General features: G+C 72.5%; 113 protein-coding genes, 2 tRNA genes and 1 pseudogene (1 of these 116 cut by a window edge). 60 read left to right on the top strand and 56 right to left on the bottom strand.

The window, feature by feature from the left end; all coding sequences use genetic code 11:
- On the bottom strand, positions 1-836 hold the 5' portion of the coding sequence (locus E2C06_RS11665) for a Bug family tripartite tricarboxylate transporter substrate binding protein (RefSeq protein WP_133288779.1). 142 nt of this gene lie to the left of the window's left edge; only the first 836 of its 978 coding nucleotides appear in the window; it begins with the start codon at positions 834-836; its stop codon lies beyond the left edge, outside the window.
- A gap of 165 nt (positions 837-1,001) precedes the next feature.
- Between E2C06_RS11665 and E2C06_RS11660 the strand changes: the two genes are divergently transcribed.
- Both E2C06_RS11660 and E2C06_RS11655 read left to right on the top strand, forming a co-directional pair.
- A complete protein-coding gene (locus tag E2C06_RS11660) occupies positions 1,002-1,955 on the top strand; it encodes a tripartite tricarboxylate transporter substrate binding protein (protein WP_133288778.1) in 954 nt (317 codons plus the stop codon).
- 55 nt (positions 1,956-2,010) lie between these two features.
- Positions 2,011-3,114, top strand: a complete 1,104-nt coding sequence (locus E2C06_RS11655) for an NHL repeat-containing protein (protein WP_133288777.1) — start codon at positions 2,011-2,013, stop codon at positions 3,112-3,114.
- 137 nt (positions 3,115-3,251) lie between these two features.
- Here E2C06_RS11655 and E2C06_RS11650 read toward each other — a convergent pair whose 3' ends face one another.
- Positions 3,252-3,629, bottom strand: coding sequence for a rhodanese-like domain-containing protein (locus E2C06_RS11650; protein ID WP_133288776.1), 378 nt, complete (start codon positions 3,627-3,629; stop codon positions 3,252-3,254).
- A gap of 31 nt (positions 3,630-3,660) precedes the next feature.
- Positions 3,661-4,059: an MAPEG family protein gene (locus E2C06_RS11645; RefSeq protein ID WP_133288775.1), complete on the bottom strand. Its 399-nt coding sequence runs from the start codon at positions 4,057-4,059 to the stop codon at positions 3,661-3,663.
- Positions 4,060-4,102: 43 nt separating this feature from the next.
- On the opposite strand from E2C06_RS11645, the gene hemW reads away from it, so the two are divergent.
- From hemW to E2C06_RS11605, 8 genes are all read left to right on the top strand, one after another.
- Positions 4,103-5,254 (top strand): radical SAM family heme chaperone HemW, encoded by a 1,152-nt coding sequence (gene hemW / locus E2C06_RS11640; protein ID WP_133288774.1) that lies wholly within the window; start codon positions 4,103-4,105, stop codon positions 5,252-5,254.
- Positions 5,255-5,332: 78 nt separating this feature from the next.
- Positions 5,333-6,562 (top strand): FAD binding domain-containing protein, encoded by a 1,230-nt coding sequence (locus tag E2C06_RS11635; RefSeq protein ID WP_133288773.1) that lies wholly within the window; start codon positions 5,333-5,335, stop codon positions 6,560-6,562.
- Between the two features lie 70 nt (positions 6,563-6,632).
- Positions 6,633-7,547: a dioxygenase family protein gene (locus E2C06_RS11630; RefSeq protein WP_133288772.1), complete on the top strand. Its 915-nt coding sequence runs from the start codon at positions 6,633-6,635 to the stop codon at positions 7,545-7,547.
- Positions 7,548-7,580: 33 nt separating this feature from the next.
- Positions 7,581-8,870, top strand: a complete 1,290-nt coding sequence (locus E2C06_RS11625) for an amino acid ABC transporter substrate-binding protein (RefSeq protein ID WP_133288771.1) — start codon at positions 7,581-7,583, stop codon at positions 8,868-8,870.
- A gap of 7 nt (positions 8,871-8,877) precedes the next feature.
- On the top strand, positions 8,878-9,759 hold the full coding sequence (locus E2C06_RS11620) for a branched-chain amino acid ABC transporter permease (RefSeq protein WP_133288770.1): 882 nt from the start codon (positions 8,878-8,880) through the stop codon (positions 9,757-9,759).
- Positions 9,756-10,736 carry a branched-chain amino acid ABC transporter permease gene (locus E2C06_RS11615; RefSeq protein ID WP_133288769.1) on the top strand — a complete coding sequence of 327 codons (981 nt, stop codon included), beginning with the start codon at positions 9,756-9,758 and terminating at the stop codon, positions 10,734-10,736. The genes E2C06_RS11620 and E2C06_RS11615 overlap by 4 nt, the downstream gene beginning before the upstream one ends.
- Positions 10,733-11,455, top strand: coding sequence for an ABC transporter ATP-binding protein (locus tag E2C06_RS11610; protein ID WP_133288768.1), 723 nt, complete (start codon positions 10,733-10,735; stop codon positions 11,453-11,455). Before E2C06_RS11615 ends, E2C06_RS11610 begins: the two co-directional genes overlap by 4 nt.
- A complete protein-coding gene (locus E2C06_RS11605) occupies positions 11,442-12,179 on the top strand; it encodes an ABC transporter ATP-binding protein (protein ID WP_206664512.1) in 738 nt (245 codons plus the stop codon). The genes E2C06_RS11610 and E2C06_RS11605 overlap by 14 nt, the downstream gene beginning before the upstream one ends.
- A 61-nt stretch (positions 12,180-12,240) precedes the next feature.
- Here E2C06_RS11605 and E2C06_RS11600 read toward each other — a convergent pair whose 3' ends face one another.
- The 4 genes from E2C06_RS11600 to E2C06_RS11585 form a co-directional block, all read right to left on the bottom strand.
- The gene (locus E2C06_RS11600; protein WP_241671226.1) at positions 12,241-13,470 is read right to left on the bottom strand and encodes an acetate/propionate family kinase; all 1,230 of its coding nucleotides are present in this window, start codon (positions 13,468-13,470) and stop codon (positions 12,241-12,243) included.
- Positions 13,471-13,719: 249 nt separating this feature from the next.
- Positions 13,720-14,040: a chaperone modulator CbpM gene (locus E2C06_RS11595; RefSeq protein WP_133288767.1), complete on the bottom strand. Its 321-nt coding sequence runs from the start codon at positions 14,038-14,040 to the stop codon at positions 13,720-13,722.
- Positions 14,037-14,963 carry a DnaJ C-terminal domain-containing protein gene (locus tag E2C06_RS11590; protein ID WP_133288766.1) on the bottom strand — a complete coding sequence of 309 codons (927 nt, stop codon included), beginning with the start codon at positions 14,961-14,963 and terminating at the stop codon, positions 14,037-14,039. The genes E2C06_RS11595 and E2C06_RS11590 overlap by 4 nt, the downstream gene beginning before the upstream one ends.
- Before the next feature lie 112 nt (positions 14,964-15,075).
- Positions 15,076-15,149, bottom strand: a tRNA-Arg gene (locus tag E2C06_RS11585).
- 122 nt (positions 15,150-15,271) lie between these two features.
- On the opposite strand from E2C06_RS11585, the gene E2C06_RS11580 reads away from it, so the two are divergent.
- Positions 15,272-15,781 carry a ferritin-like domain-containing protein gene (locus E2C06_RS11580; RefSeq protein WP_133288765.1) on the top strand — a complete coding sequence of 170 codons (510 nt, stop codon included), beginning with the start codon at positions 15,272-15,274 and terminating at the stop codon, positions 15,779-15,781.
- 31 nt (positions 15,782-15,812) lie between these two features.
- On the opposite strand, the gene pip is transcribed toward E2C06_RS11580, so the two are convergent.
- Positions 15,813-16,763, bottom strand: a complete 951-nt coding sequence (gene pip, locus E2C06_RS11575) for a prolyl aminopeptidase (protein ID WP_133288764.1) — start codon at positions 16,761-16,763, stop codon at positions 15,813-15,815.
- Between the two features lie 114 nt (positions 16,764-16,877).
- Here pip and E2C06_RS11570 point away from each other — a divergent pair, with 114 nt between their 5' ends.
- The 6 genes from E2C06_RS11570 to E2C06_RS11545 all read left to right on the top strand — a co-directional run bounded on the left by E2C06_RS11570 (position 16,878) and on the right by E2C06_RS11545 (position 22,625).
- On the top strand, positions 16,878-17,663 hold the full coding sequence (locus tag E2C06_RS11570) for a hypothetical protein (protein WP_241671225.1): 786 nt from the start codon (positions 16,878-16,880) through the stop codon (positions 17,661-17,663).
- Between the two features lie 54 nt (positions 17,664-17,717).
- Entirely contained in the window at positions 17,718-18,608 is an 891-nt protein-coding gene (locus tag E2C06_RS11565) for a metal ABC transporter solute-binding protein, Zn/Mn family (protein ID WP_133288763.1), read from the top strand.
- A gap of 107 nt (positions 18,609-18,715) precedes the next feature.
- On the top strand, positions 18,716-20,362 hold the full coding sequence (locus E2C06_RS11560; protein ID WP_133288762.1) for a long-chain-fatty-acid--CoA ligase: 1,647 nt from the start codon (positions 18,716-18,718) through the stop codon (positions 20,360-20,362).
- Positions 20,363-20,480: 118 nt separating this feature from the next.
- Positions 20,481-21,218, top strand: coding sequence for a deoxyribonuclease V (gene nfi, locus E2C06_RS11555; protein WP_133288761.1), 738 nt, complete (start codon positions 20,481-20,483; stop codon positions 21,216-21,218).
- Positions 21,219-21,228: 10 nt separating this feature from the next.
- The gene (locus E2C06_RS11550; RefSeq protein WP_133288760.1) at positions 21,229-21,606 is read left to right on the top strand and encodes a DUF423 domain-containing protein; all 378 of its coding nucleotides are present in this window, start codon (positions 21,229-21,231) and stop codon (positions 21,604-21,606) included.
- Positions 21,603-22,625, top strand: coding sequence for an SAM-dependent methyltransferase (locus tag E2C06_RS11545; protein ID WP_133288759.1), 1,023 nt, complete (start codon positions 21,603-21,605; stop codon positions 22,623-22,625). Before E2C06_RS11550 ends, E2C06_RS11545 begins: the two co-directional genes overlap by 4 nt.
- 228 nt (positions 22,626-22,853) lie before the next feature.
- On the opposite strand, the gene E2C06_RS11540 is transcribed toward E2C06_RS11545, so the two are convergent.
- Entirely contained in the window at positions 22,854-23,129 is a 276-nt protein-coding gene (locus E2C06_RS11540; protein ID WP_133288758.1) for a hypothetical protein, read from the bottom strand.
- Positions 23,130-23,233: 104 nt separating this feature from the next.
- Between E2C06_RS11540 and E2C06_RS11535 the strand changes: the two genes are divergently transcribed.
- The 6 genes from E2C06_RS11535 to E2C06_RS11510 all read left to right on the top strand — a co-directional run bounded on the left by E2C06_RS11535 (position 23,234) and on the right by E2C06_RS11510 (position 26,821).
- On the top strand, positions 23,234-24,319 hold the full coding sequence (locus tag E2C06_RS11535; protein ID WP_133288757.1) for an enolase C-terminal domain-like protein: 1,086 nt from the start codon (positions 23,234-23,236) through the stop codon (positions 24,317-24,319).
- Positions 24,312-24,503 carry a hypothetical protein gene (locus E2C06_RS11530; RefSeq protein WP_133288756.1) on the top strand — a complete coding sequence of 64 codons (192 nt, stop codon included), beginning with the start codon at positions 24,312-24,314 and terminating at the stop codon, positions 24,501-24,503. Before E2C06_RS11535 ends, E2C06_RS11530 begins: the two co-directional genes overlap by 8 nt.
- Before the next feature lie 169 nt (positions 24,504-24,672).
- Positions 24,673-25,590, top strand: coding sequence for an NAD(P)-dependent oxidoreductase (locus E2C06_RS11525; protein ID WP_133288755.1), 918 nt, complete (start codon positions 24,673-24,675; stop codon positions 25,588-25,590).
- 110 nt (positions 25,591-25,700) lie between these two features.
- Positions 25,701-25,783, top strand: a tRNA-Leu gene (locus tag E2C06_RS11520).
- Positions 25,784-26,100: 317 nt separating this feature from the next.
- Complete coding sequence (locus E2C06_RS11515; protein ID WP_133288754.1) at positions 26,101-26,304, top strand: cold-shock protein; 204 nt, start codon at positions 26,101-26,103, stop codon at positions 26,302-26,304.
- Between the two features lie 148 nt (positions 26,305-26,452).
- Entirely contained in the window at positions 26,453-26,821 is a 369-nt protein-coding gene (locus tag E2C06_RS11510; RefSeq protein ID WP_133288753.1) for a hypothetical protein, read from the top strand.
- A 68-nt stretch (positions 26,822-26,889) separates the two neighbouring features.
- Here E2C06_RS11510 and E2C06_RS11505 read toward each other — a convergent pair whose 3' ends face one another.
- The 9 genes from E2C06_RS11505 to E2C06_RS11465 all read right to left on the bottom strand — a co-directional run bounded on the left by E2C06_RS11505 (position 26,890) and on the right by E2C06_RS11465 (position 35,777).
- A complete protein-coding gene (locus E2C06_RS11505) occupies positions 26,890-27,141 on the bottom strand; it encodes a hypothetical protein (protein WP_133288752.1) in 252 nt (83 codons plus the stop codon).
- Between the two features lie 139 nt (positions 27,142-27,280).
- Positions 27,281-27,607, bottom strand: a complete 327-nt coding sequence (locus tag E2C06_RS11500) for a hypothetical protein (RefSeq protein WP_133288751.1) — start codon at positions 27,605-27,607, stop codon at positions 27,281-27,283.
- A 644-nt stretch (positions 27,608-28,251) separates the two neighbouring features.
- Positions 28,252-29,358, bottom strand: a complete 1,107-nt coding sequence (locus tag E2C06_RS11495) for a hypothetical protein (protein WP_133288750.1) — start codon at positions 29,356-29,358, stop codon at positions 28,252-28,254.
- A 204-nt stretch (positions 29,359-29,562) separates the two neighbouring features.
- Positions 29,563-31,452: a PHA/PHB synthase family protein gene (locus tag E2C06_RS11490; RefSeq protein ID WP_206664511.1), complete on the bottom strand. Its 1,890-nt coding sequence runs from the start codon at positions 31,450-31,452 to the stop codon at positions 29,563-29,565.
- Between the two features lie 215 nt (positions 31,453-31,667).
- The gene (locus E2C06_RS11485) at positions 31,668-32,033 is read right to left on the bottom strand and encodes an HPF/RaiA family ribosome-associated protein (protein ID WP_133288748.1); all 366 of its coding nucleotides are present in this window, start codon (positions 32,031-32,033) and stop codon (positions 31,668-31,670) included.
- Between the two features lie 59 nt (positions 32,034-32,092).
- On the bottom strand, positions 32,093-33,658 hold the full coding sequence (locus tag E2C06_RS11480; protein WP_133288747.1) for an alpha-amylase family glycosyl hydrolase: 1,566 nt from the start codon (positions 33,656-33,658) through the stop codon (positions 32,093-32,095).
- A gap of 5 nt (positions 33,659-33,663) precedes the next feature.
- The gene (locus E2C06_RS11475) at positions 33,664-34,320 is read right to left on the bottom strand and encodes an HAD family hydrolase (RefSeq protein WP_133288746.1); all 657 of its coding nucleotides are present in this window, start codon (positions 34,318-34,320) and stop codon (positions 33,664-33,666) included.
- A 62-nt stretch (positions 34,321-34,382) separates the two neighbouring features.
- Positions 34,383-35,330, bottom strand: coding sequence for an NAD(P)/FAD-dependent oxidoreductase (locus E2C06_RS11470; protein WP_133288745.1), 948 nt, complete (start codon positions 35,328-35,330; stop codon positions 34,383-34,385).
- 66 nt (positions 35,331-35,396) lie between these two features.
- A complete protein-coding gene (locus tag E2C06_RS11465) occupies positions 35,397-35,777 on the bottom strand; it encodes a DUF4267 domain-containing protein (protein WP_165982337.1) in 381 nt (126 codons plus the stop codon).
- 127 nt (positions 35,778-35,904) lie between these two features.
- Between E2C06_RS11465 and E2C06_RS11460 the strand changes: the two genes are divergently transcribed.
- Complete coding sequence (locus tag E2C06_RS11460; RefSeq protein ID WP_165982336.1) at positions 35,905-36,423, top strand: DUF4142 domain-containing protein; 519 nt, start codon at positions 35,905-35,907, stop codon at positions 36,421-36,423.
- Here the strand turns inward: E2C06_RS11460 and gmk are convergent, their stop codons facing one another.
- A complete protein-coding gene (gene gmk / locus E2C06_RS11455) occupies positions 36,424-37,077 on the bottom strand; it encodes a guanylate kinase (RefSeq protein ID WP_133288742.1) in 654 nt (217 codons plus the stop codon).
- Entirely contained in the window at positions 37,067-37,966 is a 900-nt protein-coding gene (locus E2C06_RS11450) for a YicC/YloC family endoribonuclease (RefSeq protein WP_241671224.1), read from the bottom strand. Before E2C06_RS11450 ends, gmk begins: the two co-directional genes overlap by 11 nt.
- Positions 37,967-38,005: 39 nt before the next feature.
- Between E2C06_RS11450 and E2C06_RS11445 the strand changes: the two genes are divergently transcribed.
- Entirely contained in the window at positions 38,006-38,809 is an 804-nt protein-coding gene (locus tag E2C06_RS11445) for an SDR family NAD(P)-dependent oxidoreductase (protein WP_338324206.1), read from the top strand.
- Here E2C06_RS11445 and E2C06_RS11440 read toward each other — a convergent pair.
- Positions 38,748-39,521, bottom strand: coding sequence for a TerC family protein (locus E2C06_RS11440; RefSeq protein ID WP_133288740.1), 774 nt, complete (start codon positions 39,519-39,521; stop codon positions 38,748-38,750). The genes E2C06_RS11445 and E2C06_RS11440 overlap by 62 nt on opposite strands.
- A gap of 224 nt (positions 39,522-39,745) precedes the next feature.
- On the opposite strand from E2C06_RS11440, the gene E2C06_RS11435 reads away from it, so the two are divergent.
- From E2C06_RS11435 to E2C06_RS11410, 6 genes are all read left to right on the top strand, one after another.
- A complete protein-coding gene (locus tag E2C06_RS11435) occupies positions 39,746-42,319 on the top strand; it encodes an ABC transporter permease (protein ID WP_241671223.1) in 2,574 nt (857 codons plus the stop codon).
- Between the two features lie 185 nt (positions 42,320-42,504).
- Positions 42,505-43,299 carry a Bax inhibitor-1/YccA family protein gene (locus E2C06_RS11430; protein ID WP_133288738.1) on the top strand — a complete coding sequence of 265 codons (795 nt, stop codon included), beginning with the start codon at positions 42,505-42,507 and terminating at the stop codon, positions 43,297-43,299.
- Positions 43,300-43,387: 88 nt separating this feature from the next.
- Positions 43,388-43,858 carry a nuclear transport factor 2 family protein gene (locus E2C06_RS11425; RefSeq protein ID WP_133288737.1) on the top strand — a complete coding sequence of 157 codons (471 nt, stop codon included), beginning with the start codon at positions 43,388-43,390 and terminating at the stop codon, positions 43,856-43,858.
- Between the two features lie 4 nt (positions 43,859-43,862).
- Complete coding sequence (locus tag E2C06_RS11420) at positions 43,863-44,822, top strand: cation diffusion facilitator family transporter (protein WP_133288736.1); 960 nt, start codon at positions 43,863-43,865, stop codon at positions 44,820-44,822.
- Positions 44,823-44,884: 62 nt separating this feature from the next.
- Positions 44,885-46,054, top strand: a complete 1,170-nt coding sequence (locus tag E2C06_RS11415) for a zinc-dependent alcohol dehydrogenase (protein WP_133288735.1) — start codon at positions 44,885-44,887, stop codon at positions 46,052-46,054.
- On the top strand, positions 46,051-46,602 hold the full coding sequence (locus E2C06_RS11410; RefSeq protein WP_133288734.1) for a cyclase dehydrase: 552 nt from the start codon (positions 46,051-46,053) through the stop codon (positions 46,600-46,602). Before E2C06_RS11415 ends, E2C06_RS11410 begins: the two co-directional genes overlap by 4 nt.
- A 144-nt stretch (positions 46,603-46,746) precedes the next feature.
- Here E2C06_RS11410 and E2C06_RS11405 read toward each other — a convergent pair whose 3' ends face one another.
- The 7 genes from E2C06_RS11405 to E2C06_RS11375 all read right to left on the bottom strand — a co-directional run bounded on the left by E2C06_RS11405 (position 46,747) and on the right by E2C06_RS11375 (position 53,909).
- Positions 46,747-47,163: a tellurite resistance TerB family protein gene (locus E2C06_RS11405; protein WP_133288733.1), complete on the bottom strand. Its 417-nt coding sequence runs from the start codon at positions 47,161-47,163 to the stop codon at positions 46,747-46,749.
- Between the two features lie 111 nt (positions 47,164-47,274).
- Positions 47,275-50,124 (bottom strand): ATP-dependent DNA helicase, encoded by a 2,850-nt coding sequence (locus E2C06_RS11400; RefSeq protein WP_133288732.1) that lies wholly within the window; start codon positions 50,122-50,124, stop codon positions 47,275-47,277.
- Positions 50,125-50,224: 100 nt separating this feature from the next.
- Positions 50,225-50,815 carry a hypothetical protein gene (locus E2C06_RS11395; protein ID WP_133288731.1) on the bottom strand — a complete coding sequence of 197 codons (591 nt, stop codon included), beginning with the start codon at positions 50,813-50,815 and terminating at the stop codon, positions 50,225-50,227.
- A 35-nt stretch (positions 50,816-50,850) separates the two neighbouring features.
- Complete coding sequence (locus tag E2C06_RS11390; RefSeq protein WP_133288730.1) at positions 50,851-51,462, bottom strand: hypothetical protein; 612 nt, start codon at positions 51,460-51,462, stop codon at positions 50,851-50,853.
- Positions 51,459-51,992: a hypothetical protein gene (locus E2C06_RS11385; protein ID WP_133288729.1), complete on the bottom strand. Its 534-nt coding sequence runs from the start codon at positions 51,990-51,992 to the stop codon at positions 51,459-51,461. Before E2C06_RS11385 ends, E2C06_RS11390 begins: the two co-directional genes overlap by 4 nt.
- Before the next feature lie 29 nt (positions 51,993-52,021).
- On the bottom strand, positions 52,022-52,810 hold the full coding sequence (locus E2C06_RS11380) for a DsbA family protein (RefSeq protein WP_165982335.1): 789 nt from the start codon (positions 52,808-52,810) through the stop codon (positions 52,022-52,024).
- 139 nt (positions 52,811-52,949) lie between these two features.
- Positions 52,950-53,909: an alpha/beta hydrolase family protein gene (locus E2C06_RS11375; RefSeq protein ID WP_133288727.1), complete on the bottom strand. Its 960-nt coding sequence runs from the start codon at positions 53,907-53,909 to the stop codon at positions 52,950-52,952.
- A gap of 238 nt (positions 53,910-54,147) precedes the next feature.
- On the opposite strand from E2C06_RS11375, the gene E2C06_RS11370 reads away from it, so the two are divergent.
- Positions 54,148-55,188: a hypothetical protein gene (locus E2C06_RS11370; protein ID WP_133288726.1), complete on the top strand. Its 1,041-nt coding sequence runs from the start codon at positions 54,148-54,150 to the stop codon at positions 55,186-55,188.
- Positions 55,189-55,225: 37 nt separating this feature from the next.
- Here the strand turns inward: E2C06_RS11370 and E2C06_RS11365 are convergent, their stop codons facing one another.
- Positions 55,226-56,728, bottom strand: coding sequence for a flavin-containing monooxygenase (locus E2C06_RS11365; protein ID WP_133288725.1), 1,503 nt, complete (start codon positions 56,726-56,728; stop codon positions 55,226-55,228).
- 220 nt (positions 56,729-56,948) lie between these two features.
- Between E2C06_RS11365 and E2C06_RS11360 the strand changes: the two genes are divergently transcribed.
- The gene (locus E2C06_RS11360) at positions 56,949-57,686 is read left to right on the top strand and encodes a YbaY family lipoprotein (RefSeq protein ID WP_165982334.1); all 738 of its coding nucleotides are present in this window, start codon (positions 56,949-56,951) and stop codon (positions 57,684-57,686) included.
- Between the two features lie 23 nt (positions 57,687-57,709).
- Here the strand turns inward: E2C06_RS11360 and cuyA are convergent, their stop codons facing one another.
- Together cuyA and E2C06_RS11350 are read right to left on the bottom strand one after the other, a co-directional pair.
- Positions 57,710-58,726 carry a D-cysteate sulfo-lyase gene (gene cuyA, locus E2C06_RS11355; protein ID WP_133288723.1) on the bottom strand — a complete coding sequence of 339 codons (1,017 nt, stop codon included), beginning with the start codon at positions 58,724-58,726 and terminating at the stop codon, positions 57,710-57,712.
- 122 nt (positions 58,727-58,848) lie between these two features.
- Positions 58,849-59,847 carry an aspartate-semialdehyde dehydrogenase gene (locus E2C06_RS11350; RefSeq protein ID WP_133288722.1) on the bottom strand — a complete coding sequence of 333 codons (999 nt, stop codon included), beginning with the start codon at positions 59,845-59,847 and terminating at the stop codon, positions 58,849-58,851.
- Positions 59,848-59,984: 137 nt separating this feature from the next.
- On the opposite strand from E2C06_RS11350, the gene E2C06_RS11345 reads away from it, so the two are divergent.
- The 3 genes and pseudogenes from E2C06_RS11345 (at position 59,985) to E2C06_RS41050 (ending at position 63,568) form a co-directional block, all read left to right on the top strand.
- Positions 59,985-61,595 carry a lysine--tRNA ligase gene (locus E2C06_RS11345; RefSeq protein WP_133288721.1) on the top strand — a complete coding sequence of 537 codons (1,611 nt, stop codon included), beginning with the start codon at positions 59,985-59,987 and terminating at the stop codon, positions 61,593-61,595.
- Positions 61,592-62,470, top strand: a pseudogene (locus E2C06_RS41055) (lysylphosphatidylglycerol synthase domain-containing protein); the annotation flags it as partial. The gene E2C06_RS11345 and the pseudogene E2C06_RS41055, both read left to right, overlap by 4 nt.
- Before the next feature lie 264 nt (positions 62,471-62,734).
- Complete coding sequence (locus E2C06_RS41050) at positions 62,735-63,568, top strand: phosphatidylglycerol lysyltransferase domain-containing protein (protein ID WP_370451432.1); 834 nt, start codon at positions 62,735-62,737, stop codon at positions 63,566-63,568.
- 147 nt (positions 63,569-63,715) lie between these two features.
- Here E2C06_RS41050 and E2C06_RS11335 read toward each other — a convergent pair whose 3' ends face one another.
- A complete protein-coding gene (locus tag E2C06_RS11335) occupies positions 63,716-64,363 on the bottom strand; it encodes a S24 family peptidase (RefSeq protein WP_133288719.1) in 648 nt (215 codons plus the stop codon).
- A 178-nt stretch (positions 64,364-64,541) separates the two neighbouring features.
- Between E2C06_RS11335 and E2C06_RS11330 the strand changes: the two genes are divergently transcribed.
- From E2C06_RS11330 to terL, 13 genes are all read left to right on the top strand, one after another.
- Positions 64,542-64,982 carry a hypothetical protein gene (locus tag E2C06_RS11330; RefSeq protein ID WP_133288718.1) on the top strand — a complete coding sequence of 147 codons (441 nt, stop codon included), beginning with the start codon at positions 64,542-64,544 and terminating at the stop codon, positions 64,980-64,982.
- A complete protein-coding gene (locus E2C06_RS11325; protein WP_133288717.1) occupies positions 64,979-65,434 on the top strand; it encodes a hypothetical protein in 456 nt (151 codons plus the stop codon). The genes E2C06_RS11330 and E2C06_RS11325 overlap by 4 nt, the downstream gene beginning before the upstream one ends.
- Before the next feature lie 142 nt (positions 65,435-65,576).
- Positions 65,577-65,798, top strand: a complete 222-nt coding sequence (locus E2C06_RS11320; RefSeq protein ID WP_133288716.1) for a hypothetical protein — start codon at positions 65,577-65,579, stop codon at positions 65,796-65,798.
- 3 nt (positions 65,799-65,801) lie between these two features.
- Positions 65,802-67,205, top strand: a complete 1,404-nt coding sequence (locus E2C06_RS11315) for a portal protein (RefSeq protein WP_133288715.1) — start codon at positions 65,802-65,804, stop codon at positions 67,203-67,205.
- A gap of 5 nt (positions 67,206-67,210) precedes the next feature.
- Positions 67,211-67,939, top strand: a complete 729-nt coding sequence (locus tag E2C06_RS11310) for a capsid assembly protein (RefSeq protein ID WP_133288714.1) — start codon at positions 67,211-67,213, stop codon at positions 67,937-67,939.
- A 303-nt stretch (positions 67,940-68,242) separates the two neighbouring features.
- The gene (locus E2C06_RS11305) at positions 68,243-69,076 is read left to right on the top strand and encodes a phage capsid protein (protein WP_133288713.1); all 834 of its coding nucleotides are present in this window, start codon (positions 68,243-68,245) and stop codon (positions 69,074-69,076) included.
- Between the two features lie 64 nt (positions 69,077-69,140).
- Positions 69,141-69,710 (top strand): hypothetical protein, encoded by a 570-nt coding sequence (locus tag E2C06_RS11300; RefSeq protein WP_133288712.1) that lies wholly within the window; start codon positions 69,141-69,143, stop codon positions 69,708-69,710.
- 2 nt (positions 69,711-69,712) lie between these two features.
- The gene (locus E2C06_RS11295) at positions 69,713-71,587 is read left to right on the top strand and encodes a hypothetical protein (RefSeq protein ID WP_133288711.1); all 1,875 of its coding nucleotides are present in this window, start codon (positions 69,713-69,715) and stop codon (positions 71,585-71,587) included.
- The gene (locus E2C06_RS11290; RefSeq protein WP_133288710.1) at positions 71,587-72,027 is read left to right on the top strand and encodes a hypothetical protein; all 441 of its coding nucleotides are present in this window, start codon (positions 71,587-71,589) and stop codon (positions 72,025-72,027) included. Before E2C06_RS11295 ends, E2C06_RS11290 begins: the two co-directional genes overlap by 1 nt.
- A 96-nt stretch (positions 72,028-72,123) precedes the next feature.
- Positions 72,124-72,717 (top strand): hypothetical protein, encoded by a 594-nt coding sequence (locus E2C06_RS39260; RefSeq protein WP_241671222.1) that lies wholly within the window; start codon positions 72,124-72,126, stop codon positions 72,715-72,717.
- A complete protein-coding gene (locus E2C06_RS11285; RefSeq protein WP_241671221.1) occupies positions 72,611-74,440 on the top strand; it encodes a phage tail fiber protein in 1,830 nt (609 codons plus the stop codon). The genes E2C06_RS39260 and E2C06_RS11285 overlap by 107 nt, the downstream gene beginning before the upstream one ends.
- A gap of 5 nt (positions 74,441-74,445) precedes the next feature.
- Entirely contained in the window at positions 74,446-74,766 is a 321-nt protein-coding gene (locus E2C06_RS11280; RefSeq protein ID WP_133288709.1) for a hypothetical protein, read from the top strand.
- Positions 74,741-76,183, top strand: coding sequence for a phage terminase large subunit (terL, locus tag E2C06_RS11275; RefSeq protein WP_133288708.1), 1,443 nt, complete (start codon positions 74,741-74,743; stop codon positions 76,181-76,183). Before E2C06_RS11280 ends, terL begins: the two co-directional genes overlap by 26 nt.
- 136 nt (positions 76,184-76,319) lie before the next feature.
- Here terL and E2C06_RS11270 read toward each other — a convergent pair whose 3' ends face one another.
- Positions 76,320-76,544, bottom strand: a complete 225-nt coding sequence (locus tag E2C06_RS11270) for a helix-turn-helix domain-containing protein (RefSeq protein WP_241671220.1) — start codon at positions 76,542-76,544, stop codon at positions 76,320-76,322.
- Between the two features lie 73 nt (positions 76,545-76,617).
- Here E2C06_RS11270 and E2C06_RS11265 point away from each other — a divergent pair, with 73 nt between their 5' ends.
- Entirely contained in the window at positions 76,618-76,950 is a 333-nt protein-coding gene (locus tag E2C06_RS11265; RefSeq protein WP_133288707.1) for a hypothetical protein, read from the top strand.
- A complete protein-coding gene (locus E2C06_RS11260) occupies positions 76,947-77,393 on the top strand; it encodes a cell wall hydrolase (protein WP_133288706.1) in 447 nt (148 codons plus the stop codon). Before E2C06_RS11265 ends, E2C06_RS11260 begins: the two co-directional genes overlap by 4 nt.
- 129 nt (positions 77,394-77,522) lie before the next feature.
- Here the strand turns inward: E2C06_RS11260 and htpG are convergent, their stop codons facing one another.
- Positions 77,523-79,352 (bottom strand): molecular chaperone HtpG, encoded by a 1,830-nt coding sequence (htpG, locus tag E2C06_RS11255; RefSeq protein WP_133288705.1) that lies wholly within the window; start codon positions 79,350-79,352, stop codon positions 77,523-77,525.
- 85 nt (positions 79,353-79,437) lie between these two features.
- Between htpG and E2C06_RS11250 the strand changes: the two genes are divergently transcribed.
- The gene (locus E2C06_RS11250) at positions 79,438-79,788 is read left to right on the top strand and encodes a DUF952 domain-containing protein (RefSeq protein WP_133288704.1); all 351 of its coding nucleotides are present in this window, start codon (positions 79,438-79,440) and stop codon (positions 79,786-79,788) included.
- An 86-nt stretch (positions 79,789-79,874) separates the two neighbouring features.
- On the opposite strand, the gene E2C06_RS11245 is transcribed toward E2C06_RS11250, so the two are convergent.
- Both E2C06_RS11245 and E2C06_RS11240 read right to left on the bottom strand, forming a co-directional pair.
- Positions 79,875-82,010 (bottom strand): EAL domain-containing protein, encoded by a 2,136-nt coding sequence (locus E2C06_RS11245; RefSeq protein ID WP_165982333.1) that lies wholly within the window; start codon positions 82,008-82,010, stop codon positions 79,875-79,877.
- Positions 82,011-82,215: 205 nt separating this feature from the next.
- Positions 82,216-83,106, bottom strand: coding sequence for a DMT family transporter (locus tag E2C06_RS11240; protein ID WP_241671219.1), 891 nt, complete (start codon positions 83,104-83,106; stop codon positions 82,216-82,218).
- A 357-nt stretch (positions 83,107-83,463) separates the two neighbouring features.
- Here E2C06_RS11240 and E2C06_RS11235 point away from each other — a divergent pair, with 357 nt between their 5' ends.
- Both E2C06_RS11235 and E2C06_RS11230 read left to right on the top strand, forming a co-directional pair.
- Entirely contained in the window at positions 83,464-84,516 is a 1,053-nt protein-coding gene (locus E2C06_RS11235; protein WP_133288701.1) for a quinone-dependent dihydroorotate dehydrogenase, read from the top strand.
- 11 nt (positions 84,517-84,527) lie between these two features.
- Complete coding sequence (locus E2C06_RS11230; protein WP_133288700.1) at positions 84,528-85,442, top strand: TIGR01459 family HAD-type hydrolase; 915 nt, start codon at positions 84,528-84,530, stop codon at positions 85,440-85,442.
- A 29-nt stretch (positions 85,443-85,471) separates the two neighbouring features.
- Here the strand turns inward: E2C06_RS11230 and E2C06_RS11225 are convergent, their stop codons facing one another.
- The 6 genes from E2C06_RS11225 to E2C06_RS11200 all read right to left on the bottom strand — a co-directional run bounded on the left by E2C06_RS11225 (position 85,472) and on the right by E2C06_RS11200 (position 90,829).
- Positions 85,472-86,695: an FG-GAP-like repeat-containing protein gene (locus E2C06_RS11225; protein WP_133288699.1), complete on the bottom strand. Its 1,224-nt coding sequence runs from the start codon at positions 86,693-86,695 to the stop codon at positions 85,472-85,474.
- A 121-nt stretch (positions 86,696-86,816) separates the two neighbouring features.
- On the bottom strand, positions 86,817-87,056 hold the full coding sequence (locus tag E2C06_RS11220) for an LPXTG cell wall anchor domain-containing protein (protein ID WP_165982332.1): 240 nt from the start codon (positions 87,054-87,056) through the stop codon (positions 86,817-86,819).
- Positions 87,057-87,147: 91 nt separating this feature from the next.
- Complete coding sequence (locus E2C06_RS11215; RefSeq protein ID WP_133288697.1) at positions 87,148-87,369, bottom strand: hypothetical protein; 222 nt, start codon at positions 87,367-87,369, stop codon at positions 87,148-87,150.
- Positions 87,370-87,493: 124 nt separating this feature from the next.
- Positions 87,494-88,609, bottom strand: coding sequence for an MBL fold metallo-hydrolase (locus E2C06_RS11210; protein ID WP_133288696.1), 1,116 nt, complete (start codon positions 88,607-88,609; stop codon positions 87,494-87,496).
- Positions 88,610-88,698: 89 nt separating this feature from the next.
- Entirely contained in the window at positions 88,699-90,114 is a 1,416-nt protein-coding gene (locus E2C06_RS11205) for an amidase family protein (protein WP_133288695.1), read from the bottom strand.
- Positions 90,095-90,829, bottom strand: a complete 735-nt coding sequence (locus tag E2C06_RS11200) for a pyridoxamine 5'-phosphate oxidase family protein (RefSeq protein WP_133288694.1) — start codon at positions 90,827-90,829, stop codon at positions 90,095-90,097. Before E2C06_RS11200 ends, E2C06_RS11205 begins: the two co-directional genes overlap by 20 nt.
- Before the next feature lie 37 nt (positions 90,830-90,866).
- On the opposite strand from E2C06_RS11200, the gene pdxR reads away from it, so the two are divergent.
- Positions 90,867-92,378 carry a MocR-like pyridoxine biosynthesis transcription factor PdxR gene (gene pdxR / locus E2C06_RS11195; protein ID WP_241671218.1) on the top strand — a complete coding sequence of 504 codons (1,512 nt, stop codon included), beginning with the start codon at positions 90,867-90,869 and terminating at the stop codon, positions 92,376-92,378.
- Positions 92,379-92,874: 496 nt separating this feature from the next.
- Here pdxR and E2C06_RS11190 read toward each other — a convergent pair whose 3' ends face one another.
- Entirely contained in the window at positions 92,875-93,141 is a 267-nt protein-coding gene (locus E2C06_RS11190; RefSeq protein ID WP_133288693.1) for a hypothetical protein, read from the bottom strand.
- 118 nt (positions 93,142-93,259) lie between these two features.
- Positions 93,260-93,742: a peroxiredoxin gene (locus tag E2C06_RS11185; RefSeq protein ID WP_133288692.1), complete on the bottom strand. Its 483-nt coding sequence runs from the start codon at positions 93,740-93,742 to the stop codon at positions 93,260-93,262.
- A 201-nt stretch (positions 93,743-93,943) separates the two neighbouring features.
- Between E2C06_RS11185 and E2C06_RS11180 the strand changes: the two genes are divergently transcribed.
- Complete coding sequence (locus tag E2C06_RS11180) at positions 93,944-94,519, top strand: YqgE/AlgH family protein (protein WP_133288691.1); 576 nt, start codon at positions 93,944-93,946, stop codon at positions 94,517-94,519.
- 10 nt (positions 94,520-94,529) lie between these two features.
- Here E2C06_RS11180 and E2C06_RS11175 read toward each other — a convergent pair whose 3' ends face one another.
- The 4 genes from E2C06_RS11175 to E2C06_RS11160 form a co-directional block, all read right to left on the bottom strand.
- Positions 94,530-94,871: a calcium-binding protein gene (locus tag E2C06_RS11175; protein WP_133288690.1), complete on the bottom strand. Its 342-nt coding sequence runs from the start codon at positions 94,869-94,871 to the stop codon at positions 94,530-94,532.
- Positions 94,868-95,047, bottom strand: a complete 180-nt coding sequence (locus E2C06_RS11170) for a hypothetical protein (RefSeq protein ID WP_133288689.1) — start codon at positions 95,045-95,047, stop codon at positions 94,868-94,870. The genes E2C06_RS11175 and E2C06_RS11170 overlap by 4 nt, the downstream gene beginning before the upstream one ends.
- Positions 95,020-96,105 (bottom strand): multidrug effflux MFS transporter, encoded by a 1,086-nt coding sequence (locus E2C06_RS11165; RefSeq protein ID WP_133288688.1) that lies wholly within the window; start codon positions 96,103-96,105, stop codon positions 95,020-95,022. The genes E2C06_RS11170 and E2C06_RS11165 overlap by 28 nt, the downstream gene beginning before the upstream one ends.
- Before the next feature lie 63 nt (positions 96,106-96,168).
- Positions 96,169-97,443 (bottom strand): MFS transporter, encoded by a 1,275-nt coding sequence (locus E2C06_RS11160; protein ID WP_133288687.1) that lies wholly within the window; start codon positions 97,441-97,443, stop codon positions 96,169-96,171.
- A 130-nt stretch (positions 97,444-97,573) separates the two neighbouring features.
- Between E2C06_RS11160 and E2C06_RS11155 the strand changes: the two genes are divergently transcribed.
- On the top strand, positions 97,574-97,858 hold the full coding sequence (locus tag E2C06_RS11155; RefSeq protein WP_133288686.1) for a hypothetical protein: 285 nt from the start codon (positions 97,574-97,576) through the stop codon (positions 97,856-97,858).
- Between the two features lie 111 nt (positions 97,859-97,969).
- Here the strand turns inward: E2C06_RS11155 and E2C06_RS11150 are convergent, their stop codons facing one another.
- Positions 97,970-99,154 (bottom strand): DUF2125 domain-containing protein, encoded by a 1,185-nt coding sequence (locus tag E2C06_RS11150; protein WP_165982331.1) that lies wholly within the window; start codon positions 99,152-99,154, stop codon positions 97,970-97,972.
- A 76-nt stretch (positions 99,155-99,230) separates the two neighbouring features.
- On the opposite strand from E2C06_RS11150, the gene E2C06_RS11145 reads away from it, so the two are divergent.
- A complete protein-coding gene (locus E2C06_RS11145; RefSeq protein ID WP_133288684.1) occupies positions 99,231-99,818 on the top strand; it encodes a gamma-glutamylcyclotransferase in 588 nt (195 codons plus the stop codon).
- A 238-nt stretch (positions 99,819-100,056) separates the two neighbouring features.
- Here E2C06_RS11145 and E2C06_RS11140 read toward each other — a convergent pair whose 3' ends face one another.
- From E2C06_RS11140 to E2C06_RS11125, 4 genes are all read right to left on the bottom strand, one after another.
- Positions 100,057-100,854, bottom strand: coding sequence for a lysophospholipid acyltransferase family protein (locus E2C06_RS11140; protein WP_133288683.1), 798 nt, complete (start codon positions 100,852-100,854; stop codon positions 100,057-100,059).
- Positions 100,851-101,459, bottom strand: coding sequence for a YdcF family protein (locus E2C06_RS11135; RefSeq protein ID WP_133288682.1), 609 nt, complete (start codon positions 101,457-101,459; stop codon positions 100,851-100,853). Before E2C06_RS11135 ends, E2C06_RS11140 begins: the two co-directional genes overlap by 4 nt.
- Positions 101,456-102,355: a cell division protein FtsX gene (locus E2C06_RS11130; protein WP_133288681.1), complete on the bottom strand. Its 900-nt coding sequence runs from the start codon at positions 102,353-102,355 to the stop codon at positions 101,456-101,458. The genes E2C06_RS11135 and E2C06_RS11130 overlap by 4 nt, the downstream gene beginning before the upstream one ends.
- A 123-nt stretch (positions 102,356-102,478) precedes the next feature.
- Positions 102,479-103,141 (bottom strand): cell division ATP-binding protein FtsE, encoded by a 663-nt coding sequence (locus E2C06_RS11125; RefSeq protein ID WP_133288804.1) that lies wholly within the window; start codon positions 103,139-103,141, stop codon positions 102,479-102,481.
- Between the two features lie 102 nt (positions 103,142-103,243).
- Between E2C06_RS11125 and E2C06_RS11120 the strand changes: the two genes are divergently transcribed.
- Both E2C06_RS11120 and E2C06_RS11115 read left to right on the top strand, forming a co-directional pair.
- Entirely contained in the window at positions 103,244-103,711 is a 468-nt protein-coding gene (locus E2C06_RS11120; protein WP_165982330.1) for a zinc-ribbon domain-containing protein, read from the top strand.
- A 355-nt stretch (positions 103,712-104,066) separates the two neighbouring features.
- Positions 104,067-107,135, top strand: a complete 3,069-nt coding sequence (locus tag E2C06_RS11115; RefSeq protein WP_133288679.1) for a beta strand repeat-containing protein — start codon at positions 104,067-104,069, stop codon at positions 107,133-107,135.
- On the opposite strand, the gene E2C06_RS11110 is transcribed toward E2C06_RS11115, so the two are convergent.
- The 3 genes from E2C06_RS11110 to E2C06_RS11100 form a co-directional block, all read right to left on the bottom strand.
- Positions 107,096-108,367: a bifunctional folylpolyglutamate synthase/dihydrofolate synthase gene (locus E2C06_RS11110; RefSeq protein WP_133288678.1), complete on the bottom strand. Its 1,272-nt coding sequence runs from the start codon at positions 108,365-108,367 to the stop codon at positions 107,096-107,098. The two genes, E2C06_RS11115 and E2C06_RS11110, sit on opposite strands and share 40 nt — an antisense overlap.
- Positions 108,368-108,374: 7 nt before the next feature.
- Positions 108,375-109,319 carry an acetyl-CoA carboxylase, carboxyltransferase subunit beta gene (gene accD / locus E2C06_RS11105; protein WP_133288677.1) on the bottom strand — a complete coding sequence of 315 codons (945 nt, stop codon included), beginning with the start codon at positions 109,317-109,319 and terminating at the stop codon, positions 108,375-108,377.
- A gap of 86 nt (positions 109,320-109,405) precedes the next feature.
- Positions 109,406-109,594 (bottom strand): tryptophan synthase subunit alpha (locus tag E2C06_RS11100; RefSeq protein ID WP_193560448.1); only part of this gene is annotated, 189 nt, incomplete at its 5' end.

Below are 109,594 nucleotides of genomic sequence, written 5' to 3'. Positions count from 1 at the left end.
TGGCAGGCCTGGTTCACCGCGGCATTGGCGCGCTGGATGATGTCCTTCGGCGTGCCCTTGGGCGCGAACAGGCCGATCCAGGCGAGCACGACGAAGTCCTGGATGCCCTGCTCCGCCGCGGTGGGGATGTCGGGGAAGGCGGGGATGCGCTCGGCGGTCGTCACCATCAGCCCGTTGATCTGCTTCGCCTGGACGAAGGGCGCCACCACGCTGGCGCCGTCGGCCATGACCTGGAAGCGGCCGGCGATGAAGTCCTGCATCGCCGGGCCGCTGCCGCGATAGGGCACGTGCGTCATCTCCGGCCCGCCGATCCTGCTGCGGAACAGCTCCATCGCCACATGGGACAGGCTGCCGGAGCTGGCCGAGCCGTAGTCGACATCGCCCTTCTTCGACTTCGCCCAGGCGGCGAATTCCGCGACCGTCTTCGCGGGGACTGAGGGATGCGTGCAGAAGATCAGCCCGCTCTGCAGCATCATCGCGATCGGCTCGAGCTCGAGCGGGTTGAAGGTCATCGACGGCATGGTGTGCGGGTTGATGACCAGCGGATTGGCATTGCCGACCAGCAGGGTATAGCCGTCCGGCCTGGCGCGCATCACCGTCTCGGTCCCGAGATTGCCGCCGGCGCCGCCGCGGTTGTCGATGACCACGGGCTGGCCGAGCGCCTGCTGCAGGCCGTTCTGCAGCACGCGGGCGGCGAAGTCGGTCTGCCCGCCCGGCGGGAAGCCGACCACCAGGGTGACCGGCCGGTTCGGCCAGGGTGCCTGGGCCAGGGCGGGCGCGGCGAGCGCGCCGGCGCCGAGCGCCAGGGTGGTGCGGCGGGTGAAGGTCTGGGTCATGCGCGTCGCCTCCCGGATGGGCCGCCAGCGCGAGCAGGGGCGGCAGGGCGCGGATAGCCGATCCCGGCGGCGCAACCCAATGCCAAGCGCGCGCGGTCCCGCCATCTAGCCGCCGCGTCCTGCAAGCGGCAGGATGGCGCAACGCCATTCCCCGGGAGGACCATCGTGACCCTGACCCGCCGCGCCGCGCTGGCCGCGCCCGCCCTGCTGCTCGCCGTGCGGGCCCGGGCGCAGGCCGGCTTCCCCAACCGGCCCGTGCGCATGATCGTCCCCTATACGCCGGGCGGCGTCTCCGACATCACCGCACGGTTGATGGCGGAGCCGCTGGCGGCGATCTGGGGCCAGGCGGTGCCGGTCGAGAACCGCGCCGGCGCCGATGGCGTCATCGGCTCCGAGGTCATCGCCCGCGCCGCGCCGGACGGCCATACGCTCGGCCTCGTCTCGGTCGGGCATCCCGTGAACCCGGCCTACTACAAGCTGCCCTACGACACGCTGCGGGACTTCTCCTTCGTCACGCAGACCACCTCGACGCCGCTGGTGCTCTGCGCCGGCAAGGGCTTCGGGCCGGGCAACGTGGCAGAGCTGATCGCCCATGCGAAGAAGAACCCCGGCGTGACCTTCGCCGGCACCGGCGGCGTGGTGCGGCTGGCCCCCGTGCTGTTCGGCCAGCAGACCGGGACCGACCTCGCCTACATCCCCTATCGCGGCAGCACTCAGGCGCATCCGGACCTGATGGCCGGCCGCGTCGACATCATGTTCGACACCGTCCCGGCGGCGCTGCCGCATATCCAGTCCGGCGCCTTCAAGGCCCTGGCGACGACCGGTGCGAAGCGCGCGCCGCAGCTGCCCGACGTGCCGACGGTGGGCGAGACGCTGGCGGGGTTCGAAGCCTCGACCTGGGGCATGGTGATTGCCCCGGCCGGGCTGCCGGAAGCGGTGCTGGCCAAGCTCAACGCCGACTGTGTCGCGGCGCTGCAGCGGCCGGAGGTGATCGAGAAGCACCGGGTGCTCGGGGCGGAGGTGGTGACCTCCTCGCCCGCCCAGATCCGCGCCTTCACCGAGAGCGAGATGAAGAAGTGGGGCGAGGCGGCGCGCAAGGCCGGGATCGTGCCGCAGTAGCTTGACGACGCGGCGCGGCCAGGCGGACCCTTCGGCAAAATCCGGAGGAGACCCCATGCGTCGCGCCCTTCTCACGCTCGGCCTGCTGCTGGCCTTGGCCCTGCCCGCCGCGGCGCAGGCGCCCAGCTATCAGGTCGATCCCTTCTGGCCGAAGCCGCTGCCGAACCGCTGGGGCATCGGCCAGGCGGCGGGCGTCGCGGTGGACGCCCGCGACCATGTCTGGGTGATCCACCGCCCGCGCACCATGACGAAGGACGAGGCCGGCGCGGCGCAGACCCCGCCGCTGTCGGAATGCTGCGTCCCGGCGCCCTCGGTCATCGAGTTCGACGCGGACGGCAACGTCGTGCAGGCCTGGGGCGGGCCGGGGCACCACCCGAGCTGGCCGGAGAACGAGCACGGCATCCATGTCGACCAGAAGGACAATGTCTGGATCGCCGGCAATGGCCCGAACGACCATGTCCTGCTGAAATTCGCCCGCGACGGCCGCTTCCTGCTGCAGATCGGGAAGAAGGGCGAGACCGGCGGCAGCAACGACCCCGAACGGCTCGGCCGGCCGGCGGATGTCGAGGTCGATCCGGCCACCAACGAGATCTTCGTCGCCGACGGCTACGGCAACCGCCGCGTCATCGTCTTCGATGCCGAGACCGGCGCCTACAAGCGCCATTGGGGCGCCTATGGCGAGCGGCCGCCGGCGGACGAGACGCTGCCGGCCTACCGGCCCGGCGACTCCGCGAAGTCGCCGGCGCGCTTCTTCCGCAACCCCGTGCATTGCGTGCGGCTGGCGAAGGACGGGCTGCTCTATGTCTGCGACCGGGCCAACGACCGCGTCCAGGTCTTCCGCAAGGACGGCAGCTTCGTGCGGGAGTTCGTCGTCGCGCCCGATACGCTCGGCAGCGGCTCGGTCTGGGATATGGATTTCCTGCCGGACCCGACGCAATCGGTGCTGCTGGCGGCGGATGGCTCGAACAACGTGGTGTGGCTCATGGGGCGCGACGACGGCGCCCCGCTCGGCCGCTTCGGGCGCAACGGCCGGAATGCCGGCGAATTCCACTGGGTGCACAACATGGCCGTCGACAGCCGCGGCAACGTCTTCACGACCGAGGTGGATACGGGGAAGCGGGTGCAGCGGTTCCGGCTGGTCTCGCAACTGCCGCGCTGAAGGCCGGGGAGAAGGTATTCTCCCCGGGCCCCTCGTCTGTTTTTCTGAGTCCAGCGCTCGCAGCGCGGCGGCACCCGACCCATAGCAAGGACAACAGGAATTCGGGGAAGGATGCCTTCCCTCCCCGACCTTGCCTGTCAGGCCTTCGCCACCTCGCCCCCGGCCTCGACCCAGTCCTTGAAGCCGCCGAGGTTGCGGACGTCCTTGTAGCCGAGGTCCTGCAGCAGCTTGCCGGCCAGCGCGGCGCGACCGCCGGAGGCGCAATAGGTGATCACCACCGGCTTCTGGAAGGCCGGGTTGGGATCGGGGCTTTCCGGATCGGCGCGGAATTCCAGCAGGCCGCGCGGGATCGGCAGCGCGCCGGGGATGGTACCGGACGCGGCGAGTTCCGCCGGCTCGCGCAGGTCGATGAAGACGGCCTCGCCCTTGGCGTGCAGCGCCTTCGCCTCGGCCGGCGAGATGCGCGGCACGGCGGCATTGGCGGCGGCAACCAGCTCCTTCACGGTGGTCGGCATCGGACTTCCTCCCTGGTGTGGAAGCGAAAGCCTAGCCGAAGGCATCCGCCAGGACGAGGCCGAGCAGCGCCGCCGCCCCCACGCCCAGCACCGCGAAGGTCAGCCCCATGCCGGCGGTCCGGAAGCGGAAGACCTCCGGCTCATGGCTGATGCCCCAGGCATGCAGCACGCGGCCCGCGAGGAAGGCGCTGCCCAGCGCGTGCAGGCCCCAGGCCGGCAGCCCCATCCCCTCCAGCAACCCGAGCAGGATCAACCCGAGCGGGACGTATTCCGCGCAATTGCCATGCGCCCGCACCGCCCGTTCCACCAGCCGGTGCGGCGCGCCGAGCGCCACCTTGGTGCGCCGCCGCACGCCAATGACCCGCAGCGAGAGCAGGATGAACAGCGCGGCGAGCAGGGCGGCATAAAGGGAGGTGGCGGGCAGGGGCATGTCCGGGTGCTCCGAGGCGGTCGGACGCCCTATATCCCATCCGATGGAATCCCTTGCCCTCTACCTGCACTGGCCCTTCTGCGCGGCGAAATGCCCCTATTGCGACTTCAACAGCCATGTGCGGGACAGCATCGACCAGGGGCGCTGGCGCGACGCCCTGCGGCGGGAACTGGCGCGGGAGGCGGCGCGCAGCGGGCGGCGCCCGCTCGCCAGCATCTTCTTCGGCGGCGGCACGCCGAGCCTGATGGCGCCCGAGACCGCCGCGGCGCTGATCGAGGATGCCAAGCGGCTGTTCGACGCGCCGGATGACCTCGAGATCACGCTCGAGGCCAACCCGACCAGCGTCGAGGCGGCGAAGCTCGCCGCCTTCCGCGCCGCCGGCGTCAACCGCCTCTCGCTCGGCGTGCAGTCGCTGGATGCCGAGGCGCTGCGCTTCCTCGGCCGCCGGCATGACGTGCCGCAGGCCATAGCGGCGCTGGAGGCGGCGCGGGCGCTGTTCCCCCGGCTGTCCTTCGACCTGATCTATGCGAGGCCGGGCCAGGCCGAGGCCTCCTGGCGGGCCGAGGTGCGGCAGGCCCTGGCGCTGGCCGCCGACCACCTCTCGCTCTACCAGCTGACCATCGAGCCCGGCACGCGCTTCGCCACCGAGCATGCCCGCGGCGCCTTCGCCCTGCCCGACGACGACGCCGCGGCGCGGCTGTATTGGGCGACGGTGGAGGAGGCGGCGCGCTTCGGCCTCTCCCCCTACGAGGTCTCCAACTACGCCAAATCAGGCGCCGAGAGCCGGCACAACCTGGTCTACTGGCGCTATGGCGACTACCTCGGCATTGGCCCGGGCGCGCACCAGCGACTGATGCTGGACGGGTCGTTGCTGGCCGCCCGCCGCCACCGCGCGCCGGAGGAATGGCTGGCCCGGGTCGAGCGCGACGGCCATGCGGTGACCGAGGAGGAGGCGCTGAGCCCGCGCGACCGGGCACGGGAGGCGCTGCTGATGGGCCTCCGCCTGGCCGAGGGCGTGGACCCGGCCCGGCTGGCGGCGCGGTCCGGCCTGACGCTCGCGGATTCGGTCGACCCGGCGATGCTCGCGGCCTGCCTGGACGAGGGCTACCTGGAATGGGGCGCGGCGGGCCGGCTGGTGGCGACCGACGAGGGCCGCATGCGGCTGGACGCGATGCTGCCCGTCCTGCTGCGGTAACGCCGCCGCTTGCGCGGCGGGCCGAAGCCTGCTGCGCTGGCGCCCGGTGCGGGGCAAGCCCGCGCGGGAGGAAACCGGATGGCCACCACGGCGGGCCGCCGCGCGATCGTCATCGGCGGCTCGATCGGCGGGCTCTTCGCCGCCAACCTGCTGCATCGCCGCGGCTGGGACGTGCGGGTCTATGACCGCGTTCCCGGCAGCCTGGAGTCCCGCGGCACCGGCATCGCCCACCATCCGGAAACCGAGGCGATCCTCGCCCGCGCCGGAGTCCAGGACGAGCACGCGCCGGGCGTGCGGGTGGAGGGGCGCGTCGCGGTCGGGCCGGACGGCACCATCCTCGCCCACGCGCACTACCCGCAATACGTCACCGCCTGGGGCCGGGTCTTCAACCCGCTGCGCCTGGCCTTCCCGGCCGAGCGGATGCGGACGGGGATGGAACTGCGCGCCCTGGACCAGGACGCCGAGGGCGTCACCGCGCATTTTGCCGATGGCAGCAGCGCGACCGCCGAGCTGCTGGTCGGCGCCGACGGCTTCCGCTCCGCCGTCCGCGCCGCGGTCGCGCCAGATGTCGTGCCGATCTACTGCGGCTATGTCGGCTGGCGCGGGCTGGTCGAGGAGAGCGTCTTCTCGCCCGCCTTCGCCCCGGTCTTCGCCCAGTTCACCTTCCTCTTCCCCGGGCATGGCGAGTTCATCGGCTACCCCATCCCCGGGCTGAACGACAGCGCCGAGCCGGGCCGCCGGCGCTACAACTTCCTATGGTACTATCCGCTCGATGCCGGCGCGCCGCTCGACGACCTGCTGACGGATGCGGCCGGCACGCGGCACGCCTATTCCATCCCGCCCGGCCTGCTGCGCCCGGCGCACGGCGCCGCGGTCAAGGCCGATGCCGCGGCCCGGCTGCCCGAGCCCTATGCCGAGGCGGTGCGCCGCGCCGAGGGCTTCCTGGTGCAGCCGATCTACGAGCTGGAATCGCCCGCCATGGGCTTCGGCCGCGTCGCGCTGCTGGGCGATGCCGCCTTCACCGCGCGGCCACATGTCGGTGTCGGCGTGCTGAAGGCGGCCGAGGACGCCGAGGCCCTGGCCGAGGCGCTGGACGAAGCTCCCGTGCCGGCGGCGCTGGCCGCCTACGGCGCGCGCCGGCTGCCGCATTGCCGCGCTGCCGTCGCGGTCAGCCGGCATCTCGGCGGCTTCATCGAGCGGCGGTTGCCGCGGCCGGACGCTGACCCGGCGCTCGGGCTCACGCTGCCGCGGCTGCTCGCGCTGAGCGGCCGGCCGGTCGCCCGCGACGCTTACGGGAATGCGGATTGACCGCAGGGCACGGCCACCGGCATCGTTGCGGCAAGACGGCCCTTTGGGGCCGAGGGAGGAGCGAGAGGACATGGCCGATCTCGACCGCATGAGCGTGACCGCGGAGGCGATCGCGCAGATGGCGAAGACGCCGGATCCGCGGATGCGCGAGGTCATGGCCGCCGCCATCCGGCACCTGCACGACTTCGCCCGGGAGGTGGACCTGAAGCCGGACGAATGGCTGGCCGGCATCGCCTTCCTGACCGCCGTCGGCCAGGCCTGCACACCCTACCGACAGGAGTTCATCCTGCTGTCCGACGTGCTCGGCCTCTCGCGCCTGGTGAACGTCATGCACGACGCCGAAGGCCGCGAGGCGGCAGGGACCGAGACCAGCCTGCTCGGTCCCTTCTTCCGCGAGAAGGCGCCGGAATTCGCCCCCGGCGAAAGCATCGCCGTGCACTCCACCGATGGCGAGCAAATGGTGCTCTTCGGCACGGTGACGGATGCCGATGGGCGCCCGGTGCCGGATGCCGAGATCGACATCTGGCAGACCGACGCGCATGGCCAGTACGACCTGCAGGCCAACGACCCCGAGGTGATGGACCTGCGCGGCCGCTACCGGACCGACGCCGCCGGGCGCTACCACATGCGGACGGTCAAGCCGATCGGCTATTCCATCCCGATGGACGGGCCGGTCGGGAAGTTCGTCCGGCAGCAGGACCGCCACGGCATGCGGCCGGCGCATATCCACGTGCTGGTGCAGGCGCCCGGCTACCGCGAACTGGTCACCGCGCTCTACCTCGGCGACGACCCCAACATCGACAGCGACACCGTCTTCGGCGTCTCCGACTCGCTGGTGGTGACGCCGTCGATGGGACTGCCGGGCGCGCCGCGCAGCGACCTGCCGGCGGTGCGCTACGATTTCCGCCTGTCGCGGCTTGCGGCGGGGGAGACCGGCGGGCGCGTCGGCGCCGATCCATCGCAGATGATGCCAGCGGCCCAGTAGAGGCCGCAGCGACTTCAAGGGAGGACAACGAGAATGACCGAGATCACCCGACGCGGCCTCGGCCGCGTCGCCGCCGGCGGCGCGCTGAACGTCGCCGCTGCCGGTGCGCTTACCGCCGCCGCCGGCGCCTTCCCCGCCCTCGCCCAAGGCGCCAACCCGATCCGCATCGGCTTCTCGATGTCGCTCTCGGGCGGGCTCGCGGCGAACGGCCGCTCGGCGCTGCTGGCGCAGAAGATCTGGGCGGAGGACGTGAACGCCAAGGGCGGCATCCTCGGCCGCCAGGTGCAGCTGGTATCCTATGACGACCAGAGCAACCCGGCGAACGTCCCCTCGCTCTACACGAAGCTGATCGACGTCGACAAGGTCGACATGGTCACCTCGCCCTATGCCACGGCGATGATCGCGCCCTCCATGCCCGTCGTGATGCAGCGCGGCATGTGCTACGTCTCGCTCTTCGGCGCCGGCGTGAACGAGAAGCTGAAATACGACCGCTACTTCTCGATAAACGTCACCGGGGACGACATCAAGGGTACCTATGCCCGCGGCTTCCTCGAATGCACCAAGATGCTGCCGACGCCGCCGAAGACCATCTCGATCCTTGCGGTCGACAACGACTTCGCCCAGCGCGCCGCGGAAAGCGTGCGGACGCTGAGCCGCGAATACGGGCTGCGGATCGTCTACGACCGGTCCTACCCGCCGAGCACGGTTGACTTCACGCCGACCATCCGCGCCATCCAGGCGCAGCGGCCGGACGTGATCTTCTTCGCCTCCTACCCGCCCGACAGCAACGGCATCCTGCGCGCGGTCAGCGAGCTGCGCGTCACCGCCGCGCTGTTCGGCGGCGGCATGATCGGCACACAGATCGCGGCGGTCCAGGCGCAGCTCGGCCCCATCCTGAACAACCTGGTGACCTGGGACGTCTACTCGCCCGAGCCCACCATGCGCTTCCCCGGCGTGGTCGAGTTCCAGGAGAAGTACCGCGCCCGCGCGCCGCAGGAACAGACCGACGTTCTGGGCAACTATCTGCAGCCCTATGCCTATGCGCAGATGCAGGTGGTGGAACAGGCGCTCAATCGCGTCGGCAAGGTCGACCAGGCCGCGCTGACCGCCGACATGCGGGCCAACAAGTTCGGCACCATCGTCGGCGAGATCGAATTCAGCGCGCTCGGCGAGTGGAAGAAGGAGCGCAACCTCTTCGTCCAGTTCCAGAACATCACCGATGGCGACCTCGAGAAGTACAAGAAGCCCGGCACCAAGGTGATCCTCTACCCGCCCGAGCTGAAGTCCGGCACGCTGCACACGCCCTACGGCGCGCCGGCCTGAACCGCGGATGGATCCCGATCTCTCGCTGCTGCTGAACGGCATCGTCAGCGGCCTGCTGCTCGGCGGCCTTTATGCCGCCGCGGCGTCCGGCCTCGCGGTCTCCTTCGGCATGCTGGACATCGTCAACATCGCGCATCCCGTGCTGATGGTGGCGGCCGGCTTCTTCGTCGTGCTGGTCGGCACGGCGCTGGGGCTCGATCCGCTGCTGGTCGCGGTGCTGCAGGCGCCACTGTTCTATGTGCTGGGGATCGGGCTCTATACCGCCTACAACTACTTCTTCGAGCGGCGGGGAGACGAGGCCTTGCAGGGCCTCGCCTTCTTCTTCGGCGTGATGTTCATCATCGAGGTCGGGCTGGTCCTGCTGTTCGGGCCGGAACAGCGCTTCCTCGATCCCGACTATGCCTTCGTCACCTGGCGGCTCGGCGAGATCGACGTGCCGCTGCGCATGCTGATCCCGGCGCTGCTGGCGATGGCGTCGATCGGCGCGCTCTACTGGTTCCTGCAGCGCACCTTCACCGGCCTGGCCATCGCCGCCGTCGCCCAGGACCCCGAAGCGCTGCGGCTAATGGCGGTCGACCCGGTGCGGATCAAGCGCATCGCCTTCGGCATCTCGGTCGCGCTGGCCAGCATCGCCGGCGGCGCGCTGGTGGTGGTGCAGCCGATCGACCCCTCCACCCACAACGTCTTCATCGGCCGGGTCTTCGCCATCTGCATCATGGGCGGCATGGCCAGCCTGCCCGGCTGCATCCTCGCCGCCTTCCTGTTCGGCGTGGTCGAGAACCTGACCGCGACCTTCTACGGCCCCTCCTGGGCGCCGGCCGTCGCCTTCGGCTGGCTGCTGCTGGTGCTCGCGGTCCGGCCGCAGGGCCTGTTCGGGAGGGCGGCATGAGCGCCGCCACCCTGCCCGCCCCGGCCCTGCCGCCCGCCTTGCCGAAGGAGCGGAAGCACCTGACCTATTGGCTCGGCGCCGCCGCGGTGGCCGCGGCGCTGATCGTGGTGCTGCGGCTGATCGGCAACGAGTATGGCTGGTATGCCGGCTATTTCGTGTTGCAGTACGTCGTGCTCGCCGCCGCCTGGAACATCCTGGGCGGCTATGCGGGCTACGTGAATTTCGGCGCGGCCGGCTTCATGGCGACGGGCTCCTATACCGCCGTGGTGCTGAACGAGGCCTTCGGCTTCGACGTGCTGCCGGGCATCCTCGGCGCCGCGGTGGTCGCCGGGCTGCTCGGCCTCGGCACCGGCTACCTGACCTTGCGGCTGCGCGGGGTCTACTTCTCCATCGCCACGCTGTGCCTGTCCGTGGTGCTGCAGACGCTGGTGGTGAACTGGGACTATGTCGGCGGCTCGCGCGGCGCCTACATCATCCGTCCGCGCAGCGTGCCGCCCTTCCTCAGCTACGGCGAATACATCTTCGTCGTCATGCTGGTGCTCGCGGTCATCGCCGTCGGCATCGGCCGGACGGTGGAGATGTCGCGTCTCGGGCGCGGGCTGCAGGCGATCCGCGACAACGAGCGCGCGGCCGAGGCGGTGGGGGTGCCGACGCTGCGGCTCAAGCTCATCGCCACGACCCTGTCGGGCGCGCTGATGGGCGTGGCCGGCGCGCCGTTGCCCTTCTATGCCGGCTACATCAACCCGGAAGGCGCCTTCAACCTGGCCTATGCGGTGAACTGCATCGCCATGCCGCTGATCGGCGGCGCCGGCACCTGGCTCGGCCCGGTGATCGGCGCGGTGCTGCTGGCGACCCTGCAGCAGGCGGCGACGGTGACCATCTCCTCCGCCCTCAACCTCTGGATCGTCGGCTGGATGCTGGTGCTCTTCGTCGCGCTGGCGCCCCGCGGCATCCTCGGCTGGTTCCGTCGCCGATGAGCGGGCGCGAGATCCTGCTGCGGGCCGAGGCGGTGGGAAAGCGCTTCGGCGGCTTCACCGCGCTGCAGGGCATCGACCTCGAACTGCGCGCCGGGGAGCGCCTTGGGCTGATCGGCCCCAACGGCTCCGGCAAGTCCACCTTCGTCAATTGCATCAGCGGCGACTTCGCCGCGCATGACGGGCAGGTCACGCTGGCGGGCAAGCCGCTGGCCGGGCTGAAGCCGCATCGCCGGGCGCGGCTCGGCCTGGCCCGCACCTTCCAGCTGCCGCAGCCCTTCACCAGCCTCTCGGTGCTGGAGAACGTGCGGGTGCCGCTGCTGTTCTCGGGGGAGGCGGCGGAGGCCTCGCGCCGCGCGCTCGATTGCCTGGAGCAGGTGGAACTCGCCGGCAAGGCGGACAAGCTGCCGAAGGAGCTGACCCAGGTCGAGCAGCGCCGGCTGGAACTCGCCCGCGCCATCGCGCTGCGGCCGCAGCTGCTGATCGCGGACGAGGCGATGGCGGGGCTGTCGCACGCCGAGGTCGACCAGATCATCGCCCTGTTGCTGCGGCTGAATGCCGCCGGCACGGCGGTGATCATGATCGAGCACATCATGCGCGCGGTGACCGCCTTCGCCGAACGCCTGATCGTCTTCGTCGCCGGCCGCAAGATCGCCGACGGCCCGCCGCAGGCGGTGCTGGCGCTGCGCGAGGTGGAGGACGCCTATCTTGGCAAGCAGTAGCGCGCTCGAGATCAGCGGCATCGATGCCGGCTACGGCGCAGTGCGGGTGCTGGAGGACGTGACGCTGACCGTCCCGGCCGGGCAGACGGTGGTGCTGCTCGGCACCAACGGCAACGGCAAGACCACCTTGATGCGCAGCATCATGGGTCAGGTGCGGCCGAGCGCGGGCACGGTGCGCGCGGTGCTGGACGGCCAGCCCACCGACCTCGTCGGCCGCTCGCCGGAGCAGGTGGTGGAGCTCGGCATCGTGCTGGTGCCGGAGGGGCGACGGCTGTTTCCGCGCCTCTCGGTCGAGCAGAACCTCCGGCTCGGCGCCTATCGGCCGGTGGCGCGCGCGAAGCTGGCCGAGAACCTCGCGCTCTGCTTCGAGATGTTCCCGCGCCTGGCCGAGCGCCGCACCCAGCTGGTCGGCAGCATGAGCGGCGGCGAGCAGCAGATGGTGGCGCTCGGCCGCGCGGTGATGTCCGCGCCGCGCATCCTGCTGGTGGACGAGCCCTCGGTCGGGCTCGCGCCCATCCTGGTCTCCCGCACCATGGAGATGATCGCCGAGATGAAGGCGCGGCTCGGCCTGACCGTGCTGATGGCGGAGCAGAATTTCCACCAGGCGGTCCGCATCGCCGACCGCGGCTATGTCATCGCGCACGGGCGCATGGTGTTCGAGGGCGGCTCGGCGGCCGAGCTGCAGGACAACGAGCTGGTGCGGAAGGTCTATCTCGGTCTCTGATCGCTGAAAGAAGGCAAGGTTGGGGAGGAAAAGGCATTTCCTCCCCGGCCTTTCCGTCCTGTCAGCCCGCCCGCAGCAGGTCCAGCGTATGCCGGGCGATCATCCCTTCCTCGTCGGTCCGCCGCACCAGCACCCGCACCGCCGCGCCCGCCGCCGAGATCTCCGCCGCATTCGCCGCGTTGCGCGCCGGATCCAGCGTGATCCCGAGGAATTCCAGCCCGGCGCAGATCCGCGCGCGCAGGCCATGCGCGTTCTCGCCGATGCCCGCGGTGAAGACCAGCGCGTCGATCCCGCCGATCGAGGCCGCCATGGCACCGATCTCCCGCCGCACGCGGAAGGCGAAGTGCTCGAGCGCCCGCCCGGCCGCCTCGGTCCCCGCCGCCTCGATCTGCCGGACGTCCTGCGAGACGCCGGACAGGCCCTTCAGCCCGCTGCCGTTGTAGAGCAGCCTCGTCACCTCGGCCGTCGTCATGCCTAGCGCGTCGATCATGTGCAGCACCACGCCGGGGTCGATCTGGCCGCTGCGGGTGCCCATCGGGATGCCGTCCAGCGCGGTGAAGCCCATGGTGCTGGCGCGGCTGCGCCCGCCCTCGATGGCGCAGAGCGAGGCGCCGTTGCCGAGATGCGCCACCACCAGCCGGCCGGCGCCGAGCGCCGCGTCCTCGGCCGCGATCCGCCGGCTGATGTATTCGTAGGAGAGACCGTGGAAGCCGTAGCGGCGGATCCCCTGGTCGTAGAAGCGCGGCGGCAGGGCATAGGTCTCCGCCGCCCAGGACTGGGTCCGGTGGAAGGCGGTGTCGAAGCAGGCGACCTGCGGCACGCCGGGGAAATGCGCCGCCGCGGCGCGGATGCCGACTAGGTTGTGCGGCTGGTGCAGCGGCGCCAGCGGCACCAGCCGGTCGAGCGCCGCCATGGCCGCGTCGTCGATCCGCAGCGGCGCGGCGAAATCCGTCCCGCCATGCACCACGCGGTGGCCGATCGCCAGGATCGCCTCGCCCTGCAGCGCCTGGTCCAGGCCACGGACGATGACGCCGAGCGCTTCGGCATGGTTGGCCGGGGCGTCGCCGCCATCCCAGCGATGGTCGGCCAGCACCTCTCCGGCGGCGTTCCTCGCCACCAGGTGCGGCGCGGCCCCGATGCCCTCCACCTGGCCGCCGAAGCGCGGCTCAGGGCCTTCCGGCATCGCCGCGAAGCCCGCGAACTTGAGCGAGGAGGAGCCGGCATTCAGCACCAGCACGAGGCCGCCGCCATCAGCCGGCATGGTGCGGCCCGGCACCGGCAGGAATCGCACCGTCCGTCCTGGCCGAGGCCGCCGGCCGGTGGTGGCCGCGGGCTTCGAGCGGATCGCCTACCGCGGCCAGCGGGATTCCGCCGGCTTCCTTGGCGGCGAATACGCCAGGTTCCGCCCGGTGGTGCAGGCCGCGGGGCCGAAGCCGGGGAACCGAACGGGGCTGCGGCGGACCACTTCCCGGTCCGGACGCCGGTCCGCTGCCACGCCGCGCTCGCAGCGCCGATCCACGCGCCCATGTGCGAAACACCCTCAATCCTCCGCCGCCAGCAGCCCGCGAAGACGCGCGCTGACCGCCTCGGGCGCCGTCTCCTCGACCGCCTGCTGCAGCAGCCGCAGCTGCCGGCGCGTCGCATGCAGCTGGTCGAGCAGGGAGAGCACGACGGGCATCGCCTCCTCGTCGAGCTCGAGCGACCTCAGCTCGACGATCAGCCGGACGCGGGCGACGTCCATCTCCTGGAAGACCCAGCCGCCGGGCGCGCCGCCTGGGCGCAGCCAGCGCAGCTCGACCCAGCGGTGGATCTCCGCCTCGGCCAAGCCGAGGCTGCGGGACAGCGCCTGGATGTCGGTCATGCGCCCTCCATGTCGCGGCGGGGATCGATGGGGTTGGCCGGCGCCCAGTCGCGCAGGAAGGCCTCCAGCGCCGCGTCGGCGCCGGCCAGGGTGACGCGCAGCGTGACGTAGAGATCCCCGGCCGGACGGCCGGCATGCGCCGCGACGCCGCGGCCGCGCAACCGCAGCTTCGTGCCGGTATCGGAGTGCGGCGGGACGGCCATGCTCACCGCCCCGGTCGGCGTCGGCACGGTAACGCGGGCGCCGAGCACGGCCTCCTTCAGGGTGACCGGCAGCTCGAGGCGGATGTCGTCGCCCTCGCGGGTAAAAAGCGGATGCGGGCGGAGCTCGATCTCGATCAGCGCGTCGCCCGACGGCCCGCCGTTCAGCCCCGGGCCGCCCTGGCCCTTGAGGCGCAGGGTCTGCCCCGTCTCGATCCCCGGCGGGATCCGGACATCAAGCGTCCTGCCGTCCGGCAGCGTCAGGGTGCGGGTGGCGCCGGTGACGCCGTCGAGGAAGTCGACCGCCAGGGCATAGCGCGCATCGGCGCCGCGGATCCGCAGCCCCTCGGTGCCGCCGCCGCCGCGGCGGAAGAGGTCGCTGAAGATGTCGCCGAAGGGATCGTCCTCCTCCGCGCCGGGGCGGTAGCGGCCGCCGGCGGCGGCATCGGCGTAGCGGTGGTAGCGCGGCGGCTCGGGCGCCACCGGATCGCCGGCGGCATCGATCTCGCCGCGATCGAAGCGGCCGCGGGTTTCGGGGTCGGAGAGCAGGTCATGCGCCGCGTTGATCGCCTTGAAGCGGTCCTCGGCGGCCTTGTTGCCGGGGTTGAGGTCGGGGTGGTGCTGCTTGGCGAGCTTGCGGAAGGCCGCGCGGACCTGCTCCGCCGTGGCGTCGCGCGCCAGGCCGAGCGTGGCATAGGGATCGGGTGGGGGATTGGGGGGCATTGCCATCCGCGGGATCGAGGGCCGGAGCGAGGAAGCCTAACGCAGGACGGGCCGGGCGGCTCAGCACGGGTGCCGGCGCGGTGCGCGCCGCGGGCGTGGCGGCGAAGCGGAATGTCCCCGGCGGGATTCGAACCCACGGCCCCCAGATTAGGAATCTGGTGCTCTATCCGGCTGAGCTACGGAGACCCGAGAGGACGCATACCACGCCCGGCCCGCCGCTTGAAGCACCCGTCCCGTCCGGCCGCGCAAGCAACCCCCGCCCGTCCCTGCCCGTTGCCCTGCCTCATCCAACAGGAGGCACCATCCCCATGGCAAGTACCGCCCAGGACATCTACCTCACCGGCCTGCGCAACGCCCATGCGCTGGAGGCCCAGGCCGATCAGCTGCTTTCCCGCCAGGTCGAGCGGATCGAGAACTACCCGGCGATGAAGCAGCGCCTGCAGCAGCACATCGAGGAGACCCGCCGCCAGTCGAAGCGGCTGGAGCAGATCCTCGGCGCGCATGGCACCAGCGAGAGCACGCTGAAGGACCTCGCCACCGGCTTCATGGGCAACATGGCGGCGCTCGCCCATGCCCCGATGCAGGACGAGATCCTGAAGAACAGCTTCGCCAACTACGCCTTCGAGCATTTCGAGATCGCCTCCTACCGGGCGCTCATCGAGATGGCCGGCGCGGCGGGCGACCAGAAGTCGATCCCGCTGCTGCAGGAGAGCCTGCAGGAGGAAATCTCCATGGCTGAATGGGCCGGGCAGCACCTGCCGGAGGTGGTGAACACCTATATCCGGCTGGAGACCCAGGGCCAGAAGTCGGGCATCTGATGCCGCTCCGGCGGGGGGCCTGCCCCCGCCGCTAGCCTCTGCGGCGGAACCGTTCCACCGCGCTCACCAGCGCGGTCCGCACTCCCGGCTCCAGCGCCGAATGCCCGGCATCCGGCACAACGGTCAGCCGGGCGCGCGGCCAAGCCGCCACCAGGTCGAAGGCGGTCTCGGGCGGACAGACCATGTCGTAGCGGCCCTGCACCACCTCGGCCGGAATATGGGCGACGCGGTGCATATGGGCCAGCAGCCCGCCCTCCGGCAGGAACAGGTCGTGCGCGAAGTAGTGCGCCTCGATCCGCGCCAGCCCCAGCGCGGTGCGGTCCTGCGCGAAGCTCGCCACCGTGTCGGGGCTCGGCAGCAGGGTGGAGCACGACCCCTCGTACTGGCTCCAGGCCCGCGCCGCCGGCAGGTGCACCAGGGGGTCGGGGTCGCAGAGCCGCCGCAGGTAGGAGCCGAGGATGTCGCCCCGCTCCTCCGGCGGCAGGTGTTCCACGAAGGACGCCCAGGCATCCGGGAAGACCCGGCGCAGCCCGGTCAGGAACCACTCGACCTCCGCCGGCCGGCCGAGGAAGACGCCGCGCAGCACGCAGCCCGTCACCCGGTCCGGATAGGCCTGCGCATAGGCCAGGGCCAGGGTCGAGCCCCAGGACCCGCCGAACAGCAGCCAGCGCTCGATGCCGAGCGACCGCCGCAGCGCCTCGATGTCCTCGACCAGGTGCGGGGTGGAATTGTCGCGCAGCTCGCCGAGCGGGCGGGAGCGGCCGGCGCCGCGCTGGTCGAAGATCACCACCCGCCAATGGCCCGGGTCGAAGAAGCGGCGATGCACCGCCCCGGCCCCTGCGCCGGGCCCGCCATGCAGGAAGAGCGCGGGCTGGCCGCGGGGATTGCCCACCTGCTCCCAGTACATCACGTGGCCGCCCGACAGGGGCAGCAGTCCGGTCTCGTAGGGAGCGATATCGGGGAAAAGGTCGCCGCGCGGCATGGCCGCACTATCCCCACAGGGCGCGCCGGGAGCAACACCGCCAGCGCCGGAAAGACGCAAACCGCGCCATGTGGCATCCGATCGTGCGGCCCCCCCTTCGCCTTTTGCCCGGGCATGCCTAACTTCCTGGCGATGCCGGTCCCCTCCTCCGCCCCCTCCCGACCGCCCGCGGCCGAAGCGCTGCCGCGCTGCGCCGTCTGCGGCACCGGCAGCCGCCAGCCGCCCTTCCGGCCCGACCCGCCGGAACAGGCCCCCGACCTCGACCTGCGGCCGGGGGAGCCGGTGCGCTCGACCATGGCGCGCTGGCTGCAGCAGTGCCCCTCCTGCGGCTATGCCGCGCCGAACATCACCAAGGCGCATCCGGCCGCGGCCCAGGCGGTCGCCGCCGCCCCCTTCCGCGCCCTGCTGGCCGAAAGCGGCTACCCGCCGCTGGCCCGCCGCTTCCTCGCCTGGGCGCATGTGCTCGAGGAGACCGGCGCGCTGCATGCCGCGGCCGAGGCGACGCTGCATGCCGCCTGGGTCGCGGACGATCTCGGCAAGGACGACCTGGCCCGGATGTGGCGGCTGGATGCGGTGGCGCTCTGGCGCGGCGGCCCGCCGCTCGATTCCGAGCAGACCGTGCGGATCATCGACGCGCTGCGCCGGGCCGAGGCCTGGAACGATGCGGCCGCGACCGCGGAGGGGCTGGGCCTCGCCGATCCGCCGGAGGCCGTGGCCCAGGTGGTCAGCCTGGAGCGGCGGCTGATCGCGGCGCGCGATGCCGCGCGGCACACGGTCGCCACCGCCCTGCCGCCGCCGGCCCGGCGCCCGCATGTCTCGCACCAGGCTGCCCCGCCCCGGACCACGGCGCGGGGCGAGGGGTTCGTGGCGAAGCTGCGCCGCTGGCTGCGCCGGGGCTGACGCCACGGCGGCGGCGCCCTGGCCCGACCGGGCCATTTGTTATATTATAACGCAATGCTCCCCCGCCGCACCCTGCTCGCCCTGCCCGCGCTGCTCCCCCGGCGGGGGCATGCCCAGGCGCGCCCCACCCTGGTCGCCGCCTTCTCCATCCTCGGCGACATGGCCCGGCAGGTCGCCGGGGAGGATGCCCCGATCCGGGTCCTGGCCGGGCCGGAGGCCGACCCGCATTCCTTCCAGCCCCGCCCCTCGGAGGCCGAGGCGATCCGCGGCGCCGGCCTCGTGCTCCGCAACGGGCTCGGCTTCGAGCCCTGGCTCGACCGGCTGCTGCGCGCCACCCGCTTCGCCGGGCCGGTGGTGACGGCGACCGCGGGGATCACCCCGCTGCCCGCCGAGCCCGGGCATGGCCACGGCGCCGGCGCGCCGGACCCGCATGCCTGGCAGGATGTGCGCCTCGCCCAATCCTATGCCCGCGCCATCGCCGAGGGCCTCGCCGCCGCCGAGCCCGGGCGGGCGCCGGCGATCCGCGCCGCGGAGGCCGCCTGGATCGTCCGGCTGGCGGCGCTCGATGCCTGGGTGCGGGACCGCATCGCCACCGTCCCGGCGGAGCGCCGGGTCATGGTCACCAGCCATGCGGCCTTCGGCTACTTCGCCCAGGCCTACGGCGTGCGGGTGCTGGCGGCGCAGGGCATCGCCGCCGATGGCCAGGCCTCGGCCGCCCAGGTCGCGGCGCTGATCCGGCAGATCCGCGCCGAGCGCATCACCGCCGTCTTCATCGAGGGCCAGCGCAGCCGGGCGGTGCTGGAACGGCTGGCCGCCGATGCCGGGGTGGCGGCACGCGGCCGGCTCTATGCCGACACGCTCTCCCCGCCGGAAGGGCCGGCGCCGGGCTACGAGGCGATGGTGCGGCACAATCTCGGGCTGATCGTCCCCGCCATGCTGGGCTGAGCCCAGCGGGCAGCAGGATCGCCAGGATTTGCGCGGCTGCGCCGCAAAGCTGCGCCATCCTCCGGAGAACCGGGGCCCGCCAAGACCCCGGGTCAGGGAGACCGCCCATGCTCGGCCTGATGCAGCGCCATCCGCTCCTGCTCTCCTCCATCATCATCCATGCCGCGCGCCACCACGGCAGCGCCGAGGTGGTCTCGGTGATGGGCGACGGCGGCATCCACCGCACCGACTATGCCGGCATCGAGCGCCGGGCGCGCCGCCTCGCCCGGGTGCTGCAGCGGCTGGAGGCGCGGCCGGGCGACCGCATCGCCACCCTCGCCTGGAACGACCACCGGCACCTGGAACTGTACTACGCCGTCTCCGGCATGGGCGCGGTCTGCCACACGGTGAACCCGCGCCTGGCGCAGGACGACCTCGCCTTCATCATGAACGACGCAGCGGACACGCTGCTGTTTGCCGATCCCGGCTTCGCGCCGCTGGTCGCCGCGCTCGCGCCGCAGGTGCCCTCGCTGCGCGCGGTGGTGCTGCTCGGCGACCAGGCCGCGATGCCGGCGCTGCCGCTGCCCGCGGGCATCGCGCTGCACGCCTACGAATCGCTGATGGACGAGGCCGCGGAGGACTATGCCTGGCCCGCCTTCGACGAGGAGACCGCCAGCGCGCTCTGCTACACCTCGGGCACCACGGGGCGGCCGAAGGGCGTGCTCTACAGCCACCGCTCCGCCATGCTGCACGCCTATGCGTCGAATACCGCGGATGCCTTCGGCTTCCGCGCCACCGACCGGGTGCTGGTCGGCGCCGGCATGTTCCACGCGACCGGCTGGGCCATGCCCTATTGCGCGCCGATGGCGGGCGCGGCGCTGGTCCTGCCGGGGCGCCATCTCGACGGCGCCGCGCTGCTGCGGCTGCTGAACGCCGAACGGGTCACCTTCGCCTCCGCCGTGCCGACCATCTGGCTCGGCGTGCTGCAGGAGCTGGAACGGACCGGCGGCCGGCTCGAGACGCTGCGGCGCGTCGGCAGCGGCGGCTCCGCCGTGCCGCGGATGATGTTCGAGGAACTCGGCCGGCACGGGGTGACGGTGCAGCAGGCCTGGGGCATGACCGAGACCAGCCCGCTGGTGACCATCAGCGCGCCCCTGCCCGCCCATGCGGCGCTGCCGCCGGAGGAGGCCATGCGGGTGCGGCTCAAGCAGGGCCGCGTGGTCTGCGGCGCCGACATCCGCATCACCGATGCCGAGGGCGCCGAGCTGCCCTGGGACGGCGTCGCCTTCGGCGACCTGCAGGCGCGGGGACACTGGGTCGCCCGGGAATACCTGAACCGCGGCGCCGAGGGCGCCGCCGACGCGGCGGGCTGGTTCCGCACCGGCGACGTCGCCACCATCGACGCGGCAGGCTTCGCCGAGATGGTCGACCGCTCGAAGGACGTCATCAAGTCGGGCGGCGAGTGGATCAGCTCCATCGCGCTGGAGAACATCGCGGTGTCCCACCCCGACGTCATGGAGGCCGCGGTGATCGCGGCGCGGCACCCGAAATGGATGGAGCGGCCGCTGCTGCTGGTGGTGCCGAAGCCGGGGCGGCAGGTCACGCCCGAGGCGGTCACCGCGCTCTATGCCGGCCAGGTCGCCAGCTGGTGGACGCCGGATGCCGTGCTGGTGCTGGAGGAGCTGCCGCATACCGCGACCGGCAAGCTGAACAAGCTGGCGCTGCGGCAGCAGTACCAGGACCACCTGCTGCGGGGCGGCGAGCGCCCGGCCTGAGCCGGCTGCCTGAGGCCGGGGCGGCTGCCGGCGCACGACCGGGCCGGCGGTCCGGGGCATGCCGTGCGGAACCCGCGCGGCCGGCCGGGGTTCGCGCCCGGCAACCCGGGCCGGAGACATGGACCCCGCTATCACCGCGCTGCTCGCCCCCGGCATTCCCCCCGAATGGCTCGCCCCGCCCGACCTCGCCACCGCCCGCGCGGCGCAGGTGGCGCTGGCCGCCCGCGTCCTGCGCGCCGATGCGCATGGCCCGGTGCGGCTGCTGGGCGGGGTCGACATCAGCAACAACCGCTTCGACCCGGAGGGACGGATCTATGCCGCGGTCGTCGTGCTGGAATGGCCGGGGCTGCGGGTGGTGGAGACGGCCGGGGCCGAGGCCCGCGCCAGCATGCCCTATATCCCCGGCTTCCTCGGCTTCCGCGAGGTCCCGGCGCTGCTCGCCGCCTGGGCGAAGCTGGCGGCGAAGCCCGACCTGGTGATGGTCGACGGCCACGGCATCGCGCATCCGCGGGGCTTCGGCATCGCCGCGCATCTCGGCGTGGTGCTGGACGTGCCGAGCATCGGCGTCGCCAAGTCGCCGCTGGTCGGCCGGCCGGAGGCCGAGCTGGGCGAGGCGCCGGGCGCCACCCAGCCGCTGGTCTGGAAGGACCAGCGGCTGGGGACGGTGCTGCGCAGCAAGCGGCGGTCGAACCCGCTCTGGATCTCCACCGGCCACCGGGTCTCGCCCGAGGGCGCGCTGGACTGGGTGCGGCGCTGCGACACCGGCTACCGGCTGCCGGAGCCGACCCGGCAGGCGCACCTGGCGGCGAACGCGGTCCGGCGCGCGGGGATGGCGGCACCCCCGGCGTCGGGGTAAGCCCCGCCCCATGCCCCCCGCCTTCCACAAGCTCTGGCTCTTTCTCGGCGCCATCGCCGGGCTCGGCGCCGTCGCCCTCTCGGCCTGGGCGGCGCATGGCGCGCCGGGGAGGCTCGACGCACATGCGCTGGCGGTATTGGACAACGGCATCACCATGCAGGGCTGGCACGCGCTGGCCCTGGTCGGCGCCGCACTCTGGGCGGAGCGCCGGGGGGGCTGGCTGGCGAACCTGGCCGGCGCCGGCTTCGCAGCCGGGCTGCTGCTGTTCTGCACCGGCGTCTATGCCAGCGCGATCGGCGGCGTCTCGCTGGGGCCGGTGGCGCCGGCCGGCGGCACGCTGCTGATGGCGGGCTGGGCGCTGCTCGCCGCCTCGGCGCTGCGCCGGTGACCGAGGGTCCCATCGGCGCCGCCTACCTGGCGGCCGAGGGCTTCGAGCCGGACTTGGCGGAGGAGCTGCGCCTGGCCGGCCGCACCATCACCGCCTGGCACGGCCGCCTCGCCCTCAGCCCGGAGCCGGCGGCGCCGGTGGTCTGGGCGCTCGAGGCGTGGTGCGACCCGCGCGAGCTGCCGGCGCCATCCGTGAAGGCCACCGCCGACGCGCTGCGCGGCATCCAGCGCAACTGGGCGCTCTATGCCGCCGCGCACCACCGCCGCGCCGCGCTGATCGAGGAGCGGCTGCCGCCGGTGAAGGCGAAGCCGCTGGCCTTCCCCGAACCGGCGCCGACCGGGCATCTCGGCGCCTGGACCCTGCTGGCGCCGGACCGGTTGCTGGCCAGCCCGACCAAGACCAGCCCCTTCGTCAACGGCGAGGTCCGCTTCGTCGAGGACAAGGCCGGCCCGCCCAGCCGCGCCTACCTGAAGCTGTGGGAGGCGCTGACCCGGGCCGGGCGCTGGCCGCTGCCGGGCGAGACCTGCCTCGACCTCGGCGCCTCGCCGGGCGGCTGGACCTGGGCGATCGCCCGGCTCGGCGCGCAGGTGACGGCGGTGGACAAGGCGCCGCTCGACCCGGCGGTGGCGGCGATGCCAGGGGTCGCCATGCGGCAGGAGAGCGCCTTCGGGCTCGACCCGCGGGAGATGCCCGCGGTGGACTGGCTGTTCAGCGACATCATCTGCTACCCCGCCCGGCTGCTGGCCCTGGTGCGGCGCTGGATGGACGCCGGACGGGCGCGGCACTTCTGCTGCACCATCAAGTTCCAGGGCGAGACCGACCATGCCGCCTGCGCCGAGTTCGCCGCCATCCCCGGGGCGATGGTCTTCCACGGCGCGCACAATAAGCACGAGGCGATGTTCGTGCGGCTGGGGGATAGCGGTCCGCCGTTGCATTTTCGAGCACGACGTGGGATAGGAATGCAGTCAAAGCTGGCGGTGTCCGGCCTTTGTCCGAGCGGTGCGGCGAGGCCGGATTGAAGCGGCTCAAATCCTCATTTCCTCAATCCGTTCCTCCGCAAACGCCCGGAGATCCTGGGTAGCCTCGCAGAAGTCCCGAATCGGCCTCAACCGGATTGAGCGGAATAAAGCCGCCGGCCCGGGCACCTGCAGCGGTCCGCGGTCATGGGCGGGCGCGGCATCGCTGCAGGCTTTCGTTTCCAGCGCGGATCAAGGCGTCCGGGCGGTCAAGCCGTCCCGCCGCCTGCTCTATCCGCCGCGCTTCGGCAGCTCTTCCAGCTGCCGCTTCACCTGCCTGTCCCGCTCGGTCAGCGGCACCGGCTCGGCCGGGGCGACGCCTTCCGGCACCGCGTCGCCCGGGTCGCGGTCGGGGCGGGATTCGATGTCCCTGGCGTCGTCGCCGACCGCGCTGCCGGGGCCGGGGATGCCCTCCGGCACCGCGTCGCCGGGGTCGTGATAGCCGGGGTCGCTCGGGTCATGGGTCGGCTCGGCCGGTTCACGGCCCTGCTGCGGCGGCTGCGCCATGGCGTCCTCCTCTCGGTTGCCGGGCCCAGACGCGCCGGGCCGCCGCCTGGTTGCCGCCGCCGCCGCCGACCGGCACGATCCGTGCGAACACGGGGAAGAACGCCATGCGCCTGACCATCCAGGAGGTCGCCGTCCGCGCGGTGGACGCGCCGCTCGACCCGCCGCTGCGCAACAGCCTGAACGTGATCCCGCGCGCCCCGCTGGTGATCGCCGAGGTGCGGACGCATCAGGGCGTGACGGGAAACGCCTATGTCTTCCCCTATACGCCGGTGGCGCTCGGCGCGACCGCGGCGCTGGTGCGCAACATCGGCGCCGGGCTGGCGGGGCGGGAGGTCGCGCCGGCGACGCTCTGGGGCGAGCTGCACAACGCCTACCGCATCCTCGGCACCGAGGGGCTGGTGCAGATCGCCCTCTCCTGCCTCGACATGGCGCTGTGGGACGCGCTGGCGCGGGCGGCGGGGCAGCCGCTCTGCCGGCTGCTGGGGGCGGAGCCCCGCCCGCTGCCGGTCTATGCGTCCCTCCGCGGCTGGGGCGCGGCCATGCTGGCGGAGGAGGCGGGCCGGGCGGTCGCCGCGCTCGGCGCAAGGGCGGTGAAGTTCAAGCTGGGACAGCCGCGGCTGGCGGACGACCTGGACACGGTGCGTGCCGTCCGCGCCGCGGTCGGCGAGGGCGTCGATATTCTGGTCGACTACAACCAGGGCCTGACCCGGCCGGAGGCGGAGCGGCGCGGCCTGGCGCTCGAGGCGCTCGGCGTGCGCTGGCTGGAGGAGCCCTTGCCGGTCGACGACGATGCCGGCCTGGCCGGGCTGCGCGGCCAGTTGCGGGTGCCGGTGCAGGGCGGCGAGAATTGGTGGGGCCCGAAGGGCATGGCGCGCGCGCTGGAGGCCGGCGCGGTCGACCTCTGCATGCCGGATGCGATGAAGATCGGCGGCGTCACCGGCTGGCAGCAGGCCGCGGCGCTGGCGGCGGCGAAGCGGATCCCGATGTCGTCGCACATCTTCGTCGAGGCCAGCGCGCAGCTGCTGCCGGCGACGCCGACGGCGCATCTGCTGGAACACCTGGACGTCGCCGGGCCGCTGCTGCGGACGCCGCTCGTGGTGCGGGACGGGATGGCGGAGGTCCCGGCGCGGCCGGGGCTCGGGCTCGACTGGGACGAGGCGGCGCTGGCGCGCTGGGCGGCGGATGCCTGAACGGCGCCTGGCCTGGCTGCTGGCGCTGCTGGCGCTCGCTGGCTGCACCGGCGGCATCAGCGGCATCCGCCTGCCCGGCGGCCCCGCCCGCGGCAGCATGACCTATGACGAGGCGATGGGCGCCCGCAGCGGGTTGACGACGCTGGACCGGATACCGGCCACGGAGGCGCCCGGGCGGCGCTGAGCACCAGGGGCCGGGAGCACGGCGGCCAAACCCACGTCGATGGATGCGGGGCCGGGGAGGATGCCGCCTCCCCGGCCTTGCCCCGCCCGGGCAGCACCTGGGCGCCGCACTGGACCCGCACGCGCCGCCCGCTACCATGCGCCGCCAACACGCCCGGGGACCCGAAGCCATGCGCGCACTCTTCGTCGATGCCAACGACTCGCTGGCCGAGGTGACGGAGAGGCTGCTCCGCCCCGGCGACCCGGACGTTGCCATCCACCGCGACCCGGACATCGCCGCGGCCGACCTGCCGCGGCTGCTCGCCGGCCATGCCATCGCCATCGACGACCACACGCCCTTCCCGACCGACATCGTGCGGCAGTGCCCGGAGCTGAAGCACATCGTCTTCCTCGGCACCGGCGCCCGCAGCTACATGAACCCCGAGGAGCTGGAGGCGATCGGCGTCCGGGTCCATATCATCAAGGGCTACGGCGACACCGCCGTCGCCGAGATGGCCTTCGCGCTGCTCTGGGACGCGGCGCGGCAGACCGCGATGATGGATGCGGCGATCCGCGCCAACGATTGGCCGCGCGTGGTCGGCATGCAGCTCACCGGCAAGACCATCGGGCTGATCGGCACCGGCGGCATCGGCGCCGAGATGGCGCGGCTCTGCGCGGGGATCGGCATGAAGGTGCTGGCCTGGAACCGCTCGCCCAAGGCGATGCCGGGGGTGGAGTTCGTCTCGCTGGACCGGCTGCTGGCCGAGAGCGACGCCGTCTCCCTGCACCTGCTGCTGAACGACGAGACGCGCGGGTTCCTCTCGGCCGCGCGTCTCGCGCAGATGAAGCGCGGCGCCATCCTGGTGAATACCGCGCGCGGCGCGGTGGTGGACGAGGCGGCGATGTGCGACGCGCTCGAGAGCGGGCAGCTCGGCCATGCCGCGCTGGATGTCTTCGTCGAGGAGCCGCTGCCGGCCGGCCATCGTCTCCGCGGCATCCGCAACGCGACGCTGACCTCGCACGCCGCATTCCGCACGCCGGAGGCGAGCGACAACCTGATCGGCGCGGCACTGGACCATTGCCGGCGGATCGTGAAGGAAGGGAGGTAAGCGCCGTCCCTGGGCGCGACTCGCAGGCGGGGTCCAGTGGGGACCCTGTTCTCCCTTTGGCAGAAGCATCCAGGGTTGGTCCGGCCGGATGCGCCGCACCACGCGCATAGGCCCGCCTGGCGGAATGGTAGACGCAGCGGACTTAAAATCCGCAGTCCGCAAGGGCGTGGGGGTTCGAGTCCCCCGGCGGGCATGCCCCCCCCCCCGATGATCGGGCTTTTTCCTCGTGCCGTCGGAACTTGCCGGAAGGCATCGCCTCCGGGACGGTGACCTGCCACCGGCGCCGCCAGGTTGAGGGACAGCGAAACGACGCCGCGACCGGCTTCGCGGCCCTGGGCCGTGTCATGCCGGCTCGGCCGAGGCCGATCCAGGCAATGACGCGACGCGGAATAGGGCGGGGCAGACGAGGCCGACGGCGTCGCGGCTCGATCGCCTCCGACGGCCGTCGATCTTCCTTTGCCCTGGCGGCGGGACGGCGCAGTATCCACCGCAACCCAGGGAGCACGTCACATGGCCACCGGCAGCGTGAAATGGTTCAACGCCGATAAGGGCTTCGGCTTCATTCAACCCGAGGGCGGCGGCAAGGATGTCTTCGTCCATATCACTGCCGTCCAGGCCGCCGGGTTAAGCGGATTGAACGACGGCCAGCGGGTCAGCTTCGAGGTGGTGAAGGAGCGCGGCAAGGAAGCCGCGGCCAATCTCAAGCTGGTCTGACGGCACCAGCGCCCCGCCATGCCCCGGGGCGTCGCCTGTGTGCCCTCGGCCACGGCGGCGCCCCGGGGTTTCGCCCATGCGGCTGCGGGACATGCTGCATCCCGCGGCAGGCTCGTGGCGCGTGCAGCCAGCGCTGCGGGAGGCAGGCATGACGCTGACGCTCGTGTCCTCGGGCGATGATCGCGCCCGTGCCATCCGGGACCACCTGCTCCCGCTGGTGCGCCGCGACGGCAGCCAGGAGGTGCAGCGCGATGCCGTGCGGCTGATCTCGCTCCGGATCGGTCCCTGGAGCATCGTCCACTGGACCCCCTTCAACGAGCTGGCCAGCGGCGAGGCATCCTCACCAGGCTACCGGCATGCCCTCGAGCGGCAGCAGGCGGCGCCGAGCCTGCCATACGGCATGGAGGTGTCGCGCGACGGCACCAAGCTGCTCGGCATCCTCTGGGCGGACGACGGAAGCTGGGACATCGTCAGCTTCCAGCGGGGACCGTGGGAGAAGGATGCGCTCAGCCTGTGACGGCACGGCCATGCCGGCGGCCGTCACGGCCGGCCGGCACATCCTCTCTGCCGCGGAACCTCGCGCCCTTATGAATCACGCGGCCTGGCCATCCCCCGCGGCACCTGCCGGGCCTCCGCCGAGACCTTGCCCTCGGCCTGGGTGGACCGCCGTTGAACATGGGATGCCATGTCGGCGGAGGTGCCGAAGACGGTTTCGACACCCCAGGGATAGGCGACCTGCCAGCGGCTTGGCCCCGCCTCGGCCCGTCCCATGCGTCGCGCCTCGATGCCGCCGATGGGTGTGGACACCATGACGACGTCGCCCGAAGTTTCGGCCATCGCTTGCCTCCCCTTCACCCGGCTGGCGCCGGTCCTCGGGAAACGGCTGCAGCGCCATCCGGTTTGAACGGCAACGGAGCGGCGGCCGATGGCGGGAATACCGGTCGATGCGGTCCGGTCACGCGTCGGGCGACGCCGGCTATGGTCGCCGACGACGGCGGCGTTGCCAGGCCGCGCGCAGCCGGCGCCACGACCGCTCGATCCAGCGGGCCGAAAACTCCAGCGGCGTCTTGAGCCAGGGCACGTCGTCGCTCATGAGGGCGAGCCCGAGCGGAAGCATCCACAGCCCGAGCACCGGCAGGATCGAGAAAATCCCTCCCGCCATCAGGGCGACGGCGGCCAGCAGCCGCGGCCATCGCCGCGGCGGATGCCGCAGCCAGGCGACGGTCGCCCGCCCACGGTCGGGCAGCCTGGTCAGAAGACGCGCCACCCTGGCGTCCCAGGCAGCCGCGGTGACAGCGCTCATGCGCCGATGCCGCACGCGTCCGCGCCGCGCATCGGCCCAGCAGCGCCGCCCGGACGGATCAGCGAACCGCGCCGTTGTGCCCTTGCCGGGAGGACGGCCCGGCTGCCCGGCCGGGATGTCGCCTGCAGGCCGGTCGGTGCAACCCGGCTCCGCCGCGCAGGAGCACCCAAGCGGCTAGCGCAGCCCGAAGAAGGACAGGACGGCCACCACGACGACCACGAGACCGACGATATAAATGATGCTGTTCATGGCTGCTGCTCTCCCGTTTCGACCGGTCAAACCGGCCATCCCTGCGGACCGTGTTTCAGACCGGCCAGAGCCGATGCGCGTGAAACGCAGGCAATCTGGCAACGGAACGGCAAAGCCATGGAGATGACGCGATCGGGATGGCCCGCGCGCCCGGCACGCGCATCGTTCCGGCAAATATGGTTCCATTTGGCTTGCGAGCATGGACCACGGCAGCCAGCGGCTGCACGTCCGGTGACTTCGGCGCCACTCGCGCGCATCGGCCAGGCACGGCGGGCAGAGCCCCAGCCAGCCCTGGGCTGCGCTTCGGGCCTGGATGGCCGGCGGCAGATGCCGGCCATCCAGGCCAATTTGGATGCCGTTCCGGCGATCGCCTCCGCCGGCATTGGCGGCAGGGGTCAGAAGATGTGGCCGGCCGGCCGGCTGCTGCCCTCAAGCGCGGTGGCATAGAGCAGCCAGCCCCAGTCGCGCGGCAGCATTTCCGGCATGAGGCCCAGGCGCGGCGTCACCAAGTCGGGCGCCGGCATGCCGGCCAGGATGCGCGCCTGGCGCAGCCGGCGTGCGGTCGCGCCCTCCCCCCGGCCCAGCCCGGCCCAGATGACGCCGGAGGAAGGCTCGACCAGATCGAGGCCGAGTTCGTTCGCATGCAGCCAGGCGCGGCTGCCGGAGGCGGCGGCGGCATGGCTGCGGCCGCCGGCCAGCGCCAGGGCGCGCAGCGCCATCGGCCCGATGCTGTGCTGCTGCACCGAGAGCACGGGATAGCGTTCCGCGACCTCACCGCCGCGGCTGTCGTGCTGCGCCCACCATTGGCCGAGCGGGCCCTGCGCGGCCACCATCCGGCTGCCGACGCGGTCGGCCAGCAGGCGGCGCTCCGGATCGCCCAGCACCGTCGCGGCGAAGGCCAGGGCCTGCAGCGCGAAGGCCTGGTCGCTGAAGTCGGCTATGTGCCGGCGCAACCGCAGCCGCAGCGGGGCGGCCGCGGAGGCATGCGCGAAGCGCAGCGTCTCGCGGTTAAGCCGGCTTTCCAGCTCGCGCAGCGCGGCGATGGCCGCCGGGCGCAGCGCCGGCACGCCGGCATGCAGCAGGCCGCTGGTCAGCCAGGCGACCTCGGTCGTGGTCATGCCCGGCAGCGCGAGGTCGAGTTCCTCCGGCGCGAAGCCGGCTTCCGCCAGCAGGGAAAGCGGCGCCAGGGCGCGCAGCGCGCCATTGGCCCAGAGCACCAGGCCGACCGCGCCCGGCTGCGCCTCGTCCCGGATGGCGGCGGCGAGGCGACGGCAGAGCCCGGCGGCGTCCGGCAGGACGGCCCGCGGCGGGATGCCGGCGCGGCCCAGGCCGATGAGGCAGATGGCGGAGCCAGCCAGGGTTTCGGGGCCCGTCATCGGCACCCAGGACGCATCGCGCACCTGGCGGGCGAAGCGGCCGCTGCGCGGGTCCAGGCAGTCGCGCAGCCGGGCGATGCAGAGGTCCTGCAGATTCTCGATACGGGTGGCGAGGGCCTGGCTCATCGGGCGCTCCGTCAATCGAGCGGCGCCGCGGCGCCCCCCACCACCCGGGATCCGCCGTCCCGCTGCCGCGGTCCTGCCGGGGGAACGGCCCGCCTGCCGCGCATCCACCCCCCCGACCGCCGGGACGATAGGAGGGGAGGATGAAGACAAAGCGTAACCAGCCCGTGTTGCGTCGCACCCTGACGCGCACGTGAAATCGCGTGACTATTTCTGCAGGACGTAGGTTCCCGGCGCGTCGCAGAGCGGCGGATGCGCATTGTTGCCCATGCCCGGCGGCTTCGCCTTGCGGCCCGAGCGCTCGGCCAGCCAGGCCGACCAGTCGGTCCACCAGCTGCCGTCATGCTTCACCGCGGCCCGCTTCCAGGCACCGGCGGTCTCGGCCCCGGCCTCTGCGGTCCAGTAGCTACCCTTGCCGCCCGGCGGGTTGATGATCCCGGCGATATGGCCGGAAGAGCCGAGGATATAGCGCACCTTGCCGCCGGCGAGCCGGGTGATCTGCCAGGCGGCGTCCCAGGGCACGATGTGGTCCTTCTCCGCGCCGACGGCGTAGATGTCCTGCTTGATCGCACCGAGGTCGAGCGGGTGGCCCTTCAGCACCACGCGGCCCGGCACCATCAGGTTGTTCTCGACATAGGTGTTGCGCAGGTACCAGGCATGCGCCGCGCGGGCCATGCGGGTGCCGTCGCTGTTCCAGTAGAGCAGGTCGAAGGCTGGCGGCTTCTCTCCCAGCAGGTAGTTGTTCACCACGTTCGCCCAGATCAGGTCGTTCGAGCGCAGCAGGTTGAACATGTTGGCCATCTCGCGGCTGTCGAGGTAGCCGCGCTGCATCATCTGCGCCTCGATCGCGTCGATCGCCCCATCGCCGAGGAAGATCGCGGTGTCGCCGACGCGGGAGAAATCCTGCAGGGAGACCATGAAGGTCACCGCGTTGAAGCGCTTGTCGCCCTCGGCCGCCAGCCAGGCCAGCACCATGGCGAGGAGCGTTCCCCCAATGCAGTAGCCCATGACGTTCAGTGTCTCGGACCCCGTGATGTCGCGCACCACATCGCTCGTCTCCAGCACGCCGAGGTCCATGTAGTCCTCGATCGTCGTCTCCTCCATCGAGGCATCCGGGTTGCGCCAGGAAACGACGAAGGTGGTGAAGCCCTGCCTGACCAGGAAGTCGACCAGGCTGTTCTTCGGCTGCATGTCCATGATGTAGTACTTGTTGATCCAGGGCGGCAGGATCAGCAGCGGGCGGGCATGCACGTTGGGGGTCTGCGGGGTGTACTGGATCAGCTCGACCAGCTTGTTCCGGTGCACCACCTTGCCTGGCGTCAGCGCCAGGTTGCGGCCGGGGGCGAAGGCGTTCTCGTCCACCATGCTCAGCCGGCCGGCCTGCAGGTCCTCGATCAGGTTGCGCGCGCCGTTCGCCAGGCTGGCACCACCGGTTTCCATCGCCCGCTTCAGCGCCACCGGGTTGCTGGCCAGCAGCAGGGTCGGGCTCATCGCATCCACGAACTGCCGCAGGTGGAATTCCAGCCGCTGCCGCTCTGCCGCATCCAGGCCGGGCGAGGCCTTGCCGCGCTGCACCAGCCAGTCGGAGGCGAGCAGGTAGGATTCCTTCAGCGTGCGGAAGACTGGGTTGGCCTGCCATTCCGGCGCCGCGAAGCGCTTGTCGTTGGCCGGCTTGCCCTCGGGCGGCGCCTCGCCCAGCCAGCGCTTGCCCGCTTCGCCCCAGGCATCGAGCGCGGCGCGGAAGACGTTGGCGCCGAGCGCGGTGGCGGAGGCGAGCGTCGCCGCCGGATCGGAGAAGGATTGCAGCCAGACAATCCGCAGCGCCCGGGCCACCTCGGCCCAGTCGACCGGGATGACGTCCCGCATCGGGTTGGCGTTCCACATGGAATCGACCGACTTCAGCAGCGGATCGCGGTCGATCAGCGCCTTGGCCTGGCGCAGCGCCTCGGCCACCGCGGCGTCGCTCAGCATGCCGGCGCCCTGGCTCGCCGGCATCGCGGCGGTCCAGGAAGCGAGCGAGGCGAGCATCGCCTCGGCGCCCGGGATGCTGCTGAAGCCGCTTGGCCTGCGGTCCTCGCCGGTTTTGGTGTCGGCCATGCTCACGCCCTCCCCAAAAGTCGCCATCCGGCGACGCCACCTGCCGCAACGCGATGCGCCCGCCGCGGTTGGTCGGCGCAGGCTGACACGGCCGCGGCGCCATGGGCAGCCGTCACCCCGGCTTTCACGATCGGCGCCGAAGCCCTGGCTGGCTGGCAGGCCGGCGGCGCGGCACGAATGATCCAGCGCAACCCCCGGCGGGACCCTTGGTCCGGCTACAGCACCCCGTCGCGGGTCGGGTTCACCGGCTTGTCCTCCCGCAACTCACGCTTGCGGCGGCGCAGCTGCTTGGCGACATGTTCCAGCGCCTGCGCGAAGGCGCCGGGGGCCGCGGCATGCTCGGCCTCGCCGTCGAAATACAGGCCGCGGCCGCTATGGACGCGGATGGTGCAGCCGAAGCCGCCCTTGCCGGTGCGGGAGAAGGTGCAGGTCGCATCCTCCGCCTTGTCGAAATACTTCCGCCCGAGCGCCTCGAGCTGCTCGGTCGCATGCGCGCGCAGCGCGTCGCCCACATCGACCTGATGGCCGGAGACGATGATGCGGGAGGCGGCGTCCCCATCGGTCGGCGGCTTCGGCTGCATGCGGCGTCCCTTCCCGTTGCTGCGGCCCGAACGCGGGCTGGGCGCCGCCGTTGCGCCACTCACCCCGGGTCGATCACCAGACCTTCGTAGGGACGCAGGCGATGCGGGTTGCCGAAATCGCCATGGGTCGAGAGCAGCGGCGTGCCAGCGGCGTCCAGCGCCTGCTCGGCGCCGCCGAGGTTCAGCGCGACCAGCAGCCGCCGGCCATCCCCCGGGTCGATGCGGGCATAGCGCAGCACCTCGCCCTCCGCCGCGACGGACTCGATCCTGCCGAGCGCCAGCGCCGCTTCCCGCCGCCGCAGCGCCAGCAGGGCACGATAGAGCGAGAGCATCGAAGCCGGGTCATGCGCCTGTGCCGCGGCGTTCATCGCGGCGTGGTCGTCGCCCAGCGGCAGCCAGGGCTTGCCGGTGGTGAAGCCGGCCTGCGGCGCGTCCTCCCACGGCAGCGGCGTGCGCACCGGATCGCGGCCGAGGCCGAGGCCGGGCACCCGCTTCTCCCAGGGATCCTGCACCAGCGCCGGCGGGATCGGCACGTCGGTCAGGCCGAGCTCCTCGCCCTGGTAGAGCGTCGGCGTGCCGCGCAGCGTCAGCAGCAGCATGGCGGCGAGGCGGGCCTGCTGCGGGCCGAGGCGGCTGGCGACGCGGCTGCGGTCGTGGTTGCCAAGCACCCAGTTCGGCCAGGCGCCGGGCGGCAGCGCCGCCTCGTAGCGGCGCACCAGGTCGGCGATTGCCGCGGCGGACCAGGGCGTGGTGATCAGGTGGAAGTTGAAGGGCAGGTGGAAGCCCCCGAGGTCGACGCCGTAATAGGCCACCAGGCGGTCGATCGGCAGCCAGGCTTCGCCGATCAGCAGGCGCTGGTTGGCATAGCCATCCGTGACACGGCGCATGGCGGCGACGGCGGAGAGCACCTCCGGCTGGTCCATGGTGCGGGCGCGGATCACCCGGCGGGCCGGCGACATCCCCGGTTGCCAATCGGGATCGGGCGGATTGTCGCGGAGCCCGGTGTCCTCGAACAGGTGGTGGATCGCGTCGACCCGGAAGCCGTCCACGCCGCGGTCGAGCCAGAAGCGCAGCACGTCGAGCATCGCGTCCTGCACCGCGGGGTTGCGCCAGTTCAGGTCGGGCTGCTGCGGCAGGTAGGCGTGGTAGAAATACTGGCCGGTCGCCGCGTCCAGCGTCCAGGCGCTGCCGCCGAACTCGCTCAGCCAGTTGTTGGGCGGGCCGCCATCCGGCGCCGGATCGCGCCAGACATACCAGTCGCGCCGCGGATCGTCGCGCGTGCTGCGGCTGGCGGCGAACCAGGGATGCGTATCCGCGGTGTGGTTCGGCACGTAATCGAGCAGCACGCGCAGGCCTCGACCATGCGCCGCGGCGACCAGCGCGTCGAAGTCGGCGAGCGTGCCGAAAGCGGGGTCGACGCCGCAGTGATCGGCGACGTCATAGCCGAAATCGGCCAGCGGCGAGGGGTAGAAGGGCGAGATCCAGACCGCGTCCGCGCCGAGCGTGACCAGGTGGTCCAGCCGCGACGCGATGCCGCGCAAATCGCCGATGCCATCGCCGTCGCTGTCCTGGAACGACCGCGGCCAGACCTGGTAGATGACCGCGCCCTGCCACCATGCCGGCATCCGGCTCAGCCCTGCCCGAGCGGGGAAGCGTCGTAGGCCTCCAGCAGCGCCGCCGGATCACGGTAGATGGCGATGCAGCCGGCCTCGCGCAGCACCGCTTCGGGGAAGCCGCCCGAGAGCAGGCCGACGGTGCGCAGCCCGGCCTTCGCCGCGGCCTCGGCGTCATAGGGCGAATCGCCGACGACGATGGCCTCCTCGGGCGGCAGGCCATCGAGCGCGGCGAGGAAGATGTCGGGATGCGGCTTCGACTGCTCGGCATCCGCCGAGGTGGTCTCGGCATCGACCAGATCCTCGATTCCGGCGAGCGTCTTGTAGCGCGCCAGCTCGTCCGGCTTGCCGGAGGAGGCGAGGATGACGCGCCGGCCATCGGCGCGGATGCGGCGGAACAGCTCGGCGACACCGGGGAAGGCGCGGGCGCGGCCGATCATCTCGCGCATGTAGAGGTCCTTGCGGAAAGCCTCCATCGCCTCGCCATCCCGCTCCACCACAGCGTCCGGCAGGAAGACCGGCATCAGCTGGTCGCCGCCCTTGCCGATCTGCGCGCGCACCGCGTCGAAGGCGACGTCATGGCCGAAATGGCGGAAGGTGGCGACCCAGCTCCCGGCGTGCAGGTCGACGGTGTCGACCAGGGTGCCATCGACGTCGAAGATCACGGCTTGCACGCGGACAGCCTCCAGCGATGAGCGGGCGCAACCTTCCAGCGCCGCGCGGGTTCCCGCGGGCCTCAGCGGTTGTCCGCCTCGTCCTCGGTCGGCAATTCGCAACGATTGTGGATATGCGTCGCCGCCACCGCCGCATGCGCCATGGCGACAACAATCTGGTCGAGGCCGCGGACGATGTCGCCGGCGGCATAGAGGCCGCGCACGGTGGTCTGGTTGTGGCTGTCCACCCGCAGCGCGCCGCGCTCGTCATGCTCCGCGCCCAGGGCCACCGCGAGCTCCGAGCGGTAATGCAGGCCGAGCGCGGAATAGAGCAGGTCGAAGCGGTGCTCGCCGCCGGCGCTGCGCAGGGCGGCGATGCGGCCATCCCGGACGTCCAGCGCCTCGACCGGCTGCTCCACCAGCTTCAGCCGATGCTCGGTGACGGAGGAGCGCTGCTTCTCGTCGAGTTCCATCGGGCAGCCGAGCGTCAGCAGGGTCACGTCGTCCGAATAGGTGCGGGCGATGAACAGCGCCTCGCCCAGGCCGCGCTCGCCATGGCCGATGACGGCGATGCGCTTGCCGCGGGATTCGTAGCCGTCGCAGATCGGGCAGTAGCGCACCAGGCCGCGGCGGACCGCATCCGGCAGGTCGGGCAGGTCGGGCTCCACGTCCACCGCGCCGGTCGCCAGCAGCACGCGGCGGGCGCGGATGGTGCGGGACCCGCCTTCGGGCGACCGGGTGGCGGCGCTGAAGCCCTCCGCGTCCCGCGCCAGGCCGGCGACGGTGCCGGGCTCGACCTGCACGCCGTAGCGGCCGGCGGTCTCGCGGTCGCGGCGCAGGATCTCCGGCCCGGCGATGCCCTCGGCGAAGAAGGGGATGTTGTGGCTGGTGGGGATCCAAGCGGCGCGCGGCGTGCCGCTGTCCACCACCAGGACGCGGCGGCGGAAACGGGCGAGGTAGATGGCGGCGGTCAGCCCGGCCGGACCGCCGCCGATGATCAGGCAGTCGAGCGGCGCCTCGTCGTGCGGCATGGCGGGACTCCTCTCGGCGGTGCTGCCGGGGGCAACGCTGCAGCGCGGCAAAAGGCCGCAGCGGCGTCAGCCGGCACGAAGGATGCGCCAGGCACCGGCGACCGCGGCGGCGCTGGCGGCGTGCGGCAACAGGTGCCAGCCGGCGTCCGGACCACGCGCCGCCAGCAGGATGGTCATGTCGCCGAGCGGGATCAGCAGCGTCACTGCCAGCACCAGCGCCGCCGCGTCGCGGTCGCCCCGCCACACCAGGCCGAGCAGGTAGCCGGCGAAGGCCAGGTCGCGCAGGCCGACGACGGGGATATAGGCCAGCGCCGCGCCCTCGGGCGGCGGCAGGCCGAAGATCGCCGCGCCCCAGCCAGGCGCCGCGATGAAGACCAGGCCGAGTGCCGCGAGGGCAAGCGCCAGCGCCAGGGCCGGCCAAGTGGTGGGGTCGCGCGGAAGGATCATGCGCCGGGGCCAACGCATGGGCAGGCCGTATCGCCTCCCCGGCGAACCGCGGCGCGCCGCCGCCGTTGTCGCGCCAGGCGCCTGGTCGAATCAGCCCGGCCCATTCTCGCGCAGAAGGAACGATATCATGGATCGACGCGGCATCCTGCTCGGCTCGGCCGGGCTCGCGGCACTTTCGCTCAGCCTCTCCCCGCGCCTCGCGCTGGCGCAGGGCACGTCCCGCTGGCTTTCGGGCTCCGAGCACCTGGCAATGACGCTGATGGCCGGCACGCTGGCCAAGCAGACCAGCCAGATCGCGCTGGAACGCGCGCAGAACCCGCGGGTGAAGCAGTTCGCCGGCTTCGAGATCGCCGAGCAGACCGCGGTGGCCCAGGTGCTGACCAATGCCGACAACCCGCCGCCGGTGCCGCTGGATGCCGAGCACGCCGCGGTGCTGAAGACGCTGCAGGCACAGTCCGGCCCGGCCTTCGACCGCGCCTACATCCTCGGCCAGATCACCGGGCACCAGGAGCTGCTGCAGATCCAGCAGGGCTACCTGGACAACACCAACCGCAGCACCGACACGCAGCACATCGCGGTGCTGGCGCGGATGTCGATCCAGCAGCACCTGGTGATGCTGCAGGAAATCCAGCAGATGCTGGGCTGATCAGCCCGGCTGATCACCGAGCAGGCCGGCGACGAAGCCGGCCAGCCAGGGCTGCCGCGTGCGGTGGGTGCGCGCGGCATGCAGAACCGCCCGCACCGCCGCGACGGTCGCGGGGAAATCCTCGTTCACCAACACATGGTCGAACTCGTCCCAGTGCCGCATCTCGGTGCGGGCGGCGACCATGCGGCGGGCTATCTCGTCTTCCGGGTCCTGGTTGCGGCCGCGCAGGCGGCGCTCCAGCTCGGTCAGGCTCGGCGGCAACAGGAAGATGCCGACCACATCGGCCGCCATCGTTTGCTGCAACTGCCGGTGGCCCTGCCACTCGATGTCGAACAGCACGTCGCGGCCGGCGGCCAGCGCCGCCTCGACCGGCGCGCGCGGCGTGCCGTAGGACCGGCCGAGGAAGGTCGCGTGTTCCAGGAAGGCGCCGGCGGCGACGCCATCGGCGAATTGCTCCGGCGTCTGGAAGAAGTAGTGCTCCCCTTCCCGCTCGCCCGGGCGCGGCGCCCGCGTGGTGGCGCTGACCGAGAGCGACAATTCGGGTTCGGTCTCCAGCAGGGCGCGGGAGACGCTGGTCTTGCCGCCGCCGGGGGCGGAGGCGAGGACGAGGCAGATGCCCCGGCGGGTGGGGTGGGAAGGCACGCTATTCGACATTCGCCGCCTGTTCCTTCAGCCGCTCGATCGCCGCCTTCAGGTCGAGGCCGATCCGCGTCAGCGGCACCGAAGCCGATTTCGAGCAGAGCGTATTGGCCTCCCGGACGAATTCCTGGGTCAGGAAGTCGAGCTTGCGGCCGGCGCCCTCGCCCGCTGCCAGCAAGGCGCGGGCGGCATCGATATGGGCGGAGAGCCGGTCGAGCTCCTCCCGCACGTCGGATTTCTGCGCCAGCAACGCGACCTCCTGCGCGAGGCGCTCCTCCGGCACCCGGGCGCGTCCGCCCTCGCCCAGCAGCGCGGCCAGGCTTTCGAGCAGCTTCGCGCGCTGCGCCTCCGGCTGCCCGGCGGCCTCGGCGGCGGCGGCGTCGCGGAGGGCGGCGATCTCCTCCAGCAGCCCGGCCAGGATCACCTGCAGCTTGCCGCCCTCGGCCTGGCGGGCGGAGACGAGGCCGGCCAGCGCGGCGTCATAGGCCCTGGCCAGGGCCACGCGCTTCGATGCCTCCGCCGCCTCGTCGGGCTCCACCACCTCGGCCCGCATGACGCCGGGCAGGGCCAGCAGCGCCTCGGCGGCCGGGGCGACGCTGCCGCGGATCCGCCCGGCGAGTTCCAGCGCCAGATCGAGCGCCTGGTCGAGCGCCGCGCGATCCACCACCAGCCGCGGCCGCTCCTCGCGCTTCAGGGTGAGGCTGGCCGAGACGTTGCCGCGCTTGAGGCGCTTCGCCGTTGCCTCCCGCAGCGCCGCTTCCAACGCGTCCTGGCCGTTCGGCAGCCGGAGCCGCAGGTCGAGGCCGCGGCCGTTCACGCTTCGCAACTCCCAGGCAAAGCTGGTGCCGTCGGCCAGCGTGCCACTCTCGCGCGCGAAGCCGGTCATGCTCATAAGGGTGCCCATGCGGCGGGTTGTCCCGCCTTGGTGGATCGGATGCAAGCGATGGCGACACCCCCCTGGCCCTGGCAGCATGTGCTGGTGACCGGCGCCTCCTCCGGCATCGGCCGGGCGCTGGCGCTGGCCTGCGCCGCGCCGGGGGTCACGCTGCATCTCGGCGGAAGGGATGCCGGGCGGCTGGCGGCGACGGCGGAAGCATGTGCGGCCGCAGGTGCGGCCGCGCTGCCTCGGGTCGTCGACGTGCGCGACCAGGCGGCGATGGCGGCCTGGATCGGCGGCGCCGGGCGGCTCGACCTCGTCATCGCCAATGCCGGCATCTCCGCCGGCACGGGGGGATCGACCGAGCCCGCCGAGCAGGCCCGGGCGATCTTCGAGACCAACGTGACCGGGGCGCTGAACACCGCCCTGCCGGCGCTGGACACCATGGCGGGCCAGGCGCCCGGCCCGGGGGGCCTGCGCGGGCGGGTGGCCGTTATCGCCTCGATCGCCGCCTTCATCGCGGTGCCCGGGGCGCCGGCCTATTGCGCCAGCAAGGCCGCGGTGCAGCGCTGGGCGGAGGCGCTGGACGCCACCGAGCGCCGACGCGGCATCCGGCTGCACGCGGTCTGCCCCGGCTATATCCGAACGCCGATGACCGATGCCAATGCCTTTCCCATGCCTTTCCTGATGGCGCCCGAGGAGGCGGCGCGGCGGACCCTGTCCGGGATCGCCGCGGGGAAGCTGCGGATCGCCTATCCCCTGCCCACCTACCTGGCGGCATGGCTCGGCGGCGCCCTGCCGCCCGGGCTCAGGGCCGCGTTGTTCGCGGCGGTGCCGGCGAAGGGGTCGATGCTGCCGCGGGTGGGGTGACCCGCTTGCGCCGGCCGGCTCGCTTGGCCAGCAGGTTCAGCCCCTCCACCGCCGCGGCGAAGGCCATGGCGACGTAGACGAAGCCCTTCGGGACGTGCACGCCGAGGCCCTCGGCGACCAGCACCATCCCGATCATCACCAGGAAGGCCAGCGCCAGCATCACCACCGTCGGGTTGCGCTCCATGAAGCGGGACAGCGCGTCCATCGAGAACAGCATGGCGACGACCGAGACCACGATCGCCGTGGCGATGATCCAGAACTCCCGCGTCAGCGCGACCGCGGCCAGGATGCTGTCGACGGAGAAGACCATGTCGAGCAGGAGGATCTGGAAGACGGTCGGCCAGAAGGACGCCAGCCGGGCATCCGCCGCATGGCTCTCGGCCTGGCTGTCGGGGTCGACCCGGTGGTGGATCTCGATCGTCGCCTTGCCGATCAGAAACAGCCCGCCGGCCAGCAGGATCAGGTCCTTGCCGGAGATCCCGAGGCCCATGACCTCGAGAAGCGGCCGGGTCAGGGTCAGCAGCCAGCTGGTCCCGGCCAGCATGGCGAAGCGCAGCAGCACCGCGAGGCCGAGGCCGATCCGCCGCGCCGGCACCCGCTGCGCCTCCGGCAGCCGGTTCGACAGGATGGCGATGAAGACGAGGTTGTCGATGCCGAGCACCACCTCCATCCCGATCAGGGCGAGGAGGGCGACGGCGATTTCGGCGTCCATGGTCGATACGGTCCCGGCTTTGGCCGCGGTAACGCTTCGTCACCCTGGGCGTTGCCGGCTGGCCTTGGATCGGGGCAGGCTGGCCCCACCTCCAGGTGAGATCAGGTCGCCGCGGGGCCGGCAGTCCCGGCAGCGATCTGCTCTGGAAAGCAATGCACGCGGGCGGAGACCGGTCCGGATCAAGGACTGCGATCCGCCCGAAATCAGGTTTGGAGCGCACCGCCTTGGGTCCTGCTGGCCAGCTCGCACTCGGCCTCCGGCTGGCGCGGCGCGAATTGCGTGGCGGCATCCATTCCCTGCGGATCGTCCTTGCCTGCCTGGCGCTCGGCGTCGCCGCGATCGCCGCGGTGGGCACGCTGCGGGCGGGCATCGAGGCAGGGTTGCAGGCGGATGGTGCCCGCATCCTCGGCGGCGACGTGGAACTCCGCAGCGGCAACCGCCCGGCGACGCCCGAAGCGCGCGCCTGGATCGAGGCGCGCGGCGGCCAGGTCTCGGCCGTGGTCACCCTGCGCTCGATGCTGGTGGCGCCCTCGGGCGAGCGGATGCTGGTCGAGATGAAGGCCGCCGACAAGGCCTATCCGCTGTTCGGGGCGCTCGAGCTCGACCCGCCGGTGCCGCTGGCCAACCGCCAGGAACTCAACGCCGTCCCGATCCTGCAGCAATCGCCGGTCGAGGAGGCCGCGGCCAATGCCCCGCGCGTGGCGCTCGACCCGCTGGTGGCGGAGCGGCTGGGCCTTGCCGTCGGCGACCGGGTGCGGATCGGCGAGGCCTCCTTCGTCTTTGCCGCGGTAGTGCGGGCGGAGCCCGACAAGGCCACCACCCCCGCGCTCTTCGGCCCGCGCGCCCTGATCACCGAGGCGATGCTGGCCCGCACCCAGCTGCTCCAGCCCGGCAGCCTGGTGCAGCACGACCTCCGCATCCGGCTGCCCGAGGGCACTCCGCGCGCCCGCTTCGCCAATGAATTGCGGACCGCCTTCGCCGCCGAGGGCTGGCGCATCCGCACCGCCGACCAGGCGGAGCCCGGGGTGAACCGCTTCCTCGACCGCGCGGCCTCGTTCCTCACGCTCGCCGGGCTGACCGCGCTGCTGGTGGGCGGGATCGGCGTCGGCACCGGGGTGCGCGGCTGGCTGGATGCGCGGGCGCGCTCGATCGCCACGCTGCGCTGCCTCGGCGCCCCGGCCGCCATCATCTTTCTGACCTACCTGATCCAGGTGCTGGCATTGGCGGCGCTCGGGATCGGGATCGGGCTGGTGGGCGGCTATGCGCTGACCTGGGCGGCGGCGCAGGCGCTGTCGGGCTCACTCCCGGTGCCGCCGCGGCTGGCGCTCTACCCGGCGCCGCTGGCGCTGGCGGCGCTCTACGGGCTGTTGACCGCGCTGGCCTTCGCGCTCTGGCCGCTCGGCCGTGCCGCGCGGATCTCCGGCGCGGCGCTGTTCCGCGATGCGGTGCAGCCGGCCGGGGCCTGGCCGGGCGGCGCGGTGCTGGCCCTCAACCTGGCGGCGGCCGCGGCGCTGGTCGGGTTGATCGTCGTCACCTCGGGCGACCGCTGGTTCGCCCTCGGCTTCTGCGGCGCGGCCATCGCCGCGCTGGCGCTGTTCCGCGGCGGCGCCTGGGCGCTGGCGGCCGGCGCGCGGCGGCTCGGCCACCTCCGCCGCCCGGCCCTGCGGCTCGGCCTTGCCAACCTGCACCGGCCTGGCTCGCCGGCGGCGCTGCTGGTGGTCTCGCTCGGCATCGGTCTGACGACGCTGGCCGCCATCGCCCAGATCGAGGGCAACCTGCGCCGGCAGCTGGCGGCCGAGATGCCGGCCCGCGCGCCCAACTTCTTCTTCATCGACATCCAGTCCGACCAGGCCCAGCGCTTCGACGCGACCGCCCTCGCCCTGCCGGGGGTGACGGAGGTGAAGCGCGTCCCGAGCCTCCGCGCCCGCGTGGTCGCGGTGAAGGGCGTCCCGGCCGAGCAGGTGAAGGTCTCCGAGGAGACCGCCTGGGCGCTGCGCGGCGACCGCGGCCTGACCTATGCCGCGATGCCGCCGGAGGGCACCAAGCTGGTGGAGGGCGGCTGGTGGCCGGCCGACTACCGCGGCAAGCCGCTGCTCTCGATGGATGCGGGCATCGCCCGCGGCTGGGGGGTGGGGATCGGCGACGCCATCACCGTCAACGTGCTGGGCCGGACCATCGACCTCGAGGTCGCCAACCTGCGCGCGGTGGATTGGCGCGGCCTGGGGATGAACTTCACCCTGGTCGCCTCCCCCGGATTGCTGGAGGCCGCGCCGCACACCCACATCGCTACCGTTCGCGGCGACCCGGCGCAGGACAGCGCCGTGCTGCGGGGTCTGACCGACGCCTTTCCCAACATCTCCGGCATCCGGGTGCGGGATGCGCTGGAGGCGGTGGCGGCGATCCTCGGCCGCGTCGGGACCGCGCTCTCGGCGACCGGCAGCCTGACCCTGCTGGCCGGCGGCCTGGTCCTGGCCGGGGCAGTCGCCGCGGGGCAGCGGCAAAGGGTGCGGGATGCGGTGGTGCTGAAGACGCTCGGTGCCACCCGGGCGCAGATCCGCGCGGCCTGGCTGGTGGAATATGCGCTGATCGGGCTGGTCGCCGGGCTGCTGGCGGCGGTGGCCGGCAGCGCCGCGGCCTGGGCAGTGATCACCCAGGTCATGCGGGCGGACTGGGCGCTGCTGCCGGGAACCCTGGCGGCGACGGTGATCGGCTGCGCCCTGCTGACCCTCGCCTGCGGCCAGATCGGCACCGCCCTGGCCCTGCGGGTGCGGCCCGGCCCCCTGTTGCGGAACGAATAGGGATTCTTCACGCTTCGCTACATGGACTGCGACCGTCGGAAGCCTACATTAGCGGTGCCGGCCTGCTCCCGCGCGCCGGCTGGAGTCGCTGCCGCTTTCACGCGGAATCCCGTTGAAACGGGTTACAGCTTCTCCATATAACCATCGTCGCGGGGATTGCCCCCCTTGGGAGGTTCGAGACACCTATGGCCCTTCAACCCGACTATCGATACCAGACGGGTGCGCCTGGCTGGGGTCGCACAGCGACCGCCGACGCGGCCGCCGTCGATGCCGGGCTCCGGGGGTACATGCTCCGGGTCTACAATTGGATGGCCTCGGGGCTGCTGCTCACCGGCATCGTCGCAATCGCGGTGGTCAGCGTGCCTGCGCTGCAGGAGCTGTTCTACACCGCCGCCCGCACCCAGTCCGGCCGCATCGTCATGCAGCCGACGATCCTCTTCTGGGTCGCCGCGCTCTCGCCGCTCGCCTTCACGCTGGTCCTCAGCTTCGGCTACAACCGCCTGAGCAAGACCACGTCGCAGGCTTTGTTCTGGGCCTTCTGCGTCTGCATGGGCGCGAGCCTGAGCAACCTGGCCTTCCGCTACACCGGCGCCAGCATCGGCACGACCTTCTTCATCACGGCGGCGATGTACGCCTCGGTCAGCCTCTACGGCTACACGACCAAGGCCGACCTGACGAAGATGGGCAGCTTCATGATGATGGGCCTGATCGGCATCATCATCGCCGGGCTGGTCAACATGTTCATGCAGTCCTCGGCGTTGCAGTTCGCCATCAGCCTGATCGGCGTGGTCGTCTTCGTCGGCCTCACGGCCTACGACACCCAGCGGATCAAGGCGGACTACATCGAGTATTCCTATGCCGAGGGGACGGAGGAAGCGGGCAAGCGCAGCGTGATGGACGCGCTGGGCCTCTACCTGAACTTCATCAACCTGTTCCAGATGATGCTGCAGCTGGTGGGCGTCCGCCAGAGCAACGACTGAGCCAGGGCCTTTCCGGTCCGGCACGGCCCCGGGGGGAGACCCCCGGGGCTTTTTTTGTGGCTATCCTTACCCTCGGAGGAGCCCCACCATGACCGCCCGCCCCCCGCTGCCGCCCTTCACCGCTGACACCGCTGCGCAGAAGGCCCGCGCCGCCGAGGATGGCTGGAACAGCCGCGACCCCACCCGCGTGGCGCTGGCCTATACCGAGGACAGCCGCTGGCGGAACCGGGCGGAGTTCTTCTCGGGCCGCGCCGCGATCACCGCGTTCCTCACCCGCAAGTGGGCGCGGGAGCTGGACTACCGGCTGATCAAGGAGGTCTGGGCCTTCGCCGGGAACCGCATCGCGGTCCGCTTCGTCTATGAATGGCGCGATGACAGCGGGTCCTGGTTCCGCAGCCATGGCAACGAGAACTGGGATTTCGACGAGCAGGGCCTGATGCACGAACGCCATGCCAGCATCAACGACGTGCCGATCCGGGAAGCCGACCGGCTGTTCCGCTGGCCGGCGCCGGGGCCGCGCCCGGCCGACCATCCCGGCCTGACGGCGCTGGGGCTCTAGCGGCATGGGCCATTCGCACCATGTGCATGACCACCATGGCCATGACCACGCCCATGGGCATGGCCACGCGCACCACCGGCACGGGCCGCGGCCGGAGGAGCGGGGCTTCGCCCTCGGCGTCTCGCTCAACCTCGGCTTCGTGGCGCTGGAGGTCGCGGCGGGGCTGATTGCCGCCTCGATGGCGCTGCTGGCGGATGCCGGCCACAACCTCTCGGACGTCCTCGGCCTGGTGCTGGCCTGGGTCGCGGTGCGGCTGGCCCGCCGGCTGCCGAGCCGGCGGCGCACCTACGGCTTCCATCGCGCCAGCATCCTGGCGGCGCTGGCCAATGCCATGCTGCTGCTGGTCGCGGTCGGCGCCATCGCACTCGAATCCGTCCAGCGGCTGATCGCGCCGGAGCCGGTGGCGACCGGATGGATGCTCTGGGTCGCCGCCGCCGGCATCGTGGTGAATGGCGCCACCGCCCTGCTCTTCGCCCGGGGGCGGGAGGCCGACATCAACCGTCGCGGCGCCTACCTGCACATGGTGGCGGATGCCGGCGTCTCCGCCGGGGTTGTCGCCGGCGCGCTGCTGATCCAGGCGACCGGCTGGCTTTGGGTGGACCCCGTGCTCGGCCTGATCATCGCCGGCGTCATCCTGGTGGGCACCTGGGGGCTGCTGCGGGAATCGGTCGATCTGGCGATGGACGCCGTGCCGCCGGCAATCGATCCCGCCGCTGTCGGCGGCTTCCTCGCGGCCCAGGCGGGGGTGACCGAGGTGCACGATCTGCACATCTGGGCGATCTCCACCACGGAGACGGCGCTGACCGCGCATCTGGTCCGGCCCGGCGCCGCGATGGATGACGGCTTCCTCACGGCGCTCTGCGGCGAACTCAGGACGCGCTTCGGCATCGGCCATGCCACCCTGCAGGTGGAGAGCGGCGACCCGGCGCATCCCTGCGCCCAGGCGCCTGCCGAGACGCTGTAACCGGGCGGCACAACCTGGCGCCTCCGCCCGCGTTCGACGGGGATACCAAAAGGAATCCCGGGATGCGCGCACTGGTCTGGCACGGCAAGCAGGACATCCGTTGCGACAACGTTCCCGATCCAAGGATCGAGCAGCCGCGGGACGCCATCATCCGCGTCACCTCCTGCGCGATCTGTGGGTCCGACCTGCATCTGTACGACAATTTCATGCCCGGCATGAAGAACGGCGACATCATGGGCCATGAGACCATGGGCGTGGTCGAGGAGGTCGGGCCCGACTGCACCAACCTGAAGAAGGGCGACCGCGTGGTCATCCCCTTCACCATCATCTGCGGCGAGTGCGACCAGTGCCGGCGCGGCAATTTCAGCGTCTGCGAGCGCAGCAACCGCAACAAGGACATGGCCGACAAGGTCTTCGGCCACACCACGGCGGGGCTGTTCGGCTATACCCACCTGACCGGCGGCTATCCCGGCGGCCAGGCCGAGTATCTGCGGGTGCCCTTCGCCGACAAGACGCACATCAAGGTGCCGTCCAGCCTGTCCGACGAGCAGGTGCTGTTCCTGTCCGACATCTTCCCGACGGGGTGGCAGGCCGCGGTGCAATGCGACATCCAGCCGACCGACACGGTGGCGATCTGGGGCTGCGGCCCGGTCGGGCAGATGGCGATCCGCAGCGCCGTGCTGCTCGGCGCGAAGCAGGTCATCGCGATCGACAACGTGCCCGAGCGCCTGTCGATGGCGCGGGCCGGCGGCGCCACCACGCTGAACTTCTCCGAGGACAGCATCGTCGAGCGGCTGAACGAGTTGACCGGCGGCAAGGGGCCGGAGAAGTGCATCGATGCCGTGGGCATGGAAGCCCATGCGACGGCGACGATCGACAGCATGTACGACCGCGCCAAGCAGGCGGTGATGCTGGAGACCGACCGGCCGCATGTGCTGCGGGAGATGATGTATGTCTGCCGCCCCGCCGGCGTGCTCTCCATCCCCGGCGTCTATGGCGGCCTGCTCGACAAGATCCCCTTCGGCATGGCCATGAACAAGGGCCTGACCATCCGCATGGGCCAGACCCACGTGAACCGCTGGAGCGACGACCTGCTGCGCCGGATCGAGCAGGGGCAGATCGATCCCTCCTTCGTCATCACCCACCGCGTCGGGCTGGAACAGGGGCCGGAGATGTACAAGACCTTCCGCGACAAGCTGGACAGCTGCATCAAGGTGGTGATCCGGCCATGAGCGGGCGCGCGGCGCGGCGGCGCGGCGAACGCCGCGCGGATACCACCCTCGGCCTGGCACAGGGCCTCGGGTGGTTCAGCATCGGGCTGGGCCTTGCAGAGCTGCTGGCGCCGCATGCGGTATCCCGCAGCCTCGGCCTGCGCGGCCACGAGAAGCTGATCGCCGGCTACGGCGTGCGGGAGATCGTTGCCGGGGTCGGCATACTCGCCTCGCGCGATCCGACGCCCTGGATCTGGGGTCGGGTCGCCGGCGATGCGCTGGACATCGGCACCCTGGCCGGCGGGCTGGCGACGGGGCGTGGGCGGGAGCGCGGCAATGCCGGGCTGGCGATCGCCGCGGTGGCCGGCGTGACGCTGCTCGACGTGCTCTGCGGCCGGGCGCTGGGCGAGCGGAAGATCACGGAGCGGAAGCGGCTGGCGCGGGACTATGGCGATCGCCGCGGCATGCCGAAGCCGGCCGAGGCGATGCGCGGCGCGGCCCGCGACTTCGAGGTGCCAAGGGATTTCCGCATCCCGGATCCGCTGCGGCCCTGGGGCAGCGCGGCCTGAAGGTTGGGGGAGAAGGCATTCTCCCCCAAGCCCCCTCATCCATTTCTGTGAGTCAGCATTCGCCGCGCGGCAGGTGCCCAGTCAGAAAAACAGAGGAGGGTCGGACGCACTGCGTCCAACGGGAGGACGCTTCCTCCCTGGCCTTCAAATGACCTGGTACCGCGCCTTCGCCGCCCGCTCGATCGCCCCTGCGATCAACCGGTCGAGGTCGAGCGCGATGCGCAGGTCCTGCAGGAACTGCAGCTCGGCCTGGGATGCCTCGCCATCCGCCGCGGCGACCTCGCAGGCCAGCAGGTAGGCGGTCTCGCGCAGCCGCTGCGGCAGCGCGTCGCGGATCAGCGTCATGGCGCGGTCGAGGCCATCCTCGCGTTCCAGCAGGCCGAGGCAGGTTTCCGTCACGCTGGCGATGCCGGCGGGGTGGAAGTCGCTGAAGACCGGCAGCTCCTGCACCAGGCGGGACATCATCCCGACCTCGGCATCGGTCATGTTGCGGTCCGAGGCCGCCATGAGGACCATGGCGCAGACCAGCGCCTCCTGCGGGTTGAAACGCGTATTGGGCATGGGGCCTCGCTGTTCCGGCGGTCCGGTCGCCGCGGTGCGGGGCGGAACCTCCTTGGGCAATCTCGTCGCGCCGCGCTCGCCTCACGTCAATGATTAGTCCTGTAACATTGCTCACGGGTGGCTGAGGAAGTCGCGCGTTTCCGCCACCACCTGGGCGAGGCCGAGGCGGCGCACCGGCACGCCCTCCGGCAGGCCGGCCAGCAGGCGGGTGGGGCAGGACCGGTCGAGCAGCACGAAGACGCCACGGTCGTCGTGGCGGCGGATGAGCCGGCCGAAGGCCTGACGCAGCCGGTGCCGGGCCTGGGCGTCGTCATAGGCCTTCGGCTCGCCGCCCGAGAGGTGGATGCGGCGCTCCCGGTGCAGGATGGAAGGGCGTGGCCAGGGCACCCGGTCGAAGACCAGCAGGCGCAGCGACCGGCCGGGGACGTCGACGCCGTCCCGCATGGCATCGGTGCCGAGCAGGCAGGAATTCTCCTCCGCCCGGAAGACGTCGACTAGCGTGGCGTTGTCCATCGCGTCGACATGCTGGGCATAGAGCGGGATACCCGCCGCCTCCAGTCCCGGCGCCATGTGGCGGAAGCTGTCGCGCAGCCGGCGAATGGCGGTGAAGAGGCCGAGCCCGCCGCCGCCCGAGGCCTGGAACAGCGCCTGCATCGCCGCCGCGACCTGGCCGTTGCGCGCCTTGTCCACGTCCGTCACGACGAAAGCGCGGGTGCGCGCCGCATAGTCGAAGGGGGAGGCGACGGCAGCGCGGATCGCCGGCGCGCTCAGGTGGCTGGCGCCGGTGCGGGCCTCGGCCGCGGTCCAGGCGGCCTCCTGGTCCTCGGCGAGGCCGGCGTCGCGCAGCGTCGCCGAGGTGATGAGCATGCCATGCGAGGGCGCTGCGACGGCCAGCGCGAAGGGCGTCGTCGGGTCCAGCCAGTGGCGGTGCAGGCCGGCATCGACCTCCCGCCCCTCCCGCCGGGTCAGCGCCAGCCAGTCCACGAAGTCGCGCCGCACGCCGGGCAGCGCCGGCGGCTCGCGCAGGGCGCGCAGCATGGCCTGCCAGGCCTTCAGCGGCATCAAGGCGCGGCGCTCGATGCCCTTGGCCGCTGTCTCGATGCGGATGCGGTCGCCGGTCTCGAGCTCCTCCACCTCGTCCTCGAGCCGCGCCATCAGGCGGTCGCGCAGCGACGCCAGCGGCTCCTCCACCCGCTTCAGGGCACGCTCCAGCGCCTCGGCCGCCTCGGGGATGTCCTCCCCGAGCGGGTGGAGGTCGCATTCGACGTCGTAGGTCCCCTCCTCCTCCGGCGCCCGGGCCAGGACCTGGCGGCGGACGGCGCGAAGGAAGAGCTCGGTCGGGTTGGCCTGGCGCTCGGCGGCGGCCTCGCTGAGCCGCCTGCGATCATCGCGGGCGGCGTCGCCCGGAGGGGGGATCGTCGGCTCCCCGTAGTCCTCGCGCGGCCCCTCCGACAGGCGCGTGACCCAGCCGAGGCCGGGCAGCGCGCGGGCGGCCTGCAGCGCGGCCTCCATCGGTGCCAGCAGTTCCGGGATGTCGCCGGCCAGTTCCTCGATCCGGCGCCTGAGGCCGCGCGCCCGGCTGCGGCCGCCCTCGGCGCCCAGCAGCCACCGGCGCAGCTCGGCGGTCTCGGCGCCGCTGATGGCGGCGCTGAAGGCGGCGTCCGCCGCGTCGAAGAGGTGGTGGCCCTCGTCGAAGACGTAGCGCAGCGGCCTTCCGTCCTCGCCGCCGCCGAGCGCGGCCTGCACCATCACCAGCGCATGGTTGGCGACGACCAGCGATGCGGTCCGGGCGCGGCGGATCGAGTGTTCGACGTAGCACTGCTTGTAGCGCGGGCAGGCGGAGCGGATGCACTCGCCGCGCCGGTCGGCCAGCGGCCAGATGGCGGCAGGGCCATGCAGCTCGACGATCCACCCGGGGAAGTCGCCCCCCATCAGGTCGCCGTCCCGCGTCGCCAGCGCCCAGCGGGCGACCAGGCCGAGCGGCACGGCCAGGTCGGGATGCCCGGCCTGGCCCAGCATCTCCTCCATGTTCAGCAGGCAGAGGTAGTTCTCCCGCCCCTTGCGGACGACGACGCGGCGACGCCGCTCCTCCGGGTCCGGGTAGAGCCGGCCGAGCTCCTGGTCGATCTGCCGCTGCAGGTTGCGGGTGAAGGTGGAGATCCAGACCGGCGCGCCGTTGCGCTCCGCCCAGAGGCTCGCCGGGGCGATGTAGCCGAGGGTCTTGCCGGTGCCGGTGCCGGCCTCGGCAAGCACCACATGCGGCGATCCCTGGTCGGCCCGCGGCGCGAAGGCGCCGGCGGCGGCCGAGGCATAGTCGGCCTGCTGCGGCCGCTGCTCCGCCCCCTCCCCCAGTATATGGCCGAGCCTGGCGCGCGCCTCGTTGGGGGAGACATCGAAGCTGGCGGGCGGCTGGGCGGGGCCGGGGTCCTCCCAATCCGGCAGGCGGCGCCAGACCTTGTAGGGGTCGAGCGAGGGCTTCTCCTCCCCGCCGCCGAGCGCGGCCAGCACCGAATCCGCCCAAGGCCAGGCGGCGGCCTTCTTCAGCTGCGCCGCCAGCATGCCGGCGTCGCGGTTCATCGGCTGGGTGCGGCCGGCGGCCAGGCGGCGCAGCAGGATGGTCGCCATCTCCGGCAGCAGGGCGGCCGCCGCGGCATCGTCGGCCGGCGCGTCCAGGTCGAGCGCCAGGGCCAGGCCGCGCGGCGTCGGCGCCGCCGGCCGGGCTGGCAGGCAGAAGGCGAAGAGTTCCAGCAAGTCGAAGCAGGCATCGAAGCGCGGCAGGTCCAGCCGGCGCGCAGTCGCCGGCCCGTGCACCAGCAGCGGCGGCGCGCCGTCCAGCGCCCGGCGCAGCCCGGCGGAGGGGACCTCCAGCAGCTCGCCATCCGGCGTCAGCAGGGTGGCGCGGCCATGGCCGGCGATCAGGGCCGGGGCGTCGGGCAGCAGGAGTCGGGGGGGAAGGGCCATGGATGGCCCATCCTAGCGCAACCGGGCCGAATGGTCGCCAGCTGCCGGCACGCAGCCCTCCCGCGCGGTCAGCGCCCCGGCCGCAGCCGCGCCCGGAGCCTCAGTCGCACTTGTAGCACCAGGTCACCAGCAGATCGATCGTGCAGGTATACTTCGAGTTGTCGCCGCAGGTCTCGGAGAAGGTCTGGAAGCAGACCGGCGGGTTGGTGCTGGAGCAGTGGTTCTGGGCGTTCGACTGGGTGCAGCCGGGGTCGCCGACCGGCCCGCCGCTGAAACTGCAGGCCGCGCCGTAGCCCGGTGGGGGTTGCTTCGAGCAGCCCAGCGTCACGACGATGCTCTGGGTGCTAAGGCACCAGTTGGTGAAGGTGGCGTCGAACTTGTTCGGCTGGTCCTCGAAAAACTCGTTCTGGATGCCGGAGAAGCAGGAGTTGTCCCAGGTGTAGTTGCCGGCATAGTTCGAGTAGCTCAGCCCCCAGTAGTAGGGATGGTCGCCGGTGCAGTAATAGGCCCAGCCCTGCGTCTCCCAGCCGCCGTAGGAGACCGGCGCCTGCACCTGCGGCTCGCAGTCCGGGATGTCGCCGTTGAAATAGGGGCCGCAAGGGCCCGCCTGGGCCGGCGACGGGTGCAGGAGGCCCGCGAGCAGGACCGCCACCAGGGAGGCCGCCAGCAGCACCCCGAATCGCTTCGGCATGTCCGTTGTCCTTTCCCTTCCCGTCCCGGCTGTCCTCAGCTGCCGCATTTGAAGCACCAGGTCACCGCCAGGTCGGTCGTGCAGCTGTAGCTGGTGCCGTCGCCGCAGGTCTCGGACGAGGTCTGGAAGCACACCGGCGGGTTGGTGCTGGAACAGTGATTGGTGATGTTCGTGGTCGTGCAGCCGGGGTCGCCGACCGGGTCGCCGGTGATGTTGCAGGTCGCGGGGAAGCCGGGCGGCGGCTGCTGCGAGCATCCCAGCGTGATCACGATGCTCTGGTCGTTCAGGCACCAGTTGGTCAGGGTGGCGTCGAACTTGTTTGCCTGGTTCTCGGCGAAGACATCCTCGGCGACCGAGAAGCAGCTGTTGTTCGAGCTGAAATTGCCCAGGATGTAGGAGCTGGCGCCCCAGTAGTAGGGATGGTCGCCGGTGCAGTAATAGGCCCAGCCCTGGGTCTCCCAGCCAGTATAGGCGACCGGCGCCTGCACCTGCGGCTGGCAGCTCGGGATGGTGGTGGCGCCGCCGTCGCAGGCATCGGCGCGGGCCGCGGCGGGATGCAGCAGGGCGCCGAGCAGCAGCGCTGCGGCCAGGCCCCGCGCCGCGCGCATCGCGCGCGTGCCGGCGGCTCGCACGGCCGCGCCGCTCACCGCGGACCTCCGCTGAAGGTGGTGTGGTGCGACGGCACGCCGCTGCGGTGCCGCAGCGTCGCCGTCACCTTCGGCACGCCGGCGCTGCAGCCGACGAAGAGCGTGACCCGGCCGACCTTGTCGCCGTTGTTCGTGGCGCCGACCAGCACGCGGCTGGCGACGAGGCTGCCCGCATCCTCGGGATCGGGCGCGGCGCCGGCCTGCGGCTTCGGCGGCAGCGCGGTGACAGCCAAGTGCTCGCTCTGCTCGGTGTCCCAGCCCACCACATGAGGGTGGCTCGAAGGGCAATGCGCCCGGACGATCGCCGACTGGCCCACGGCGACCCGGCGGTCGCGGGATTCGACCGTCATGCAATCCGGCGTGCCACGGCATTCGTTCCGCATGTGCTCGAGCACGCGGCCCTCGTCGTAGAGACCGTCCTTCTGCGCCAGGGCCGGCGCGGCGGCGGCCAGCGCCAGGCCGAGCACCAGAATGCCGCACCACCAGCCGGCACGGTCATTGCGCCGCGCATCGCGTCTGTTCGCCTGCATGGTTTCCTCCACCTGTTCCAGGCTTCCGCCTATCGGATGACCGCGGCCGTGCCGGCGCGGTCGCCGCCCTGGCGCTGCGCGGCGATCAGCTGGCGCAGCGCCGCGGGCTCGGCGACGCCCGGGATCATCATGTCGCCGACGACGAATGAGGGGGTGCCGTTGATGCCGAGCTGCTTGGCCAGGGCCGCGTTCCTCGCCAGCGCCGCATCGACCTCGGGCGAGACCATGTCGCGGGCCAGCCGGGCGCGGTCGAGGCCGACCCGGTCGGCGATGGCGAAGACCGCCTCGTTGGTCAGTGCTCCGCTGGCGCCCATCATCGCGTCGTGAAAGGCGAGGTAGCGGCCCTGCGCGACCGAGGCGAGCGCCGCGCGCGCGGCAAAGACCGACTCCGGCCCGAGCACTGGGAGCTGCTTGTGCACGAAGCGCAACCCCGGCTCGTCGGCCAGCAGCCCGGCCATGCCGGGATGCGCCTTCTTGCAATAGGCGCAGCGGTAGTCGAAGAATTCGACGATCGTGACGTCGCCGCGGGCATTACCGGCGACCGGCGCCTGCGGGTCGGCGACCAGCTCGTCCCGGCGCTCGACCAGCATGCGCTTCGCCGTGTTCTGCTGCTGCGCGCGCAGGGTCGCCTGGGCGCGCTGGAAAGCCTCGATCAGCGCCTCGGGGTGCTCGATGTAGTAGTCGTGGATCAGCTGCTGCACGGCCGCCTTCTGCGCCTCGGTCAGCGGCACGGGCTCCGCCGCGGCCTCGCGGGGGGCCAAGCCCGGCGCGGCGGCCAGGGCGAGCAGCAAGGCCAGGCGGCGCAGGCGGCTGATCATCGGCTGGGATTCTCCACTTCGGGGGGTGCCGGTGGCCTGTGGCCCAGGATGCCCCGGCGCTGATCTGGCGCCTGCGGCCTGCAGGCCGGCAAGCCGGATTGCTGGAATTCCAGGAGCTTCCAACACCTTCCCCACCGCGTCATGCGAAGGGGAAGTCGGACAGGGGCTCGCCGGGCGCCTGCAGCTTGACGCCGAGATCGGCGGCATAGGTGGTCAGCACATGGTACTGCCGGGCCAGGGCGCCGAGCGCCGCAAGGCCCGCGGCATTCTCCTCGGCCGTCGAGTCCGGGCCGAAGAGAGCGCCGGCAGCCTGCAGCGCGAGCCCCTCGAGCGGGTTGCCGAGATAGCTCGGCGGGCCGAAGCGCAGGATGCCCGGGCTCTGGACGAAGCCGTTCAGCACGTCGGGCTCGGCGCTGTAGTTGCCGACGGGGTCGCCGTATTCGACATAGTTGGTCAGCAGCGAGCTCGCGCCGGCCGGAATGCTGCCGGGCGGCAGGCCGGGCGCGCCATAGGTTTCGCCGGGCAGGTCGAGCTGCGCCGCGACGAAGGCCGCCTCCCCGCCGCCGAGCGAATGGCCGGTGAGGTAGACCGCGGTATCCGGGATGCCCAGCGCCGCGGCGGCGGCCAGCGCGGCCTCGGCGAAGCGCACCGCGTCGCCGAAGGCGGGCGGCACGATGCCGGCGAAGATCAGGCCGTCGGCGAGGACCTGGGCGGCGACGAATTCCGGGTCGCTCGACAGGGCGGAGATATGGGTGCCCTCGAAGGCGAGGACGAGCTGGTTGGCCGCGGTCAGGAAGGCGGCGCCGTAGAAGCCGTCCGCGGTGACTTCCAGCGCCAGGGGCTGACCGCCCGCTTCCAGGAAGCGCAGCCCCGCCGGCAGGTTCGCCAGGTCGCGGTCGTAAGTCCAGTTGGCGGCGTTGAGCAGGGTCGCGGTGTCGGGCGGGGGGCTCGCCTCCGGCAGGCCGGGCCCCGGGGTGTCCTCTCCCGCGCCAGGCCCATGCGGGCCGTGATGCCCGCGGTCGCAGCCGGGGTGACGGGCGTGGTGCGGTCCGTGGCCCTCCCGCATACCCGACCATTCCGCGACCTGGTCGTGCCGCATATCCGGTTCCCGGATAGTAACCATCGCGTCCGCCATTGCCATCTGCTTCCCCGCGCCGCGTATTCCTGCGCGATCACCAGTCATGGGGCCACGATCCGCAATCAACTTGTCTGGAATTCCTGGAAGTTCCACGAAGAAGCGGCCTAGACAGGACGGATGTTCCTGCCGCGAACTACCATCCACCGGCAAGTCGCCTGTACCTGTTTCGGTAAGAAACCATAGATTCCTGGAAGCGGCCATGCGCAACACCGATCTGCGGAAAGCCCGCGACGTCGCGGCGAAGCTGCGCCTCACCGCGGCCCTGCTCGGCGGCATCAGCCAGAAGGAACTCTGCGCCGCCTTCCGCCGGGTGAACCCGCAGACCGGCTTCGATCTCGACCGGTCCTACAAATGGGTCCAGGGGCGGTCGCTGCCGCGCTCGGCGCAGATCTACGAGGACTGGGCCCGGCTGCTCGGACTGGCCCAGGCGGGGAGCTGGGTGGCGGGCTGCGGGCTGGACAGCTTCCTCGAGGCGCTCTGCGGCGACGGCCGGGCGGACCGCGCCGACCTGCTCCGCCGCGCCGGGCTGGACACCCCGCCGGAGGACGACGCGGCCGGGGTGGCGACGCGCTATCTCTGCGGCAGCTATGCCTGCTACTCCCAGGCGCAATCGCCGTATTACCAGGGCCGCATCCTGCGCGGCGCGCTGGTGATCGAGCCGTCGCCGCGCCGTGCCGAGGGGCTGACCGCCTGCTATTCCCAGGCGCTCTCGCTCGGCCGCAGCCATGTGGCGGGACGGGTGATGATCGTCGGCAGCATGCTGGCGCTGCCACTCACCACGGGCAGCCCCGGCGCCCCGCCGGTCAGCTTCCACCTGCATCTGCCGGCCCCGCCGGGCAGCCTGCTGGCCGGGATCATGGGCAGCTGCACCATGGTGCATCCGGGCGGCCAGCCGCCCTATGCGACGCGGGTCGCGATGGTCCGCGTGCCCCTCCCGGTCGAGGCCTTGGAACGGTCCAACCGCTACATGGAGGCGGAGCCGCTGGCCCTGTCGCGCGACCTCGCCGCGCTCGGCCTGCTGGTGCGGGATGCGGTCGGGCTGGAAGCGCGGCTCGACCGTTTCCTGCGGCCGGTGGGCACGGGCTGGGCCGGCTCGGACCAGGTGCAGATGGCCGACCAGGTGGCGCTCGGCGGCGCCTGCGACCGGGCCTGGCTGGACACGGTCGGGGCGGCGGCGGAGACCGGCCGGGTGCCGGCGCCGGCGCCGGCGCGGCAGCCGATGGCGCTGGACCTCGGCTGACGCCGCCCGGCCGGGAACCGGCCGGGCGGCGCCGGGGCTATTTGTACACGAACTCCGCCCCGTCCAGGTCGATGGCCGGGAAGATGTCCTTCTCCGCCCAGTAGTCCTGGGTGTGCTGCCATTCCGGCTTGGCGCCGCGCTTCGGCAGCAGGTGCATCCCCCGCATCAGGTAGCCCGGGTTGAAGTTCTCCGGGTCGATCCAGGGCAGCAGCGGCATGTCCCGGTCCTCCGGCCGCAGCGCGACCTCGACCCGCTCGGCGCCCTTTTCCTGCATGTGGCCGAGCAGCCGGCAGACGAAGTCGCCGACCAGGTCGGCCCGCAGCGTCCAGCTGGCGCGGAAATAGCCGAAGACCCAGACCATGTTCGGCACGCCGGTGAACATCATGCCGCGGTAGGTCACCGTGTCGTGGAAGGCCAGCGGCTTGCCGTCGACCGCGAAGTCGATGTCGCCGAGGACGTTCAGGTGGAAGCCCGTCGCGGTGACGATGATGTCGGCGTCGAGGTGCTGGCCCGACTTCAGCTGGATGCCGCCCTCGTCGAAGGTCTCGATCTCGTCGGTGACGACGCTCGCCTTGCCCGAGGCGATGCCGTGGAACAGGTCGGCATCGGGGACGAAGGCGATGCGCTGCCGCCACGGCCGGTAGTCCGGCGTGAAGTGCCTGTCGAGATCATAGTCGGGGCCGAGGATGGAGCGCAGGTTCGCCAGCATCTCCGCCTTCACCTTCTCCGGCTCGGCGAAGCAGCGGTCGGTGAACTTCGATTGCTCCAGCAGGATCTTGCGGCGGACGATCTCGTGGATCCAGTGCTCGTCCACCTGCAGCGCGCGCAGTTCCTCGGCGATCTCGATCGCGTTGCGGCCGGTGCGGAAATAGGTGGGCGTCCGCTGCAGCATCACCACATGCGCGGCCTTGTCGCACATGTTCGGCACGATGGTGGCGGCCGAGGCGCCGGAGCCGATGACCACCACCCGCTTGCCCGTGTAGTCGAGGCCCTCGGGCCAGGTCTGCGGGTGGATGATCCGGCCCTTGAAGCGGTCCATGCCGGCCCATTCCGGCGTGTAGCCTTCGGAATGCCGGTAGTAGCCCTGGCACATCCAAAGGAAGCGGGCGCTGATCACCACCGGCTCGCCCGTGTCGGTGCGGGTCGCCTCGATGGTCCAGCGGTTCTCGGCGCTCGACCAGCTCGCGCTGCTGATCCGGTGGTTGTAGCGGATGTGGCGGTCGAGGCCGTTCTCCTCGATCACGTCGCCCATGTACTTGCGGATCTCGTCGGCGGTCGCGATCGGCGTGCCGGTCCAGGGCTTGAAGCGGTAGCCGAAGGTATGCAGGTCGCTGTCCGAGCGGATGCCGGGATACTTGTGCGTCCACCAGGTGCCGCCGAAGGTCTCCTGGCTCTCCAGCACCACGAAGCTGGTGCCGGGGCGCTGGGTCTTCAGGTGATAGGCGCCGCCGACGCCGGAGATGCCGGCGCCGACGATCAGCACGTCGACCTGCTCGGCCGGCCGGGTCGTTGGCCGCTCGAGGGTTGCTGCCTCGGACATCGCTGCTCGTCCTCCTTGATTGCTTGGCGGCCAGCCTAGCCGTTTGCCGGCAGTTTGCACCGCATGGATGGTTGGTGGAACGGAAAGCCCCAGGCGCCCTTGATTGGCATCAGGTCGGTCGATCGACAACGATCCGCGGCCCTGCTGCCGCCCCTATCCGGCTGTAACCTCGGCGCGACGGACCGGGCGGGGGCGGGCGATGGAACGGCGGAGCGTGATCATGCTGGCGGCGGGCCTGGCCGCCGCGGGCTGCGCCCGGGCCGAGGCGCCGGCGATCCGCGGCATCGCCCCCTGTCGGGAGCGCATGGCCCTGCCGCCCGGCGCGGTGCTGGCGGTGGCCTTGCAGGACATCTCCCGCGCCGATGCGCCGGCCGAGACCCTGGCCGAGGCGCGCATCCCGGTCGGGGGCCAGGTGCCGGTCGGCTTCGCCCTGCCCTACGATCCCGCCCGCATCCAGCCGAATCATACCTATGCGGTCCGCGGCACGATCGGGCTCGAGGGGCGGATGATCTTCCGCACCGGTACCATCCACCCCGTGCTGACCCGCGGCGCAGGAAAGACGGCGGAGTTGCGCCTGGTCCGCGTCGCCGCGCCGGCCCCGGCACCGGTCGCCGGGGCCGCCCCGCCGCTGGTCGGGCCCGACTGGGTCGCCGAGGACATCGACGGTCGCGGCGTGGTCGACCGGGTGCGCTCCACCCTCACCTTCGGCGCCGATGGCGGGGTCAGCGGCTCCGGCGGCTGCAACCGCATCGCCGGGAGCTATACCCTGGCGGGAGAGACCATCGGCTTCGGCCAGATGATCTCCACCATGATGGCCTGCGCCCCGGCGGTGGGGGAGCAGGAGCGGCGCTTCCTGCAGGCGCTGGCCGAGACCCGGCGCTGGCGCATCACGCCGGAAGGCTGGCTGCTGCTGCTGGATGCCGAGGCGAAGCCGCTGGCCCGCCTCGTGCGCCACTAGCCTCATGCGCCAGTCGCGGCGCCTCAGCGCGCGGCGTCGGCGGCCAGGCCGAAGGCCTGCGGGTAGCCGAACAGGCCGACCTGGCCGCCGGTATGCAGGAAGACCACGTTCTGGTCCTTGCCGAAGAAGCCCTTGCTGATCAGGTCGATCAGCCCGGCCATGCCCTTTCCGGAATAGACCGGGTCGAGCAGGATGCCCTCCTGCTCCGCCACCAGCTTCACCGCCTCGACCATTCCCTCGGTCGGGATGCCGTAGCCCTGGCCGACATAGTCGCAGTTGGCGACCACGTGTTCCGCCTTGACCAGCGCCGGCAGGCCGAGATGCGCCATGGTGCGCTCGGCCAGCGCCAGGACATTGGCCTCCTGCTTCGGCTTCGGCGCGCGGACGCCGATGCCGAGCACGGGGATGCCGCTGTTCAGCGCGACCAGGCCCGCGACCAGCCCGGCCTGGGTGCCGGCGCTGCCCGTCGCATGCACCAGGTGGTCGATCCGCAGCCCCATGTCGGAGGCCTGGGTCACCAGTTCCTGCGCCGCGTTGACATAGCCGAGCGCACCCACCGGGTTGGAGCCGCCGCCGGGGATGACATAGGGCTTGCGGCCGGCGCCGCGCATCTCCTCCGCCACCGCCTCCATCTCCGCCTGCATGTCGGCGCCGCCGGGGCGGCGGGAGACGCTGGCGCCGTGCAGCCGGTCCATCAGCACATTGCCGGACTCGGTATAGGCCGGGTCGGCATAGCCGGTCCGGTCCTCCAGCAGGATGTGGCAGGCGAGGCCGAGCTTGGCCGCCGCCGCGGCGGTCTGGCGGGCGTGGTTGGACTGGGTCGCGCCCTGGGTGATCAGGATGTCGGCGCCCTTGGCGATGGCGTCGGCGCAGAGGAATTCGAGCTTCCGCGTCTTGTTGCCGCCGGTGGACAGGCCCGTGCAGTCGTCCCGCTTGATCCAGAGCTTCGGGCCGCCGAGGTGCTTCGTCAGGCGCTCCATCGGCTCGAGCGGGGTCGGCATGTGGCCGAGCCGGATGCGCGGGAAGCGGGCGAGGTTCATGGCGGTTGGGTTCCTCCGGCCGGTCGATCGGGCGCGGAGGCTAGCCCCGATCGCCGCGACGGGCGAGGGCGGGGCGACGCGAAGCATCCGCGGGCGCCGCTGCGGACGCCCGCGGCCGGGCCTCAGCCCAGCTTCATCCGCTCGGCGATCTGCACCGCGTTCAGCGCCGCGCCCTTCAGCAACTGGTCGCCGCAGAGGAAGAAATCGAGCCCGAACTCGCCGAACACGGGATTGGCTCGCACCCGCCCGGCCTCGACATCGTCCTGGCCCGTCGCGGTGATCGGCATGGGGTAGAGCTGCTTCGCCGGCTCATCCACCAGCTTCACGCCGGCAGCCCGGGCCAGCACGGCGCGGGCCGCCTCCGGGGTCACCGGCCGCTCGCACTCGATCGTCACGGCTTCGCCATGCACCCGGAAGGTCGGGATGCGGACCGCGGTGCAGGAGACGAGAAGATCGGGCATGCCCATGATCTTCCGGCTCTCCCAGGCGACCTTCATCTCCTCCCGCGTGTAGCCATTGGGCTGGAAGCTATCGATCTGCGGGATGACGTTGAAGGGCAGCGGGTGGGCAAACACGTGGTGGCCCGGGCGGCCGCCCTCGACCAGCACCCGGCGGGTCTCCTGCTCCAGCTCGGCCATGCCCTCCGCCCCGGCGCCGCTGGCAGCCTGGTAGGTGGAGACGATGACCCGCTTGAGGCCGAAGGCCTGGCGCAGCGGCTCCAGCGCCACCACCAGGATGGCGGTGGTGCAGTTCGGGTTGGCGATCAGCTTGTGGTTGCCGATGGCGGCGCCGTTCACCTCCGGCACCACCAGCGGCACGTCGTCCTCCAGCCGCAGGGCGGAGGAATTATCGACCACCGCGACGCCCTGCGCCGCCAGCTTGCGGGCATGCGCCTTGGCGAAGTCGCCGGAGACGGCCAGCAGGGCCAGGTCCAGGCGGGAGGCGGCGGCGTCCGAGTATTCCTCGATCGCCACCTCGCCCCAGGGGGTCTGCTGTTTCAGGCCGGCGCTGCGGGCGGAGGCGAATAATTTCAGCTCGGTGACCGGGAAGCGCCGCTTGCCCAGGACCTCGACCAATTCCTTCCCGACCGCGCCCGTGGCACCGATCACGCCGACCCGCATGACACCCTTTTCCTTCGTGGGGAATGGCCGTTTAGCGCGGCTTTCACGGAACTGCCACCGTCAAGCGCCGATGGCTGCCTTGCCTGCGGGGCCGGCCTGCGTTGACCCCGCCGCCGCCCCCTGCCATCTGCCCACGCATGACAGCCGATCCATCCCTCCGGAACGTCAAGGCCTGGCCCTTCGAGGAGGCCGCCAAGGTCGCCGATCGCCTGGCCGCCAACCCGAAACCGGAAGGCGCCCCGGGGGGAGCATTGTTCGAGACCGGCTATGGCCCCTCCGGCCTGCCGCATATCGGCACCTTCGGGGAGGTGGCGCGCACCACCTGGGTCCGCCGCGCCTTCGAGCGGATAACCGGCCTGCCGGCCCGGCTGATCGCCTTCTCGGACGACATGGACGGCCTCAGGAAGGTGCCGGACAACGTGCCGAACAAGGCGATGCTGGCCGAACACCTGGGCCGGCCGCTGACCGCCATCCCCGACCCCTTCGGCACCCATCCGAGCTTCGGCGCCCACAACAACGCCCGGCTGCAGGCCTTCCTCGACACCTTCGGCTTCGAATACGAATTCGCGTCGAGCACCGACTATTACCGGGGCGGCCGGTTCGACGCCGCCCTGCTGCGGATGGCGGAACGGCACGACGCCGTGAAAAAGGTCATCCTCCCCACGCTCGGCGCGGAACGAAAAGCCACCTACTCGCCTTTCCTGCCCATCCATCCGGAGACGGGCGTGGTCATGCAGGTGCCGATGGAGGAGGTGCGCCCTGAGGACGACCTGCTGGTCTGGGTCGACCCGGCTACGGCCAAGCGGCATGGCACCCGGATCACCGGCGGCCACTGCAAGGCCCAGTGGAAGGCCGACTGGGCGCTGCGCTGGTTCGCGCTCGGCGTCGACTACGAGATGTCGGGCAAGGACCTGATCGATTCGGTGAAGCTGTCGGGGCAGATCTGCCGGGTGCTCGGCGGCACCCCGCCGGCCAGCTTCACCTATGAGCTGTTCAACGACGAGAACGGCCAGAAGATCAGCAAGTCGAAGGGCAATGGCCTGACCATCGAGGAATGGCTGCGCTACGCCCCGCCGGAATCGCTCGCCTATTTCATGTACCAGTCGCCGCAGCGGGCCAAGCGGCTGTTCTTCGACGTGATCCCCCGCGCGGTCGACGAGTACCTCGGCCACCTGGAAAAGCTGCGGGTCCAGCCGGAGCCGACCAACCCGGCCTTCCACATCCACAACGGCAGCAGCAACGACCCGGGCTCGCCCATCGGCTTCGGCATGCTGCTGAACCTGGCCAGCGTGGTGAATGCGGATGAGCCCGAGATGCTTTGGGGCTTCATCCGGCGCTATGCCCCGGGGGTGACGCCGGACAGCAGCCCGATGCTCGCCCGGCTGGTCGAATATGCCGTCGCCTATTTCCGCGACTTCGTGGCGCCCACCCGGCAGCACCGGGCGCCGAGCACGCTCGAGCGCGGCGCGCTGGAGGACCTGCTGCAGGTGCTCCGCAGCCTGCCCGAGGACAGCGACGCCGAGGCGATCCAGACCCTGCTGTACGAGGTCGGCAAGCGCCACCCCTTCGCCAACCTGCGCGACTGGTTCGCCTGCCTCTATCAGGTACTGCTCGGCGCCCAGGAAGGCCCGCGCTTCGGCGGCTTCGTCGCGCTCTACGGCATTCCCGGCACCATCGGGCTGATCGAGACCGCGCTGGCCCGCGGAGCGGGCGAGGACCTGGCACCGCGTGAGGCACCTGCCGCGTGAGCCCCCGACTCGCCTGGCTGCGCCGGAACGGACCCGCGGTCTTCGGCGTGGTCCTGCTGGTCGCCGCCATCTTCGTCGTCCAGCGCGAATTCCGCACCCTGTCGGTGGCCGAGATCCGCACCGCCATGGCAGCGCTGCCGGCCAGCGCGCTGTGGAAGGCGGCGGGTTTCACCGTGCTCGCCTACCTGGTGCTGGCGGTCTACGACAAGCTGGGATCGATCTATGCCGGGCGGCCGGTCTCCTGGCCGAAATCCTTTCTCGCCTCCTTTTGCGGCTATTCGCTGGCGCACAACCTCGGCTTCGCCGCGGTCTCGGGCGCCGCGGTGCGCTACCGGCTCTATTCCGCCTGGGGCCTGACACCGCTCGAGATCGCCAAGGTGGTCGGCTTCACCAGCCTGACCTACGGCCTCGGCGGCATGGCCCTCGGCGGGCTGGTGCTGGTCTTCGAGCCGGAGGTGGTGCCCTGGTTCGGCACCCACCTGCCGCACTGGGCGCTGCAGGCCATGGCCCTGCCGCTCTGGGGCATCGTGCTGACCTATGTCGTGCTCAGCCGCTTCAAGCGTCACGTGCGGCTGTTCGGGCACGAGATCGACCTGCCCGAGCCGCGCATGGCGCTGATGCAGACCGGCCTCGCCACCGTGGACGTGGCGATCACCGCGGCCATCTTCTACATCCTGCTGCCGCAGGCGGAGGGGCTGACCTTCCTGCGCTTCGTCGGCATCTACCTCGCGGCCTATACCGCCGGCATCGCCGCGCATGTGCCGGGCGGCCTCGGCGTCTTCGACGGCGCCGTCCTGCTCGGCCTGCAGCCCTACATGCCGGCGCCGGAGGTGATCGGCGCGCTGCTGGTCTTCCGGCTGTACTACTACATCATCCCGCTGTTCATCTCCGGCACGCTCTTCGTCGGCTTCGAGCTTGGCCAGCGCCGCAACGTCCTGCAGCGGGTCACCGCGCTCGGGCGGGGGAGCGAGACGCTGGAGGTGCCGGCGATCGCCTCCCTCGTCGCACTCGCCGGCGCGCTGCTGATCTTCCTCGGCGCGCTGCCGACCAAGGGGACGATCATCGAGGAATGGGCGGGGCATGCCGCAGCCCTTGCCTCCCACTTCGCCGCCTCGGTCGTGGGCTCGCTGCTGCTGGTCATGGCCTATGGGTTGCTGCGTCGGCTGACCATCGCCTGGGGCTTCAGCCTCTTCCTGCTGCTGAACGGCGCGGTGATCGGGTGGGTGCGCGGCGAGGCCTGGTGGCTCTGGGGCGCCTTCCTGCTGCTGGCCGGGCTGGTCGCCAGCCTGCGCGCCGCCTTCTACCGCGACAGCCGGCTGGTGCGGGAGCCGCTCTCGCCGGAAGCCGTGGTGCCGCTGACCGCAGTCGCCGCCTGCGGCATCACCCTGGCGCTGGTGGCCTATGGCGGGCGCGTCTCGGAAACCGCCTGGTGGGGCGTGGTCTTCTCCGAACTCGCGCCGGACAGCCTGCGCTTCACCGTGGGGCTGACCGGCGTGCTGCTGCTGGTCGGCATGGTGCGGCTGCTGCGGCCGGCCCGCTTCGCGCCGCTGGCCTGGGACGCGGCCACGCGGTCCCGCATCGCCGCGCTCGGCGGGCTGGCGCCGCGGGAGGCCGATGGCGCGGTCTTCGGCGAGGGCGAGCGGGCCGGCTTCGCCTTTCTCAGGCGCGAGGGCGTCTGGCTGGCGCTGGGCGACCCGGCGGGGGAGCGGAAGGACGCGATCTCGGCGATCTGGCGCTTCCGCGACCTTTGCGAGCGGGCCGGGGTGGATGCCGCCTTCTGGCGGGTCGGGCCCGCCTACCTCAGGGTTTATGCCGATATCGGCCTGCACGCGGTGCCGCTGCGGGAGCGGGAGGGCGAGACGCCCCGCTACCTGGCGCTGCGGGCGGAGCGGGACCTGGAAAGCCTGCGGCCGCTGCTGCCGCCGGAGATGCGCCGCGCGGCGGAAGAGCTGGAGCGCAGCCGGGCGGCCTGAAAAGCCGGGGGAGCGGTATTCTCCCCCGTTCCGCGCGTCTGTCGTCCCAGGTCCAGTACCCTCCGCGCGCCGGCACCCGGCTCAGGCACGGGAAGGGCGGAACGTGGGAAGGGAACAGCTTTCCCTCCCCGAGACCGTCTTCCCGCCCTACTGCGTCGCCCAGACGACCCGGTGCATCCAGGTGATCTCCGGGATCTCGAAGCTGTAGTCCGGATGCGCCGGGTTCAGGCTGCGCAGGTCGACCCGCTTGGCGGATTGCCGCTTCAGCTCCTTGGCCATCACCTCGCCCTTCTGCGTGCGCACCACAACGCGGTCGCCGCGCCGCACCGGCGCGCCGGGGGAGACGATGACCACGTCGCCGTCGCGGAAGACCGGCTCCATGCTCTCGCCGGAGATTTCCAGCGCATAGGCATTCGGGTCGCCGATCTCCGGCACCGAGATTTCGTCCCAGCCGCCGCCGACGGGGTAGCCGCCATCGTCGAAGTAGCCCTCCCCGCCGGCCTGGGCGAGGCCGATCAGCGGGATGCGCCGCCCCGAGAGGCCGCGCCCGCCGCGCGGCAGCGCCGCCACGCCGGTGACCAGCGAGGCGAAGTCGGAAAACCCGGCGCCGGTCGCCGACAGCACCTTCGCCACGCTCTCGGTCGAGGGCCAGCGCGCCCGGCCGTCGGCGCCGATGCGCTTCGAGGGGTTGAAGGCGGTCGCGTCCAGCCCGGCCTTGCGGGCCAGGCCCGAGGCGGACAGCCCGTTCTCGGCGGCCAGCGCGTCGAGCGCGCGCCAGATATCCTCGTGCGTCATGGGGTGGTCCCTGCCCGGCACCCGGCCGGCTCGCTCATGCTGTGAATCATGGGGATAACATCCTAGGGACGGAGTCAGAGTGCAATAGGCTAATTTTCCTCAATTACGCTTGCGCTCACCATCGTGACGCGAATATGTTCCCGAAATGTTCACGCCAGGAGAGAGGAAAATCCCCCCGATGACGCCCCCCAGGACCACCGCCCCGCGCCCCGCCGCCACCTTCTCCCCGCGCAGCCGGACCGAAGCCTTCCGCAACGCGGAGGAAGCCTGGTTCTGGACCATGGCGGCGCTGATCGCGCGGCGCGACGGCGCGCGCATCGTCTCCGGCGCCGGCCTGGTGCAGCGCCCCTGCGAGCCGGACGACGTGGTGAAATGCCTCGACCGGCTGTACCGCCAGCGCCGCATCGACCTGCAGCATGCGCGCATCCTGCGGATCTGGGGCGAGCGGCAGCAGGCGCCCGACCCGCGCGCGCCGCGGGAAGGCGGCGATGCGCGGCTGTGGCGCGAGGCAATGGCGCGGCTCGACTGGCCGCTGCGGGTGAAGGGCATCGTCGACGGCCCGGCGCTGCCGATGCCGGAGTCCGCTGATATCATCAGCTTTCCCGGCAAGCTACGGTGACCGCCGCGGCGCCGCCGGCCAAGCCGGCGCATCGCCGCGCGGCGGAGGCCGGGCAGCGCGCCTTCATCGTCTTCGGCGGCGCGGCGGACCAGCCCTGGCTGCGCCTGCTGCGGCCAGGCTTCCGCCACTGCTTCGCGGTGCTGGCGGATGCCACCGGCTGGACCGTGCTCGACCCGCTCTCGGGCAGGCTGGTGGTGGCGCGGCTGGAGGTGCCGGCACAGTTCGACCTGCCCGGCTTCTACCGCCGCGCCGGCTTCGCGGTGCGCGGCCCCTTCGCCCCTGGGCGGCCGCGCTGGCGGCTGCTGCCGCCGCTCGCGCCCTTCACCTGCGTCGCGCTCTGCCGCGCCGTGCTGGGCGCCGGCGCGCCCTTCGCGGTGACGCCCTGGGGGCTGTTCCGGGCGCTCGACAATGATAGGAAAAATATCTTGACACCAATGCGTCTGTCGCGTTAATCCTTCTCTCGTCAACGGGCGATCTGCGCCCGGCGGCATCTTCCCGATCCCTCCCCGGACCTCACCGAAGGCCCGCCCCTCGCCAGGGGCGGGCCTTCGGGCTTTTCGGGCCCGGCATCCCCAACAGATCGAGGTGACGCGCATGGGTGGCCTGTTCCGTGCCCCGAAGCCGGTCGTCGTCCCGCCGGCGCCACAGCCCGGGCCGGCTCCGGCCCCGCCCCCGCCCGAACAGCAGGGCGAGGCGGCCCGCGCCGCCGCCCGCGACCGCGCCGCGCGCGGGCTGGAAGGCACCATCGCCACCTCCGCCCGCGGGGTGCTCGGGGCATTGCCCGCCACCTCCCGCAAATCCCTGCTGGGGGAATAGGCCATGGACCCGACCGAGATCCTTGCCCGCCACGCCGCGGCGGTGGAGCGGCGCCGCCCGCTCGAGCCGCTCTGGCAGGCCTGCTACGACCATGTCCTGCCCGGCCCCGCCGCCGGCGCCGCGCTGTTCGACGCGACCGCGGCGGATGGCGCCGAGCAGCTCGCCGCCTCCCTGCTGGCGGAGCTGACCCCGCCCTGGTCCCGCTGGTTCGGGCTGGCGCCCGCCCGGCCCGTCGAGGACCGCGCTGCGGCCGAGGCCCTGGAGGACGCAGCGGCGGCGCTGCAGGGGCATCTCGACCGGTCCAACTTCACCGTCGAGATGCACCAGGCCTTCCTCGACCTGGTGGTCGCCGGGACCGGGCTGCTGCTGGTCGAGGAAGCGCCGCTCGGCGAGGCCTCGGCGCTGCGCTTCACCGCGGTGCCGGTGCGGACCGCGGTGCTGGAGGAAGGGCCGGATGGCCGGCTCTCCACCATCTGGCGTCAGGCGCGGCTGACCGCGGCGCAGCTCCGCGCCCGCTTCCCCGGCGCCGCCCTGCCCGCCGCGCTGACCCGCGACGCCGGGGACCCGACGCAGCACCCGGTGCTGGAAGCGGTCTGGCCGGACCGCGGCACCACCCGCTACGCCGCGATCCTCGCCGATCCCGCTGCGCCGCTGCTGCTGGCCGAGGGCCGCTTCGCCGAAAGCCCGGCCATCGCCTTCCGCTGGCTGAAGGCGCCGGGCGAGACCTATGGCCGCGGCCCCGTCATGAAGGCGCTGCCCGACATCCGCACCGCCAACAAGGTGGTCGAGCTGGCCCTGAAGAACGCCTCCATCGCGGTTACCGGCATCTGGCAGGCCGAGGATGACGGCGTGCTGAACCCGGATACGGTGAAGCTCGTCCCCGGTGCCATCATCCCGAAGGCGCCGGGCAGCGCCGGCCTCACGCCGCTGGCCGCACCCGGCAATTTCGACGTTTCCCAGCTCGTGCTGCAGGACCTGCGCGCGCGCATCCGCACCGCGCTGCTGGCCGACCGGATCGGCCCGCTGCAATCGGCGCCGATGACGGCGACCGAGGTGCTGGAACGCGGCGCCCAGGCATCGCGGCTGCTCGGCGCGACCTATGGAAGGCTGCAGGCCGAGCTGCTGACGCCGCTCGTCACGCGCTGCCTGGCGATCCTCAGGCGCCGCGGCGAGATCCCGCCGCTGCGGCTCGACGGGCGCGACGTGGCGCTGCGCTACGAAAGCCCGCTGGCCCGCCTGCAGGGCCGCGCCGACGCGGCGAACACGCTGCTGTTCCTGCAGGCGGTCGGCTCGCTCGGCGGCGATGCCGCGGCGCAGCTGGATGCCGCCGCCGCGACGCGCTGGCTGGCGAAGACGCTCGGCGCGCCGGCCGATGTGCTTGTTCCCAACAACCCCATCCGGGAGTGACCCGCATGCCCGAGGACCTGCTGCAGCCGACTGACGCCGCGCCGCTGATGCCGGAGCTGCCCCCGAAGGACATCCCCGAGAAGTTCCGCGACGCGGCCGGCGCGGTGCGCGTCGACGCGCTGCTGAAATCCTACCTGGAGCTCGAGCGCCGGATGTCGCAGCGCGCCGGCCGCCCGGCACCGGACGCGCCGCCCGAGGAGCTGACCCGCTTCCGCCAGGCCATGGGCATCCCCGAGGCGCCGGAGGGCTACGACATCGCCGCGCCGCACGACCTCTGCTGCGCCGATGCCGAGATCAACGGAAGGCTGCACGCGGCCCACTTCACCAACGACCAGGCGCAGCTGGTGTACGACCTGGCGGCCGAACGCCTGCTGCCGCTGATCGCCGAGGCCGCGGCGCAATACGAGGCCGACCGGCAGCGCGCCGTGCTGATCCAGCACTATGGCGGGGAGGACGGCTTCCGCCGCATGGCCGCGCAGCTCGCCGCCTGGGGCCAGGCCAGGCTGCCGCCGCCGGTCTATGCCGCGCTGTCCTCGACCGCCGAGGGCGTCATGGCGCTGGAGCAGATGATGCGCGGGCAGGAGCCCGGCCTCGGCCGCGACGCCGTCGCGCCCGCGGCCGAAAGCGAGACGGAGCTGCGGGCGATGATGCGCGACCCGCGCTACTGGCGGGCGCGCGACCCGCAGTTCATCCAGCGCGTGACCGACGGCTTCCGCCGCCTGGTCGGCAACTGACCGCGGGCGGGATCCCCGCCGGCGATCTCGCCTGGCTGATCCGGCGGGGCTCGAGCGCCCCACCCCCCTGACGCTCGCCCCGCCGCACGGGGCGCTCGCGCGGCCTGCCGCGCGGGTGCCCCGTTCCGGGGGCGGGCGGCTGCGCCGGCCTTGAGGCTGCCGCGCGCCGCCCGCCCCCGCCCCCTTCACGGCCGCGCCCAACCCGCAGATGCGGGCGCGCGGCCGCGCGCGCCGTGCCGGCCCGGCATCGCCGGCCAACCGGCACGGCGCGCATTTCCCCGAACCGCAGAGAAGGACCGCAGCATGTCCGCTTCGATCGACCAGGCCTTCATCAAGCAGTACCAGGCCGAGGTGCAGGAGGCCTACCAGCGCCAGGGCTCCAAGCTGCGCCCGACCGTGCGCAGCAAGTCGGAGGTGCGCGGCGCCTCCACCATCTTCCAGAAGGTCGGCACCGGCACCGCCGCAGCCAAGGCGCGCAACGGCGTCGTCCCGGTGATGAACATCGACCACACCTCGGTCGAGTGCTTCCTGCAGGACTACTACGCCGGCGACTGGGTCGACCGGATGGACGAGCTGAAGACCAACATCGACGAGCGCACGGTGGCGGCCAATGCCGGCGCCTATGCCCTCGGCCGCAAGACCGACGAGCTGATCATCTCGGCGATGGACAGCGGCACGCGGGAGGCGGTCGGCACCGGCAGCGGCGAGACCGACACCGACGGCCTGACCCGCGCCAAGGTGCTGCTGGCCTTCCAGATGCTCGGCAATGCCGACGTGCCGGATGACGGCCAGCGCTTTGCCGTGGTCGGCTGGAAGCAGTGGAGCGAGCTGCTGACCATCCAGGAATTCGCCAATGCGCAGTACGTCGGCGATGCCGAGCTGCCGTGGAAGGGCACGCAGGCGAAGCGCTGGCTCGGCGCCACCTGGATCCCGCACAGCGGCCTGACCAGGAACGGCGCGCTCCGCTACTGCTACTTCTACCACAAGACCGCCATCGGCCATGCCGCGGCGGCCGAGATCAGCACCGACATCACCTGGCACGGCGACCGCGCCGCGCATTTCGTCAACACGATGATGAGCCAGGGCGCGGTGCTGGTGGCCGATACCGGCCTCGTCCGCATGCGCTGCAAGGAATAGCGGCGCATCCCGGCCCCGTCCCGTCCGGGACGGGGCCACGTCCCCCTCATGCCGGAGTTCCCCGATGGCCCTCTCCGCCCTCGCGCTCTGCGCGCGCGCGCTGCTGAAGCTCGGCGCTCAGCCCATCGCCTCGCTCGACGAAGGCACCGCCGAGGCCGAAGTCGCGGCCAACCTCTATCCCGGCATCCGCGACGCGCTGCTGGCGGCCCACCCCTGGAGCTTCGCCACTGCCCAGGCGACGCTGCCGCGGCTGGCGGCGATGCCGACGGCGGATTTCCGGCACGCCTTCCAGCTGCCCGCGAACATCCTCCGCACGCTCTCGGCCGGCCATCCGGATCGCGGCCGCGGCCTCGCCTACCGGATCCTCGAGGACCGGCTGCACTGCGACGCCGAACAGGTGGTGCTGACCCATATATTCCGCCCGGAGGAGAGCGGCTTCCCGCCGCATTTCGCCGCCGCCCTTGTCGCCCGCCTGGCCGCCGAGTTCTGCATCCCCGTGACCGAGAACACCGCCCGCGCCCAGCTGCTGGCGGCGCAGGCCGAGGCCGAGTTCCGCGCGGCACGCCGGGCCGACAGCCAGCAGGCGACGCCGCGCGCGATCGAGGATTTCCCGCTGGTTTCGGTGCGGGGCTGAGCATGGCGCAGATCCGTACGCTGAAGACCAGCTTCACCGCCGGCGAGCTGGCGCCCGAGCTGCTCGGCCGGCCCGACCTGCGCGCCACCGCCAACGGCGCGCGGCGCTTGCGCAACGTCTTCATCCAGCCGACCGGCGGCGTCACCCGCCGCCCCGGCCTGCGCCACGTGGCGATGCTGCCGGGGGATGCGAAGCTGATCGCCTTCGAGTTCAACACCGAGCAGGCCTACCTGCTGGTGCTGACCGAAGGCGCGCTTGCCGTCTTCGTCGGCGACGCGCAGGTGGCGCAGGTCGCCGGCCCCTGGACCGCGGCGATGCTGCCGCAACTGGCCTTTACGCAGAGCGCCGACACGCTGCTGCTCTGCCACCCCGACATGGTGCCGCAGCGCGTCACCCGCACCAGCCACACCGCCTGGAGCGTGGCGCCCTGGAGCTTCTCGCGCGAGCCCTTCCACCGCTTCTCCGATGCCACACTCGCGGCCTCCGCCACCACCGGCACGGTGACGCTGACCGCCTCCGCCGCCGTCTTCCAGCCCGGCCATGCCGGCGTGCGGTTCCGCTTCGGCGGCAAGCGCCTGCTGGTCACCGCCGTCGCCGGCGCGACGCAGGCGACGGCGACGGTGGAGGAGACGCTGTCCGGCACCGCCGCGACGGCGGACTGGGACGAGGCCGCCTTCTCCGCCGTGCGCGGCTGGCCCGTCACGCTCTGCTTCCACCAGGACAGGCTGGTTCTGGGCGGATCGCGCGACCTGCCCAACCGGCTCTGGCTGTCGCGCACCGGCGACCTGTTCAACTTCGACCCCGGCACCGGGCTCGACGACCAGGCGATCGAGTTCGGCCTGGTCTCCGACCAGGTGAACGCGATCCGCGGCGTCTTCTCCGGCCAGCACCTGCAGGTCTTCACCTCGGGCGCCGAATGGATGGTGAGCGGCACGCCGCTGACGCCGGGCAGCATCCAGCTCAACCGGCAGACCCGTGTCGGCTCGCCGGTCGCGCGGCTGGTGCAGCCGGTGGACGTCGACGGCTCGACCATCTTCGCCGCGCGCAGCGGGCGGGGAATCTTCGAGTTCACCTATACCGACCTGCAGCAGCTCTACCAGGCGAACGACCTGGCGCTGGTCTCGCAGCACCTGGTGCGGGACCCGGTGGCGATGACCTACGACCAGCGCCGCCGCCTGCTGCACGTGGCCATGGCCGATGGCCGGCTGGCGACGCTGACCCTCTACCGCGCCGAGCAGGTCACCGCCTGGACCGGCCAGGAGACCGACGGCCTGGTCCGCTCGCTGGCCGATATCGAGGGCAAGGTCTGGGCGGTGGTGGAGCGCGCCGGCAAGCCGCGGCTCGAGCGCTTCGACGACACATGTGCGCTCGACGCCGCGCTGGATGGCAGCGCGGCGGCGGAACAGGACATCTGGTCCGGCCTCGGCCACCTCGAAGGCCGCACCCTCGGCATCCTCGCCGACGGCGCGCCGCGCGGCACCGCGACGGTCACCGCCGGCGCGGTCACGCTCGACCCGCCGGCGCGGAGCGTCCAGGCCGGCCTGCCCTTCGCGCACGAGATCCATCCGCTGCCCGCCGACCTGGCCATCCCCGGCGGCATTGGCGCGGCGCCGCTGCGTCTGGTCGCAGTCACCTTCCGGCTGCTGGAAACCAAGGCGCTCGCGGTCGATCTCGGCCGCGGGCCGGTGCCCGTCACCTTCCGCCGGCTCGGCACCGCGCTGCTGGACGCGGCGCCGCCCGCCTTCACCGGCGACGTCCGGCTGCGCGGCATCGGCTGGCAGCGCGATGCGCTGGCGCCGCTCTGGCGCATCGCCGACGACACGCCGCTGCCGATGACGCTGCTTTCCGTCACCACGGACATGAGGATCACCGACTGATGGCCGCACTCGCCTCGCTCGCCACCCTGGTCGGGGCTGGCGCTTCCATCTACGGCAATGTCCGCCAGGCGCAGCAGCAGAACACGCTGAACAAGGCGCAGGTGCAGATCGCGCAGCAGCAGGAGGCCGCGCGGCAGCAGGCGCTGCTCGCCCAGCAGCAGCAGGACGCCCAGCAGCGCGCGCTGACGCTCTCGAAGACCATCGCCACCACCCGGGCGCGGCTGGCGGCCTCCGGCGTCGCGCCCGATGGCGGCTCGGCCGGCGCGCTGACCGCGGGCCTCACGCAGGAAGCCGCCGCGGCGCAGAACGCCGACGACGCGACGCTGCGCGCCCGCCTGGCGCAGGGCCGCATCAGCCTGCTGAACCCGGACGGCACCTTCTCCGCCCTGCTGCAGAGCGGCCGAACCTTCGGCTTCGCCTCCCGCAGCCTGCTGGACTAGCCGGCCGCGCAAGCAGCCGCCACGCCAACCCTCCTGGCGCAGCCGAAGGGGGGACATGGTCCCCCCCACACCCCTCTTTTCGGAGTCCTTCGCCCGATGGACGAGCACATCAGGATCGGCGACGTCGCGCCGCGCGTGCAGTACCTGGCCGATGGTACCCAGGCGAGCTTCATCTATCCCTTCCCCATCTTCGCCGAGGCGGATCTCGAGGTGCGCCTCGACGGCCTCGTGCAGGCTGCCGGCTACAGCGTCACCGGCGCCGGTGCCTCGGCGGGCGGCAGCGTGGTCTTCGACGCGCCGCCCGCCGCCGCGCGCCGCGTCACGCTGCGGCGCAACCTGGCGGTCGCCCGCACCACCGACTTCCAGGCCAACGGCATCCTCCGCGCCCGCACGCTGAACGACGAGCTGGACTACCAGGTCGCCGCGCTGCAGGAAGTGAAGGAGGAGCTCGGCAACGCACTGCGGCTCGACCCGTCCGAGGTCGGCGGCGCCGCGACGCTGCCGCTGCCCGCGGTCCGCGCCAACCGGCTGCTCGGCTTCGACAGCACCGGCGGCGTCACGGTCTTACCGCGGCGAGGGCACCATGTCCGCCCCCTTCCCCGGCGGCATCCCGCGCACGGTGGAGGACAAGCTGTCCGAGCACCTCTCGGCCCGCGACTTCGGCGCGGTCGGCGACGGTGCGGCGGATGACGGCCCGGCCCTGCAGGCGGCGATGAACGCCGCGGCAGCCAGCGGCAAGCTGCTGGAGATCGGCGAGGGCAGCTTCCGCACCACCATGCCGCTGCTGCTGCCGGGCGCCGCGGCGGGGCTCTCGATGCGCGGCACCATCCTTTATGCCGGGCCGGGCGGCCATGCCGCGCTGACGCTCGGCGATGGCGGCAGCGCCAACAACCAGCGGAAATCCTATACCGGACTCGCGGCCTGTCGCGCGCTGCAGAGCGACTGGCTGGACGAGGCCGACGTCGGCATCCGCATCCGCAACATCGATGCCTGCGTGGTCGATATCCGCCGTGCCGAGCGCTTCACCATCGGCGTGCAGCTGGTGGGCGATGCGCGCGGCTGCGAGGACAGCGACCTGCGCTACGGCCGCATCGTCGACAACCGCATCGGCCTCGACCTGCGCACGCTGACCGCCGGCGGTTGGATGAACTCGCTGCGGCACCAGGGCGGGCATTTCGCCTGCTCGAGCGGGACCAACCCGGGGATCGGCCGCTTCGGCGTGCGGCTCTCGGCCGCCGCCGGCGCCTACCGGCTGCACAATGCGCATCACTTCCTGGGCCCGGCCTTCGAGCTGCAGCGCCAGGGCACGCCCGGCACGGTCGATGCCATCCCCTTCCTGCTGGAAGTCGACGGCCGCGGCCTGATCGCGCAGGGCGTGCGGATGGAGGCCTGCTCGCCCTTCGTCGCGCGCCATACCGGGGGATTCTCGGACGCGCGCTACGAGGTCGGCTATGTCGGCACCTACGGCTTCGCCGGCTGCGCGGTGGACTATGCCGGCGCCACCCGGGCCGGCGGCACCGTGCTGCCGCTGCACCAGGCCGCTGCCGCGCTCGGCACGCCCCGGCTGGTCGCCGAGGCATCCAACATCCGCGCCCGCGCCTTCCGCTGGGACAGCGCCTCCACCGGCTTCGAGGGGCTGGCGGTGCTGTCCGGCAACCCTTCCGGACCGCCCGCGACGCTCAACGGCTTCTGCTTCGCCGGCCTTTCCAGCATCGGGCTGAACGCCGACACGGTTACGCTGCCGACCAGCCGGGCGCTGGCCTTCGTCGTCGATTGCAGCACCTGCAAGGAGTTCTTCCTGGCGGCCGAGGGCAGCGGGCTGCGGCCGATGGCGATGCAGTTCGACGCGGCGGAGGCCGTGCTGGACGGCAGCGCGCCGGCGCTCTGGTCCAACATGAACGCGGTGTTCCAGGGCGCGCCATCCTACTGGTGGGAGGGAAATGCCGACCTCGACAGCCTGACCGGCGGCCTGGCGCTGAACCGGCTGCAGCGCATCACGCTGGCACCGGACGCCGCCTTCGCCGTCATCGGCGTGCGCGGCGGCAATGCCGCCGCGGTGCTGAAGTCGCTCCGGCTCTATGTCCCCGCGACCGAGGCGCCGATGGTGCTGGCCGGTGCCGGCCGTGCCTGGGGCGCGCGGGAACTCTCGGCCTCGCTCGCCTACGACCCGCCGGGCATCGCCGCCGGCACCAGCGCGACGCAGGCGGTGACGCTGCCGAACGTGCAGAACGGCGACTTCGTCCAGGCCGGCTTCACCGGCGGGGCCTCGGCCTTCGTCGAATGGTCCGCTGCGGTGACGACCACCGGCGCCGCCGGCACGGTGACCGCGCGCGCGACCAATCGGCACGGCACGCAGGCCATCGACCTCGCCGCCGGCACGCTGCTGGTGCGCGCGGTCAAGCCGCGGGCGTGACGCGCATGGCCAACCGGCGCGGGCTGAAGCTCGACCTCGACTATGCCGCCGCGGCGCAGCTGGTCTTCGACGCCTATCTCGACTTCCTCACCACGCCGGTGGACCCGGCGGAGCGGAGCGACCCGAAGAACTTCGCCGCCTGGAACGCCGCCGGCCGCGCCGCCATCGCGCATCTCGCGGATATCGAGAAGCGCGCCGAGGCGGCCGGCGACCCGGCGCAGATCGACGCGGTCGGCGCGCTCCTCGCCGAGGCGCGCCGCAGCATTGCCGACGACCCAACCGACGCGAAGGAGGACCCCGATGGCGAGCCAGGAGGAGAGCCCTGACTTCCTCGAATTCGCCTGGATCTGGAACCGCTTCCAGGGCCAGCCGACGCCGGCGCCGCATCGCCGCATCGCCCGCTGGCTGGAGGCGCGGCAGGACGCGGAGGACCGGCGGCTTCTGCTGATGGCCTTCCGCGGCTGCGGCAAGTCGACCATGGTCGGGCTGTTCTGCGCCTGGCGGCTGCTGCGCGAACCCGATACGCGCATCCTGGTGCTGGCGGCCGACCAGGCCCTGGCGGTGAAGATGGTGGCGCAGGTGCGGCGCATCCTGGAACGCCACCCGCTCTGCGCCGCGCTGCGGCCGAGCGGCCCGGGCGACTGGGCGATGGACCGCTTCACCGTGCAGCGCCGCGCGGTGCTGCGCGATCCCTCGATGCTGGCGCAGGGCCTGACGGGCAACATCACCGGCACCCGCGCCGATCTCATCGTCTGCGACGACGTCGAGATCGCCGGCAATTGCGACACGCCGGCGAAGCGGGAGGAGCTGCGGACCCGCCTGGCGGAATGCGAGTTCATCCTGGTGCCGGGCGGCACCCTGCTGTTCGTCGGCACGCCGCATTGCGCCGAGACGATCTACGCGGCACCGGCGGCCGTGGACGCCTTCCTGCAGGGCTACCGGCGCCTGGTGCTGCCGCTCCTCGACGCGAACGGCGAGAGCGCCTGGCCGGAACGCTTCACGTCGTCCGGGATCGAGGCACTGCGCAGCCGCGTCGGGCCGCTCGCCTTCGCGCGGCAGATGCTGCTGCAGCCGGTCGCCGCGGCGGCGCTGCGGCTCGATCCCGCGCTCATCGTCCGCTACGCGGAGGAGCCGGAGTACCGGGAAGCCGGCGGCCGGGCGCAGCTTTCGCTGCTCGGGCGGCGGCTGCTGTCGGGCGGCGGCTACTGGGACCCGGCCTATGGGCGGCCGGGGACGGGCGATGCCAGCGTGCTGGCCTGCGTCTATGTCGATGGCGAGTCCAACAGCTACCTGCATCGCCTCGCCTGGCTGACGCACGACCCGGACAGCGCGGTGGACCCGGCAACGCAGCAATGCCAGGCGGTCGCCGGCGTGCTGCGCGACCTGCTGCTGCCGGTGGTGCGCGTCGAGACCAATGGGCTCGGCCGCTTCCTGCCGGCGCTGCTGCGGCGGGAACTCGCGCGCGCCAATGCGCCTTGCGCGGTGATCGAGCATGCCAGCCGCCGCGCCAAGGCCGAGCGCATCCTGTCGGCCTTCGACCCGGCCCTGGCCGGGCGACGGCTGCATGCCCATGCCGGGGTTTTCCGCACGCGCTTCGTGGCGGAGATGGCGGCCTGGCGGCCGGATGCGCCGAATGGCCGGGACGACGCGCTGGATGCGGTCGCCGGCTGCCTGCTGAACGAGCCGGTGCGGCTGCCGCAGCTGCCGCCGGCGATGCGCGGCACGCCCTGGCGAGGGGCGTAGCGGGAAGATTTGGAGAGGGAAAGGTATTCCCTCCCCAAGCCCCACCCTTCCTTTCTGTGGGTTCGCATGCGCCGCGAGGCGCCTGCCGACTCCGGGAAAAAGAGGTGGGGCCGGGTAGGATACTTCCTCCCTGGCCTTATCCCTCCCGCCGCAGCACCTCCCGCGCATGCCGCGCGGTGCCGGCCTCGGTCATCTCCCAGCGCCCGTCCTCGCGCCGCCGCGCCAAGCCCATGGCGTCGAGCCGCGCCAGGCAGGGCCCGTCCTTCAGCCCGTCCGGCCGTCCCGGCGGCCCCACCAGCGTCAGCCGGTGCAGCGCCGAGCGGCAGCAGCTCTCGAGATAGGGCTCGTCCCACGTCGTCACGGCTTTCGCATCGTCCCGGTTGCGCATCCCCGCAGGGTGGGCGTGCCGGGCCCACCCTTCAAGGAGACCCGCCATGCAGATCGAGCCGACCTGGTGGATCACGGTGATCGAGGCGCCGATCGTCGCCGCCCTGTTCCACATGCTGCACGGCATGCGCCGCGACATGCAGGACCGGATCGAGCGCGGCGACCAGCGCGAGAGCGACGTCGTCACCCGCACCCGCGACGAGCTGGCCGAGTTCAAGCTCGAGGTGGCGCGGGCCTATGTGCCGCTCTCCCTCATCCGCGACGTCGACCAGCGGCTGTCGCAGCACCTGCTGCGGATTGAATCGAAGCTCGAGGAGGTGCGGCGCTGCACCCAGCCCACGGGCCGCAGCCGCGGCGTGGTGGGGGAGGACGTGGCGTGACGGCCCCCGAGATCCTTGCCCTGACGCTGCGTGCCGAGGCCGGCGACCGGCCGGTTCGCGCGATCGAGGCGCTGGCGGCGCTGGTGGTGAACCGGGCGCGGCAGGCGGCGGTGGACGCTGCGGCACTCGCCCGCTTCGCCCCGGGCGGCGCGATGGGGGAGACCTGGCCGGCGCTGCTGGCCCGCGCCTGCCGGGCGCCCTTCCTGTTCGGCTGCTGGATGCCGCGGCACCCGCGCCGCGCGGCGCTGCTGGAAGCCATCCGGGCGGAGGACGGCGACCTGGCGATCTGCCGCCGCGTCGCGGCGCGCGCCGCGGCCGGCGTGCTGCCGGACCCGACCGAGGGGGCGACGCATTGGCACGCGGCGGAGGTGCTGCCGGGCTGGGCGCTGGGGCAGGTGCCGAGCGCCGAGATCGGCGGGTTGGTCTTCTATCGGTTGGGGTAAGGGCGGGGAGGGAAAGAAGCATTCCCTTCCCGATCTTTTGCAGGCTCGGGATTCGCCGCGTGACGAGCGCCAGGCTCAGGAACATAGAGGAGGGTCCAGGGAGGATACTTCCTCCCCGGTCCTACCTTCTCACGCCAGCGCCAGCGCCGCCGCGACCCGCCTGGCGAAGGCCGCCGGCTCCCGCGGCACGTCGCCGTCCTGCACCCGCGCCAGGTCCAGCAGCAGCCCGGCCGTCTCGCCCAGCAGCGGGTCGCCCGCGGCATTCGCCGCCAGCCTGGCGATCAGCGCGTGCCGCGGGTTCACCTCCAGCACCGGCAGCGCCCCGCCCGTCTCCCGCCCGGCGCGGCGCAGCAGGCGCTGCATCTGCAGGTCGGGGCCGTATTGCGGCGCCGCCAGCACCACCGCGCTGTCGACCAGCCGGCCGGTGGCGCGGACCTCGGAGACCTGGTCCTTCAGCGCCTCCTTCAGCAGCGCCAGCAGGGCGGTGACGTCGGCGGCCTCGCCCGCCGCCTCGCCGCCCGCGACCTTCGAGAGGTCGACGGTGCCCTGCGTCACGCTGCGCACCGGCTTGCCCTCGAACTCCGTCAGCCGGTCGGGCCAGAAGGCGTCGATGTGGTCGGACAGCAGCAGCACCTCGACGCTCTTGGCGCGGAAGCCCTCGAGCTGCGGCGAGGCGGCGAGTGCCGCGGCGTCGTCGCCCGAGAGGACGTAGATCGCCTCCTGCCCCTCCTTCATCCGCGACACGTAGTCCGCGAGCGAGGTCCAGCCCTCCACCGCCGAGGAGCGGAAGCGCAGCAGGACGGCGATGTCCTTGCGGTGCTCGGCATCCTCGAAGATGCCCTCCTTCAGCACCGGGCCGAAATTCTCCCAGAACTTCGCGTAGTCCTCCGGCTCCTTGGCGCGTGCCTTCAGCTCCGACAGCACGCGGCCGGTGACCGCCTTCCGGATGCGGGCCAGCACCGGGGTGGCCTGCAGCATCTCGCGGGAGACGTTCAGCGGCAGGTCCTCGGTATCCACCACGCCATGGACGAAGCGCAGCCAGGGCGGCAGCAGCCCGGCCTCCTCGGTGATGAACATCCGGCGGACATGCAGGCGGACGCGGCTCTCGCGCTCGCCCTCCACCGCCTGGAAGGGCTTCATGCCGGGGACGAAGAGCAGCGCGGCGAAGTCGAGCATGCCCTCGGCCCGCCAGTGCAGCGTCGCCCAAGGCGTGTCGAAGGCGTGCGCGACGTGGCGGTAGAACTCGGCGTACTGCTCCTCCGTCACGTCTGACTTGGCCTTGCGCCAGAGCGCGGTGCCCTCGTTCGCCGGCTCGTCCTGGCCGTCCCGCGCCACGGTGATCGGGATGGCGATGTGGTCGGCCCATTTGCGGATGATCGTCTGCAGCCGGAAGGGCTCGAGGAATTCCTCGGCATCCCCCTTCATGTGCAGCACGATGTCGGTGCCGGCCTCGGCCCGCTCGGCCGGGGCCAGGGTGTAGTCGCCGCGGCCCTCGGAGGCCCAGAGCCAGGCCTCCTCCGTGCCGGCGCGGCGCGAGGTGACCTCGACCCGGTCGGCGACCATGAAGGCGGAATAGAAGCCGACGCCGAACTGGCCGATCAGGCTCGGCTTGTCGGCGGCCGGCGCTTCGGCGAGCGACTTCGCGAAGGCCAGGGTGCCGGACCGGGCGATGGTGCCGAGATGCTCGACGAGGTCGGCCTTGCCCATGCCGATCCCGGCATCGGAGATGGTCAGCGTCCGGGCTTCCTTGTCCGGCAGGATGCGCAGCTTCGGCGCCTCGGGCAGCGTCAGGGCGGGATCGGTCAGCGCCTCGAACCGCCGCCGGTCGACGGCATCGGCGGCATTGGCCACCAGCTCGCGCAGGAAGATCTCGCGCTCCGAATAGAGCGCGTGCACCACCAGGTCCAGCAGGCGCCCGACCTCGGCGCCGAACTCGTGCCGCTCCACGGTCTCACTCACGGTGTTCCCCCAACAGGTGACGTCTGAAACGAGGGGCGATATGCGGGAGCCCTGCCCGGCTTTCAACCGGGACGGAGGGTCAGGGATGGACGCGACGATCTACACCATGGTCCGCGCGGCGGACTGGCGGCAGGCCGAGCGGACCGGCGAGTACCGCGGCAGCGCCGACGACCGGCGCGACGGCTTCCTGCATTTCTCGGCGGCCGGCCAGCTCCGCGCCAGCGCGGCCAAGCACCGGGCGGGGGAGCCGGACCTGCTGCTGGTGGCGGTGGAAGCGGCGGCGCTCGGCGAAGCATTGCGCTGGGAGCCGGCCGGCAGCCGGGCGGGGTTGTTCCCGCATCTCTACGGCGCGCTGCCGCTGACGGCGGTTGCGGCCGTCACCCCGCTGCCGCTCGGGGCGGACGGGCTGCACGTGTTTCCAGCGGGGATCCCCTGAGGGAAAGTGGGCAACAGGAAGAGATACCACCCCCCTCCGAAACGGACGAGGGGATAGGCGAAGGATACCCTTTCCAGGCTTGCTCCCTAACGACCCAGCAGCGCGCCGATCTCCGCCAGCGGCAGCGGCCGGCCCAGGTGGTAGCCCTGCGCCTCGGCGCAGCCGGCGCCGCGCACCATCGCCAGGTGCTCCGGCCCCTCGACCCCCTCGGCCGTCGCCGTCATGCCGAGCTCGGCGGCGAGGCCCGCGACCGAGCGGACGATCGCCAGGCAATCCGGCCGCGCCACCGCGTCGCGCACGAAGGACTGGTCGATCTTGATCTTGTCGAAGGGAAAGGTCCGGAGATACCCGAGCGAAGCGTAGCCGGTGCCGAAATCGTCGAGCGCCATGCGCACGCCCATCGCCCGCAGCTCCCGCAGGCTGGCCAGCACCGCGTCGTTCCGCTGCAGCAGGACGGATTCCGTGATCTCCAGCTCCAGCCGCTCCGGCGCCAGGCCGGCGGCGTCCAGCGCCTCCCGCACCACCCGCGCCACCTCGCCGCCGACGAACTGCACCGGCGACAGGTTGACCGCCACCTTGACATGGGCCGGCAGCGTCGCGGCATCGGCGCAGGCCCGCCGCAGCACCCATTCGCCGAGCGGCAGGATCAGCCCGGTCTCCTCGGCGATCGGGATGAACTCCGCCGGCGGCACCGGGCCGCGCCGCGGATGGGTCCAGCGCAGCAGCGCCTCGAACCCGGTCGGCCGGTTCTGCCTCAGGTCGTAGATCGGCTGGTAGGCCAGCGTCACCGCGCCGGTGCTGAGCGCCTCCCGCAGGTCGGCATGCAACAGCAGGCGCGTTTCGCGCTCGGCCGCCATGGGCGGGGCGAAGAAGCGGAGGCCGCCGCGCTCCTCCACCCGGGCGTGGAACAGCGCCAGGTCGGCATGCCGCAGCAGCGTCTCCGGCTGCGGCACCGGCTGGTCCCGCTCGGCCACCGCGATGCCGATGGTGACGCCGATGCTGGCGCGGTACTCGCCCAGCAGGAAGGGGCGGGTCAGGGCCTCGCGCAGCCGCCGCGCCATGCCGGCGGCGCGGCTCCGCAGCGTCTCGCCGGCCAGGGTGGCGGGCGGGGCGCCGCTCAGCAGCAGGGCGAATTCGTCGCCGCCCAGCCGCGCCGCCAGGTCCTCCGGCTCGATGCAGAGGCCGAGCCGCGCGGCCGCCTCCCGCAGCAGCGCATCGCCCACGCCATGGCCCAGCGCGTCGTTCACCACCCGGAAGCCGTCGAGGTCGAGCGAAAGCACCGCGACGCCCTGCTTCGCCGCGACCGCCTCGGCCAGGCGTTCCTGGAAGGCGATGCGGTTCGGCAGGCCGGTCAGCGCGTCGTGCAGCGCCAGGTGGCGGATGTGTGCCTCGGCCGCCTTCCGCTCGGTGATGTCCTCGAAGACGATGGCGATGCCGTCGCCGAGGCGCATGGTCTGGCTGCGGATCCAGAGCTCGCCCCGGGGCACCGCGTAGCTGACCTCGCGGTGCAGCGGCTCGCCGCTGGCCAGCACGCCGGCATAGCCCTCGATCAGCGCGTCGCTGCGCGGGTCGCCGCGCAGCAGCGCGCGCAGCGAGGCGCCCTGCATCTCGATCCGGGTATGGGCGAAGAGCCGCGCCGCCTCGGGGTTGGCGTAGTCGAGGATGAAGTCCACCACCCCGCCGGCGGCGTCGCGCAGCGGCAGGGCGACCAGGAAGCCCTGCGGCGCGGCTTCCTGCGCGGCGCGGAAGCGGGCCTCGCTGGCTTGCCGCGCCGCCTCGGCAGCCTGCAGTTCGGAGATGTCGACCAGCACGCTGACCGCGCCGACCACCTGGCCGGCGGCGTCGTGCAACGGGGTCGGGAAGGGGGCGCAGGCGACCCGCGTGCCGTCCGGCCGGTCGGCATAGACCCAGCGGCCACGGATCGGCCGGCCTTCGCGCAGGCAGGCCGCCATGGCGCACTGGTCGTGCGGCAGCGGGGTGCCGTCCGGGGCGAAGAGCCGCCAGGACCCGCACCACCGCTGGTCCTGCAGCGGCGGGGACCAGCCCCAGAACTCGGCCGCGGCCCTGTTGTAGAAGGTCAGCCGGCCGGCGGCATCGACCATGTAGACGGCGACGCCCAGCGCCTCGATCAGGGCCCGCTCGCGCTCGGCCACGATCGCGCAGCCCATCCCCGGGCAGCCCGCCGGAGCGGATTGGAGCGCAGCCAGCAGCGCGGGCGACACCCCGCTGTTCATGGCCTCGGCGCGGGGTGCCGGATGGCCGATCCGGCCAACGACCCGCGAATCCAGACGCGCAACATCGTTGCTCCTTGCACCGCATCTCCTCGGCGAGACCGGTCGGGCGAGGATTGACGCCCTATTAGTCGCTGGATTGTGACCTCGTGCAATCGAATCCGTTAGAATTCGTTCCGTTGCCACCCAGGATGCGTCAGGGCGGTGCCGGCTGCCGCGCCGCGGCCAGGGGAGCGGTCTCCGCCCGCCGCGCCCGCTCGCTCATCACGCAGGCGAAGACCACCACCGCCCCGCCCAGCAGCGTCGCCGGGTCCGGCGCCACGCCCCAGAGGCCGAGGTCGAGCCCGACCGAGACCGGCAGCGCGACGAAGCCATAGGGGCCGAGCCGGGCGGCATCGGCATGGCGGTAGGCGGCCGCGGTCAGCACCACCGCGCTGCCCGCGAGCACCCCGTTCAGGCCGAGCCGCGCCAGGTCGAGCGGCGGCGCCGGCACCCAGTCGAGCGCCGCCATCGGCCCGAAGACCAACAGCCCGACCAGGCCGGGCCAGAGCACCACGCCGACCAGCCCGGGCTCGTCCCGCAGCCGGCGGTTGACGGTTTGCGAGACGGCAAAGGCGATGGTGCCGATGAAGACCGCCAGGTAGCCGGAGAGCGGCCCGCCGCCGCCGCCGAGCTTCGGCGCCACCGCCAGCAGCACCCCGCCGAAGCCGGCCAGGCACCAGCCCCAGGCGGCGCGCGGCACCGGCTCCCGCAGGATCAGGGCGGACAGGGCCAGGGTAAGGAAAGGGGCGGTGAAGAAGACCAGGTAGCCCTCGGCCAGCGGCAGCCGGCGGAAGGCGAGGAAGAAGCTCGAGGCCGAGATCATCATGGCGAGGATGCGGACGGCATGCAGCCAGGGCCGTCGGGTGCCGAGCGGGCCACCGAAGCCGGGGCGGATGGCCCGGGCGGCGAGGAAGGCCGGGACCAGGACGGCATAGCGCAGGAAGATCACCTGCCCCACGCCATACTGGCCGGAGAGCAGCTTGCTGTTCGCGTCCAGCAGGCTGAACAGCACGATGCCGGCCAGCAGCAGCGCTGGTCCCTTCACGCGGTATCCTCCCGGGGCCTGGATGGTTGCTTGATGGGCGAGGCCGGACCCCGCCGACAGTCGCCCCGGTATCGCAGACGCCGCCGGGCTTGCCGAGCCTCCGGCGGCGCGGGGGTGGGCTGCGCCGGAGGCGCACGGACCGACGCCCGCCGGAGGCGCACGGACTGACGCCCGCCGGAGGCGCACGGACCGACGCCCGCCGGAGGCGTGCGGGCTGGCGTTGCCGGAGGCGGGCGGGCTGGCGTCCGCCGGCGATGAACGGGGTGGCGCCGCCGGGACGCATGGTGGATGGCCTGGCCAGCGGCGGGTCGGGAAACGGGTTCCCCTGGCCCTCCGCATCGGGCATTCACCGCGGCGATGACCCCTCGCCTCGCCTCCGCCCTGATGCCCCTGATCCGCAGCCTGGACGCCGAGACGGCGCACGGCCTCGCGCTGCGCGCCCTCAAGGCCGGCCTTGCCGGGTCTAACCGGGGCGAGGACGACCAGCTGCTGGCGACCAGCGCGCTCGGCCTGCGCTTCCGCAACCCGATCGGCCTCGCCGCCGGCTTCGACAAGAATGCCGAGGCGGTGCTGCCGCTGATGCGGCTCGGCTTCGGCTGCGTCGAGGCCGGCTCCGTCACGCCGCGGCCGCAGCAGGGCAACCCTCGGCCACGGATGTTCCGGCTGGAGGAGGATGCCGGCGTCATCAACCGGATGGGCTTCAACAATGCCGGGCTGGAAGCCTACCGGGCCCGCCTCGCCGCCCTGCCGCGGCCGCTGCCGGCGGTGCTCGGCGCCAATATCGGCGTGAACAAGGAAGGCGCGGAGCCGCGCCGCGACTACCCCGCGCTCTATGCGGCGCTGGCGCCGCTCGCCGACTATGTCGCGGTCAACGTCTCCTCCCCCAATACGCCGGGGCTGCGCGACCTGCAGGGGGAGGCGGCGCTGATCGGCATCCTCGAGGCGATCGCCGCGGTGCGCGGCGGCGGCGGCCCGCCGCTGCTGGTGAAGATCGCGCCCGACCTGGCCGAGGACGCGCTCGGCCCGATCGTCGAGGCCTGCGTGGCGCATGGCGTCGCCGGGCTCATCGTCTCCAACACCACCATCGCCCGGCCGGCGACGCTGCGGAGCCGCCATCGCGCCGAGGCCGGTGGGCTGTCGGGCCAGCCGCTCTTCGAACGCTCGACCGCGATGCTGCGGCAGGTCTACTGGCTGTCACGCGGGCGGCTTACGCTGGTCGGCGTCGGCGGCATCGCCTCGGGCGCGCAGGCCTATGCGAAGATCCGCGCCGGCGCGTCCCTCGTGCAGCTTTATGCGGGCTTCGCCTATGCCGGGCCGGCGCTGGTCCCGCGCATCAAGGCGGAGCTTGCCGCGTTGCTGCGGCGGGACGGCTTCGCCCACGTCGGCGATGCGGTCGGCGCCGATTGCTGAAGGAGAGAGCCTTGGACATCCTCGACGGCATCGCGCCGATCGCCGACCGCTACGACGGCTACGTGCTCGACCTATGGGGCGTGGTGCATGACGGCAAGCGCCCCTATCCCGGCGTGCCGGAGGCCCTGGGCGAGCTGAAGCGCCGCGGCAAGCGCGTGGTCTTCCTGACCAATGCGCCGCGCCGCGCCTGGTTCATCGGCGAGATGCTGGACCGCATGGGGCTCGACCGCGCCCTCTACGACGGCATCATGTCCTCGGGCGAGATCGCCTGGCGGATGCTGAAGGCGAAGGACCATCCCTGGTTCGCCCGGCTCGGACCGCGCGCCTTCCATATCGGCCCGGACCGCGACCTTTCGGTGGCCGAGGACCGCGCGGCCGAGCTGGTGGCGGATGCGGCCGAGGCCGACTTCCTGCTGAACACCGGCCCCGATCCCGACCGCGGCGCGCACGACGCGTCGCGCTACATGCCGGCGCTGGAGGCCGCGGCCAAGTACCGGCTGCCGATGCTCTGCGTGAACCCGGACCGCCACGTGATGGTGGGCGGGGAGCGGCTGATCTGCGCCGGTGCGCTGGCCGACCTCTACAAGCCGATCCTGGCGTCCGATGGCCGGGGCACCGCAGGGCGCGAAGGACTGGATCGGTCGCCCGACGACCTCATCTTCGAGGTCGGCAAGCCCGACCCCGCGGTCTACGACCCGGTGCTGGAGATCCTCGGCATCACCGACCGCCGCCGGGTCGTTGCCATCGGCGACACGCCGCATACCGATCTGGCCGGCGCCCAGGCAGCCGGGCTGGATGCGCTCTGGGCGCTGACCGGCCTCGCCGAGCACGAGCATGGCGACGACCCCTCGCCCGAGTTGCTGCGCCAGGTGGCGCTGCGCGAGGGGGTGGACCCGATCGCCGCGATCCGGGCGCTGCGCTGGTAGCGCGGCGCCCGGGCGCGGTCAGCCCTGGCTCAGACGATGTCCCAGTCGTTGCCCGGATTGGTAACGTTCGGCACCGCCACCAGCACGCCGCCCGACATCTGCAGCAGCGTGATGGTGCCGTCGAAGCCGCGCAGCAGGATGTCGTCGGTGCCGTCGCCGTTGTAGTCGCCGGTGTACTGCACCTCGGTCCGCGGCCCCGGCGTCGCGACCGTGGTCAGCGTCCCGCCGAACAGGTTCCAGTCCGTCAGCGTGCCATCATCGCCACGCAGCAGGATGTCGTTGTGGCGGTCGCCGTTGAAGTCGCCGATGCCGACCGGCTGCAGCGAGGCGCCGGGATTGCCGAGGATGGACTGCGACAGCACCGCGCCGCCATTCATCAGGTACTGGGTCAGGGTGCCGTCCGCCGCGCGCAGCAGCACATCCGCCCGGCCATCGGCGTTCAGGTCGCCGGTGCCGGCGACGGACAGCGTGTTGCCAGGATTGGCGAAGCTGGTCGCGGCCTCGATCGTGGTGCCGTTCATCTGCCAGATGCCGAGCGTGCCGTCGGTATTGTGCAGCAGGATGTCGGCCCGGCCGTCGCCGTTGAAATCGGCCACGCCATCGACCCGCCAGCTGGCGCCGGGCGCGCCGATCACGCCCTCGACCGGCGCCGCGGCGCCGTTCAGCTGCCAGGACAGCAGCGTGCCGTCGGCGCCGCGCAGCAGCACGTCGCTGCGGCCGTCGCCGTTGAAGTCGCCCTCCCCGGCCACGCTGTACCCGGGCGGCGGGTTGCCGAGGACGGCGGCGCCGCCGACGGTCGCGCCCACCATCATGAAGTTCACCAGCGTCCCGGCGGAGGTCTGGAACAGGATGTCGGAGGTCGCGTCGCCATTGGTGTTCGGCGCATGCGGCGCGAAATAGACCGGCGGCAACGACTGGTAGATCAGATCATTCGGCCCGAGCGCGCTGACGCCGGCCAGAAAGGCCAGGTCGAAGGTGCCGGGATTGTAGAAAACCGCCAGCCCCTGCACGCCGAGCAGGGTGGTGGACTGCACGCTGATGCCGCCCGGCGTCACCCCGCCGGCGAATTGCAGCTTGTCGACGCCGGGGGTGAAGCCCTGGATCCAGTCCTGCCCGTCGCCGGGGGAGAAGGCGAAGACATCGGGGCCGGCGCCCGCAACCACGAAGTCGTCGCCGCGCCCGGCAATGACCAGGTCACCGCCGCTGCCGGCGGACACCCCATCCCGCGCTGGCGTCCCCAAGACTATCGCCATGCCTCATCTCCCCTTTACCCATGACCTGCGAAACGGCGGCACGCGCCGCCGCTCAGGCTGCGGAACGCCCGAGCGGCGTTTCCGATCCATCGGCCCGGCAGGGGATGGGGTGGAGGGCGGCTCAGTTCTCGGCTTCGCCGTGCGCCGGCATGCCGCGCTGGTTGATCAGGATGATGAAGGTTGCGCTCGCCATGAGCGCGAGGGCAGCAACATCGCCGAAATGGTAGCCGATTCCGACCTGCATGCGGGCAACAACGGCGAGGCCTGCCAGGACGGCGAGGAGCCCGGCCCAGAGCCACAAGCGACCCGTGGCGTGCCCGGTGGACGGCAGGGTGGAGCGTTCGGCATTCTGCTGCGGCATGGAGGGACGTTCCTTCCTTCGGTTTGAAAGCCGCAGGTTGGCCGTCGTGCCGGGCACCAGAAGATGCCCGGCCCTCAACTCGGCGGGAGGTTCAGACCTCGTCCTCTGGCGGCGCGGCATGGACCATGCCCTTCTGGCTCGCCAGGATCATCGTCGTCGCGCCGAACATCGCGCCGAGGGTTATGATCTCGGCGAGGTAGTAGCCCTTGCCTAGACTGATGCTGATGAGGATGGCCAGGGCCGAGATGCCTAGGCCGATGCCGGTCCAGAGCCAGAGATTGCCGGTGATGTGGCCGATGATCGCGTTGTACATGGGGTGCCTCCCGTTTGGAGCATGCCCCCCGCCACGGCCATGCGCCGCCGGCGCGGCCGATGCTCAGGCGGATCATGCCCCTCCGCGATCTATGCGTAAATGATAATAATTCTATTTTCAGGATTCAGGCGCCGAAGGCGAAGCGGCTGCCGGTTGTGCAGAGCACCAGCGCCTGCGGCATCTCCCGCTTCGCGGCCTCGAGGAAATTCGGCCCGCTGCAATGCATTGGGAAGACGTGGTCGATGTCCTGGCGCTTCAGTTCGGCCATGATGCGGTCGAGGTAGTCCTGCGGCGCCGGGGCCAAGTGGAAGCCGCCGACCAGCGCATGGATCTTCTTTACGCCAGTCACCGCCCGGGCCTGGCTCATGGTGTTGAGGATGCCGGCATGGCCGCAGGAGGTGACGATCACCAGGCCGCGGCCCTTCAGGTTGTAGCAGGTGGCGTGCTCGTGCAGGTGCTGGTCGGGCACCGGCGTGCCGGCCAGCTCGGCCGGGGTGAAGTGGTGCTCGGCATACTTGCTCACGTCGCAGCCGCCGCCGTCCTGCTGGCCGAAGACGACCGAGGTATTGGGCAGCACGCGTTCCTGGCTGACCCGCGGGATGATGCCGGTGGTGAAGGCGTGGCCTTCGATCACCAACGGCTCCTCGCTCAGCACCGGCGTCACCCGCGCCGCCGCCAGCATCGACCGGTCCAGCCGGCCGAAGCTGGCGAAGGCGCCGTTGCCGGCCGGCGAGACGCGCTGGCAGAAGGCGTCCTCGCCGCCGAGATAGAGGCGGAGGTCGGATTTCATCCGCGCCCGGTGCTTCTCGAGAAATCCCTCCAGCCCGCCGAAATGGTCGAGATGGCCGTGGCTGGCGACCAGGGCATCCAGGCTGGCGGGATCGAGGCCGAGCAGCTCGAGGTTGTTGTTCAGCGTCTCCCCGGTCCAGCCGAAATCGAGCAGGAGGCGCTTCGTCTCGGCGCCCCGGGTGGACGCCATCCAGAGCGACAGGCCCCATTCGCTGCGCAGCACGCGGCGTTCCTGCGCGCCGCGGAAGCCGCGCACGCGTTCGATCCGCACGCCGGGGACCTGGGCGCCGCTGATGAAGACGTCGTGGTTGCCGTCGGTGACCACCTGGATGGACAGGCTGTCCACCTCCGGCGCCTCGATCCGCGGGGTCGCGGCGCCGGCCGGGAAGCCGGTGCAGGCGAAGGCGGCGGCAGCGGCGGAGCCCTGCAGCAGGCGGCGGCGTGGGATCATGGCGCGGTTCCTCCGTCGCGCAGCATGCGCGCGGGAAAACCGCGGCGGCTACGGCGTCGCGCAGTATGCGCGCGGGAGAACCGCCGCGGCTACGGCGTTGCGAAGGCCGGCCGGAAGGGCTGCGACTCGAGGAACCCGGCCGCGGCCTGCAGCACCAGGCTGTCCGCCAGCCGCGGTCCGGCGAGCTGCAGCCCGACCGGCAGGCCGGCCGCGGTCCGCCCGCATGGCACCGAGACCGCCGGCCCGTGGCTGAGGTTGAAGGGGTAGGAGAACTCGGCCCAGACCAGCCAGTCCCAGTCGTGGCGCTCCCAGTGCGGCGGCCGCTGCAGCCCGACGGGGAAGGCGGCGACGGAGGCGCTGGGCGTTGCCAGCAGGTCGAAGCCCGCGGTGCCGAACCAGTCGTTCACCGCCGCCGCATAGGCGATGCGGCGACCCTGCGCGGCGTGGCCGTCCATGAAGGAGAAATCGCGATAGGCCTCGGTGCAGGCGACCAGGCCGGGGTCCATCTGCGCCGCCTCGGCGGCATCCTTCGGCAGGAAGGGGCGATAGGCACCGCCCCAGATCCGCCGCTCCAGCGCCGGGCCGTCCGGCCCCCAGGGCGGCGTCACCTGCTCGACCGTGCCGCCGGCGGCTTCCAGCGCGCGCACCGCGGCCTCGACCAGCGCGGCGACCTCCGGATCGACGCGGGCATGGCCGAGATCGGGGCTATAGGCGATGCGGAGGCCGCGCACCCCGCCGGGCGGCACCTCGGCCGCGAAGGTCTCGCCCAGCGTGGTGTGGTCGAGCGGATGCGGGCCGGCCATGACCGAGAACATCAGCGCGGCATCGGCGACGCTGCGGGTGATGGGCCCGGCATGCGAGATGGCACCGTTGTTCGGGTGCGGCACGTAGGGCACCCGGCCGTAGGTCGGCTTGAAGCCGACCGCGCCGCAGAAATGCGCGGGCAGCCGGATCGACCCCGCGCCGTCGGTGCCGAGGTGCAGCGGCCCGCAGCCGGCGCCGGCCAGCGCCGCGGCGCCGCTCGACGACCCGCCCGAGGTGAGGCCATGCGCCCAGGGGTTGTGCGTCGCCCCGGTCAGCGGGTTGTGGCTGACCGCGGTCCAGCCGTGCTCGGTGCTGGTGGTCTTGCCGAGGACGATGGCGCCGGCAGCGCGCAGCCGGGCGACCAGCGGCGCGTCGGCCGTCGCCGGCGTGGCGTCCGAGAGGCGGGAGCCGCGCCGGGTCGGCAGGCCCGCGACCGCCTGGATGTCCTTGATGGTGACGGGCACGCCGTGCAGCGGGCCGAGCGTGGCGCCGCGCGTCACCGCTTCCTCCGCGGCGCGGGCGGCGGCGCGGGCGCCCTCGGCATCCAGCGCGGCGAAGGCGTTCAGCCTCGGCTCGCAGGCGGCGATGCGCGCCAGCACCGCCTCGGTGATCTCGACCGGCGAGGCGCGCCGCTCGCGCACCATCGCCGCCATCTCCACCGCCGTGGCGGTCGCCAGGTCGTCAGTCGGTCGTATCGCCATAGAGCCTATGGTGGCTCTCCAGCATGATCTCGTCCAGCCGGCGGCCGTCGCGGAAGCCGGCGAGGCCGGGCGGATAGGCAACGCCCTGCGGCATGCGCGGGCAGGGCTCGGCGGCGCCGATCACCTGGCGCACGGGGAAGCGCGCGGCGTAGATCGGCAGCGCGTAGTCCTCCTCCTCGTCGCCGACGCCCTTGGCGCGCACCTTGGCCGCGGCGCTCTCGATCTCCATGCCGACCACCATGGTCGCCTTCAGCTCCTGCGTGGTGCTGGGACGCAGCTCGGCGTTACGGCCGGGGTAGAAGCGGTCGATCATGGCGTCGAGCGCGCGCGCCTTGTGATCGAGGTCGTCGATGATATGCGCGGTGCCGAAGCACATGGCCGAGCGGTAGTCGACCGAGTGGTTGAAGCCGCAGCGCGCCAGCACGAGGCTGTCGAGGTGCGACACCGTCAGGCAGACCGGCAGGCCCGGCTTCTGCGTCCGCAGCATCCGGCTGGCCGAGGAGCCGTGCCAGTAGAGGTGCGTGCCCTCGCGCCAGAAGGCGGTCGGCGTGCAATAGGGCATTCCGTCGATGACATAGGCGATGTGGCAGAGCATCGCCGAATCCAGGATGGCATGCACGGAGGCATGGTCGTAGCGGGCGCGCTCGTGCAGGCGGCGGACCTTGTTGCGCGGGGTGACGGGGTAGCTGGCCCCCGGGCTGGGAAGATCTGGCATCGGGACACTCGGCAGGTTGGACAGGCTGCCGTGTCGCATGGATGATTGGACCGGCGCGAGGGCCAATCCCGGCCATCCCCGCTGGTCCATTGCCGATCCGATGCCCGAACCCGCCGAGCTTCTGCTGCCCGGCCTCGACCGCGCCAGCGCGGTGCCGATGCTGCGGCAGGTCTATCTGGCGCTGCGCGGCGCGATCCTGGCCGGCGCGCTGCCGCCGGGGGCGCGGCTGCCCTCGACCCGGGCGCTCGGGCTGCAATTGGGCCTCGCCCGCAACACCGTGGTCGCGGCCTATGACCAGCTTCTGGCCGAGGGCTTCGTCACCGGACGGGTCGGGGCCGGGACGCATGTCTCGGCCGGGTTGCCGGAAGGGCTGGAAGCCGCGCCGCCGCCGCCGCCCGCGGCACCCGCCGCGGTGCCCGCCTCGACCCTGCGCTTCCGCGCCGACCCGGCCTCGCCGCAGCCCTCCACCCGGCCCTTCAACACCGGCCGCACCGGCTGGGACGACAGGTCCCAGGCGGTCTGGCGCAGCCTGACCCTGAAGCGGCTCGGCACGCCGGACCCGGCGCTCTTCGGCTATGGCGACCCGCAGGGCGCGCGGCCGCTGCGGGAGGCGATCGCCGCCCATCTCCGCGCCGCCCGCGCGGTGCGCTGCGACCCCGACCAGGTGGTGGTGACCGCCGGCGCGCAGCAGGCGATCGATCTGGTGCTGCGGGTGCTGCTGGAACCGGGCGAGGCGGTCTGGGTGGAGGATCCCTGCTACCCCGCCCTCCGCGCGGCGCTGGCCGCGGCGCGCGCCGCCATCGTCCCCGTCCCGGTCGATGCCCAGGGGATGATGGTCGCGCGGGGGATCGCCGCGGCGCCGGCGGCACGGCTGGCCTATGTCACCCCGTCGTCGCAGTACCCGATGGGCGTCGTGCTCTCGATGGCGCGGCGGCTGGAACTGCTGGCCTGGGCGCGGCGCGCCGATGCCTTCGTGCTGGAGGACGACTACGACAGCGAGTTCCGCTATGCCGGGCGGCCCCTCGCGTCCCTGCAGGGCATCGACGACGCCGGCCGGGTCATCTATGTCGGCACCTTCAGCAAGGTGCTGTTCCCCGGCCTCCGGCTGGGCTACGCGGTGCTGCCGCCGTCGCTGCTCGACCCGGTACGCGCGGCGCGGCTGATGACCGACTGGCACCCGGCCGGGCTGGCCGAGGGCGTCGTCACCGACTTCCTGGCGGAGGGGCATTTCGCCCAGCACCTGCGGCGCATGCGGCTGCGCTACCGCGCCGGGCGGGACGCGCTGGTGGCGGCGCTGGCCGAGCACGCGCCGATGCTGGCGGTGGAGCCACCAGAGCAGGGGCTGAAGCTGCTGGCCCGGCTGCCGGACGGCATGGACGACGTGGCGCTGGCCGCGGCCGCGGCGCGGCGCGGGGTGGTGGCGCGGCCGCTGAGCCCGATGTTCCTGGGGGCGCCGCCGGTCCGCGCCCTGCTGCTCGGCTTCTCCGGCCATGAGCCCGGCGCGCTGCGCTGGGCGGCGCGGGAGCTCGGGGCGGCGACCGGCGGGTGAGGCCGGCCGCCATGGCGGGGAGGCGCGGCCCCCCGCCCTTGCCTCAGTGCCGGCCGATCCGGTCGGCGGGCGAATAGACGACACAGGCGGCGCCGGCGTCGTTGGCGAAGAAGGCCGATCAGGATGGCCTGCTTGCCGTCGCCGTTCATGTCGCCGGACGCCGCAACCGAGACTGGGGCGCAGTCGTAGGCAGCCTCGCCGCAGATCTTCCATCCGCAGGTGACGGCCGCGACGGCGTCAAGGTCGACCTGGGTGCCGCTCGACCTGCCCCAGACGACGTGGGCGGCGCCGCTGCCGCCATCGAACCGGTCGTCGCCGGCGCTGCCGAGCAGGGTGTGGCGGCCGGCATCGGCCCGGAACGCCGCGTCGTCGCCGGCCGCAAGGGCGCTTGCGTCCTGCAGGCCGTCGCCGCCCGCACCGGTGAAAGCCCGTTGCGCTGCGCTGCCTCAGGCCGCCCCCACCCTTCGGCCGGGGCAGCGGCGGCCAGGCCGCGGTGTCAGCCCCGCATCAGCTTCCGCGCATTGGCCTGCACCCGGCGATGCGCCGGCGCCATCGCCGCCTCGAACACCGCATGGCCCATCTGCCCGGCCAGCATCGCCTGGCTGGCGGCCATGGCGCCGGCGGTGAAGGCCTTCTGCTTCTCGAGTGCATAGCCGGTCAGCCGCGCCTGGGCCTCGGCCGGTTCGGTCCACAACTGCATGCTGCGAAGGGTGAAGACGAAGGCGGTCTGCCAGGCAAGGGTCGCGGTGGTGAAAGGATTCAACGCCTGGTCTCTCCGTACGGATCGGCGAACAAAGCAGGGACCGGGCTACGGAGTTCCCGCAACCCGGCCCAGTTATAGTCGCCCCGCCGCGAGCCGGCAGGCTTTTTCCGGTCGCAGCCTAGAGCGCCGCGAGCGCGGCCTCGGCCTTGCTCACTTCGAAGGCGCCCGGCGCCTCGACGGCGATGTGCGTGACCTTGCCGTTCTTCGCCACCAGCACGAAGCGCTGGCTGCGCACGCCGAGGCCGCGGGCGACCAGGTCGAGCTCGAGCCCGAGCTTCTTCGTGAAATCGGCGCTGCCATCGGCCAGCATCATCACCTTGTCGCCGACGCCCTGGTCCTTGCCCCAGGCGCCCATGACGAAGGCGTCGTTCACCGCGATGCAGGCGACGGTGTCGACGCCCTTGGCCTTCAGCGCGGCGTAGTTCTCCACGTAGCCCGGCAGGTGCTTGGCCGAGCAGGTGGGGGTGAAGGCGCCGGGCACGCCGAACAGCACGACGGTCTTGCCGCCGAACAGCTCCTCGGTGCTGATCTCCTTCGGGCCTTCGGCCGTGCCCTGCATCAGCCTGGCCGACGGGATGCTGTCTCCGACCTGGATCGTCATGGGTTGGTCCCTTCCTCCGCTTTGCGGTCCCGAAGGGTGTAGTGGCTTCCGCTGGTCCTGTCACCGCGGGCCGCTCGCGGTTCCGTTTCCCGGCACTTTTCCGCCGGTGACAGGTTGCGGCGCAGGGGGCCCGCGATGCTTGCGCGCCGGCCGCGCCGCAGCCATCTTGGATGCATGGCAAGACGCGTGCGACCCGGAACGATGACGCGCTCCTCCCGCCAGGAAGGCTATCTCGGCGGGCAGGTATTGATCGCGATGCCCAGCCTGCAGGACCCGCGCTTCTCCCGCACGGTCATCTGCCTCTGCGCCCATTCGCCGGACGGGGCGATGGGCATCGTGCTGAACAAGCCGCTGGAAGGGCTTTCCTTCGACGAACTGCTGAAGCAGCTCGGCCTGCAGCCGGTGCCGCCGCAGCGGCGCATCCGGCTGTTCCAGGGCGGCCCGGTGGAAGGCGGCCGCGGCTTCGTGCTGCATACCCGGGACTGGTCGAACGACCAGTCGCTGCAGGTCGCGGACGACCTCGCGCTGACCGCCAGCGTCGACATCCTCTCGGCCATCGCCGGTGGCGGCGGCCCGCGCGAGGGCATCCTGGCGCTCGGCTATGCCGGCTGGGGCCCCGGCCAGCTGGAGGACGAGATCCAGGCCAATTCCTGGCTCTCCGTCACCCCGGACGAGGCGCTGCTGTTCGGCGAGGATGGCGAGCGCAAGTGGCTGCAGGCCATGGCCAAGCTGAAGGTTGACCCCGCCCTGCTCTCGGGCGCCGCCGGACACGCCTGACGGCGGGCGATCAGGCAAAAGGCGGGATGTCGGCCGCGTCGATCTTTCCCGCCGCGCCGACGACGGTCAGGGTGCCGCCGGCATGGGCGACGACGGCATTGGTGCCGCTAGCGGTGATAACAGGGCCGCCGATGCCGTGCAGGCCGAGCGGCGTCGGGGCGCGCGCATCGATCAGGTCGCTGCCGTCCTGCCAGTCGGGGATCGCGTCGCTGCCGCCGGCGCGGTGCAGCCGGTCGGTGCCGGTTCCGCCATAGAGCAGGTCCGCCCCGCCGTTGCCGGCAACGTGGTCGTCCCCGGCGCCTGCCGGGAGGACGCCGGGGGATTGTTGCCACCGATCGAAGCCGGATCTCACCCCCCGGCCCGCCTGACCGCCCGCAGCGCCACCTGCGCCCCGATCGCCCCGGCCAGCATCCAGGCCCCGGTGGCGATGCCCGCGCCGCCCTCCGTCACCCCGGCCAGCACCGTTGCCAACGCCCCCGCCCCCATCTGCAGCGCGCCGATCAGCCCGGAGGCCGTGCCCGCCAGCATCGGCCGCACGCTGATCGCCGCCGCCCCACCGCGCTCGGCTGGGTCATGCCGTTGCCGATGGCCACCAGCGCCATGGGGATGAAGAAGCCGAGCAGGCTGGGCGGCGCCAGCAGCGGCAGGGCCAGGGCCAGCGCGCCGGCGGCGACCGTGACGCCGCTGCCGATCCGCAGCATCCGCCCGGTGCCGAGCCGGCCGACCAGCCGCGCCGCGGTGAAGGTGCCGCTCGACCAGCCGACCGAGACCAGCATCATGGCGATGGCATAGCTGGTCGGCGCATGGCCGAGCCCCTGCACCACCACCACAGGCCCGCCCGCGGCGAAGGAGAAGAACATCGAGGTGGCGCAGGCGGTGATGCCGCAATAGGCGCGGAAGACCGGAATGCGCAGCAGCGTCCGATAGGCGCCGAGCAGCCCGCCGAGCCCCGGCAGCGGCGCTGGCTGGACCAGCGTCTCCGGCAGCTTCGCGCGTACCGCGACCAGCAGCGGCAGGCCGAAGACCAGGCAGGACAGCATCGTGGCGCGCCAGCCGAAATGCTCGTGCAGCAGGCTGCCGATGATCGGCGAAAGCATCGGTGCCACCGCCATGGCGGTGCTGACATAGCCGAGCACCGCCGCCGCCCGCTCGCGCGGGTAGCTGTCGCGGATCATGGCGCGGCCGAGCACCAGGCCTGCGCAGCTGCCGACCGCCTGCAGCACCCGCGCCACGATCAACCAGGTGGCGGAGGGTGCCAGCGCCGCGCCGACGCTGCCGACGAGGTAGATGCAGAGCCCGGCCAGCAGCAGCGGCTTCCGCCCGTAGCGGTCGGACAGCGGTCCATAGACCAGCTGCGCCAGCGCCACGCCCACCAGGTAGAGCGTCAGGGTGAGCTGGATGGTCGCATAGGGCACGGCGAGCGCGACCGCGAGCATCGGCAGGCTCGGGATCAGGATCTGCATGGTGAAGGGGCCGAGCCCCGTCATCGCCACCAGCAGGACTATGGAGGGTTTCGGCCTGGCCGCCGGCGCGGCGGCGGCATCGGGCGGGGCGAGGAGACTGTCCGGGAGGTCGCGTGGGCTCACCGGCGGGTCCTAGGCCGGATGCGGCGCCGCGGCCAATCACGCCGGCCCCGGCAGCGCTGCGCCTCAGGCCGCGATGCCCGGCCGCACCGCCCGCCGCCGGCCGCCCTGGCGCGCGGCCAGCCCGGCCAGGATCGCCAGCGCCGCCAGGTTGGCGGCGATCCCGACCCGCCAGGCCACCGCATAGCTGCCGAAGCCGTCGTACAGCACGCCGGCCAGCCAGGCCCCGGCCGCCATGCCCGAGAGGCTGAGGAAGAGCAGGCAGGGCACGCGCCAGGCCGCCTCGGCGGCGGGAAAGAGCTCCCGCACCGCCAGCACATAGGCCGGCACGATCCCGCTGAAGCCGAGGCCGAAAAGCCCTGCCACCAGGAACAGCCCGGCCTCGTCCTGCGTCGCCAGGAAGGCGACCATGCCGAGGGCCTGCAGGACATTGCCGGCCAGCACGGTGTTGAGCCCGCCGATCCGGTCCGCCACCCAGCCCCAGGCCTGCCGCGCCAGGAAGGCCATGGCCAGCAGCAGGGAGAGCATCAGCGCGCCCTGCCGCGCGGCGATGCCGAGGTCGCCGCAGAAGGCGACCAGGTGCGCCGCCGGCATCGCCATCGGGATGCAGCAGAGGAAGGAGGCGACCGCCAGCAGCAGCAGCGCGGCATTGGCCGGCAGGCCGAGCACCCGCCCGCCCGCCGGCGGCCCCGCCGCGGCGCTGCCCGGGGCCGGCAGGGCGGGCGGCGGCGGCAGCCAGGCGGCGATCGGCATGATCACCACGGCCGCCAGCAGCCCGTAGCCCAGCATGGTCCGCTGCCAGCCGATGCCGGCCACCGCGCGCTCGAACAGGCTGGGCCAGAGCGCGCCGGCGACATACTGGCCGGAGGAGACGAGGGCGATCGCGGTGCCGCGCCTTCGGTCGAACCAGTGCGAGACATGCGTCATCAGCGGCGCGTAGAGCGCCCCGTTGCCGAGCAGCCCGATCAGCAGCCCGTAGCCGAGCACGAGCTGCCAGGCGGCGCCGCCCGAGGCGAGCGCGCAGCCGGCCGCGATCATCGCCCCGCCGAGCAGGCCGGTCAGCCGGGCCGAGGTGCGGCCGGCGATCCAGCCCATGCCGATGCCGCCCAGCCCGGCGCCGAAATAGGCCGCCGAGGCGGCGAGGGAGGGCACCGCCCGCACCGCGCCCAGGTCCTCGGCGATCGGCACCAGCGCGACGACGAGCAGTTGCGGCGCGCCGAAGGACACCGCGAGGATGGCGGTGGCGGCGATGGCCGTCGCCCAGGCGGCGCGTCCCTCGACCGCCGGGCCATCCGGGGCGCGCGCTTCCGGGCCGCGCTGCTCGCCGTTTCCCTGCACCATGCCGCTCCTTGGGCGGCTCCTGCCGCGCCGGCATCAGGCCATGGCCGCCGGGCGATGCCCAGGGGCGCCGCGTGCGGCGCCGCATGGGCCGGCGCCCGGCATCAAATCGGAACGGGTTGCAAGAAACGGGTTGCAAGACCGGCAGAACCAGGCCAGCGGCGAGGTCCCGGTCCGGACCATGGACGGCGGCATCTTCCTGCGCGGCGACACGGTGCTCACGCCGCCGGCCGGCTTCGGCTGGAAGGTCCTCGGCACCGGCGACTTCGGCGGCGATTGGCGGTCGGACATCCTTTGGCGGCACGCGCTGACCGCCGCGAGAGGAGCCACCGAGCTGCAGGTCTGGACGATGCACGGGCTGTTGGTCGCCCATCCCTGCACCCTCGCCTGCGTGCCGGACGGCTGGCACGCGGCATGACGCCCGCGGCACCGCCACAGGACGACGAGCCGGTTCGGCGCACCGCGCCGGTCTGTAGCCCGCACAGCAGGGTCACGCCCTGCTCCTCCACGTCCTGCTCCGGCGCGCTTGCTAATCCCGGGCCGGCAGCGACGGATCCTGCGCCGCGTCCGGCAGCTCGGGCGGCGCCGGCCAGGACCAGGCCGGCAACTGCGCCAGCCGCATCCGCGCCGCCGTCAGCACCCGGTCCTCCAGCGTCAGCGGCACCTCCAGCTCGGCCGGGCCGCCCGCCGCCGGGGTCCGGCTGAGCAGGCGGAGCACGGTCCGCCCGGTCGCCGCCGCCTGGCGGGTCAGCAACCCGGCCTGCGCCGCGGCCTGCAGCACCTCCCCCGCGCCGGCCACCCGCAAAGTCCCGGCGCCCATCGGCTGCAGGCCTTCGTCCAGGGTCAGCGTCGCCGTGCCGCTCGCAGCCAGCGGCCCCCAGCGCAATTGCAGCCCGCGCAGCGCCAGCGTCCCGCCGCCGTCCCGCCAGGCCTCCGCCTTGGCGGCCGGGCCGCGGCCGGGCGGCACCGGGCCGGTCAGCGCCAGGTCCAGCGCCGCCTCCGCCACCGCGCGTCCCAGCACGCCGACCGCCGGCGCCAGCCCGCCCGCCTCGCCCGGCGGCAGCAGCAGCTGGGATGCGGCGACCCGCAGCGCCACCGCCGGCTCGCCCTCGATCGCGGTCATCCGGGTCTCGACCTCGAGCATGGCGTCACCCGCCTCGACAGTGCCGGCCGGGGTGCCGAGCCGCAGCCGCCCGGCGTCCAGCCGGGCCTCTCGCGGCAGCACCCCGGCTTCCAGCGGCAGGGTCGCGGCCAGCCGGTCGGCGGCGAAGGGCAGCTCGATCGCGCCGAGCCGCAGCCGGTGCCGACCCGGCATCTCCACCACCAGCCGGTCGAGCCGCGGCGGCGCCAGGCGCAGCACCAGCGCATCCGCCTGCCACTCGATCGCCCCGGCCATCCCCGCGACCGGCCCGACGGCCGGGGTGCCGTCGCCGGACAGCCGGAACCGCGGCAGGGTCAGGGTCGCCGCCAACGGCCAGCCGCCGCGCAGCGGCGGCGCATGGTCCAACCGCCAGCCGAGCGCCCGGCGCTGCGCCGCCCAATCCTGGAACCCGGCTTCCAGCTGGCCGGCCATCCAGCGCCAGAGCAGCGCATGCCCGGCCGCCAGCAGCGCCGCCGCCAGCCCGAGCCCGAGCAGGCCGCGCAGCAGCAGCCGGCCCGGCCTGGGCCGCGGGCGGGTTGGGCGGGTTGGGCGGGAGGGTGGGTTGAGGGCCATTCCGCCGGTCGATATACGCCCCCCCAGCCAATGGCGGCGAGACGCCCCCGCCCGGCCCGGAGACCGCCCGACCCGCATGCCCAGCCGATCGCTCGACCCGGACGGCCATCTCTATGTCTTCGGCTATGGCTCGCTGATCTGGCGGCCCGGTTTCGCCCATGCGGCGGCGCATCCCGCCCTGCTGCGCGGCTTCCACCGCCGTTTCTGCATCTGGAGCCGGATCTACCGCGGTTCGCCGGAGGCACCGGGCCTGGTGCTCGGGCTCGACCGCGGCGGCGCCTGCCGGGGCGTCGCCTTCAGCGTCCCGGGGCGGGAGGCCGCGGCGGTGCTCGACTACCTCGATGCGCGGGAGAACATCGGCGACGAGGTCGTCTATGCCCGCCGCCTGCTGCCGGTGCGGCTGCTCGACAGCGGCCGGACGGTTCGCGCGGTGACTTACGTGGTGGAACGCGGCAGCGCGCATTACTGCCGGCCGGCGGCCGAGGAAGCGGCCCGGGCGATTGCACGCGGCATCGGCCAGGCCGGGGCGAACCGCGACTACCTGCTGAACACGGTGACGCATCTGCGGGCGATGGGGGTGCGGGATGCCGGGCTGGACCGCATCGCCGCGCTGCTGCCGCCGGCCCCGGACACCATCCCGCAAGGCCCGCCGGAGGCTGGTTGAACCTGTCCGTGTCGCAAGGCGGACGGTTTGTCCACAATGCCCCTGAAAGGGCTTTCCCCAGGTCTCGTCATGGTTGCAGCGGGTCCGGACCCATGCCGCCCCGGACCCAGGTCCTGCGCAAAATACTTAGTAAAATCAAATGGTTATGACAAATAAATTCTGTGGATAACTGCCGTGGGGCTTGGTGGGTGCGGCGAAAAACCGGCCGATTGCAGCGACTTGCGCTCGCATGCTGGAGTCAGCGGCGAAGCGTCGCGGTGGGGCTTTCCACCGGCTTATCCACAGCTTGCTCCCCAGCCGTGCCCAGGACTGGTTCCGGCCCTGGTTCTCCCCCTGGTTCTCCCCCTGGCCCCGGCTCGATCGCCGCCGCCAGCCGGGCGAGCAGCTCAGCCCGCGGCAATCCCGCCGGCAGGGCCGGGCGCACCAGGATGCGGATGGTGCCCGGCCGCTTGCGGAAGGCGCGGCGGCCCCAGCAGACGCCGCTGTCCGTCGCCACCGGCACGATCGGCAGGCCAGTCGCCGCCGCCAGCGCGGAGATGCCGGGCTGGATCACCCCGCGCACTCCCGGCGCCACCCGCGTGCCCTCGGGGAAGATGACGATCTGCCGGCCTTCGGCCGCCGCCGTCTTGCCGGCCTTGGCCAGGTGCCGCACCGCGCTGGGCCCGGCCGACCGGTCCACCGCGATCTGCCGCGTCTTCCGCGCGAACCAGCCCCAGACCGGCACCCAGAGCAGCTCCTTCTTCAGGACATAGGTGACATCCGGCAGCAGGCCGAACCAGATGAAGGTGTCGAAGGCCGACTGGTGCTTCGAGGCGATGAGCGCGCCGCCGGCGGCCGGCAGGTGCTCCCGCCCCTCCACCTGCAGGCGGATGCCGCAGATCGCGCGCAGCAGCGCGACGTTCATCCAGGCATAGAAGCGCATCAGCGGCGCCAGCCATTGCCGCGGCCCGAGCAGCAGCGGCAGGCTGATCAGCCCCAGGATCAGCGTCAGCAGCCAGAAGGCCAGGTTGAACAGCAGCGAACGCAGCCAGATCATGATCTCGTATCCAGGGGCCCCGGCGCCGGGCCGGACAGCCCGGCCCGCACCGCGAGGTATTTCAGGTATTCGCGCAGCAGCAGCGACCAGGTCCGCAGCCGCCCGGCCGCCCCCGCGTCGCGCAGCGTCGCCGGCAGCATCGGATGCGGCAGCAGCGCCACCTCCGGCAGGGCGCGGCGCAGCTCCAGCAGCGCCCGCGGCATGTGGTAGCCCGCGGTGACCACGCGGATCGAGCGCAAATGCTCCGCCCGCGCCCAGGCCGCGATCTCCGCCGCGTTGCCGCGCGTGGTCGTCGCCTCATGCCCCAGCGCGACGCGGCCCGCCAGGTCGCCCGGCCCCAGCGCGGCCCGATGCGCCAGGTCCGCCAGGGTCACGTCGCGATGCACGCCGGAAACCAGCAGCACCCGCGCCCGCCCCTCCCGCAGCAGCCTGAGGCCGGTCTCGACGCGCTCCGCCCCGCCGGTCAGCACGGCGATGCCGTCGGTCGGCCGCTCCGGCTCGGCCGGGCCGGCCGCCGCGAGCGCCAGGAAATGGACGAAGCCGAGCACCAGCAGCAGCCCGGGCAGCACCGGCAGCAGCAGCAGCGCCAGCCGGCGGCGGCTCATGGCAGCCGCCGCAGCCAGCGCCGCAGCGTGACCTGCGCGGTCAGCCAGCCGATCAGCGCCGCCGCCGGCGGCAGCAGGGCAAGCTCCGCCCAGGGCAGGCTGCCCCAGGGCAAGCCGGCCCAGAACTGGTAGGCGCCGGAAGGGTCCGCCACCCCGGCCGCCGCGCCGCCCAGCAGCGGCGCCGCCAGGCCGGCGAAGCCGGCCAGCACCGGCGCCGCCACCAGCGTGCCGGCCAGCGCCCCCAGCCCGACCAGCAGCGCGACGCGCTGGGCGAAGCGGCCGGCGATGTCGCCATCCGTGGCGCCGAGGGCATGCAGGATGGCGATCGCCTCCCGCCGGGCCGAGATCCCCGCCCGCACCGCGACCGCGACCACGGCCGTGGCGATGCCGGCGACCAGCAGCAGCGCGGCCAGTGCCACCGCTTCCAGGCTGCGCGCCAGGGCCAGCAGCCGGGCGACCCAGACGCCATGCGCCTCGACCGTCGCCCCCGGCACCGCCGCGGCGATGCGGGCGCCGAGCGCGGTGGCATCGGCCGGCAACCGGGCCAGGCGCAGCTCGATCACCACCGGCAGGGGCAGCGCCGGCGCCTCGCCCAGCCAGGGCCGCAGCAGCGCCGCCAGCCGGGCCGGGTCGGCCAGCCGCGCCTCGGCGATCTCCGGCAGGGCAGCGAGCGCGGCCAGCGGCCGGTCGGTGCGGGCGCCGTGCGGCAGCTGCACGGTCAGCGCGGTCGCCGCCCCGCCTTCCCAGCGGGCGGCCAGGTCGGCGGCGCCGCGCGCCCCGGCCAGGGTCAGCGCCGCCAGCAGCGCCATGGCGGCGACCAGGGCCGGCAGCAGCCGGTCCGACAGCACGCGGCGCAGCCCGAGCGGATCACGGCCGCGGCTGCGGCGCAGCTTCATCGCCACGGCTCCGATCGGCTCGGTTTCAACTGCCCCGCCTCACCTGCCAGGATGCGGACACCTCGCGCGCGCGGGCCGGCCGGGTCCGCCGCGGCGCCGGGATGCTCCGCCCGGCGGCATGCCTCAGGCATGCGAGACCAGCCGGCCCTCGGCCAGGCGCAGGGCCGGCGCCGGGTATTCCGCCACCAGGCCCTCGGCATGCGTCGCCACCACCACCGTGGTGCCCATCCGGTGCATCTCCTGCAGCAGCGACAGCACCCGGCGGGCCTGCGGCACGTCGAGGTTGCCGGTCGGCTCGTCCGCCACCAGCAGGGCCGGGCGCATCACCACGGCACGGGCGATCGCCACCCGCTGCTGCTCGCCGCCCGACAGCGCCGCGGGCGCCGAGTCGGCCTTCGCGTGCAGCCCGGCCCAGCGCAGGATCTCGGTCACGTCGGCGCGGCTCTGCGCCTCCGCCCGGCCTGCCACCCGCAGCGGGAGGGCGACGTTGTCGAAGACGGACAGATGCGGCAACAGGCGGAAATCCTGGTAGACCACGCCGATCCGCCGGCGCAAGGCGGGCAGCGCGCCGCGCCGGGCGCGGGACAGCGGGATGCCCAGCACCTCGACCTCCCCCCGGCTCGGCCGCGCCGCCAGGTGCATCAGCCGCAGCAGGGACGACTTGCCGGCGCCCGAGGGGCCCAGCAGCCAGTGGAAGGTCCCGGCCTCCAGCAGGAAATCGAGGTCGCGCAGGACCTCCGGCCCCGTTCCCCCGTAGCGCAGCCCCACATCCCCGAAACGCACCATGGCGCGGACAATGCCGATGCGGCGGGGCAGCGCCAAGGGTTGATGCCGCGCGGCGAAGAGGCGCTTGCGGCAGAAGGGCCCGACCGTCACATTGCCACAACGATGCGTATCATTTGCCCGGCCTGCGCGGCCGCCTACGAGGTTCCGGACCGGCTGATCGGCACCGGCCGCAGCCTGCGCTGCAAGACCTGCGGGCATGCCTGGCGGGTGCAGCCCGAGGATGGCGCGGCCGGGTCGCCGGCGCCCGGGTCAGCCGCCCCACCACCCGCCCCCTCTCCCGCCTTCGCGCCGCTGGCCGGTCTTGGGGCACTGCCGGACCCGCCGCCCCAAGCCCCCCCGCCGGGCCTGTCCGGCCTCCACCGCGCGCCGCAGCTGATCGACCCGCCGCTGCCGCAGCCGCCGGACGGGGCCGGCCGGGGCGACCCGGCGCTGCGCCTGGCATGGGCGGCCTCGCTGCTCGCGGTGCTGGGGATGGGCACGGCGCTGTGGCTGTTCCGCGCCGAAATCGTCGGCGCCTGGCCACCGGCGGCGCGCCTGTACCTGATGTTCGGGGTGACGGCGATCGGCTGAGGCCGCCGGTCGCGGCAGGCCTGCCGCGCGGGCGCATCGCGGCCTGCTTCGCCGCAGCCGGCCCGGCGGGCGTCCTGCCCGGGACAGCGGCGCGGGCCGCTCCGTTCGACCTGGCCGGTCAAGTCGCGAAAGCCAAGGGTCCTGCCACCGGACGTCCGGCCTCGACCATCGTTCGACGAACCGACTCCTGCCAGGTCGCAGGTCGGGACAGGGCGGAGCGCAGCCAAAGGGCCGAAGCAGCTTGATGTGCGAAAACGCACAACAAAAACCTATTAATTTATATTTCTACTTTCTTAAACGCTCTCGACATGAAAAAATGTTGCGAGATGCGAAACAGCAACGCGGTTCATCATTCATGACTCTCATTGGGGACAGTGCCGGCAGCACCATCACCGGCGGCCTCGGCTCGGATCTGATTGTCGGCGGCGGCGGCCTGGATATCCTCATCTATGACGGCCTGCCCGACGGCTACGACCTGACCGCCACATTCACCGCGCTGGGCAGCGGCACCATCCAGAAGCGCCTGTCCGGCACGGTCTCGGGCACCGATACCATCTCCGGCATTTCCGTCGTCGCCGCCGGCGCCGGCCATGACCTGTTTGACTTCTCCGCCGCCTCCGGCCCGAGCAGCATCGACGGTCCCATCCTCGCGGTGCGGCCCGGCGCGGGCGATGACATCGTCAATGCCGGCGGCCTCGCCGGGGTCGAGCTCGACTATTCCCAGGCCGGGGACGCCGTCTCCATAAGGCTGCAGGTCGAGCTTGATGCCGACGGCCACCGCATCGGCCGGGCGCGCGACGGCGACGGCGGGGTCGACACCCTGATCGACGTCCTGCGGGTGCGCGGCTCCGACTTCTCGGACCGGCTGATCGGGGGAAGCGGTGACGATACCTTCCTCGGCAGCCTGGGCGGCGACACCCTGCTCGGCGCCGGCGGCAGCAACAGCCTCGACTATGCCGGCCTCGCCGGGAGGACGGTGACCGTCACGCTGAGCGGCACCGGCACCGGCATCGCGGTCAAGAGCGGCGGCGGCGGGACCGACCGCTTCATCGCCTTCGGTGTGATCACCGGCACCGACGGCGCCGACAGCATCAAGGGCTTCGCGGGCACGACGGAACTGCAGGTGCTGCGCGGCATGGGCGGCGCGGACACCATCGACGGCGCCAACAACCTGCTGAACCTGGTCGACTATTCGCTGGGCACCGGGCGCGTGTCGATCAACCTCGGGACGGAGCGCGCCACCGATGATTCGGGCAGCCTCGATGTCCTGCAGAACGTGCTGCATGTGCGCGGCTCGGCCTATGACGACCTCATCACCGGCAGCGGCCGCGGCGAGTACTTCGACGCCAGCCTGGGCAGCGACACCTATGCCGGCGGCGGCGGCACGGATACGCTCAGCTACGCCGGGCTGGCCGGGCGAACCGTCACCGTCCGGCTGACCGCCGACGGCGCCGGCACCGTGGCCAAGAGCGGTGGCGGAGCCGACAGGTTCGCCGGGATCCACGTCATCGAGGGCACCGCGGGAGGCGACATCCTCAAGGGCTTCGCCGGCGCGACCCAGGTGACGCTGCTGCGCGGCCTGGGCGGCATCGACTCGATCGACGGCGCCGGCAATGTCCTGAACGTCCTCGACTACTCCGGCAGCGTCGCGATCGGGGTGAACCTCACGACGGGCGTGGCCGCCGATGGCGCCGGCAGCTACGACATGCTCTACCACGTCCGGGCGGTGGTCGGGTCGCGCTACGACGACGTCATGGTCGGCAGCGCCGATGCGGATGTCTTCCATGGATCGGGCGGCAACGACAGCTATACCGGCAATGCCGGCCTCGACACCCTGGACTACGGCCAGTCCGCCACCCCGATCACGCTGGCCTGGACCGGGGCGGACGCGGCTACGGTCGCCAAGGGTGCCGCCGGCGGGACGGACAGCCTCACCGGCATCGAGCGGGTGGTGGGCAGCGCCGCGGGCGACAGCTTCACCGGCCATGCGGCGCTCGTCGCCGACACCTACGTCTCCGGCGGTCAGGGCAACGACACCATCGATGCCGGCGGCAGCGCCTTCCTCGTCGCCGACTACCGGGACGGCCCGGCCATCATCGCCGATCTCGGCGCCGGCACGGTGCAGGAAGCCTATGCCACGCCGAGTGCCGACAGGCTGATCGGCGTGGTGCAGCTGCGCGGCTCGGCCTTCGCCGACAGCATCGTCGGCAGCGCCGGCAACGACGTCCTGCACGGCGGCGCCGGCGACGACACCATCAAGGGCGGCGCGGGACACGACACCGCCGTGCTCGGCGGAACACGCGCCGCGACGACGCTGACCCACCATGCGGATGGCAGCTGGACCGCCACCGGCCCGGACGGCACCGACACGCTGCGCGACGTCGAGGCGGTGCGGTTCACCGACGGCACCGTCCAGCTCCGCACCGCCGAACGGGACTTCGACGGCGACGGCCAGAGCGACATCCTGTTCGACAGCACGCAGGCCAGTCCCGGCTACCGCACTCTGGCGCAATGGCATGTCACCGGCGGGGCCTTCGACCATGGCGACAGCTTCACCATCATCGACCCGGGCTGGAGCGTCGCCGCCACCGGCGACTTCGACGGCAATGGCCGCGCCGACCTGCTCTGGCACATGCCGGACGGCACGGCGGCGATCTGGCTGCTGAACGACAGCGGCACTGGCTACGGCAGCGGCGGCACCATCTACCGGCCCGCGGCCGGCCAGGCCTTCGACATCGCCGGGGTCGGCGACCTCAACGGCGACGGTCGCTCGGACATCCTGTTCAGCCGCGTCGAGTCCTTTGCCGGGCATGACTACCGCACCGTCTCGCTCTGGCAGATGGACGGGCTGGGCGGCGCCGGCGGCGGCGCCATCGCGGCGGTCGATGCGAGCTGGTCGGTCGCCGGCATCGGCGACTTCGACGGTGACGGCCGGTCGGATATCCTCTGGCGCGACGCCGACAGCAGCATCGCGATCTGGCGGATGGACGGCACGAGCTTCCTCGGCGGCGGCACGGTCTCGACCCCGGGCACGGACTGGGTGGTGGCGGGCGTCGGCGACTTCGACGGCGACGGCCGCTCGGACATCCTGTTCCAGGACGGCAGCGGCAACGTCGCGGGCTGGCGCATGGACGGCACCACGGTGCTCGAGGGCCGGACCGTGACAGCCATGTCGCGGGCTGGCGGGTTGCGGCGGTCGGCGACTACGACGGTGACGGCCGCTCGGACATCCTCTGGCGGCAGGATCCCCTGGCCGGCCGGAGCGTCACCGAGGCGCAGGTCTGGACCATGCACGGGCTGGATGTCGTCGCGGCGCAGCGGCTCGCCTATATCGACAACGGCTGGCACATGGTCTGACACCGGGGCACCGGCCCGCGGCGCGGCTCAGGCCGCGTCCGCCTTCAGCACCTCGCCGGCCAGATAGAGGCTGCCGCAGACCAGCACCCGGGCGGGCGGGCCGCCGCGCGGGATAGCGGCCAGCGCCGCGGCCACGGTCGGGCCGGGGCGGGCCAGGCCGCCGCTTGCCTCCACGATGCGCTCGACCGGCGTCGCCAGGTGCTGGCCGGGCTCCGCCACCGCCCAGAGCGTCGCCGCATGCGGCAGCAGCGGGCGGAGGAAGTCGACCACCGCCTTGCCGCCCTTCATCCCGACGACCAGGTGCACCGGCCGGTCGGCCCAGCGGGCGAGCTGGGCCGCGAGCGCCAGGCCGCCGCCGGCATTGTGCCCGCCATCCAGCCAGAGTTCCCACTCCGCGGGCAGCGATGCCGCCAGGGCGCCGTGCAGCCGCTGCAGCCGGCCCGGGTTCTCGGCCGTGGCCAGGCCGGCGGCGGTCGCCGCAGCGTCCAGCCAGGGCGGCGCCCAGGCGCGCAGCGCAGCGATAGCGATGCCGGCATTGTCCGCCTGGTGCGGCCCGATCAGGCCGGGCGGCGGCAGGTCCAGCACCCCGGCGGTATCGGCGTAGCGCAGCCCGCCGGGGATTTCCCCAATCGTCCAGGCCGCGCCGCGGGCCAGCAGCGGGGCGCCCCGCGCCGCGGCCTCGGCGGCGAGGACGCCGAAGGCCGCCGGGTCCTGCGCCCCGGTCGCGCAGGGCACGCCGGGCTTCAGGATGCCGGCTTTCTCGAAGGCGATCTTTGCCAGTGTGTCGCCGAGGAAATCCATGTGGTCCATGGAGATGCTGGTGATCGCCGTGACCGCCGGGCGGTCGATCACGTTGGTCGCGTCGAACCGCCCGCCGAGGCCGACTTCCAGCACCAGCAGATCTGCGGGGATGCGGCTGAACAGCAGGAAGGCGACGGCGGCGATCACCTCGAAGACGGTGATCGGGGCGCCGGCATTCACCGCCTCGACCTCCTCGAGCGCGGCGGCCAGCACATCCTCCTCCACCAGCCGACCCGCCAGACGGATGCGCTCGTGGAAGCGGACCAGGTGGGGCGAGGTGAAGACATGGACCCGCTGGCCCGCGGCTTCCGCGACGGCGCGGAGGAAGGCGCAGGTGCTGCCCTTGCCGTTGGTCCCGGCGACATGGACCACCGGCGGCAGGGCGCGCTCCGGATGGCCGAGCGCCGCCAGCAGCCGCTGCAGCCGCCCCAGGCTGAGGTCGATCAGCACCGGGTGCAGCACGTGCAGCCGGTCGAGGATGGCTTCTGACCGGCTCATCGGAGCCTCACTCGGCCGGGCCGGCGCTTTCCGGCTCGGCGGGGGCGGCAAGGTGCAATGGCGCCGGGCTCATCGGCTCGGTGGCGGTCTCCTCCGGCAGGCGTTCCGGCAGGCGCAGCAGGCCGATCAGGCGCGCCAGCGTCGCGCGCATCTCGCCGCGCTTTACCACCATGTCGAGGATGCCGTGCTCCAGCAGGTATTCGGCCCGCTGGAAGCCTTCCGGCAGCTTCTCCCGCACCGTCTGCTCGATGACGCGGGCGCCGGCGAAGCCGATCATGGCGCCCGGCTCGGCGATCTGGACGTCGCCCAGCATGGCGAAGCTCGCCGTCACGCCGCCGGTGGTCGGGTCGGCCAGCACCACGATGAAGGGCAGCCCGGCCTCCTTCACCATGCGGGTGGCGATGACGGTGCGCGGCATCTGCATCAGGCTGATGGCGCCTTCCTGCATGCGCGCGCCGCCCGAAGCGGTGAAGACGATCAGCGGGCTGTCCTGCAGCACCGCCAGGCGCGCGGCGGTGACCAGCGCCTCGCCCACGCCGGCGCCCATGGATCCCCCCATGAAGCTGAACTCGAAGACCGCGGCGACGACGCGGTTGCCCTCGATGGCGCCATGCGCGACCACCACGGCATCCTCCTGCCCCGCCTTGGCCTGGGCTTCGCGCAGGCGTTCACCATAGCGGCGCTGGTCGCGGAAGCGGAGCGGATCGGCCGGGGCCTTCGGCAGCTCGATCCGCTGCCATCCCTCATCCAGCGTGTAGTCCAGCCGCTGCCGGGCGCCGACCCGCATGTGGTGGCCGCAATGCGAGCAGACATGCAGGTTCCGCTCGAGGTCGCGGTGGAAGATCATCTGCTCGCAGGCCGAGCACTTGTGCCAGAGGTTTTCCGGCACCTCGCGCGGCGCGCCGAAGAGCGTCTTGATCTTCGGCAGCGCCCATTCGCTGATCCAGTTCATCGAATCCTCACGACCATGGGGCCGGAGTAGGCGCGGCGCCCCCCGGGATGCAAGGGGGGACTGCGGCCAGGGTCATTCCGGTGGAGTCACCCCGCCCGGATCGCCTCGGCCAGTCCGCGCACCTGGTCGAGCACCTGGCGCACCGTCTCCGGCCGCGCCCTTCTGTCCTCGTCGAGGCTGGCGGCCAGGGTGTCGACCAGCGCGGTGCCGACCACCGCGCCGTCGGCCAGCCGCGCCGCCTCGGCGGCCTGCTGCGGCGTGCGGATGCCGAAGCC

This window comes from Dankookia rubra (genome assembly GCF_004355005.1).
Taxonomy (GTDB): Bacteria; Pseudomonadota; Alphaproteobacteria; order Acetobacterales; family Acetobacteraceae; genus Paracraurococcus; species Paracraurococcus ruber_A.
Note: the sequence above shows the minus strand (reverse complement) of the source record. Positions and strands in the feature narration are given on the sequence as shown.

Bases quoted from the DNA above. Each gene is read 5' to 3' on its own strand.
- E2C06_RS11380 (WP_165982335.1), bottom strand. From the start codon at position 52,810: ATGATCAGCCGCCTGCGCCGCCTGGCCTTGCTGCTCGCCCTGGCCGCC.
- E2C06_RS11225 (WP_133288699.1), bottom strand. From the start codon at position 86,695: ATGGCGATAGTCTTGGGGACGCCAGCGCGGGATGGGGTGTCCGCCGGC.
- E2C06_RS11560 (WP_133288762.1), top strand. From the start codon at position 18,716: ATGCTCGGCCTGATGCAGCGCCATCCGCTCCTGCTCTCCTCCATCATC.
- E2C06_RS11655 (WP_133288777.1), top strand. From the start codon at position 2,011: ATGCGTCGCGCCCTTCTCACGCTCGGCCTGCTGCTGGCCTTGGCCCTG.
- E2C06_RS11130 (WP_133288681.1), bottom strand. From the start codon at position 102,355: ATGAAGCTGCGCCGCAGCCGCGGCCGTGATCCGCTCGGGCTGCGCCGC.
- accD (WP_133288677.1), bottom strand. From the start codon at position 109,319: ATGAACTGGATCAGCGAATGGGCGCTGCCGAAGATCAAGACGCTCTTC.
- E2C06_RS11505 (WP_133288752.1), bottom strand. From the start codon at position 27,141: ATGGCCGAAACTTCGGGCGACGTCGTCATGGTGTCCACACCCATCGGC.
- E2C06_RS11590 (WP_133288766.1), bottom strand. From the start codon at position 14,963: ATGCCCCCCAATCCCCCACCCGATCCCTATGCCACGCTCGGCCTGGCG.
- E2C06_RS11610 (WP_133288768.1), top strand. From the start codon at position 10,733: ATGAGCGGGCGCGAGATCCTGCTGCGGGCCGAGGCGGTGGGAAAGCGC.
- E2C06_RS11305 (WP_133288713.1), top strand. From the start codon at position 68,243: ATGTCCGCTTCGATCGACCAGGCCTTCATCAAGCAGTACCAGGCCGAG.
- E2C06_RS11110 (WP_133288678.1), bottom strand. From the start codon at position 108,367: ATGAGCCGGTCAGAAGCCATCCTCGACCGGCTGCACGTGCTGCACCCG.
- E2C06_RS11635 (WP_133288773.1), top strand. From the start codon at position 5,333: ATGGCCACCACGGCGGGCCGCCGCGCGATCGTCATCGGCGGCTCGATC.
- E2C06_RS11385 (WP_133288729.1), bottom strand. From the start codon at position 51,992: ATGCAGGCGAACAGACGCGATGCGCGGCGCAATGACCGTGCCGGCTGG.
- E2C06_RS11280 (WP_133288709.1), top strand. From the start codon at position 74,446: ATGGCCAACCGGCGCGGGCTGAAGCTCGACCTCGACTATGCCGCCGCG.
- E2C06_RS11430 (WP_133288738.1), top strand. From the start codon at position 42,505: ATGGCCCTTCAACCCGACTATCGATACCAGACGGGTGCGCCTGGCTGG.
- E2C06_RS11330 (WP_133288718.1), top strand. From the start codon at position 64,542: ATGACGCCCCCCAGGACCACCGCCCCGCGCCCCGCCGCCACCTTCTCC.
- E2C06_RS11490 (WP_206664511.1), bottom strand. From the start codon at position 31,452: ATGGCCGACACCAAAACCGGCGAGGACCGCAGGCCAAGCGGCTTCAGC.
- E2C06_RS11215 (WP_133288697.1), bottom strand. From the start codon at position 87,369: ATGTACAACGCGATCATCGGCCACATCACCGGCAATCTCTGGCTCTGG.
- pdxR (WP_241671218.1), top strand. From the start codon at position 90,867: ATGGATGATTGGACCGGCGCGAGGGCCAATCCCGGCCATCCCCGCTGG.
- E2C06_RS11500 (WP_133288751.1), bottom strand. From the start codon at position 27,607: ATGAGCGCTGTCACCGCGGCTGCCTGGGACGCCAGGGTGGCGCGTCTT.
- E2C06_RS11440 (WP_133288740.1), bottom strand. From the start codon at position 39,521: ATGGACGCCGAAATCGCCGTCGCCCTCCTCGCCCTGATCGGGATGGAG.
- E2C06_RS11365 (WP_133288725.1), bottom strand. From the start codon at position 56,728: ATGTCCGAGGCAGCAACCCTCGAGCGGCCAACGACCCGGCCGGCCGAG.
- E2C06_RS11400 (WP_133288732.1), bottom strand. From the start codon at position 50,124: ATGGCCCTTCCCCCCCGACTCCTGCTGCCCGACGCCCCGGCCCTGATC.
- E2C06_RS39260 (WP_241671222.1), top strand. From the start codon at position 72,124: ATGGACGAGCACATCAGGATCGGCGACGTCGCGCCGCGCGTGCAGTAC.
- E2C06_RS11445 (WP_338324206.1), top strand. From the start codon at position 38,006: ATGGCGACACCCCCCTGGCCCTGGCAGCATGTGCTGGTGACCGGCGCC.
- E2C06_RS11460 (WP_165982336.1), top strand. From the start codon at position 35,905: ATGGATCGACGCGGCATCCTGCTCGGCTCGGCCGGGCTCGCGGCACTT.
- E2C06_RS11650 (WP_133288776.1), bottom strand. From the start codon at position 3,629: ATGCCGACCACCGTGAAGGAGCTGGTTGCCGCCGCCAATGCCGCCGTG.
- E2C06_RS11525 (WP_133288755.1), top strand. From the start codon at position 24,673: ATGCGCGCACTCTTCGTCGATGCCAACGACTCGCTGGCCGAGGTGACG.
- nfi (WP_133288761.1), top strand. From the start codon at position 20,481: ATGGACCCCGCTATCACCGCGCTGCTCGCCCCCGGCATTCCCCCCGAA.
- E2C06_RS11335 (WP_133288719.1), bottom strand. From the start codon at position 64,363: ATGACGCACGAGGATATCTGGCGCGCGCTCGACGCGCTGGCCGCCGAG.
- E2C06_RS11350 (WP_133288722.1), bottom strand. From the start codon at position 59,847: ATGCGGGTCGGCGTGATCGGTGCCACGGGCGCGGTCGGGAAGGAATTG.
- E2C06_RS11550 (WP_133288760.1), top strand. From the start codon at position 21,229: ATGCCCCCCGCCTTCCACAAGCTCTGGCTCTTTCTCGGCGCCATCGCC.
- E2C06_RS11515 (WP_133288754.1), top strand. From the start codon at position 26,101: ATGGCCACCGGCAGCGTGAAATGGTTCAACGCCGATAAGGGCTTCGGC.
- E2C06_RS11420 (WP_133288736.1), top strand. From the start codon at position 43,863: ATGGGCCATTCGCACCATGTGCATGACCACCATGGCCATGACCACGCC.
- E2C06_RS11580 (WP_133288765.1), top strand. From the start codon at position 15,272: ATGGCAAGTACCGCCCAGGACATCTACCTCACCGGCCTGCGCAACGCC.
- E2C06_RS11170 (WP_133288689.1), bottom strand. From the start codon at position 95,047: ATGCTGGCGGGCACGGCCTCCGGGCTGATCGGCGCGCTGCAGATGGGG.
- gmk (WP_133288742.1), bottom strand. From the start codon at position 37,077: ATGTCGAATAGCGTGCCTTCCCACCCCACCCGCCGGGGCATCTGCCTC.
- terL (WP_133288708.1), top strand. From the start codon at position 74,741: ATGGCGAGCCAGGAGGAGAGCCCTGACTTCCTCGAATTCGCCTGGATC.
- E2C06_RS11145 (WP_133288684.1), top strand. From the start codon at position 99,231: ATGCCCAGCCGATCGCTCGACCCGGACGGCCATCTCTATGTCTTCGGC.
- E2C06_RS11205 (WP_133288695.1), bottom strand. From the start codon at position 90,114: ATGGCGATACGACCGACTGACGACCTGGCGACCGCCACGGCGGTGGAG.
- E2C06_RS11210 (WP_133288696.1), bottom strand. From the start codon at position 88,609: ATGATCCCACGCCGCCGCCTGCTGCAGGGCTCCGCCGCTGCCGCCGCC.
- E2C06_RS11310 (WP_133288714.1), top strand. From the start codon at position 67,211: ATGCCCGAGGACCTGCTGCAGCCGACTGACGCCGCGCCGCTGATGCCG.
- E2C06_RS41050 (WP_370451432.1), top strand. From the start codon at position 62,735: ATGGCCTATGGGTTGCTGCGTCGGCTGACCATCGCCTGGGGCTTCAGC.
- E2C06_RS11375 (WP_133288727.1), bottom strand. From the start codon at position 53,909: ATGCGGCACGACCAGGTCGCGGAATGGTCGGGTATGCGGGAGGGCCAC.
- E2C06_RS11360 (WP_165982334.1), top strand. From the start codon at position 56,949: ATGCTGGCGGCGGGCCTGGCCGCCGCGGGCTGCGCCCGGGCCGAGGCG.
- E2C06_RS11200 (WP_133288694.1), bottom strand. From the start codon at position 90,829: ATGCCAGATCTTCCCAGCCCGGGGGCCAGCTACCCCGTCACCCCGCGC.
- E2C06_RS11405 (WP_133288733.1), bottom strand. From the start codon at position 47,163: ATGCCCAATACGCGTTTCAACCCGCAGGAGGCGCTGGTCTGCGCCATG.
- E2C06_RS11395 (WP_133288731.1), bottom strand. From the start codon at position 50,815: ATGCCGAAGCGATTCGGGGTGCTGCTGGCGGCCTCCCTGGTGGCGGTC.
- E2C06_RS11485 (WP_133288748.1), bottom strand. From the start codon at position 32,033: ATGCAGCCGAAGCCGCCGACCGATGGGGACGCCGCCTCCCGCATCATC.
- E2C06_RS11615 (WP_133288769.1), top strand. From the start codon at position 9,756: ATGAGCGCCGCCACCCTGCCCGCCCCGGCCCTGCCGCCCGCCTTGCCG.
- E2C06_RS11620 (WP_133288770.1), top strand. From the start codon at position 8,878: ATGGATCCCGATCTCTCGCTGCTGCTGAACGGCATCGTCAGCGGCCTG.
- E2C06_RS11535 (WP_133288757.1), top strand. From the start codon at position 23,234: ATGCGCCTGACCATCCAGGAGGTCGCCGTCCGCGCGGTGGACGCGCCG.
- E2C06_RS11300 (WP_133288712.1), top strand. From the start codon at position 69,141: ATGGCCCTCTCCGCCCTCGCGCTCTGCGCGCGCGCGCTGCTGAAGCTC.
- cuyA (WP_133288723.1), bottom strand. From the start codon at position 58,726: ATGAACCTCGCCCGCTTCCCGCGCATCCGGCTCGGCCACATGCCGACC.
- E2C06_RS11125 (WP_133288804.1), bottom strand. From the start codon at position 103,141: ATGGTGCGTTTCGGGGATGTGGGGCTGCGCTACGGGGGAACGGGGCCG.
- hemW (WP_133288774.1), top strand. From the start codon at position 4,103: ATGGAATCCCTTGCCCTCTACCTGCACTGGCCCTTCTGCGCGGCGAAA.
- E2C06_RS11450 (WP_241671224.1), bottom strand. From the start codon at position 37,966: ATGGGCACCCTTATGAGCATGACCGGCTTCGCGCGCGAGAGTGGCACG.
- E2C06_RS11140 (WP_133288683.1), bottom strand. From the start codon at position 100,854: ATGATCTGGCTGCGTTCGCTGCTGTTCAACCTGGCCTTCTGGCTGCTG.
- E2C06_RS11410 (WP_133288734.1), top strand. From the start codon at position 46,051: ATGAGCGGGCGCGCGGCGCGGCGGCGCGGCGAACGCCGCGCGGATACC.
- E2C06_RS11570 (WP_241671225.1), top strand. From the start codon at position 16,878: ATGCCTAACTTCCTGGCGATGCCGGTCCCCTCCTCCGCCCCCTCCCGA.
- E2C06_RS11480 (WP_133288747.1), bottom strand. From the start codon at position 33,658: ATGCCGGCATGGTGGCAGGGCGCGGTCATCTACCAGGTCTGGCCGCGG.
- E2C06_RS11495 (WP_133288750.1), bottom strand. From the start codon at position 29,358: ATGAGCCAGGCCCTCGCCACCCGTATCGAGAATCTGCAGGACCTCTGC.
- E2C06_RS11235 (WP_133288701.1), top strand. From the start codon at position 83,464: ATGACCCCTCGCCTCGCCTCCGCCCTGATGCCCCTGATCCGCAGCCTG.
- E2C06_RS11320 (WP_133288716.1), top strand. From the start codon at position 65,577: ATGGGTGGCCTGTTCCGTGCCCCGAAGCCGGTCGTCGTCCCGCCGGCG.
- E2C06_RS11180 (WP_133288691.1), top strand. From the start codon at position 93,944: ATGACGCGCTCCTCCCGCCAGGAAGGCTATCTCGGCGGGCAGGTATTG.
- E2C06_RS11115 (WP_133288679.1), top strand. From the start codon at position 104,067: ATGACTCTCATTGGGGACAGTGCCGGCAGCACCATCACCGGCGGCCTC.
- E2C06_RS11185 (WP_133288692.1), bottom strand. From the start codon at position 93,742: ATGACGATCCAGGTCGGAGACAGCATCCCGTCGGCCAGGCTGATGCAG.
- E2C06_RS11135 (WP_133288682.1), bottom strand. From the start codon at position 101,459: ATGAGCCGCCGCCGGCTGGCGCTGCTGCTGCTGCCGGTGCTGCCCGGG.
- E2C06_RS11625 (WP_133288771.1), top strand. From the start codon at position 7,581: ATGACCGAGATCACCCGACGCGGCCTCGGCCGCGTCGCCGCCGGCGGC.
- E2C06_RS11425 (WP_133288737.1), top strand. From the start codon at position 43,388: ATGACCGCCCGCCCCCCGCTGCCGCCCTTCACCGCTGACACCGCTGCG.
- E2C06_RS11470 (WP_133288745.1), bottom strand. From the start codon at position 35,330: ATGCCGCACGACGAGGCGCCGCTCGACTGCCTGATCATCGGCGGCGGT.
- E2C06_RS11220 (WP_165982332.1), bottom strand. From the start codon at position 87,056: ATGCCGCAGCAGAATGCCGAACGCTCCACCCTGCCGTCCACCGGGCAC.
- E2C06_RS11370 (WP_133288726.1), top strand. From the start codon at position 54,148: ATGCGCAACACCGATCTGCGGAAAGCCCGCGACGTCGCGGCGAAGCTG.
- E2C06_RS11285 (WP_241671221.1), top strand. From the start codon at position 72,611: ATGTCCGCCCCCTTCCCCGGCGGCATCCCGCGCACGGTGGAGGACAAG.
- E2C06_RS11510 (WP_133288753.1), top strand. From the start codon at position 26,453: ATGACGCTGACGCTCGTGTCCTCGGGCGATGATCGCGCCCGTGCCATC.
- E2C06_RS11595 (WP_133288767.1), bottom strand. From the start codon at position 14,040: ATGACCGACATCCAGGCGCTGTCCCGCAGCCTCGGCTTGGCCGAGGCG.
- E2C06_RS11345 (WP_133288721.1), top strand. From the start codon at position 59,985: ATGACAGCCGATCCATCCCTCCGGAACGTCAAGGCCTGGCCCTTCGAG.
- E2C06_RS11645 (WP_133288775.1), bottom strand. From the start codon at position 4,059: ATGCCCCTGCCCGCCACCTCCCTTTATGCCGCCCTGCTCGCCGCGCTG.
- E2C06_RS11290 (WP_133288710.1), top strand. From the start codon at position 71,587: ATGGCCGCACTCGCCTCGCTCGCCACCCTGGTCGGGGCTGGCGCTTCC.
- E2C06_RS11265 (WP_133288707.1), top strand. From the start codon at position 76,618: ATGCAGATCGAGCCGACCTGGTGGATCACGGTGATCGAGGCGCCGATC.
- E2C06_RS11630 (WP_133288772.1), top strand. From the start codon at position 6,633: ATGGCCGATCTCGACCGCATGAGCGTGACCGCGGAGGCGATCGCGCAG.
- E2C06_RS11150 (WP_165982331.1), bottom strand. From the start codon at position 99,154: ATGGCCCTCAACCCACCCTCCCGCCCAACCCGCCCAACCCGCCCGCGG.
- E2C06_RS11250 (WP_133288704.1), top strand. From the start codon at position 79,438: ATGGACGCGACGATCTACACCATGGTCCGCGCGGCGGACTGGCGGCAG.
- E2C06_RS11315 (WP_133288715.1), top strand. From the start codon at position 65,802: ATGGACCCGACCGAGATCCTTGCCCGCCACGCCGCGGCGGTGGAGCGG.
- E2C06_RS11160 (WP_133288687.1), bottom strand. From the start codon at position 97,443: ATGGTGCAGGGAAACGGCGAGCAGCGCGGCCCGGAAGCGCGCGCCCCG.
- E2C06_RS11565 (WP_133288763.1), top strand. From the start codon at position 17,718: ATGCTCCCCCGCCGCACCCTGCTCGCCCTGCCCGCGCTGCTCCCCCGG.
- E2C06_RS11530 (WP_133288756.1), top strand. From the start codon at position 24,312: ATGCCTGAACGGCGCCTGGCCTGGCTGCTGGCGCTGCTGGCGCTCGCT.
- E2C06_RS11465 (WP_165982337.1), bottom strand. From the start codon at position 35,777: ATGATCCTTCCGCGCGACCCCACCACTTGGCCGGCCCTGGCGCTGGCG.
- E2C06_RS11295 (WP_133288711.1), top strand. From the start codon at position 69,713: ATGGCGCAGATCCGTACGCTGAAGACCAGCTTCACCGCCGGCGAGCTG.
- E2C06_RS11120 (WP_165982330.1), top strand. From the start codon at position 103,244: ATGCGTATCATTTGCCCGGCCTGCGCGGCCGCCTACGAGGTTCCGGAC.
- E2C06_RS11540 (WP_133288758.1), bottom strand. From the start codon at position 23,129: ATGGCGCAGCCGCCGCAGCAGGGCCGTGAACCGGCCGAGCCGACCCAT.
- pip (WP_133288764.1), bottom strand. From the start codon at position 16,763: ATGCCGCGCGGCGACCTTTTCCCCGATATCGCTCCCTACGAGACCGGA.
- E2C06_RS11415 (WP_133288735.1), top strand. From the start codon at position 44,885: ATGCGCGCACTGGTCTGGCACGGCAAGCAGGACATCCGTTGCGACAAC.